This is a genomic window from Rhodococcus sp. WS1 (genome assembly GCF_003797745.1).
Classification (GTDB): domain Bacteria; phylum Actinomycetota; class Actinomycetes; order Mycobacteriales; family Mycobacteriaceae; genus Rhodococcus_F; species Rhodococcus_F erythropolis.
The window spans coordinates 115343-229815 of record NZ_RKLZ01000003.1; the positions used below are offsets into that span (position 1 = coordinate 115343).

General features: G+C 63.3%; 108 protein-coding genes, 2 tRNA genes and 1 riboswitch (1 of these 111 cut by a window edge). Of the genes, 69 read left to right on the forward strand and 41 right to left on the reverse strand.

Annotation, left to right across the window (positions count from 1 at the left end):
* Nucleotides 1-394 carry the 5' portion of an FdhF/YdeP family oxidoreductase gene (locus EEB12_RS25630; RefSeq protein WP_024487627.1) on the reverse strand. It extends 1916 nt beyond the left edge of the window, so only the first 394 of its 2310 coding nucleotides appear in the window; the start codon lies at nucleotides 392-394; its stop codon lies beyond the left edge, outside the window.
* 120 nt (nucleotides 395-514) lie between these two features.
* Here EEB12_RS25630 and EEB12_RS25635 point away from each other — a divergent pair, with 120 nt between their 5' ends.
* The 3 genes from EEB12_RS25635 (at nucleotide 515) to EEB12_RS25645 (ending at nucleotide 4246) form a co-directional block, all read left to right on the forward strand.
* Nucleotides 515-1522 carry an iron-siderophore ABC transporter substrate-binding protein gene (locus EEB12_RS25635; RefSeq protein WP_019749076.1) on the forward strand — a complete coding sequence of 336 codons (1008 nt, stop codon included), beginning with the start codon at nucleotides 515-517 and terminating at the stop codon, nucleotides 1520-1522.
* Between the two features lie 63 nt (nucleotides 1523-1585).
* Complete coding sequence (locus tag EEB12_RS25640; RefSeq protein WP_003944518.1) at nucleotides 1586-2200, forward strand: GNAT family N-acetyltransferase; 615 nt, start codon at nucleotides 1586-1588, stop codon at nucleotides 2198-2200.
* Between the two features lie 12 nt (nucleotides 2201-2212).
* On the forward strand, nucleotides 2213-4246 hold the full coding sequence (locus tag EEB12_RS25645; RefSeq protein ID WP_181447580.1) for an alpha/beta hydrolase family protein: 2034 nt from the start codon (nucleotides 2213-2215) through the stop codon (nucleotides 4244-4246).
* 72 nt (nucleotides 4247-4318) lie between these two features.
* Here EEB12_RS25645 and EEB12_RS25650 read toward each other — a convergent pair whose 3' ends face one another.
* Entirely contained in the window at nucleotides 4319-5020 is a 702-nt protein-coding gene (locus EEB12_RS25650; RefSeq protein ID WP_133727564.1) for a hypothetical protein, read from the reverse strand.
* A gap of 172 nt (nucleotides 5021-5192) precedes the next feature.
* Here EEB12_RS25650 and EEB12_RS25655 point away from each other — a divergent pair, with 172 nt between their 5' ends.
* The 9 genes from EEB12_RS25655 to proB all read left to right on the forward strand — a co-directional run bounded on the left by EEB12_RS25655 (nucleotide 5193) and on the right by proB (nucleotide 17675).
* Nucleotides 5193-7874 (forward strand): valine--tRNA ligase, encoded by a 2682-nt coding sequence (locus tag EEB12_RS25655; protein WP_141488755.1) that lies wholly within the window; start codon nucleotides 5193-5195, stop codon nucleotides 7872-7874.
* Nucleotides 7871-9310, forward strand: a complete 1440-nt coding sequence (folC, locus tag EEB12_RS25660) for a bifunctional tetrahydrofolate synthase/dihydrofolate synthase (RefSeq protein WP_019749072.1) — start codon at nucleotides 7871-7873, stop codon at nucleotides 9308-9310. The genes EEB12_RS25655 and folC overlap by 4 nt, the downstream gene beginning before the upstream one ends.
* Nucleotides 9307-9762, forward strand: a complete 456-nt coding sequence (locus EEB12_RS25665; protein ID WP_019749071.1) for a DUF4233 domain-containing protein — start codon at nucleotides 9307-9309, stop codon at nucleotides 9760-9762. The genes folC and EEB12_RS25665 overlap by 4 nt, the downstream gene beginning before the upstream one ends.
* Before the next feature lie 18 nt (nucleotides 9763-9780).
* Nucleotides 9781-10200, forward strand: coding sequence for a nucleoside-diphosphate kinase (gene ndk, locus EEB12_RS25670; RefSeq protein ID WP_019749070.1), 420 nt, complete (start codon nucleotides 9781-9783; stop codon nucleotides 10198-10200).
* Nucleotides 10201-10671: 471 nt separating this feature from the next.
* Nucleotides 10672-13920: a translation initiation factor IF-2 N-terminal domain-containing protein gene (locus EEB12_RS25675; protein ID WP_141488756.1), complete on the forward strand. Its 3249-nt coding sequence runs from the start codon at nucleotides 10672-10674 to the stop codon at nucleotides 13918-13920.
* Between the two features lie 319 nt (nucleotides 13921-14239).
* Nucleotides 14240-14551: a 50S ribosomal protein L21 gene (rplU, locus tag EEB12_RS25680; protein WP_003944533.1), complete on the forward strand. Its 312-nt coding sequence runs from the start codon at nucleotides 14240-14242 to the stop codon at nucleotides 14549-14551.
* Between the two features lie 42 nt (nucleotides 14552-14593).
* Nucleotides 14594-14863 (forward strand): 50S ribosomal protein L27, encoded by a 270-nt coding sequence (rpmA, locus tag EEB12_RS25685; protein ID WP_003944532.1) that lies wholly within the window; start codon nucleotides 14594-14596, stop codon nucleotides 14861-14863.
* A 212-nt stretch (nucleotides 14864-15075) separates the two neighbouring features.
* Entirely contained in the window at nucleotides 15076-16527 is a 1452-nt protein-coding gene (gene obgE / locus EEB12_RS25690) for a GTPase ObgE (RefSeq protein ID WP_019749068.1), read from the forward strand.
* A gap of 44 nt (nucleotides 16528-16571) precedes the next feature.
* A complete protein-coding gene (gene proB, locus EEB12_RS25695) occupies nucleotides 16572-17675 on the forward strand; it encodes a glutamate 5-kinase (protein ID WP_019749067.1) in 1104 nt (367 codons plus the stop codon).
* Here the strand turns inward: proB and EEB12_RS25700 are convergent.
* Nucleotides 17648-18505 (reverse strand): NAD-dependent protein deacetylase, encoded by an 858-nt coding sequence (locus EEB12_RS25700; protein WP_141488757.1) that lies wholly within the window; start codon nucleotides 18503-18505, stop codon nucleotides 17648-17650. The two genes, proB and EEB12_RS25700, sit on opposite strands and share 28 nt — an antisense overlap.
* A 50-nt stretch (nucleotides 18506-18555) precedes the next feature.
* Between EEB12_RS25700 and EEB12_RS25705 the strand changes: the two genes are divergently transcribed.
* On the forward strand, nucleotides 18556-19077 hold the full coding sequence (locus EEB12_RS25705; protein WP_019749065.1) for a VOC family protein: 522 nt from the start codon (nucleotides 18556-18558) through the stop codon (nucleotides 19075-19077).
* Nucleotides 19078-19121: 44 nt separating this feature from the next.
* On the opposite strand, the gene EEB12_RS25710 is transcribed toward EEB12_RS25705, so the two are convergent.
* The 9 genes from EEB12_RS25710 to EEB12_RS25750 form a co-directional block, all read right to left on the reverse strand.
* Entirely contained in the window at nucleotides 19122-20054 is a 933-nt protein-coding gene (locus EEB12_RS25710) for a D-isomer specific 2-hydroxyacid dehydrogenase family protein (RefSeq protein ID WP_054187685.1), read from the reverse strand.
* A gap of 9 nt (nucleotides 20055-20063) precedes the next feature.
* Nucleotides 20064-20462, reverse strand: coding sequence for an ectoine synthase (locus EEB12_RS25715; protein WP_141488758.1), 399 nt, complete (start codon nucleotides 20460-20462; stop codon nucleotides 20064-20066).
* A gap of 15 nt (nucleotides 20463-20477) precedes the next feature.
* On the reverse strand, nucleotides 20478-21740 hold the full coding sequence (gene ectB / locus EEB12_RS25720) for a diaminobutyrate--2-oxoglutarate transaminase (RefSeq protein ID WP_020969986.1): 1263 nt from the start codon (nucleotides 21738-21740) through the stop codon (nucleotides 20478-20480).
* Nucleotides 21741-21788: 48 nt separating this feature from the next.
* Entirely contained in the window at nucleotides 21789-22304 is a 516-nt protein-coding gene (gene ectA / locus EEB12_RS25725) for a diaminobutyrate acetyltransferase (RefSeq protein WP_019749063.1), read from the reverse strand.
* Nucleotides 22305-22464: 160 nt separating this feature from the next.
* Entirely contained in the window at nucleotides 22465-24564 is a 2100-nt protein-coding gene (locus tag EEB12_RS25730; RefSeq protein WP_141488759.1) for a RecQ family ATP-dependent DNA helicase, read from the reverse strand.
* Nucleotides 24565-24603: 39 nt separating this feature from the next.
* On the reverse strand, nucleotides 24604-25425 hold the full coding sequence (locus EEB12_RS25735; RefSeq protein ID WP_141488760.1) for a MerR family transcriptional regulator: 822 nt from the start codon (nucleotides 25423-25425) through the stop codon (nucleotides 24604-24606).
* Nucleotides 25426-25494: 69 nt separating this feature from the next.
* Nucleotides 25495-26361: a ribokinase gene (locus tag EEB12_RS25740; RefSeq protein ID WP_141488761.1), complete on the reverse strand. Its 867-nt coding sequence runs from the start codon at nucleotides 26359-26361 to the stop codon at nucleotides 25495-25497.
* Nucleotides 26358-27800: an MFS transporter gene (locus EEB12_RS25745; protein ID WP_019749059.1), complete on the reverse strand. Its 1443-nt coding sequence runs from the start codon at nucleotides 27798-27800 to the stop codon at nucleotides 26358-26360. The genes EEB12_RS25740 and EEB12_RS25745 overlap by 4 nt, the downstream gene beginning before the upstream one ends.
* A gap of 243 nt (nucleotides 27801-28043) precedes the next feature.
* The gene (locus tag EEB12_RS25750) at nucleotides 28044-29147 is read right to left on the reverse strand and encodes an NADH:flavin oxidoreductase/NADH oxidase (RefSeq protein ID WP_141488762.1); all 1104 of its coding nucleotides are present in this window, start codon (nucleotides 29145-29147) and stop codon (nucleotides 28044-28046) included.
* A 172-nt stretch (nucleotides 29148-29319) separates the two neighbouring features.
* Between EEB12_RS25750 and EEB12_RS25755 the strand changes: the two genes are divergently transcribed.
* From EEB12_RS25755 to holA, 11 genes are all read left to right on the forward strand, one after another.
* Nucleotides 29320-30606, forward strand: a complete 1287-nt coding sequence (locus tag EEB12_RS25755) for a glutamate-5-semialdehyde dehydrogenase (RefSeq protein ID WP_141488763.1) — start codon at nucleotides 29320-29322, stop codon at nucleotides 30604-30606.
* Nucleotides 30607-30647: 41 nt separating this feature from the next.
* Nucleotides 30648-31559, forward strand: a complete 912-nt coding sequence (locus EEB12_RS25760) for an AAA family ATPase (RefSeq protein ID WP_019749056.1) — start codon at nucleotides 30648-30650, stop codon at nucleotides 31557-31559.
* Between the two features lie 8 nt (nucleotides 31560-31567).
* On the forward strand, nucleotides 31568-33031 hold the full coding sequence (locus tag EEB12_RS25765; protein ID WP_020908216.1) for a vWA domain-containing protein: 1464 nt from the start codon (nucleotides 31568-31570) through the stop codon (nucleotides 33029-33031).
* A gap of 18 nt (nucleotides 33032-33049) precedes the next feature.
* A complete protein-coding gene (gene nadD, locus EEB12_RS25770; protein WP_080657183.1) occupies nucleotides 33050-33766 on the forward strand; it encodes a nicotinate-nucleotide adenylyltransferase in 717 nt (238 codons plus the stop codon).
* 46 nt (nucleotides 33767-33812) lie between these two features.
* Entirely contained in the window at nucleotides 33813-34259 is a 447-nt protein-coding gene (gene rsfS / locus EEB12_RS25775; protein WP_003944502.1) for a ribosome silencing factor, read from the forward strand.
* Nucleotides 34256-34930, forward strand: a complete 675-nt coding sequence (locus tag EEB12_RS25780) for a histidine phosphatase family protein (protein WP_141488764.1) — start codon at nucleotides 34256-34258, stop codon at nucleotides 34928-34930. The genes rsfS and EEB12_RS25780 overlap by 4 nt, the downstream gene beginning before the upstream one ends.
* Nucleotides 34917-35699, forward strand: a complete 783-nt coding sequence (gene octT, locus EEB12_RS25785; RefSeq protein ID WP_019749052.1) for a diglucosylglycerate octanoyltransferase — start codon at nucleotides 34917-34919, stop codon at nucleotides 35697-35699. Before EEB12_RS25780 ends, octT begins: the two co-directional genes overlap by 14 nt.
* Nucleotides 35700-35703: 4 nt before the next feature.
* Nucleotides 35704-36546, forward strand: a complete 843-nt coding sequence (locus EEB12_RS25790) for a DegV family protein (protein ID WP_020908214.1) — start codon at nucleotides 35704-35706, stop codon at nucleotides 36544-36546.
* Nucleotides 36547-36627: 81 nt separating this feature from the next.
* Nucleotides 36628-37548: a ComEA family DNA-binding protein gene (locus EEB12_RS25795; protein WP_141488765.1), complete on the forward strand. Its 921-nt coding sequence runs from the start codon at nucleotides 36628-36630 to the stop codon at nucleotides 37546-37548.
* The gene (locus EEB12_RS25800) at nucleotides 37545-39905 is read left to right on the forward strand and encodes a ComEC/Rec2 family competence protein (protein WP_141488766.1); all 2361 of its coding nucleotides are present in this window, start codon (nucleotides 37545-37547) and stop codon (nucleotides 39903-39905) included. The genes EEB12_RS25795 and EEB12_RS25800 overlap by 4 nt, the downstream gene beginning before the upstream one ends.
* A complete protein-coding gene (gene holA / locus EEB12_RS25805; RefSeq protein WP_099698214.1) occupies nucleotides 39902-40879 on the forward strand; it encodes a DNA polymerase III subunit delta in 978 nt (325 codons plus the stop codon). Before EEB12_RS25800 ends, holA begins: the two co-directional genes overlap by 4 nt.
* Before the next feature lie 661 nt (nucleotides 40880-41540).
* Here the strand turns inward: holA and rpsT are convergent.
* Nucleotides 41541-41801, reverse strand: coding sequence for a 30S ribosomal protein S20 (gene rpsT, locus EEB12_RS25810; RefSeq protein WP_003944567.1), 261 nt, complete (start codon nucleotides 41799-41801; stop codon nucleotides 41541-41543).
* A gap of 197 nt (nucleotides 41802-41998) precedes the next feature.
* On the opposite strand from rpsT, the gene EEB12_RS25815 reads away from it, so the two are divergent.
* The 4 genes from EEB12_RS25815 to EEB12_RS25830 are packed head-to-tail and all read left to right on the forward strand — an operon-like array spanning nucleotide 41999 to nucleotide 46321.
* Complete coding sequence (locus EEB12_RS25815; protein ID WP_019749047.1) at nucleotides 41999-43621, forward strand: circularly permuted type 2 ATP-grasp protein; 1623 nt, start codon at nucleotides 41999-42001, stop codon at nucleotides 43619-43621.
* A 56-nt stretch (nucleotides 43622-43677) separates the two neighbouring features.
* Nucleotides 43678-44649 (forward strand): alpha-E domain-containing protein, encoded by a 972-nt coding sequence (locus tag EEB12_RS25820; RefSeq protein ID WP_019749046.1) that lies wholly within the window; start codon nucleotides 43678-43680, stop codon nucleotides 44647-44649.
* An 8-nt stretch (nucleotides 44650-44657) separates the two neighbouring features.
* Nucleotides 44658-45488: a transglutaminase domain-containing protein gene (locus EEB12_RS25825; protein WP_007731033.1), complete on the forward strand. Its 831-nt coding sequence runs from the start codon at nucleotides 44658-44660 to the stop codon at nucleotides 45486-45488.
* 59 nt (nucleotides 45489-45547) lie between these two features.
* Nucleotides 45548-46321 (forward strand): aquaporin, encoded by a 774-nt coding sequence (locus EEB12_RS25830; RefSeq protein ID WP_019749045.1) that lies wholly within the window; start codon nucleotides 45548-45550, stop codon nucleotides 46319-46321.
* 30 nt (nucleotides 46322-46351) lie between these two features.
* On the opposite strand, the gene EEB12_RS25835 is transcribed toward EEB12_RS25830, so the two are convergent.
* The gene (locus tag EEB12_RS25835; RefSeq protein WP_020969977.1) at nucleotides 46352-46885 is read right to left on the reverse strand and encodes a type II toxin-antitoxin system PemK/MazF family toxin; all 534 of its coding nucleotides are present in this window, start codon (nucleotides 46883-46885) and stop codon (nucleotides 46352-46354) included.
* Nucleotides 46886-46957: 72 nt separating this feature from the next.
* Between EEB12_RS25835 and lepA the strand changes: the two genes are divergently transcribed.
* The 3 genes from lepA (at nucleotide 46958) to EEB12_RS25850 (ending at nucleotide 50847) form a co-directional block, all read left to right on the forward strand.
* Nucleotides 46958-48850 (forward strand): translation elongation factor 4, encoded by a 1893-nt coding sequence (gene lepA / locus EEB12_RS25840; protein ID WP_141488767.1) that lies wholly within the window; start codon nucleotides 46958-46960, stop codon nucleotides 48848-48850.
* Between the two features lie 6 nt (nucleotides 48851-48856).
* Nucleotides 48857-49786 carry an NAD(P)H-dependent flavin oxidoreductase gene (locus tag EEB12_RS25845; RefSeq protein WP_080910054.1) on the forward strand — a complete coding sequence of 310 codons (930 nt, stop codon included), beginning with the start codon at nucleotides 48857-48859 and terminating at the stop codon, nucleotides 49784-49786.
* 80 nt (nucleotides 49787-49866) lie between these two features.
* Nucleotides 49867-50847, forward strand: coding sequence for an ABC transporter substrate-binding protein (locus tag EEB12_RS25850; protein WP_258537402.1), 981 nt, complete (start codon nucleotides 49867-49869; stop codon nucleotides 50845-50847).
* Nucleotides 50848-50904: 57 nt separating this feature from the next.
* On the opposite strand, the gene EEB12_RS25855 is transcribed toward EEB12_RS25850, so the two are convergent.
* Complete coding sequence (locus EEB12_RS25855; RefSeq protein ID WP_003944557.1) at nucleotides 50905-52863, reverse strand: glycoside hydrolase family 15 protein; 1959 nt, start codon at nucleotides 52861-52863, stop codon at nucleotides 50905-50907.
* Nucleotides 52864-52945: 82 nt separating this feature from the next.
* Here EEB12_RS25855 and EEB12_RS25860 point away from each other — a divergent pair, with 82 nt between their 5' ends.
* From EEB12_RS25860 to EEB12_RS25880, 6 genes are all read left to right on the forward strand, one after another.
* The gene (locus EEB12_RS25860) at nucleotides 52946-53152 is read left to right on the forward strand and encodes a hypothetical protein (protein WP_003944489.1); all 207 of its coding nucleotides are present in this window, start codon (nucleotides 52946-52948) and stop codon (nucleotides 53150-53152) included.
* 123 nt (nucleotides 53153-53275) lie between these two features.
* The gene (locus EEB12_RS31080) at nucleotides 53276-53365 is read left to right on the forward strand and encodes an Ms4533A family Cys-rich leader peptide (protein ID WP_309599318.1); all 90 of its coding nucleotides are present in this window, start codon (nucleotides 53276-53278) and stop codon (nucleotides 53363-53365) included.
* Nucleotides 53366-53561: 196 nt separating this feature from the next.
* Nucleotides 53562-54593 (forward strand): sulfate ABC transporter substrate-binding protein, encoded by a 1032-nt coding sequence (locus EEB12_RS25865; protein WP_003944569.1) that lies wholly within the window; start codon nucleotides 53562-53564, stop codon nucleotides 54591-54593.
* A 7-nt stretch (nucleotides 54594-54600) separates the two neighbouring features.
* On the forward strand, nucleotides 54601-55449 hold the full coding sequence (cysT, locus tag EEB12_RS25870; RefSeq protein ID WP_003944556.1) for a sulfate ABC transporter permease subunit CysT: 849 nt from the start codon (nucleotides 54601-54603) through the stop codon (nucleotides 55447-55449).
* Entirely contained in the window at nucleotides 55446-56252 is an 807-nt protein-coding gene (gene cysW / locus EEB12_RS25875) for a sulfate ABC transporter permease subunit CysW (protein WP_003944503.1), read from the forward strand. The genes cysT and cysW overlap by 4 nt, the downstream gene beginning before the upstream one ends.
* Nucleotides 56249-57298, forward strand: coding sequence for a sulfate/molybdate ABC transporter ATP-binding protein (locus EEB12_RS25880; protein ID WP_020908203.1), 1050 nt, complete (start codon nucleotides 56249-56251; stop codon nucleotides 57296-57298). Before cysW ends, EEB12_RS25880 begins: the two co-directional genes overlap by 4 nt.
* A gap of 127 nt (nucleotides 57299-57425) precedes the next feature.
* On the opposite strand, the gene EEB12_RS25885 is transcribed toward EEB12_RS25880, so the two are convergent.
* The 7 genes from EEB12_RS25885 to EEB12_RS25915 form a co-directional block, all read right to left on the reverse strand.
* Nucleotides 57426-58322: a universal stress protein gene (locus EEB12_RS25885; RefSeq protein ID WP_019749037.1), complete on the reverse strand. Its 897-nt coding sequence runs from the start codon at nucleotides 58320-58322 to the stop codon at nucleotides 57426-57428.
* Between the two features lie 55 nt (nucleotides 58323-58377).
* Nucleotides 58378-59154 (reverse strand): DUF998 domain-containing protein, encoded by a 777-nt coding sequence (locus EEB12_RS25890; RefSeq protein ID WP_020908202.1) that lies wholly within the window; start codon nucleotides 59152-59154, stop codon nucleotides 58378-58380.
* A gap of 94 nt (nucleotides 59155-59248) precedes the next feature.
* On the reverse strand, nucleotides 59249-60004 hold the full coding sequence (locus EEB12_RS25895; protein ID WP_020969974.1) for a sirohydrochlorin chelatase: 756 nt from the start codon (nucleotides 60002-60004) through the stop codon (nucleotides 59249-59251).
* Between the two features lie 4 nt (nucleotides 60005-60008).
* Complete coding sequence (locus EEB12_RS25900) at nucleotides 60009-61295, reverse strand: sulfate adenylyltransferase subunit 1 (protein ID WP_141488769.1); 1287 nt, start codon at nucleotides 61293-61295, stop codon at nucleotides 60009-60011.
* On the reverse strand, nucleotides 61295-62230 hold the full coding sequence (gene cysD / locus EEB12_RS25905) for a sulfate adenylyltransferase subunit CysD (protein ID WP_020908199.1): 936 nt from the start codon (nucleotides 62228-62230) through the stop codon (nucleotides 61295-61297). The genes EEB12_RS25900 and cysD overlap by 1 nt, the downstream gene beginning before the upstream one ends.
* A complete protein-coding gene (locus tag EEB12_RS25910; protein WP_047888427.1) occupies nucleotides 62227-62940 on the reverse strand; it encodes a phosphoadenylyl-sulfate reductase in 714 nt (237 codons plus the stop codon). The genes cysD and EEB12_RS25910 overlap by 4 nt, the downstream gene beginning before the upstream one ends.
* Complete coding sequence (locus EEB12_RS25915) at nucleotides 62937-64667, reverse strand: nitrite/sulfite reductase (protein ID WP_019749031.1); 1731 nt, start codon at nucleotides 64665-64667, stop codon at nucleotides 62937-62939. Before EEB12_RS25915 ends, EEB12_RS25910 begins: the two co-directional genes overlap by 4 nt.
* A 503-nt stretch (nucleotides 64668-65170) precedes the next feature.
* On the opposite strand from EEB12_RS25915, the gene hemW reads away from it, so the two are divergent.
* Together hemW and EEB12_RS25930 are read left to right on the forward strand one after the other, a co-directional pair.
* Nucleotides 65171-66397, forward strand: coding sequence for a radical SAM family heme chaperone HemW (gene hemW, locus EEB12_RS25925; RefSeq protein WP_141488770.1), 1227 nt, complete (start codon nucleotides 65171-65173; stop codon nucleotides 66395-66397).
* Between the two features lie 35 nt (nucleotides 66398-66432).
* A complete protein-coding gene (locus EEB12_RS25930; protein ID WP_113683760.1) occupies nucleotides 66433-67053 on the forward strand; it encodes a CG0192-related protein in 621 nt (206 codons plus the stop codon).
* Between the two features lie 26 nt (nucleotides 67054-67079).
* On the opposite strand, the gene EEB12_RS25935 is transcribed toward EEB12_RS25930, so the two are convergent.
* Nucleotides 67080-67403 carry a type II toxin-antitoxin system VapB family antitoxin gene (locus EEB12_RS25935; protein WP_003944521.1) on the reverse strand — a complete coding sequence of 108 codons (324 nt, stop codon included), beginning with the start codon at nucleotides 67401-67403 and terminating at the stop codon, nucleotides 67080-67082.
* A 157-nt stretch (nucleotides 67404-67560) separates the two neighbouring features.
* On the opposite strand from EEB12_RS25935, the gene hrcA reads away from it, so the two are divergent.
* The 5 genes from hrcA (at nucleotide 67561) to EEB12_RS25960 (ending at nucleotide 72773) form a co-directional block, all read left to right on the forward strand.
* Nucleotides 67561-68604, forward strand: a complete 1044-nt coding sequence (gene hrcA / locus EEB12_RS25940; protein ID WP_019749027.1) for a heat-inducible transcriptional repressor HrcA — start codon at nucleotides 67561-67563, stop codon at nucleotides 68602-68604.
* A gap of 81 nt (nucleotides 68605-68685) precedes the next feature.
* On the forward strand, nucleotides 68686-69837 hold the full coding sequence (gene dnaJ / locus EEB12_RS25945; RefSeq protein ID WP_019749026.1) for a molecular chaperone DnaJ: 1152 nt from the start codon (nucleotides 68686-68688) through the stop codon (nucleotides 69835-69837).
* A gap of 2 nt (nucleotides 69838-69839) precedes the next feature.
* Nucleotides 69840-70601: a 16S rRNA (uracil(1498)-N(3))-methyltransferase gene (locus EEB12_RS25950; RefSeq protein WP_021333396.1), complete on the forward strand. Its 762-nt coding sequence runs from the start codon at nucleotides 69840-69842 to the stop codon at nucleotides 70599-70601.
* Between the two features lie 142 nt (nucleotides 70602-70743).
* Complete coding sequence (locus tag EEB12_RS25955; protein ID WP_141488771.1) at nucleotides 70744-71982, forward strand: Ig-like domain-containing protein; 1239 nt, start codon at nucleotides 70744-70746, stop codon at nucleotides 71980-71982.
* A gap of 14 nt (nucleotides 71983-71996) precedes the next feature.
* Nucleotides 71997-72773: an alpha/beta hydrolase family protein gene (locus tag EEB12_RS25960; protein ID WP_141488772.1), complete on the forward strand. Its 777-nt coding sequence runs from the start codon at nucleotides 71997-71999 to the stop codon at nucleotides 72771-72773.
* Here the strand turns inward: EEB12_RS25960 and EEB12_RS25965 are convergent.
* Nucleotides 72765-74369, reverse strand: a complete 1605-nt coding sequence (locus tag EEB12_RS25965) for an MFS transporter (protein ID WP_141488773.1) — start codon at nucleotides 74367-74369, stop codon at nucleotides 72765-72767. The two genes, EEB12_RS25960 and EEB12_RS25965, sit on opposite strands and share 9 nt — an antisense overlap.
* A gap of 128 nt (nucleotides 74370-74497) precedes the next feature.
* Here EEB12_RS25965 and EEB12_RS25970 point away from each other — a divergent pair, with 128 nt between their 5' ends.
* From EEB12_RS25970 to era, 5 genes are all read left to right on the forward strand, one after another.
* Nucleotides 74498-75193, forward strand: coding sequence for a TetR/AcrR family transcriptional regulator (locus tag EEB12_RS25970; RefSeq protein WP_078377511.1), 696 nt, complete (start codon nucleotides 74498-74500; stop codon nucleotides 75191-75193).
* Between the two features lie 112 nt (nucleotides 75194-75305).
* The gene (locus EEB12_RS25975; RefSeq protein ID WP_019749020.1) at nucleotides 75306-76394 is read left to right on the forward strand and encodes a PhoH family protein; all 1089 of its coding nucleotides are present in this window, start codon (nucleotides 75306-75308) and stop codon (nucleotides 76392-76394) included.
* Nucleotides 76395-76442: 48 nt separating this feature from the next.
* Nucleotides 76443-76985 (forward strand): rRNA maturation RNase YbeY, encoded by a 543-nt coding sequence (gene ybeY, locus EEB12_RS25980; RefSeq protein WP_003944525.1) that lies wholly within the window; start codon nucleotides 76443-76445, stop codon nucleotides 76983-76985.
* Between the two features lie 21 nt (nucleotides 76986-77006).
* On the forward strand, nucleotides 77007-78311 hold the full coding sequence (locus EEB12_RS25985) for a hemolysin family protein (RefSeq protein ID WP_019749019.1): 1305 nt from the start codon (nucleotides 77007-77009) through the stop codon (nucleotides 78309-78311).
* Nucleotides 78312-78335: 24 nt separating this feature from the next.
* Nucleotides 78336-79253 (forward strand): GTPase Era, encoded by a 918-nt coding sequence (gene era / locus EEB12_RS25990; RefSeq protein WP_019749018.1) that lies wholly within the window; start codon nucleotides 78336-78338, stop codon nucleotides 79251-79253.
* A 49-nt stretch (nucleotides 79254-79302) separates the two neighbouring features.
* On the opposite strand, the gene EEB12_RS25995 is transcribed toward era, so the two are convergent.
* Nucleotides 79303-79857, reverse strand: coding sequence for a TetR/AcrR family transcriptional regulator (locus EEB12_RS25995; protein WP_021344684.1), 555 nt, complete (start codon nucleotides 79855-79857; stop codon nucleotides 79303-79305).
* A gap of 4 nt (nucleotides 79858-79861) precedes the next feature.
* Nucleotides 79862-81280, reverse strand: a complete 1419-nt coding sequence (locus EEB12_RS26000; protein ID WP_141488774.1) for an amidase — start codon at nucleotides 81278-81280, stop codon at nucleotides 79862-79864.
* A 329-nt stretch (nucleotides 81281-81609) separates the two neighbouring features.
* Here EEB12_RS26000 and kdpF point away from each other — a divergent pair, with 329 nt between their 5' ends.
* Genes kdpF through EEB12_RS26030 form a run of 6 tightly spaced genes read left to right on the forward strand, consistent with a single transcriptional unit; the run spans nucleotide 81610 to nucleotide 89377 of the window.
* The gene (gene kdpF, locus EEB12_RS26005; RefSeq protein ID WP_007731078.1) at nucleotides 81610-81708 is read left to right on the forward strand and encodes a K(+)-transporting ATPase subunit F; all 99 of its coding nucleotides are present in this window, start codon (nucleotides 81610-81612) and stop codon (nucleotides 81706-81708) included.
* Nucleotides 81708-83393 (forward strand): potassium-transporting ATPase subunit KdpA, encoded by a 1686-nt coding sequence (gene kdpA / locus EEB12_RS26010; protein WP_020969964.1) that lies wholly within the window; start codon nucleotides 81708-81710, stop codon nucleotides 83391-83393. Before kdpF ends, kdpA begins: the two co-directional genes overlap by 1 nt.
* The gene (kdpB, locus tag EEB12_RS26015) at nucleotides 83390-85495 is read left to right on the forward strand and encodes a potassium-transporting ATPase subunit KdpB (protein WP_020969963.1); all 2106 of its coding nucleotides are present in this window, start codon (nucleotides 83390-83392) and stop codon (nucleotides 85493-85495) included. The genes kdpA and kdpB overlap by 4 nt, the downstream gene beginning before the upstream one ends.
* Nucleotides 85496-85501: 6 nt before the next feature.
* Entirely contained in the window at nucleotides 85502-86152 is a 651-nt protein-coding gene (locus EEB12_RS26020) for a potassium-transporting ATPase subunit C (protein WP_141488775.1), read from the forward strand.
* Nucleotides 86153-86159: 7 nt separating this feature from the next.
* The gene (locus EEB12_RS26025) at nucleotides 86160-88700 is read left to right on the forward strand and encodes a sensor histidine kinase (RefSeq protein WP_141488776.1); all 2541 of its coding nucleotides are present in this window, start codon (nucleotides 86160-86162) and stop codon (nucleotides 88698-88700) included.
* Nucleotides 88697-89377: a response regulator gene (locus EEB12_RS26030; RefSeq protein ID WP_019749011.1), complete on the forward strand. Its 681-nt coding sequence runs from the start codon at nucleotides 88697-88699 to the stop codon at nucleotides 89375-89377. Before EEB12_RS26025 ends, EEB12_RS26030 begins: the two co-directional genes overlap by 4 nt.
* Before the next feature lie 37 nt (nucleotides 89378-89414).
* On the opposite strand, the gene EEB12_RS26035 is transcribed toward EEB12_RS26030, so the two are convergent.
* Both EEB12_RS26035 and EEB12_RS26040 read right to left on the reverse strand, forming a co-directional pair.
* Nucleotides 89415-90395, reverse strand: a complete 981-nt coding sequence (locus tag EEB12_RS26035; RefSeq protein WP_141488777.1) for a zinc-binding alcohol dehydrogenase family protein — start codon at nucleotides 90393-90395, stop codon at nucleotides 89415-89417.
* Nucleotides 90392-90853, reverse strand: coding sequence for a MarR family winged helix-turn-helix transcriptional regulator (locus EEB12_RS26040; RefSeq protein ID WP_141488778.1), 462 nt, complete (start codon nucleotides 90851-90853; stop codon nucleotides 90392-90394). The genes EEB12_RS26035 and EEB12_RS26040 overlap by 4 nt, the downstream gene beginning before the upstream one ends.
* 121 nt (nucleotides 90854-90974) lie before the next feature.
* On the opposite strand from EEB12_RS26040, the gene dinB reads away from it, so the two are divergent.
* Complete coding sequence (dinB, locus tag EEB12_RS26045) at nucleotides 90975-92273, forward strand: DNA polymerase IV (protein ID WP_080910068.1); 1299 nt, start codon at nucleotides 90975-90977, stop codon at nucleotides 92271-92273.
* On the opposite strand, the gene EEB12_RS26050 is transcribed toward dinB, so the two are convergent.
* Both EEB12_RS26050 and EEB12_RS26055 read right to left on the reverse strand, forming a co-directional pair.
* Nucleotides 92270-93550, reverse strand: a complete 1281-nt coding sequence (locus EEB12_RS26050; RefSeq protein ID WP_021333385.1) for an LLM class flavin-dependent oxidoreductase — start codon at nucleotides 93548-93550, stop codon at nucleotides 92270-92272. The genes dinB and EEB12_RS26050 overlap by 4 nt on opposite strands.
* A complete protein-coding gene (locus EEB12_RS26055) occupies nucleotides 93550-94341 on the reverse strand; it encodes a 3-oxoacyl-ACP reductase (protein ID WP_019749006.1) in 792 nt (263 codons plus the stop codon). The genes EEB12_RS26050 and EEB12_RS26055 overlap by 1 nt, the downstream gene beginning before the upstream one ends.
* A riboswitch (TPP riboswitch) is annotated at nucleotides 94332-94425 on the reverse strand. (Overlaps the previous gene by 10 nt.)
* 138 nt (nucleotides 94426-94563) lie before the next feature.
* Between EEB12_RS26055 and EEB12_RS26060 the strand changes: the two genes are divergently transcribed.
* Together EEB12_RS26060 and EEB12_RS26065 are read left to right on the forward strand one after the other, a co-directional pair.
* Nucleotides 94564-95004: a DoxX family protein gene (locus EEB12_RS26060; RefSeq protein ID WP_020908179.1), complete on the forward strand. Its 441-nt coding sequence runs from the start codon at nucleotides 94564-94566 to the stop codon at nucleotides 95002-95004.
* A gap of 104 nt (nucleotides 95005-95108) precedes the next feature.
* Nucleotides 95109-96098 carry an AurF N-oxygenase family protein gene (locus tag EEB12_RS26065; RefSeq protein ID WP_141488779.1) on the forward strand — a complete coding sequence of 330 codons (990 nt, stop codon included), beginning with the start codon at nucleotides 95109-95111 and terminating at the stop codon, nucleotides 96096-96098.
* Here the strand turns inward: EEB12_RS26065 and EEB12_RS26070 are convergent.
* The gene (locus tag EEB12_RS26070) at nucleotides 96095-96844 is read right to left on the reverse strand and encodes a TetR/AcrR family transcriptional regulator (RefSeq protein ID WP_019749003.1); all 750 of its coding nucleotides are present in this window, start codon (nucleotides 96842-96844) and stop codon (nucleotides 96095-96097) included. The two genes, EEB12_RS26065 and EEB12_RS26070, sit on opposite strands and share 4 nt — an antisense overlap.
* 96 nt (nucleotides 96845-96940) lie before the next feature.
* Between EEB12_RS26070 and recO the strand changes: the two genes are divergently transcribed.
* Genes recO through EEB12_RS26085 form a run of 3 tightly spaced genes read left to right on the forward strand, consistent with a single transcriptional unit; the run spans nucleotide 96941 to nucleotide 98950 of the window.
* On the forward strand, nucleotides 96941-97756 hold the full coding sequence (gene recO, locus EEB12_RS26075; protein WP_019749002.1) for a DNA repair protein RecO: 816 nt from the start codon (nucleotides 96941-96943) through the stop codon (nucleotides 97754-97756).
* Nucleotides 97713-98531: an isoprenyl transferase gene (locus tag EEB12_RS26080; protein WP_019749001.1), complete on the forward strand. Its 819-nt coding sequence runs from the start codon at nucleotides 97713-97715 to the stop codon at nucleotides 98529-98531. The genes recO and EEB12_RS26080 overlap by 44 nt, the downstream gene beginning before the upstream one ends.
* The gene (locus EEB12_RS26085) at nucleotides 98528-98950 is read left to right on the forward strand and encodes a YbjN domain-containing protein (RefSeq protein WP_019749000.1); all 423 of its coding nucleotides are present in this window, start codon (nucleotides 98528-98530) and stop codon (nucleotides 98948-98950) included. Before EEB12_RS26080 ends, EEB12_RS26085 begins: the two co-directional genes overlap by 4 nt.
* 19 nt (nucleotides 98951-98969) lie before the next feature.
* Here the strand turns inward: EEB12_RS26085 and EEB12_RS26090 are convergent, their stop codons facing one another.
* Together EEB12_RS26090 and EEB12_RS26095 are read right to left on the reverse strand one after the other, a co-directional pair.
* Nucleotides 98970-99401, reverse strand: coding sequence for a Fur family transcriptional regulator (locus tag EEB12_RS26090; protein ID WP_029255635.1), 432 nt, complete (start codon nucleotides 99399-99401; stop codon nucleotides 98970-98972).
* Between the two features lie 11 nt (nucleotides 99402-99412).
* A complete protein-coding gene (locus EEB12_RS26095) occupies nucleotides 99413-99796 on the reverse strand; it encodes an ArsR/SmtB family transcription factor (RefSeq protein WP_003944457.1) in 384 nt (127 codons plus the stop codon).
* Between the two features lie 198 nt (nucleotides 99797-99994).
* On the opposite strand from EEB12_RS26095, the gene EEB12_RS26100 reads away from it, so the two are divergent.
* Nucleotides 99995-101386, forward strand: coding sequence for a glycine--tRNA ligase (locus EEB12_RS26100; protein WP_003944491.1), 1392 nt, complete (start codon nucleotides 99995-99997; stop codon nucleotides 101384-101386).
* 92 nt (nucleotides 101387-101478) lie between these two features.
* The gene (locus EEB12_RS26105) at nucleotides 101479-102060 is read left to right on the forward strand and encodes a dihydrofolate reductase family protein (RefSeq protein WP_029255634.1); all 582 of its coding nucleotides are present in this window, start codon (nucleotides 101479-101481) and stop codon (nucleotides 102058-102060) included.
* On the opposite strand, the gene EEB12_RS26110 is transcribed toward EEB12_RS26105, so the two are convergent.
* Both EEB12_RS26110 and EEB12_RS26115 read right to left on the reverse strand, forming a co-directional pair.
* The gene (locus EEB12_RS26110; protein ID WP_020969952.1) at nucleotides 102035-102496 is read right to left on the reverse strand and encodes a MepB family protein; all 462 of its coding nucleotides are present in this window, start codon (nucleotides 102494-102496) and stop codon (nucleotides 102035-102037) included. The genes EEB12_RS26105 and EEB12_RS26110 overlap by 26 nt on opposite strands.
* 48 nt (nucleotides 102497-102544) lie before the next feature.
* Nucleotides 102545-102910, reverse strand: coding sequence for a nuclear transport factor 2 family protein (locus tag EEB12_RS26115; protein ID WP_024487641.1), 366 nt, complete (start codon nucleotides 102908-102910; stop codon nucleotides 102545-102547).
* 137 nt (nucleotides 102911-103047) lie between these two features.
* On the opposite strand from EEB12_RS26115, the gene EEB12_RS26120 reads away from it, so the two are divergent.
* Nucleotides 103048-103854, forward strand: coding sequence for a helix-turn-helix domain-containing protein (locus tag EEB12_RS26120; RefSeq protein WP_019748994.1), 807 nt, complete (start codon nucleotides 103048-103050; stop codon nucleotides 103852-103854).
* Here EEB12_RS26120 and EEB12_RS26125 read toward each other — a convergent pair.
* Nucleotides 103829-104566, reverse strand: coding sequence for a polyprenol monophosphomannose synthase (locus tag EEB12_RS26125; RefSeq protein ID WP_003944487.1), 738 nt, complete (start codon nucleotides 104564-104566; stop codon nucleotides 103829-103831). The two genes, EEB12_RS26120 and EEB12_RS26125, sit on opposite strands and share 26 nt — an antisense overlap.
* A 99-nt stretch (nucleotides 104567-104665) precedes the next feature.
* Nucleotides 104666-106732: a TPM domain-containing protein gene (locus tag EEB12_RS26130; RefSeq protein ID WP_141488780.1), complete on the reverse strand. Its 2067-nt coding sequence runs from the start codon at nucleotides 106730-106732 to the stop codon at nucleotides 104666-104668.
* A 180-nt stretch (nucleotides 106733-106912) separates the two neighbouring features.
* On the opposite strand from EEB12_RS26130, the gene EEB12_RS26135 reads away from it, so the two are divergent.
* Together EEB12_RS26135 and EEB12_RS26140 are read left to right on the forward strand one after the other, a co-directional pair.
* Nucleotides 106913-107491, forward strand: a complete 579-nt coding sequence (locus EEB12_RS26135) for a YdcF family protein (RefSeq protein WP_128638009.1) — start codon at nucleotides 106913-106915, stop codon at nucleotides 107489-107491.
* Nucleotides 107492-107496: 5 nt separating this feature from the next.
* On the forward strand, nucleotides 107497-108795 hold the full coding sequence (locus tag EEB12_RS26140) for a deoxyguanosinetriphosphate triphosphohydrolase (protein ID WP_021344665.1): 1299 nt from the start codon (nucleotides 107497-107499) through the stop codon (nucleotides 108793-108795).
* 13 nt (nucleotides 108796-108808) lie between these two features.
* Here the strand turns inward: EEB12_RS26140 and EEB12_RS26145 are convergent, their stop codons facing one another.
* The gene (locus tag EEB12_RS26145) at nucleotides 108809-110347 is read right to left on the reverse strand and encodes a serine/threonine-protein kinase (protein WP_410055716.1); all 1539 of its coding nucleotides are present in this window, start codon (nucleotides 110345-110347) and stop codon (nucleotides 108809-108811) included.
* An 84-nt stretch (nucleotides 110348-110431) separates the two neighbouring features.
* Here EEB12_RS26145 and dnaG point away from each other — a divergent pair, with 84 nt between their 5' ends.
* A complete protein-coding gene (dnaG, locus tag EEB12_RS26150) occupies nucleotides 110432-112351 on the forward strand; it encodes a DNA primase (RefSeq protein WP_003941578.1) in 1920 nt (639 codons plus the stop codon).
* Nucleotide 112352: 1 nt separating this feature from the next.
* Here the strand turns inward: dnaG and EEB12_RS26155 are convergent, their stop codons facing one another.
* A complete protein-coding gene (locus tag EEB12_RS26155; protein WP_003941570.1) occupies nucleotides 112353-112604 on the reverse strand; it encodes a hypothetical protein in 252 nt (83 codons plus the stop codon).
* 136 nt (nucleotides 112605-112740) lie between these two features.
* On the opposite strand from EEB12_RS26155, the gene EEB12_RS26160 reads away from it, so the two are divergent.
* Nucleotides 112741-112813 (forward strand) — tRNA-Asn (locus EEB12_RS26160).
* Nucleotides 112814-112869: 56 nt separating this feature from the next.
* Here EEB12_RS26160 and EEB12_RS26165 read toward each other — a convergent pair.
* Together EEB12_RS26165 and EEB12_RS30930 are read right to left on the reverse strand one after the other, a co-directional pair.
* Entirely contained in the window at nucleotides 112870-113493 is a 624-nt protein-coding gene (locus tag EEB12_RS26165; protein ID WP_258537396.1) for an HAD family hydrolase, read from the reverse strand.
* 131 nt (nucleotides 113494-113624) lie between these two features.
* Complete coding sequence (locus EEB12_RS30930; protein WP_003941659.1) at nucleotides 113625-113822, reverse strand: hypothetical protein; 198 nt, start codon at nucleotides 113820-113822, stop codon at nucleotides 113625-113627.
* A 177-nt stretch (nucleotides 113823-113999) separates the two neighbouring features.
* Between EEB12_RS30930 and EEB12_RS26175 the strand changes: the two genes are divergently transcribed.
* Nucleotides 114000-114073, forward strand: a tRNA-Ile gene (locus EEB12_RS26175).
* Nucleotides 114074-114473 lie beyond the last annotated feature (400 nt).

The window sequence follows — 114473 nt, forward strand, 5'->3', positions numbered from 1 at the left end:
CTCCCGGGGTCAGGACCATCGGGTGCGTCAGTCGGCCCTGTTGGCCGAGCCAGTAATCGGTCTTGCCTTCGAGGTCGGTGATCGAGTGCTCCGCGAAGAATTCGGGTGTGACGGTGCGAAGCGTTGCTTCCTCGGCAACGGCCTTCGCTCCGTTCTCGCAGAACTCGGCGGGCTTGCGATGTCCGGGAGTCTCCGGCCACGCACACCCCGGGCAGTCGAAGCCGTGACGCTGGTTGAGCCTGGTGAGCGTTCGGGCGGTCCGCAAGGCTCCCATCTGCTCGATTCCTCGTTGCAGCGACACCAGAACGGCTGGCACTCCGGCCGCGTAGTCCTTGGGGTGCGTGACTTCGAGATCCGATTCGTCGATGTCTTTCGAGGGGCCCTGGCGCGTCATGTCTCCATACTGGCCCGAACGGCGCGGTACTGCCATCGAATGGGCCGGTCGAACTCACCGGAATGCGACATTCATCGGCTAGCCTTACCTACCGAACGAGCGGACTTAAGGGGTAAGAGCATGGATCGAACGGACGCAGGTCGGCTGACCCGGCGCGGATTTCTGATCGGCACGTCGGGAGCGTTGCTGGCATTCGCCGCAGCCTGCTCCAGTTCGAACGACGAGGACACGCCCCCCAGCGGCGACTCTGCGGGATCGATCACCCACAAATTTGGGGCTACCGAGCTGCCCGAGGATCCGCAGCGGATCGTCAGTGTCGGATACAACGATCAAGATGCGATCCTCGCCCTCGGTGGGACTTTGGTCGGAACCTTCGACTGGTACGGCGATTACCCCTACGGTGTGTGGCCATGGGCGCAGCCGTTGTTGAACGGGGCGACTCCCGAGATCATCGGAACCGCGGGCACCACCATTCAGATGGAGAAGGTCGCTGCCACGACACCCGACCTGATTGTCGGCACCTACTCCGGGCTCACTCAGGCGCAGTACGACAAACTCAGTGCCATAGCGCCGACGGTGGCGCAGCCGAAGGAGTTCGCGGATTACGGAATCCCCTGGCAGAACCAGACGACCATCATCGGCGAAGCGCTGGGGCAGCAAGGAAAGGCCACCGAGCTGATCGCCGGCGTCGACAAGAAGTTCGCCGACGTGAAGACGGCCAATCCGGCGTTTGCCGGCAAGACCGTTCTGGTCGGCGCGTTGAAGGGGCCGGGGCAATTCGGGGTCTACGGACCGGAAGACCCCAAGGTGAGGTTCTTCACTGAACTCGGATTCGTGAATCCGCCTGTCACCGATCAGATCACGGGTAACTTCGCCGAGATCAGCACCGAGCAACTCTCGCTTGCGGACGTCGACGTACTCGTCTGGTACGCCGGTGGTGGCTACGGCGACAAGCTTCGGGCGGAATTGGACAAGACCCCGATCTACCAGGAACTCGACGTCGTGAAGGACGGCCGCGCGATCATTCTGGAAGACGCTGCTGCCGAAGCCATGACGTGGAGCACCGTACTGAGCTTGCCGTATGCGCTCGAACAGATTCCGCCGCGGATTGCGGGCTTGCTCGTCTGATCGGTTCAAGGACAGCGCTGTTCAAAGTCCAGGGATTCGGACAGTCGGCGGTACTCTCGCCTCATGGGTGTACACGTGCGGCCGGCTGTCCGATCCGATATTCCGGCGCTGTCGGCGGTGTTGGCCGAGGCGTTCGAAGATGATCCCTTGATGGCCTGGATGTTGCCGGACGAGGACTCCAGGGCTGAGCGCCTGACGAAACTGTTTGCCGCAGAAGCTCGTTACCACCACTTCGCCGGTGGCGGTGTCGAGGTGGCCACCGATGACAACGGCGTGATCGGCGGGGCAACCCTGTGGGATCCGCCGGGGCGGTGGAAGCAGTCGTGGATTTCCGGGCTCGTGAGCCTGCCCGCAATGGTGCGTGTCTTCGGCAGGGGGCTACGACACGCGGCCGAGGTCAGCTCCGTTCTCGAAGGAGCACATCCGAATTCGCCGCACTGGTACCTCGCGACGGTCGGGACCGGCAGCGCGGCGCGCGGTGGGGGATACGGCAAAGCCCTACTGAACTCCCGGTTGGAGCGTTGCGATCGTGAACACGTCGACGCTTACCTCGAGAGCAGCAAGGAATCGAACATCCCGTACTACAACCGCTTCGGTTTCGAAGTGACCCGTGACATCGTGATGCCAGGCGGCGGGCCGACGATCTACGCAATGATGCGTCAACCGCGGGGCGCGTGATACCAACTAGTGGTGACCCAGATTCCCGAGCTCCACGCAGGCACACCGTTCGACGAACTCGACGACTACATCGCCTTGGCCAGGTTGTCCGGCCTGGTGTTGTCACCTGACGGTTCGCTGCTGATCTGCGCGCGCGCCGTTCTCGACGACGAGCGCGCCGAATACGTGTCCTCGTTGTGGGAGATCGACCCGGAAGGTCGGCGTCCTGCACGTCGGTTGACCTGGGGTTCGACCAGCGAGTCCGGTGCTGCCTTCGCGTTCGACGGCGACGTACTCTTCACTGCCACGCGAGCCGTGCCGGGCGAGAAGGATCCGCAACCAGCACTCTGGCGCCTACCCGCGGCGGGCGGAGAAGCTCAGCTGCTGATCTCGCGTCCCGGTGGTGTCTCGTCGGTATCAGCGGCCAAGGCGGCGCCGACGTTCGTGGCACAGACGTCGGTCATGGCCTCGGCGATCAGCCTCGACCAGGACGATCAGGTGCGATCCGCGCGCAAGGACAAGAAGGTCACGGCGATGCTGCACACTGGTTATCCGGTGCGGCACTGGGACCACGACCTGGGCCCCGATCATCCGCATCTGGTTGTCGCCGAGACGGATTCGAAGGAATCCGTCGAGTTGCGGGACATCACTCCAACTGCAGGCGCGGCGCTGCGAGAGACGTCGACCACGATTTCCGACGACGGTCTCTTCGTCGTGACAACGTGGACTGTCGGCGATGCGAGTGCCGCCCGCCGATCGACGTTGGTTCGGATCGACACGGTGACCGGCGACCGAACCACCCTTGTCGACGAGGCCGACGCGGACGTCTACAACCCGGTGCTCTCGCCGGACGGAACCAAGCTCGCGTTCATCCGGGAGACTCTCACCACGCCGGAGTCCGCACCGCGAATGACTCTGCAGCTCTACGACTTCGGATCCGGTGCCGTGACCGGCGTGGCCGACGGCTGGGATCGCTGGCCTACCTCACTTGCCTGGCTACCCGACGGATCCGGGCTGGTGGTCACCGCTGACGACGGCGGCCGAGGGCCGATCTTCACCATCGACCTGTGGGGTCAGCCGGTGCGCCTGACAGCCGACGACGCGGCGTACACCGATGTTCGAGTGGCGCCGGACGGCGAGTCGATCTACGCGTTGCGAGCCTCGTACGAAGCGCCCCCGCACGTGGTGCGGGTGGATCTGGGATCCGGTGAGATCACCGCACTTCGTGGACCCGACGCATTGCCGGAGCTGCCGGGAACACTGACCGAGATCACCGCTCGCGCCGAGGACGGTTCGACAGTCCGGAGTTGGTTGGCACTGCCGACCGGCGCCGCACCGCACGCGCCGGTGCCGTTGCTCCTCTGGGTCCACGGCGGCCCACTCGGTTCGTGGAACACCTGGTCCTGGCGGTGGAACCCGTGGCTGCTCGTCGCCAAGGGCTATGCCGTACTGCTGCCCGATCCCGCACTCTCGACCGGATACGGGCAGGATTTCGTCCAGCGCGGGTGGGGTCAGTGGGGCAAGGCGCCCTTCACCGATCTGATGGCGATCACCGATGCTGCCGTCGCGCAGCCCGAGATCGACCCTAAGCGAACCGGCGCGATGGGTGGTTCGTTCGGCGGTTACATGGCCAACTGGATCGCCGGCCATACCAACCGTTTCGACGCGATCGTCACCCACGCAAGCCTCTGGGCACTCGATCAATTCGGCCCGACGACGGACGCGGCCTGGTACTGGCAACGCGAGATGTCGCCGGAGATGGCCGTCGAGAACTCGCCACACCTGTACGTCGCGGACATCACGACTCCGATGCTGGTCATCCATGGCGACAAGGACTACCGGGTTCCGATCGGTGAGGGCTTGCGACTCTGGTACGAACTGCTCGCCGAGTCAGGTCTGCCCGCCGACGACGACGGGAAAACGGACCATCGCTTCCTGTACTTCCCCGACGAGAATCACTGGGTGCTCAAGCCGCAGCACACCAAGATCTGGTACGAGGTGGTCACCGCGTTCCTCTCCGAGCACGTTCTCGGCGAAGATGTCGCGCTGCCGGAGATTCTGGGCTGAACGCGCGCATGCCTCGTTCGGCTGAAGCAGCCGAACGAGGCATGATCGTCTTCGCGCGGATCCGGACCGGACTCAGGCGCCGGGGCAACGAACGGTGTACGACCACTCGGTGTGGTCAGGGCCCGTGACGCGAACCAGAACGGACGACGCCCCACCGGCGGGCACGTTGACGACCGCCGAACCGGTTCCCTCGTTGATGTTGTCGCCGATGTATCCGGTGCTGTGGATCAACCGACCTTCGTAGTACACCTCGATCAGGTCCGGGACGTTTTCGGTCTCGTAGCCGAGCACGAACGAGGTCGGGCCACCGCGGCCGAGTTCGTGCTTGGTGCTGGTGATTCCTGCGCCGCCCGAGACGGTCGAGGCGTCGCAGCGCTGCGTGGGTGCAAACGATCCGCCGCCGCCGCTGCCGCTGGCCAGGCCACTGAGAATGTCCCTGACGTTGCCACTGGCCAGGCCGTTGACGATGTCCGTCGCGCTGGTCGAGCCGGCGTTCAGGCCGCTGAGGACGTCGTTGAGGTTCCCAGTGGCGATCCCGCCGACGATGTCGCCCACGCTGCCGCTGGCGATGCCGTTTGCGATGTCGTTCCCGATATCGCCGACGCTTCCGTTGATCGTGGCGCTGCCACTGTCGATGCTTCCTTGCACACTTTCTTCGATGCCGGGGGCAGCGGACGCAGTCGCCGGAAGCACGAGGGCAACCGCCGCTCCGATCGTCGCGGCCGCCGCCAAGGTTCGAACGCCGGGACGGCGAGAACTCCAGTTGTTCAACATATTTGCTCCACAGGTAGTTGGTCGGTCGTCCTTCAGAGCGATCCTGTCAGCGGAGCGGATCGGTGAATATCGTTTGTTCGGCTGACCCCGGACTGCGGGGCAGTCGTTCGTGTGCGCCGCGGCGGCCGACGGGCGAATTCGTTCACGACGGGGGAGTCATTAGGATCAAGTGGTGACCAGTGCAGCTCCAGAGAACCCCCAGACCCCCGCCGACGCCCTACCCAAGAGCTGGGACCCCAGCGCTGTAGAGGCCGATCTGTATCAAGGCTGGGTAGACGCCGGGTACTTCCAGGCCGACGCGACCAGCGACAAGCCCGGCTACTCCATCGTGCTGCCGCCCCCGAACGTCACGGGCAGCTTGCACATGGGCCATGCCCTGGATCACACCCTCATGGACGTGCTCAGCCGTCGCAAGCGGATGCAGGGCTACGAGGTGCTGTGGCTACCTGGCATGGATCACGCCGGTATCGCCACGCAGTCCGTCGTCGAGAAGCAGCTCGCTGCCGACGGCAAGACAAAGGAAGATTTCGGCCGCGAGCTCTTCATCGACAAGGTCTGGGATTGGAAGCGCGAATCCGGTGGAACCATCGGGGGCCAGATGCGGCGCATCGGTGACGGTGTCGACTGGAGTCGCGATCGTTTCACGATGGACGAGGGCCTCTCGCGTGCCGTCCAGACCGTCTTCAAGCGCATGTTCGACGAGGGTCTGATCTACCGCGCCGAGCGTCTCGTGAACTGGTCGCCGGTGCTGCAGACCGCGATCTCCGACATCGAGGTGAAGTTCGAGGACGTCGAGGGTGAGCTGGTTTCCCTGCGCTACGGCTCGCTCGACGACAACGAGCCGCACGTCATCGTCGCGACCACTCGCGTCGAGACGATGCTCGGTGATACCGCAGTGGCGGTCCATCCCGAAGACGAGCGCTACAAGCACCTCATCGGAACCACTCTCGATCATCCGTTCACCGGGCGTCAGATTCCGATCATCGCGGACGACTACGTCGACCCCGAGTTCGGAACCGGCGCAGTGAAGATCACGCCGGCTCACGACCCCAACGACTTCGAGATGGGCCTGCGGCACAACCTGCCGATGCCCACCATCATGGACAAGACCGGCAAGATCGCCGACACGGGAACCGAATTCGACGGTATGGACCGCTTCGAGGCTCGCGTCAAGGTTCGCGAAGCTCTCGCCGAGCAGGGCCGCGTCGTCGCCGAGAAGCGCCCGTACCTGCACAGCGTCGGGCACTCCGAGCGCAGTGGCGAGGCCATCGAGCCTCGTCTCTCGTTGCAGTGGTGGGTCAAGGTCGAGACGCTCGCCAAGGCTGCGGGTGACGCGGTTCGCAACGGGGACACCGTCATTCACCCGGCGAGCCAGGAACCGCGATGGTTCGACTGGGTCGACAATATGCACGACTGGTGCATTTCCCGCCAGCTCTGGTGGGGCCACCGCATTCCGGTCTGGTACGGCCCCGAGGGTGAAGTTGCGTGCTTCGGTCCCGACGAAACGGCACCGGAAGGCTGGGTCCAGGATCCCGACGTCCTCGACACCTGGTTCTCCTCGGGACTGTGGCCCTTCTCGACGATGGGCTGGCCCGACAACACGCCCGAGCTCGAAAAGTTCTATCCCACCAGCGTTCTCGTCACCGGCTACGACATCCTGTTCTTCTGGGTCGCCCGTATGATGATGTTCGGCACCTACGTGTCCGAGGACGAGTCGATCACCGCCGGTCCGGGTAAGTCCGGCGCGCAGATGCCGTTCAAGGACGTGTTCCTGCACGGACTGGTCCGCGATCAGTACGGCAAGAAGATGTCGAAGTCTCGCGGCAACGGTATCGACCCACTCGACTGGGTCGATCGTTTCGGCGCCGACGCCCTGCGATTCACACTCGCGCGCGGCGCCAACCCGGGCAGTGACCTGTCCGTCGGTGAGGATTCGGCGCAGTCCTCGCGCAACTTCGCGACCAAGTTGTTCAACGCGACCAAGTTCGCACTGATGAACGGCGCTGCTCCCGCGCCGCTGCCCGCTCGAAGCGAACTGACCGACGCCGATCGTTGGATCCTCGACCGTCTCGACACGGTCCAGGCCGAGGCGGACGCCGCCTTCGATCGCTACGAGTTCAGCAAGGCGTGCGAAGGCTTGTTCCACTTCGCGTGGGACGAGGTCTGTGACTGGTACCTCGAACTCGCCAAGGTGCAGTTCGCCGCCGACGAGGCTGTCGCCGCGAACACCCGCGCCGTGCTCGGCAACGTTCTCGATGCACTGCTCCGCCTCCTGCACCCGGTCATTCCGTTCGTGACCGAAACCCTGTGGAAGGTGCTCACCGGTGGTGAATCCGTCGTCGTCGCCGACTGGCCGACGTTGTCCGGTGTGGCGGTCGACACCCAGGCAGCCACCAGGATCGAAGACACGCAGAAGCTGATCACCGAGGTGCGACGTTTCCGAAACGATCAGGGGCTCAAGCCTTCCCAGAAGGTTCCGGCTCGTGCGTCCGGACTCTCGGAGGCAGGCATGGACGGCCAGTTCGCCTACGTGGCGGCGCTTGCCAAGCTGACCGAACCCGAAGAGGAGTTCACCGCGTCGATCTCCGTCGAGGTGCGTCTGAGCCAGGGCACCGTCACGGTCGACATCGACACCTCGGGCACCATCGACCTCGGCGCGGAGAAGAAGCGGCTCGAAAAGGACCTCGCGGCAGCGCAGAAGGAGCTCGTCACCGCTGACAACAAGCTGGCGAACGAGGCCTTCCTGGCGAAGGCGCCCGACGCCGTCGTCGACAAGATCAAGACACGTCGCCAGATCGCCGTCGAAGAGATCGAGCGCATCACAGGACGTCTGAAGGAGTTGGCCGACAAGTGAGTTCGTACGAGCCGTCCCAATTCGACGCTCAGAGTTCGGTTCCGACTCCGGTCGACATCGCCGAACTGGCGCTGGTGGAAGCAGAACTCGACAAGCGTTGGCCTGAGACCAAGATCGAGCCGTCACTGACTCGTATCGAGGCGCTCATGGATGTCCTGGGCTCACCGCAGCACAACTATCCGTCGGTGCACGTCACGGGAACCAACGGCAAGACGTCGGTGACGCGCATGATCGACTCCTTGATGAGCGCTCTGCATCGTCGTACCGGCCGAACCACCAGCCCTCATCTGCAGATCGCGACCGAGCGGATCAGCATCGACGGTCATCCGATCTCCCCGCGGCTCTACGTGGACACGTTCCGCGAGATCGAGCCGTACGTGCAGATGATCGACGCACAGTCGCAGGAAGCCGGGGGACCGGCGATGAGCAAGTTCGAAGTGCTCACTGCGATGGCCTATGCGGCATTCGCGGAGGCTCCGGTGGACGTCGCCGTGGTCGAGGTCGGCCTCGGCGGACGCTGGGACGCCACGAACGTGATCGACGGACAGGTCGCGGTGATCACGCCGATCAGCCTCGATCACGCCGAGTACCTGGGCACCGACCTGGCCGGAATCGCGGAGGAGAAGGCCGGGATCATCAAGAAGGGCCGCGAGGACTTGGTTCCGGTGGACACCGTCGCGATCATCGCCGAGCAGACTCCAGAAGTCATGGAGGTATTGCTGCGCCGAGCAGTCGAGGTCGAGGCCGCGGTCGCGCGTGAAGGCTCGGAGTTCAAGGTGCTTGCTCGCCAGATCGCGGTAGGTGGACAGCAGCTCGAACTTCAAGGCCTGAGTGGTGTGTACACCGACATCTTCCTCCCCCTTCACGGTGAGCATCAGGCGCGCAACGCCGCGCTCGCGCTCGCTGCCGTCGAAGCGTTCTTCGGCGCCGGTCCGGATCGACAACTCGATCAGGACGCTATCCGCAACGGGTTCGCCTCGATCGTCAATCCCGGTCGCCTCGAACGTGTTCGGAGTGCGCCGACGGTCTTTCTCGACGCCGCCCACAATCCTGACGGTGCGCGTGCTCTCGCCGCCGCACTGGCCGCGGAGTTCGACTTCCGCAAGCTCGTGGGAGTTGTCAGCGTGATGGCGGACAAGGACGTCGACGCCATCTTGACCGCATTCGAATCCGTCTTCGACGAGATCGTCGTCACCCACAACGGGTCACCCCGGGCGATGGATGTCGAGGAGCTGGCGAACATTGCCGTCGCGAAGTTCGGCGACGAGCGCGTCGTCGTGGCGCCGGTGCTTGCCGACGCGCTGGAAGTCGCGATCGAAATCGCCGAGCAGGTCGCCGAACCCGGCGAAGCCGTATCAGGGGCAGGTGTGGTGGTGACGGGATCCGTCGTGACCGCAGGCGCCGCCCGCACGCTGTTCGGAAAGGACCCCGCGTGAGTACCCCGTCAGATGCCAATCCCGAGTCCGGAGGCCACGAGCCCGGAGACCCCGAGTCCGGAGACACTGCCGGCGAGTTCGGGCCTCCGACCAAGGACCCCTGGAAAAGTTTCCGCGGAGTGATGGCCGGAACCCTGATCCTCGAGGCGATCGTCGTGCTGCTGGCTTTGCCGGTTGTCGCGGTCGTCGGCGGTGGCCTCACCGCGGCCTCCGCGGGATTCATCATCGGGTTGGCGGTACTGATGATTCTGGGAGCCGGCGTCCAGGGCAAGCCGTGGGCGATGGGGTTCAACGTCGCACTGCAGGTGATTCTTCTGTTCGGATTCTTCGTCCACCCGTCGATTGCCGGTGTGGCGATCACCTTCGGGATCGTCTGGGGATACCTCGTCTACCTGCAGAGAGACATCAAGCGCCGGATGGACAAGGGCCTGCTTCCCGGCCAGCGGGACTGACCATTTAGGCTGTCCGCTGTGACTGAGCGCACCCTCGTACTGATCAAGCCCGACGCCGTTGCCCGTGGATACGTAGGAGAAATCCTCAGCCGTATCGAGCGCAAAGGCCTGACAATTGCAGCACTCGAACTCCGTGTAGCTTCCGAAGAGGTGGCTGGTAGCCACTACGCAGAACACGCCGAGCGCCCGTTCTACCCGAGCTTGTTGGAGTTCATCACCTCCGGTCCGCTGGTGGCCGCAGTGCTCGAAGGCCCCCGCGCCATCGCTGCTTTCCGTCAGTTGGCCGGCGGAACCGACCCGGTCGACAAAGCTCTTCCGGGCACCATCCGTGGCGACTTCGGACTCGAAGCGCAGCAGAACCTCGTTCACGGCAGTGACTCCGTGGAGTCGGCAGAGCGCGAAATCGCTCTGTGGTTCCCCGCGCTGTCGTCCATCTGAATCTTCGATCGGGGCCTCTGGCCCACATGTAACGGGCCTCTGGCCCACATGAACGGGCCTTCGGCCCACATCTCCACAGCGAATTCTCGGCACGTATCCCACATCGGTGCGCCCTTTGCAGTTGCAGGCGCGTTGGTGTGGGATACTGCTTTCAGTTGAACCGCAATTTGTTTTACGCACGTTCAACCGGATGACACCTAGGTTCGATGCCCTTTCATCGCTGCTCCAGGTCAACAGGAAATCCCTGGACCTCTGCACGCTGGATGATCAGGCGCTCGCGCACAGGACAACGGCCATCCAGCCAGGCACTTCATGTGCTCGCAGTGAATAACGGGCATTGCGGACCATGCGGAGCGAGACCTTACAATCTCGCACTCACTTCTGAGTGCGAGTACACACAGCACGCTCCCGCGTGGCCGCGTGACAACTCGACTTCTGGGTTGGACGCGCCCGGGGGCTGAGGAGACTTACGTGGCCGATCAATCCCCAACCGAATCAGATTCCAGCACCACCCCGGAATTTCCCGACAAGATGCGCGTACACGCGCTGGCGAAGCTGCTCGGTGTCACCAGCAAGCAGGTCCTTGCCGAAGCCGCAGCGCTCGGTACCGAATTGCGCAGTGCGCAGTCGAGTCTCCAACGGGACGTTGCCCAGCGGATTCACGCCTCGCTGACTTCCGCGGCCGAGGCCATCGAGCCGGTCGTGGCCGAGCTCGATACCCTCATCGACCCGGTTGTCGAGGCCCCGGTTGCCGAGGCCCCTGTTGCGGAAGAGCCTGTTGCAGAGGCTCCGGCCGAGAAGCCTGTCAGGGCTCGTCGCACCCGCAAAAAGGTCGTTGTCGAAGAACCGGCCGCCGAAGAACCTTCAGCAGAAGAAGCAGTGGATCCGGCTGTCGCCGAGATCAGCGCTGGACTCGACGCCGCTGCTGCGCTGCAGAGCAAGGAAGCCGAGCAGTCCGATCTGTTCACTTCCTTCGAGGCGCCGCAGACCCATCAGCCCGAGGTGGCTCCCGCCGCGCCGCAGGTCCCGCTGTTCCTGCAGCCGGATCTCGAAGCCGCCGAGGTAGCTCCGCGTCGCCGTCGCGCACGCCGCGAGCCCGCTGCACCGGCGGTCGTCGAAGAGAAGCAGACAACTACGGAAGCCGAAACCGTCGTTCCCGAGGCAGCACCGGTTGCAGTTCCTGCCGTCGAAGAGCCGGCTGTGACCGCACCGCAAACCGAGGGCGAGAGCGCCGAGTCCGAGGACGAGGACGACGATCAGCCGCGTCGCCGTCGTCGTGGACGCCGTGGACGTGGGCGTGGTCGCGGTGAACAGGGTGGCGAGCAGGGTTCGGACGAAGAGTCGGATACCGCTGCCGAATCGGAGCAGGAATCTGCCCCTGCGGCAGTCGAGAAGCAAACCGACGACGCTGCCGGCGAAGAATCCGGTGATAAGTCCGAGTCCACCGCGGATGCGGATTCCGAGAATGCCGACGATTCCGATCTCGATGCCGACGGATCGAGCCGCCGTCGCCGCCGTCGTCGTCGTCGCAAGACCGGCACCGACGGCGCCACCGACGCGACTGCGACGTCCGAGGACGATCCGCCGAACACCGTCGTTCACGAGCGCGAACCTCGCAACAAGACCCGCGTCAAGGACGAGGTCCAGGGCATCAGTGGTTCGACACGTCTGGAAGCCAAGCGTCAGCGTCGCCGCGACGGTCGTGACGCCGGTCGTCGTCGTCCGCCGATTCTGACCGAGTCGGAGTTCCTCGCGCGTCGTGAGGCCGTCGATCGCGTCATGGTTGTGCGTGATCGAGCAGACAGCGGTCAGCCGCATGCGACTACACAGGTAGCAGTCCTCGAAGACGGAGTGTTGGTCGAGCACTTCGTCACCAACTCGGCGTCCGCGTCGATGGTCGGCAACGTGTACCTCGGACGTGTCCAGAACGTGCTCCCCAGCATGGAAGCGGCGTTCATCGACATCGGACGTGGCCGCAACGGCGTTCTCTACGCCGGTGAGGTCAACTGGGAGGCTGCCGGTCTCGGTGGCAACTCGCGCAAGATCGAGCAGGCCCTCAAGCCGGGCGATCAGGTGCTCGTTCAGGTCAGCAAGGATCCGGTCGGCCACAAAGGTGCTCGACTGACCACACAGATTTCGCTTGCCGGTCGTTTCCTCGTCTACGTGCCCGGTGGTACGTCCACGGGTATCAGCCGCAAGCTTCCGGACACCGAGCGCAAGCGTCTCAAGGAAATCTTGCGCGACATCGTTCCCGCCGACGCCGGCGTGATCATTCGCACGGCGTCCGAGGGCGTCAGCGAAGAAGAGTTGGCGCGCGACGTGACTCGTCTGCAGGCTCAGTGGGCCGGCATCGAGGAGCAGGCCGCGGCTGCGGACACCGGTAAGTCCGGCAACCCGCAGGCGCTGTACGAAGAGCCTGACATGCTGGTCAAGGTCATTCGCGATCTGTTCAACGAGGACTTCTCCAAGCTGGTCATCGAGGGTGAGAAGGCGCATACGACGGTCGAGAACTACATCAACTCCGTTGCGCCCGACCTGCTTCCGCGACTCGAGAAGTACACGCCGAACAACGGTATCGACGTCTTCGCCGCTCGCCGTATCGACGAGCAGTTGGCCAAGGCACTCGATCGCAAGGTGTGGCTGCCGTCCGGCGGCACCTTGGTGATCGATCGCACCGAGGCCATGACCGTCGTCGACGTCAACACCGGAAAGTTCACCGGAGCCGGCGGAAACCTCGAAGAGACTGTTACCCGCAACAACCTCGAAGCAGCCGAGGAGATCGTTCGCCAGATGCGCCTGCGGGACATCGGCGGAATGATCGTCGTCGACTTCATCGACATGGTCCTCGAATCGAACCGGGACCTGGTCCTGCGTCGGCTCACCGAATGCCTGGGTCGCGATCGCACGCGCCATCAGGTGTCGGAGGTCACGTCACTCGGACTCGTGCAGATGACGCGCAAGAAGTTGGGCACCGGATTGGTCGAGGCCTTCTCGACCACCTGTGAGCACTGCCACGGCCGCGGCATCATCGTCCACTCCGAGCCGGTCGAGGTGAAGTCCTCGGACGACGGGGGATCGCGTTCGGGCTCGCAGCGAAGCGAATCCGGCACCTCGCGCAAGAACAAGCGAGGCCGCGGAGACAAGTCGCCTTCGACCGAGTCCAACGGACAGGAAGCTCCGGCGCCGGAGGTTCCGGCTGTCGACGCGACCGTCAAGCGGGCTCATCCGGTGGCATTGGCGATGGCCTCGCACCACCACGACGACGACGAGACCGTCGCGGCCGGCTCGATCGAGTCTGATTCCACCGGTACGTCTTCGGGGGATGATGCATCCAAAAGTGCCGATCGGCAACAGGATCGGCCGATCGATACTCCTGCTGCTACTGAGCGCCATGACGTTCCTGTTGTGGACTCTGCTGCGGAAGAAGTATCCGCAGTGGACAACGAGTCGGCGACAGCTTCGACCGAAGCAGCTCCGCGCGGTCGTCGGCGTAGTCGCCGGGCGTCGCGGGCAGCGTCGGCACCGGTTGCCGAGGCAGCTCCCGAGGTGGGTACGGTCTTCGTGATTCCGACTCCGGAACCCGTGGCAGAAGCGGTCGTGGAAAACGTTCCGGCTCCGGCCACCGAAGTTCCGGCTGAGGAAGAAGTTGTCGTCGTCAAGCGACCCCGTCGCAGGCGTGCAGCAGCACGTCCCGCAGGTCCTCCGGTAGACGGAGAGTAAGAACTACTGGCTTTCGGTCGGTTGGATGACTTCGCGATGAGCGAGGACATCCAACCGTTATCCGAAGTTTCAGCTGGTAGAAGCAGTACAGAGTAGTAAGCACCACCCCTCGGCGGGGCGGTTTGACCCTGACGGTTGCTTTCCCGTAACCTTGGAGGGTCGCCACCCGGCGGTAGAGATTCCGTGTGCCTAGAGTGCGCGTGAATGTCCCGGTACGTCAGTGCCGAGCCGAGGTGACATAAACCAGACCAGTCGCGATGCATTTGAAGCCTCAGGCAGCAGCGCGAGCAAGTTCGAAGAAGCAAGGGGTAGCCCTCCGATGGCAACGTACGCGATCGTCAAGACCGGCGGAAAGCAGTACAAGGTCGCTGTTGGTGACCTCGTCAAGGTCGAGAAGATCGAGGGTGAGCCCGGCACTGCTGTCTCGCTTGCTCCCGTTCTCGTGGTCGACGGATCTGACCTGACCACCGACGCGGCCAAGCTGGCCAAGGTCGCAGTCACCAGTGAGATCGTCGAGCACACCAAGGGCCCGAAGATCCGCATCCACAAGTTCAAGAACAAGACCGGTTACCACAAGCGTCAGGGCCACAGGCAGCCGATCACGGTGCTCAAGGTCACGGGCATCAAGTAACCAGTTCTTTCTAGCTAATTTCACCCGAGGAGGGTCAATAGCATGGCACATAAGAAGGGTGCATCCAGCTCCCGTAACGGTCGCGATTCAAACGCCCAGCGCCTCGGCGTGAAGCGCTTCGGCGGCCAGTCGGTCAGCGCAGGCGAAATCCTGGTTCGCCAGCGCGGCACGCACTTCCACCCCGGCGTCAACGTCGGCCGTGGCGGCGACGACACCCTGTTCGCTCTCGCTGCCGGTGCAGTCGAGTTCGGCCAGAAGCGTGGACGCAAGACCGTGAACATCGTTCCGGCCGTCGTTGCGGCTGAGGTCTAGTCTTTCTCGCTAGTTGTGCGTCACCGGTTCTACTTTCGGTAAGAGAGTGACGCGTTCCAAGCTCCCGATAGGGGCGGACCAGGGTTGAAATAACCCGGTCCGCCCCTATCGTTTGTTTAAGCAGTGCCAGTTTTACCCCGAGCAACCCTGCTCACCAGAAGTTCAGCTCATCGCGTGAGACCCGCAATTGACTGAGGAAGGATCCGGCAGTCATGTCCCGATTCATTGACCGTGTTGTGCTGCACGTCAGCGCTGGAAAAGGCGGCAATGGTTGCGCCTCCGTACACCGCGAGAAGTTCAAACCGCTCGGCGGTCCGGACGGTGCCAACGGAGGTCGCGGTGGCGACGTCATCCTCGTGGTCGACGAGAACATCCACACCCTCCTCGACTTTCACTTCCATCCCAACGCGAAGGCGACCAACGGCAAGCAGGGCGCCGGCAGTAACCGCGAGGGTGCAAACGGTGAAGACCTCATCCTCAAGGTCCCGGATGGAACTGTGGTTCTCGATACCGACGGCAACGTGCTTGCCGACCTCGTCGGTGTCGGCTCGCGCTACGACGCCGCTCAGGGCGGCCGCGGCGGACTCGGCAACGCAGCACTCGCCTCGAAGGCTCGCAAGGCCCCAGGTTTCGCACTCCTCGGTGAAGACGGTGTCGAGCGTGACCTGGTTCTCGAACTCAAGTCGGTAGCCGACGTCGGTCTGCTCGGATTTCCCTCTGCCGGTAAGTCTTCGCTGGTGTCCGTTCTCTCGGCGGCCAAGCCGAAGATCGCCGACTACCCCTTCACCACTCTGGTCCCCAACCTCGGCGTCGTCTCGAGCGGTGACACCACCTTCACCGTCGCCGACGTGCCCGGGCTGATCCCCGGTGCCAGCGAAGGCCGCGGTTTGGGCCTGGACTTCCTGCGCCACATCGAACGCTGCGCCGTATTGGCGCACGTGATCGACTGCGCCACCCTCGATCCGGGGCGTGACCCGATATCCGACATCGACGCCCTGGAAGCAGAGCTGGCCGCGTACACGCCCGCGCTCTCCGGCGACTCGGGACTCGGTGACCTCGACAAGCGCCCGCGCGTCGTCATCCTGAACAAGACCGACGTTCCGGAGGCAGCCGAGCTGGCCGAAATGGTCACACCCGAGATCGAAGCTCGCGGATGGCCGGTCTTCACCATCTCGGCGGTGAGCCGAGAAGGTCTGCGACCGTTGACATTCGCGCTGGCGAAGATGGTCCGCGACTACCGCGAAGCTCATCCGAAGCCCGAGCCGAAGCGCCAGGTCATTCGCCCGGTCAAGGTCAAGGATTCCAGCTTCACCATCGAGAAGGATCCCGATATCCCTGGTGGGTTCGTCGTCCGAGGCACCCGCCCGGAGCGGTGGATTCGTCAGACCGCCTTCGACAACGACGAAGCCGTTGGTTACCTCGCCGACCGTCTTGCACGCTTGGGTGTCGAGGACGCATTGGTCAAGAAGGGCGCTCAGCCAGGGGCCTCCGTCACCATCGGTGACGTCAGCTTCGAGTGGGAGCCGATGACGCCGGCCGGTATCGATCTGACCCGTACGGGCCGTGGAACCGACCCGCGTCTCGATCAGGTGGAGCGTATCGGCGCCGACGAGCGCAAGCATGCTCGTCGCGTCCGCCGCGGGCTGCTCGACGAAGACGCCTGACTCACGCGATTTCAGGACGAAAACCGAAGAGAGGGAACGGGACTGTGCTCGGGTCCACCAGGGAGTCGATAGCGTCGGCTCACAGTATCGTCGTGAAGATCGGGTCGTCTGCGCTCACCAGTCTGGTGGCGGGACTCGACACTCACCGACTTGATCTGTTGGCCGACGCCATCGAGGCCCGCATGCGTGCGGGCTCCGATGTCGTCGTCGTCTCGTCCGGTGCCGTCGGCGCCGGACTGGCGCCGCTGGGACTGACCAAGCGACCGCGGGATCTCGCGACCAAGCAGGCCGCGGCCAGCGTCGGTCAGTTGGCGCTGGCTCACGCCTGGGGTACGTCGTTCGCCCGTTACGGGCGTACCGTCGGGCAGGTTCTACTCACGGCGGACGACATCGCTCGACGGACGCAGCACCGCAACGCCCAACGGACACTCGATCGTCTACGGGCATTGCACGCGGTGGCGATCGTGAACGAGAACGACACCGTTGCCACCACCGAACTTCGATTCGGTGACAACGATCGGTTGGCTGCTCTGGTTGCTCATCTCGTCGGCGCCGACGCGTTGATCCTGTTGTCGGATGTGGACGGCCTGTACGACGGGGATCCCCGAAAGGGCGATGCCACACTGATTCCCGAGGTCAACAGTCCCGAGGATCTCGACGGTGTGGTTGCCGGATCGGGTGGCGCTCTCGGTACCGGAGGCATGGCGTCAAAGCTCTCAGCAGCACGCCTGGCCGCTGATTCCGGAGTGCCGGTGCTGCTCGCGGCAGCATCGGACGCTGCGCAGGCACTCAGTGGTGCCGATGTCGGAACGGCATTTGCGCCCCGGCCGACGCGATTGTCGGCTCGCCGATTCTGGGTACGTCACGCCGCTGACACATCGGGTGACCTTCACCTCGACGAAGGCGCCGTTCGCGCGGTGGTGTCCAAGCGTCGAAGCCTGCTGTCCGCGGGCATCGTCGGTGTGTCCGGCGATTTTCACGCCGGCGATGTCGTGTCGCTGATGGGACCGGGGGAGAAGCCCGTCGCTCGGGGTGTCGTTGCGTTCGACGCTACGGAGATCGAGGAGATCCTGGGGCGCTCCACCGCCGATCTACCGGCCGACATGCAGCGTCCCGTGGTTCACGCGGACGACTTGGTGGCGCTGTAGCTGTCGTACTCGACCAGGGCGGAAAGTGCTTCAGCACAACCGGCTTCGAGCTTGAGGTCGGCGTATTCGTCACCTCGGGTCGTTCCGCGATTGACGATGGCGATCGGCTTCCCGGTCTTGGCGGCATGCCGAACGAAACGCAGACCGGACATCACCGTCAACGACGACCCGGCTACCAACAGTGCATCGGCTTGGTCGACGAGGCTGTACGCCCGGGCCACACGTTCCTTGGGGACGGATTCACCGAAGTAGACGATGTCCGGCTTGAGTAGCCCACCGCACACGGCGCAATCCACGACGCGAAAGTGTGCGGTGGATTCGATCACGGCATCTGCATCGGGCGCGATCTCGACTCCCGTTGCAGCAGCCACAGTTTCGGCAAATCCGGGGTTGGCTTCCTCCAGTCTCTCGGCGAGAGTGGTGCGGGAGATCAGCCGCTGGCAGCTCAGGCATCGAACCTGCGCGTAGGTGCCGTGGAGGTCGATGACGTTTCGCGCGCCGGCCTTGGTGTGCAGGAGGTCGACGTTCTGGGTGATCACACCGACGGCTCGCCCTGTTTGCTCGAGTGCCGCGACGGCCCGGTGGCCCTGGTTGGGCCGCGAGCTGTCCATGTATCGCCAGCCGATGTGGTTACGCGCCCAGTAGTGACGTCGAAACGCCGGATCGCCGATGAACTGCTGGAACGTCATCGGATTGCGCGGGGGTGAATCGGGGCCACGGTAGTCCGGGATTCCGGAGTCGGTGGAGATGCCTGCACCCGTCAGAACTGCCAGGCGACGGCCGGACAGGAGCTCGGGAAGGGCGTCGAGGCGGCTGTTGTCGGTAGGCACCGTTCCAGGATAGGCGCGTGTGCGAGACGGCGGCGCGGAGGAAGTCCGAAATGTTCAATAGAACACGTGTACGACTGTCGATACTCGTAGACATGAACACAGTGAACCCAATTCCCGCTGGTTACCACACGATCACTCCCTACCTTGCGGTGCCGGACGGCCATGCCGCACTCGACTACTACAAACGAGCACTCGGAGCTGAGATCGTCGACGCGATGAATGCACCTGACGGCACTCTCATGCATGCCGAGATTCGGATCGGTGATTCGATGCTGCAGCTTTCGCAGGAGATGCCGGACTTCGGTCTCAGGTCGCCGCAGGACGGCTGGGTGCATTCGTCCATCGTCGTTTACACCGAGGACACGGATGAGTTCGTCGATCGGGCCGTCGCCGAGGGAGCCACGCTGGTCACGGCGGTCGCCGATACGTTCTCGGGTGACCGGCACGGAGTGTTTCTCGACCCATTCGGCCATCGGTGGGCCGTATGCACGAAGGTCGAGGACGTACCTGCGGAGGAGGTGGCTCGCCGGGCGCGGGCGCTCTTCTTCCCGGATACGGATTCGCCACAGTAACTTTCGGCAGCTTTCGCCGGATCATTCAGGCTGCGGCGGCGTGCTCAGTATCCGGCGACCGGGTCGACGAGGGCAGCCAGTGCCTCGCCCTTCGCGAAGCGGGTCACGTTCTTGGAGACGTGATCCGCAAACGCGGCGGGGCGAACTCCCGGCGGATTGGAATCGTGGGGTGTGATGATCGCATTCGTCAGATCCCACAGCGGGTGGCCGTCCGGGAGGGGTTCGGGGTCGGTGACGTCGAGACCGGCGCCGCCGATCTGTTCCGACTCGATTGCCTCGACCAGCGCGTCGGTATCGACCAGCGATCCGCGCGCGACATTGATCACCCAGGAATGGGGTTGCATCGCCGCCAACTGCGTGCGGCCCACGAGGTGACGTGTGGCCGGGGTGGCGGGCGCAGCGATCACGAAGTGATCTGCGCGAGAATAGATTTCATCCATCCTGGAGGCGGGGTACGTCGAGATGGCCCCGGGAACCGGGCTACCGGAACGATTGACTGCGATGCTGTCCGCCCCCTGCGCGGCCAGCATCGGAATCAGCGCGCGGCCGATACCGCCTGCGCCGATGATCGCAACCGTCGAGCCACGAAGGGTGCCGATCTTGGGAAAGAACTCGAACTGACGCCACGTTCGAGCTTCGATGTGTGCGGGCAGGTGACGAACTCCGGCCAACAGCAGCATGAGCGCGTGCTCGGCCACCGAGGCCGAAAACGCGCCGGCCGCCGAGGTCCACGTGATTTCGGTGTCCTTCGGAATCACACCGGAGTCGAACCAATCCTCGATTCCCGCCGACGGCAGCTGCACCCACCTGACCGACGCCGGTAACTCCGACGGAAAAGTTTCGGGTGAGCCCGCCCAGATCAGGGCGTCGGCAGTGTCGATCGGACTGATCAGACCTCCGCCCCGAAGCACCGCGCTGTCGAGCAGTGCATCGGGGACGGGGCCGATCGCTACGCGTGGAGAGGTGTCAGTCGCCATGACTAGACGCTACGCGGGGACCTCCATCAGTGGGTAGACACCGTTCTCGTCGTGTACCTCACGCCCGGTGACCGGCGGATTGAAAACGCAGAGCATGCGCATCTGCGTATCGGGCTCGACGCGGTGACGCTCGTGACCGTTGAGCAGGTACATCGACCCCGGTGCGAGATCGTATTCCTTGTTGTTGTCCAGGTCGATCAGCTTGCCGGTGCCCTCGACGAGCCAGACCGCTTCGACGTGGTTGGCGTAGTGGAACTCGTTGACCGAACCTGCCTTGATGGTGGTTTCGTGGAACGAGAACCCGACGCGGTCGCCGCCGAGGACGATGCGCTTACTGCGCCAGTTGCCGTCCTCGCTCGTGATGTCGCGGTCGGTGTCGGTGATCTCGGTGGTGGTGCGAACGATCATGGGAGAGTCCTTCCTCTAGCTGCAGACCTTGAGTGTCGCCTCGGCCAGGATGGAGAGGCCGTGCTCGAGCTCGTCATCGGTAATCGTCAGTGCCGGAAGCAGTTTCACAACCTGGTCGGAGGGTCCGGAGGTCTCCGCGAGCAATCCCTCGTCGAATGCCAGCTGGCAGACCTTGCCGGCGCGCTCGGGCTGATCGAAAACGAGGCCCTGAACCAGGCCGCGTCCACGGTGCGAGACCTCGCCGGGGAACTGATCGGAGAGATTGGCGAAGCATTCGCTGATGCGTGCGCCCTTCTTCAAGGTTGTCTTCGTCAGTGCGTCGTCGGACCAGTAGTGGTCGAGTGCAACCTTGGAGGTGACGAACGCCGGGTTGTTGCCACGGAAGGTGCCGTTGTGTTCGCCCGGTCCCCAGACGTCGAGTTCACGCTTGAACAGCGTGAGCGCCATCGGCATTCCGTAACCGCTGATCGACTTGGACAGCGTGACGATGTCGGGAACGATTCCGGCCTCTTCGAAGGAGAAGAACGGCCCGGTGCGGCCGCAGCCCATCTGGACGTCGTCGACGATCAGCAGGATGCCACGATCCGAGCACAGTGTTGCCAGCGCCCGAAGCCATTCGGGGCGAGCGACATTGACGCCACCTTCACCCTGAACGGTCTCGACGATCACTGCCGCGGGACGGTTGATGCCGCTACCGGAATCATCGAGAACGCGGGAGAACCACTGGAAATCCTCGGTGACGCCGTCGAAGTAGTTGTCGAAGGGCATCGGTGTCGTGTGCACGAGCGGAACACCGGCGCCCGCGCGCTTCATCGAGTTGCCGGTCACGGAGAGTGCACCAAGTGTCATTCCGTGAAATGCGTTGGTGAAGTTGATGACTGCCGAACGTCCGGTCACCTTGCGAGCCAGCTTCAGTGCGGCCTCGACGGTGTTCGATCCGGTCGGGCCGGGGAACTGGACCTTGTAGTCCAGGCCGCGCGGCTCGAGGATGTTGCGCTGAAAGGTCTCGAGGAACTCGCGCTTGGCGACTGTCGACATGTCGAGGCCGTGCGTGATGCCGTCGCTCATGATGTAGTCGACCAGCGCCGATTTGAGCACCGGGTTGTTGTGGCCGTAGTTGAGGGCGCCGGCACCGGCGAAGAAATCGAGGTATTCGCGTCCGTTTTCGTCACGAATCCAGGATCCGGATGCGCTGGTGAACACTGCAGGCCAGTCACGGCAGTAGCTGCGGACCTCGGACTCGAGGGTTTCGAAAATGCTTGCTTCGTTGATATTCATATCTTCTTTGTTCCTCCGGGGCATGCTGTATGCCGAGCGCGAAGTGCGCTAGGCGCCGATCGTGTAAAGATCTTCGGCTTCGTGTCCATCGGGAAAATCTTTGGGCGAGAACAAGTTCTGCCTGGTTATCGGTACTTCGCGTCGACGTGCGAGCGCAGTGAAGAGTGCGATCGAAGCCTCGTTGTCGGGGCTGATCGTCGTCTCCAGATGTGTAACACCCAGTGGGGCAGTGCGATCCATCAAGTCGGACAGCATGCGAGCAGCAATTGCCTTGCCGCGCTGGTCCTCGTCGACCGCGACTTGCCACACGAACAGGGTTTCCTGCGCGCTGGGACGGGTATAACCGGAAACGAATCCGACTACGCGGCCGTCTACCTCTGCGACGATGGACGTCGCGCTGAAATCCCTGCACCACAACAGGTATGCATAACTCGAATTGAGGTCGAGCACCTTCGAATCACGTGCGATCTCCCAGAGCCGGACTCCGTCATCGATCTGTGGGCTTCTGAACAACACCGCGTCCGGCGCGGTGGTCGGGATAGCTCTCGTATCAACAGGCTTCATCGGTCATCTGAACGTAACAATCATTGCTGTCGAAGTCATGCAGATGTCCGTTTCGGGCCGTGCGGAACCCGTTGCGCCCCAGGTGAGGACATGAATGTGATCGTGCTCACATTATGTAACTTTTGGTGTTGTCCGAGCGACTATTTCGGGCCAAAACTCGCTATTTGGGGCTCGCGAGCGCCAATGGGAGGATCGAATGCGCACCTGCCTGCCGAAGTGCGCGTGCGGCCATCGTGAAAGTCCAACCGGTGTCGGCGATTGCGTCGACGAGAAGTATCGGTCCCTGATGGATACTCATGTCCGGGACTTCCCAAACATCGACCAGTCCGGACACGCGATAGGCGGAGTTCGCTGCCGACACCGGAGGGTGGTCGGGTCGCAAGCGAAGGGTGCCCAGGTCGGTCAATCGCCCGACCTCGGCCAGCTTGGCAGCCAGGCTCGACACCAGCAACGGATGCGTCGTGGATTCGAGGGCCATGACACCGGTGGGGCGCTCGGCCCAATTCCAGGCGGCCAGAACGCTGATACACGCGCTGACCACCGCATCGGGTACCTCGGCGTCGGGACCGTCGAAAAGCGCACGGAGACGTTGGCCCCAGCCCAGGTCCGACATCCGTCCGAGAATGCGCCCGGTTTCCGGTCCCTCGGTGATCTTCCCGGACAGCTTGACGCCCAGCTTGCTCAGGCCGGTCGGCCACATCTTGCGCGGCTCCAGGTCGAATCCGGGGCGCTGCAAGCGCGCCCGAGTCTCGTCGAGGGCGGTGGTGTCGACAGTGGTGTCGTAGCGATTGCCGGTGCAGTTGTCACAGCGTCCACACCGTGAGTTCTCCGATGTCAGACCAGGATCGTCGAGTTGTTCACGCAGGAAGGTCATTCGGCACGTGGTGATGCTCTGGTACTCGACCATTGCAGCCTGCTCGGCCTGGCGAGCGTCGTCGAGTCGACCGTAGCGCTCGGCGTCGTACACCCAAGGTTCTCCGGTGCTGATCCAACCGCCCTTGACTCGTTTGACCGCGCCGTCGACGTCGAGAACTTTGAGGACCATTTCCAGACGGGTGCGATTGAGCTCCACCAGCGGTTCGAGTGCCGGTGTCGACGTGGCCTTTTCGGTGTCGAGGTGCTCGATGACGCTGCGGACCAGATGCTCGCGGGGGAAGGCGACCGAGGCGAAGTAGCTCCAGATCTGTTTGTCCTCGGCGCCCGGCAGCAGGATCACGTCTGCCCTGTCGGTGGAACGCCCGGCGCGGCCTACCTGCTGGTAGTACGAAATAGGTGACGACGGTGCGCCGAGGTGGACGACGAACCCGAGATCAGGCTTGTCGAAGCCCATCCCGAGGGCCGAGGTGGCCACCAGAGCCTTGACGCGATTGCCCAACAGGTCCTGCTCGAGGGATTCACGTTCGGTGGGATCGGTCTGGCCCGTGTAGGCGGCGACGGTATGACCGCGCTCGGAGAGCAGGCTTGCGAGGTCGCGAGCCGCCGAAACCGTCAGCGTGTAGATGATGCCCGATCCCGGCAGCGTCTCGAGCATGTCGGCGAGCCAGGCAGCGCGCGCCGTCGCCTCGGGAATGTGAACCACGGAAAGGTGAAGTGACTCGCGCTCGAGCCCGCCACGAAGTACTAGCGTTTCCTCGCCGCCGACGCCGAGTTGGGCGGACACGTCCTCGACGACGCGGTTGTTGGCCGTAGCCGTGGTCGCGAGGACGGGAATGCCCTCGCCGAGTTCGGCGATCAAAGTCCTGATACGCCGATAGTCGGGACGGAAGTCGTGTCCCCAGTCGGAAACGCAGTGAGCCTCGTCGACCACTACCAAGCCGGCATCAGCTGCCAGGGACGGGAGAACCTGATCGCGGAAGTCGGGGTTGTTCAGGCGCTCGGGGCTGACCAGCAGTACGTCGAGATCGTTGGCTGCAACGCGGGCGTGGATGTCGTCCCACTCCGTCACATTGCCCGAGTTGATGGTCGCGGCTCGCACCCCGGCACGCTCGGCAGAACTGACCTGGTTTCGCATCAGGGCCAACAACGGAGAGACGATGACCGTGGGGCCATGACCTGCTGCCCGGAGCAGCTTCGCCGAGATGAAGTAGACCGCCGACTTGCCCCAGCCGGTCCGCTGGACGACGAGGGCACGCTTGCGTTGCACCACCAGCGCCTCGATGGCCGTCCACTGGTCCTCGCGTAGGCGGGCATCCGGCCCCGCGAGTTCACGGAGCAGTCGCTCGGCTTCGTCGCGCATGGCTGGGGCAGTGGCGGTGGTCATGGACCCCATGGTGCACGACCCTGCCGACACGTGCGGGCTTCAGGCCTTGGCAACAGGTTCCTGCAGCTCGGTGACCCAGCCGTCGACGTCCTCCGGGCACGCCAGCGTGACCTCCCGGCTGGGGCCGGCATTGCGGTATCCCGCTGCGTCGATCCACTGAGCCAAGGCTTGATAGGCGGGCAGGCAGTTGTCCATCGACCCCTTGTGCAGCAGCGAGGCCACCTGAGCTTCGGCCTGCAGTTCGACGACCGCGAACTCGTAGTCGCCCTCGGGATCCGCATCGACCGGTAGCGCGGCATGCACGACGACGTTCTCGTCGTCACCGGCATCCTCGTAGTACGCGAGCGCAGGTCCGATCGCGGCGATACCGGCACGATCCAAACCGGTGCACAAGCGCTCGTACAGCCCGCGAACCACCGGACCGATCGACGACGGATCCATCGTCTTGGCGATACCGGTCAACTCCGCGACCCGCAGCGCCGGAACGGACTTGATCACAACCTCGTATGCGGACATCTGTCCCTCACTTTCGATGATGCGTAGGCGCGCCTGTACATGCGCCAGTCGCGCGGTGTCTTCCTGGATTCGGGTCTCGAGTTCTGCTCGGCGAAGCGTGAGCATCCCGCGGATTTCGTCGACGGTGACCGCCGACTCCACCACCTGCTGGACCTGGGCCAGGGTCAGGCCCAGCTCCTTGAGCGCGACTATGCGGTTGAGCAGCGCCAACTGGCCCGCGGTGTACGAGCGGTACCCGGTGGATGCGTCGACCCTCGCGGGCACGAGCAGGCCGATGGCGTCGTAGTGGCGGAGCATGCGCACCGACACACGACCTGCTCTCGCGAAGTCTCCGATGCTCAACATGGCTACTTGCCCCGTTTCTCCCTCACGAACCCGACACCTACAGGTTTAGAACCTCACACGGTGTCAGAGTCAAGGCTGTCGGTTCAGGACTTTTTCGATCTCAGTGCGAGTGGGCGACGACACCGACGCGCCGCGAACCGTCGTCGCCAGACTTCCCGCCGTGGCAGCGAACTGCAGGGCGCGGTCCTGGTCCTGCACCCACTCCACGGCGAAGGCCCCGGTGAAGGCATCGCCGGCGCCGGTGGTGTCGACGGGTGTCACGGCCGGGGAGTCGGCGTGAACGGTCTCGTCGCCGGTCTTCAGATCCGCGCCGCCCGCTCCGAGCGTCGTGACGAGGTGCGCGACGCGACCGGTGACCGCGGCCAGCTGCTCCGACTCGGTCTGGTTCACGATCAAGATGTCGACTGCATCGATCAGTAGAGCCGGAAGTTCTTGCACGGGAGACGGATTGAGGATGACCGTCGTCCCGTTGGCGTGCGCGTGCTCGGCTGCCGCTGTAACTGTCTCGACCGGGATCTCGAGTTGGCACAGTAGAATGTCGGCGCGGGAGATCGCGTCGAGGTCTGCTTCGGTCAACGAAGAGATCGAGGAATTGGCGCCCGGGACGACGATGATGTTGTTCTCCGCGTCTTCGCTCACGGTGATGGCCGCGACGCCACTCGGGCCGTCGACACTACGCAGCAGTGCGGTGTCGACCCCGGCGTCTTGCAGGGTCTCGCGCAACTGGGTGCCGAAACCGTCGTCGCCGACCGCGCCGATGAAGGACACGTCCCCACCGGCCTTCGCGGCGGCGATGGCCTGGTTACTGCCCTTACCTCCGGCCGCGGTGGCAAAGGCAGTGCCGAGCAGCGTTTCTCCCGGAGCGGGGAATCTGGCCACCGACGTGGTCAGATCCATGTTGATACTGCCGACGACGACGATTCGAGGCGTGCTCATACCTCGAGGTTATCGGCCTTCATTCTCTTGCGGCGAACCTTGCGGATGATCCGGCGTGCTTCCTCGTCGGTGGCCACGGCGGGCGGAGAGCCGTCCAGTGGCTTCCGTGCGGTCTCGGGGATCATCAGGACTGCGATACCGCCGATCACCGCGGCGATCATCATGTACATCGGTGCGACCAGATTGCTGCCCGTTGCACTTTCGAGAGCTGTCAGCACCAGGGGAGTGGTTCCACCGAAGATCGACACCGCGAGGTTGTATCCGATTGCCAAGCCGCCGTACCTGATTCCGGTCGGAAAGAGTGCGGGAAGCACGGACGGGAACACCCCGACGAACAGCAGGAGCAAGCCGCCGAGAATGGCGAGTCCCAGGAAGACCGTCACGTAGTTGCCGATGCCGATCAACAGGTAGGCAGGCAGGGACAGGACGAAGAATCCGATGAAACCGCTGAGCAGCAAGGGTTTACGCCCGACGCGGTCCGAGAACTTTCCGACGTAGCTGATTCCCATCATCATCACGATCATGACGATGATCATCAGAACGAGTCCGTGGGATTCGTCGTAACCCAACGTGTTGGTCAGATACGTCGGCATATAGCTGAGCAGGCCGTAGTGAGCGATGTTGTACGTGGCCACCAGAACGATGCACAGAACAAGCGGACGCCAGTTGTCGACGAGAGTTTCGCGTAGTTTCTTGCCGGTGGATTCGTCTGCGAGGGAACGCTCTTCGGCCTGCTCCATCATCTGGAATGCGGGAGTTTCCTCCAAACGTAGACGGAGGTACAGGCCGATGAGACCCAGCGGTCCGGCAATGAGGAAGGGGATGCGCCAGCCCCACTGGAGGAGGTCCTCGGCGCTGACGACGGTCTGGATGATCGTCACGATGCCCGCTGCCGCCACATATCCTGCCAGAGTCCCGAATTCGAGGAAGCTGGCGAAGAAACCGCGCCGCTTGTCCGGCGCGTATTCGGCAACGAACGTACTGGCCCCGCCGTATTCGCCGCCCGTGGAAAAGCCCTGCAACAGGCGTAGGAGTACCAGCAGGATCGGGGCGGCGATACCGATGGATTCGTAGCTCGGGATGAGGCCGATGGCGAAGGTACTGCCGGCCATCAGAATGATGGTGGTGGCCAGGACCTTCTTGCGTCCGATGCGGTCACCGAGTGGACCGAAGAACAATCCGCCGAGAGGGCGGACGATGAAGGCAGCCGCAAAAATTGCAAACGTCGAGAGGAGTTGAGCGCTGCCGCTCGCGTCCGGGAAGAACACTTTTCCGATAGTGGTAGCTAGATATGCGTAAACGCCGAAATCGAACCACTCCATGGCATTTCCGAGCATCGTTGCCTTGACAGCGCGCTTGACGGACGCATTGTCGGTGACGCAGACATCGGGTGATTCGGCCACTTCGAGAGCGCTGATCGAGTTCTCTGGTGTAGTCATGACATGCGCTCCCCAGCGCAATCATCGAACCGAGCGGGGCACGTACCTGATGCACGCATCTTTTCGTTGCCCACTCGCCGATGAGCCGGTCGGGAAATCGAGCGTCCGCGTGCCCTGTGGCTCGTTGCGACCCCCGTCGCACGGCTCTGGCCCGCGGCAGTGTCCGGAGCCCACAGGGCTCCGGACTACCGGCAAGTAAGACGCTTACGCTATCAAAGTTGGGCGCGGGAGCCGATTTTCGGGCTAGAAGGCGCGGGCGTACTGCGTCGGGATATGTGGTCCGACCTCGGCGTTCAGTTCCCGTGCCGCCCGGCGCGCCCAGTACGGATCACGCAACAGTTCGCGGCCGAGGAGCACCGCCACTGCGCTTCCGTCCTCGACGATCTTCTCGGCCTGTTCGGGTTCGGTGATGAGGCCGACGGCGGCGGCCGGTAACAGGCTCTCGTTCTGCAGGCGACGGGCGAACGGAACCTGGTATCCCGGTTCCACCGGAATCTGTGCCGCCGGTGAATTGCCGCCGGTGGAGACGTCGACGAGATCGACCCCGTAATCGGAGAGGATGTTGGCCAGGGCAACAGTCTGATCCGCGGTCCAGCTGTCGACCTCGAGCCCACGCTCTTCCGTCAGCCAATCGGTCGCCGAGACCCGGACGAAGAGCGGCAACTCGGCCGGCCACACCTCGCGGACTGCTGTCAGGATTTCGAGGAGCAATCGAATGCGGTTCTCGAAGCTGCCTCCGTAGCGGTCCGTTCGCTTGTTGCTCTCGGGGGAGAGGAACTGATGGATCAGGTATCCGTGGGCCGCGTGAATTTCCACGACCTTGAATTCGGCCTTCAATGCGCGGGTAGCCGCCGCTGCGAAGTCCGCGACGACCTTCTCGATGCCCTCCGTGGTGAGCTCTACCGGATCGGCAAGGTGACCGAACGGAACCGCGCTCGGGGCAACCGTCTGCCACGAGAGTCGGTCGTCGGCGGGCAGGCTCTTGCCGCCGCGCCACGGAACCTGCGTCGACGCTTTGCGTCCGGCGTGGGCCAGCTGAATTCCGGGCACTGCGCCGAAGTACGCGAGTTGCGCGTTGATCTCGGCGAAGGCTTGCGCCTGCGTGTCGTTCCAGATCCCCAGATCAGCTGGCGATATGCGGCCTTCGGGACTGACGGCCGTCGCCTCGGTGAGAATCAGGCCGGTGCCGCCGATTGCACGGCTCACCAGATGCGTGCGATGCCACTCGTTGGGCACTCCGACCTGGTCGCCGATGACGTCAGCGGAGTACTGGCACATCGGTGCCATCCAGACGCGGTTCGGGATGGTGACGCCACGCAGGGTCAAAGGCTCGAACAACACACTCACGGATGGCTCCTGACTCGAAGAAGAAGGTCGGTGGGTGCAACAGCGCCGCGCATCGGAATTGTTCCCCGGCGGTCCGCCGAAATGTTCGCAGCCGGTCCGCCGGAATGTCCCCCGGTGGTCACAGCCTCGTTCCGCCGAGCAGGCCGCGGAGGTGGGTGGTTAATGTGTATTCATGACCGCTGTGACTTCCAACGCAGAAACCGTCGACTCGAATGCGTCCGACACCAAGTCCGTCGTGCACGACGCCGCACGCCGAGCCCGTAAGGCTTCGCGCGTCCTGGCTCTGCTGACCACGGCGCAGAAGGACGCTGCGCTCCACGGCGCAGCCGACGCAGTTCTCGCGGCAAGTGATCGGATTCTCGCGGCCAACGCTCTCGATATCGACACCGCGAAGGCGGGTGGCACCGAAGAATCGCTGCTCGACCGTCTTCGTCTGACCGCTGACCGCATCGAGGGCATCGCGTCAGGTCTGCGCCAGGTTGCCGGACTACCCGATCCGATCGGCGAAGTTCTTCGCGGCTCCACTCTGCCGAACGGTTTGGAACTACGGCAGCAGCGCGTTCCGCTCGGTGTCGTCGGCATGGTGTACGAGGCTCGTCCCAACGTGACCGTCGATGCCTTCGGGCTCACCCTCAAGTCGGGAAATGCTGCGCTGCTTCGTGGTTCGTCCTCGGCAGTCAAGTCCAACGAAGCGTTGGTGGCGGCGCTACGCGCGTCGTTGGTTGCTCAGGGGCTCCCCGAGGACTCCGTTCAACTTCTGCCGAGTGCGGATCGGTCGACGGTCACGCACCTCATCCAGGCCCGTGGCCTCGTCGACGTCGTCATCCCGCGCGGTGGCGCCGGCCTGATCAGCGCTGTAGTTCGCGATGCCACTGTCCCCACCATCGAGACCGGTGTCGGTAACTGCCACGTCTACGTTCACTCGGCCGCCGATCTGCTCATGGCCGAGAAGATTCTTCTCAACTCCAAGACCCGTCGGCCCAGCGTGTGCAACACCGCGGAGACGGTGTTGGTCGACGCCGCCATCGCCGAGACGGCCGTGCCGAAGTTGCTTCAAGCGCTTCAGATGCACGACGTCGTCGTGCACGGCGATCTGCCGGGACTCGTCCCGGCCACCGAGGACGACTGGTCGAATGAGTACCTCACGCTCGACGTCGCGCTCAAGGTCGTCGAGAACCTGGACGCTGCGGTCGAGCACATCGACCAGTACGGGACCGGCCACACCGAAGCCATCGTGACTTCCGATCTCTCGGCTGCCCGTGAGTTCACCGCTCGCGTCGACGCCGCGGCAGTGATGGTCAATGCGTCGACTGCCTTCACCGACGGTGAGCAGTTCGGATTCGGCGCCGAGATCGGCATCTCCACCCAGAAACTGCATGCGCGTGGCCCTATGGGGCTACCGGAACTGACGTCCACCAAGTGGATCGTCTGGGGCGACGGGCACACCCGACCCGCCTGAAAAGTTCACCAGACTTGCCCCACCCTTTTTAGGAGTTAACCGTGGACCGAGCTCTTCCCGATACAACACCGTTCTTCTCGAGCGTCGACGACGTGATCGAGCGTTTGGCCGAGACGGGTTACCTGTCCGACAAGGGCACTGCAACGGCAGTGTTCCTTGCCGACCGACTGGGCAAGCCCCTGCTCATCGAGGGACCGGCCGGTGTCGGAAAGACGGAACTCGCCCGCGCAGTCGCCCAGACCACGGGCGCAGAACTGGTGCGTCTGCAGTGCTACGAGGGCGTCGACGAGGCTCGTGCACTCTACGAGTGGAACCACGCGAAGCAGATTCTTCGGATTCAGTCGGGCGGGGCGAGCGGAGCGAGGGGTGATGTCGCGGTCGACCACAGCTGGGACTCGACGAAGGCGGATGTCTTCTCGGAGGAGTTCCTGCTCGCACGTCCACTGCTCAAGGCCATTCGCCGCGAGGACCCGACGGTGCTGTTGATCGACGAGACGGACAAGGCAGACGTCGAGATCGAAGGTCTGCTCCTCGAAGTGCTCAGCGACTTCGCGGTCACGATCCCCGAGCTCGGAACGATCACCGCCACCCGCAAGCCGTTCACGGTGCTGACGTCCAACGCCACGCGCGAACTCTCGGAGGCTCTGAAGCGTCGTTGCCTCTTCCTGCATCTCGATTTCCCGGACGCCGACCTCGAGCGTCGCATCCTCGCAAGCCGGGTGCCGGAGCTTCCTGAAGCGATTGCCGAGCAGCTGGTCAACACCATTCGTGTTCTTCGCGGAATGCAGCTCAAGAAGGTTCCCTCGGTGTCCGAGACCATCGACTGGGGACGCACCCTCCTCGCGCTGGGCATGGACACGCTCGACGACGACGCCGTACGCGCCACGCTCGGCGTGATCCTCAAGCACCAGTCGGACCAGGTGCGTGCCGCCGCTGAACTTCGGCTGAACTGAGGTCTGACATGGCTCCCGCAGGATCGACGTCGCCGCTCTCACCCGGCGGCCTGGCAGCGCCGCACGGGATTCCCGGTCACCTCGTCGATTTTGTCGAGGCTCTGCGACGCCGCGGAATCATGGTCGGCCCGTCCGAGACCGTCGACGCCGGTCAGGTCATGTCGGTTCTCGACCTGCTCGATCGTGAAGCGCTTCGTGAAGGGCTGGCATGCTCGCTCCTGCGTCGACCTACCCACCGGGCGACGTTCGACGCCGTCTTCGACCTGTGGTTCCCCAAGGCGATCGGTGACCGTGCGGTCGGCGACGTCGACGTCACACTGCCGCGCAAGCCAGACGGCTCGATCGACCTACAGGCATTGCGTGAGCTGATCGCCGAACTGCTGACAGACGGCAGCGACGAGGCGATGGAGATGACCGAACTCCTGACCGCCGCGATGGTCGAGGAACTCGGGCAGTACCAGTCGAGTAACGGCCCGTCGTTCTCCGCCTATCAGGCGCTGCGCGACGTCGCCCCGGAGACGTTGCTCAACAAGATCCTGCAAGGTCTACTCGGCAACCAGGAAGGCGCCGGGTCCGAGGGCAAGGACAATTCCGACTATCAGTCCGAGGTCGCCAAGCGCACGGCAGCGCAGCGCATCGCGGACTTCCGCAAGATGGTCGAGAAGGAAACGCGTCGACGCACCGCCGAGAATCTGGGTAAGGAACGCGTCGCCACGTACGGCGTTCCGAAACTCGCCGAGGAAGTCGACTTCCTGCGGGCCTCCGACGCCGAACTCACCACACTGAAGAAGAACGTCGCACCACTCGCCCGTCTGTTGGCCAGCCGTCTCGCGGTGCGTCGTAGCCGCTCCCGCTCGGGTTCGATCGACCTGCGTCGCACGTTGCGCAAGTCCATGTCGACGGGCGGAGTGCCGATCGATCTGGTGCAGCGCAAGCCGAAGCGAGCGCGGCCGGAACTTGTGGTGATGTGTGACGTGTCGGGTTCGGTGGCGGGATTCAGCCATTTCACCCTGCTCCTCGTCAACGCGTTGCGCGAGCAGTTCTCACGAGTGAGGGTGTTCGCGTTCATCGACACGACCGACGAGGTCACGCGGTTCTTCGACTCGAACGCAGACCTCGGGTCCGCGATGTCACGGATGGTGCGTGAAGCCGAACTGATCACCTACGACGGCCACTCCGACTACGGGCACGCCTTCGGGGTCTTCCAGGAGAAGTTCGCGCAGTCGATCACCAGTCGCACATCGCTGCTGGTACTCGGCGACGGTCGCAACAACTACCGCGATCCCAACCTCCAGTCGCTGTCGCAGATGGTTGCGGTTGCCAAGCACGCACACTGGCTCAACCCTGAGCCGAAGGGGCAATGGGGAACGGGTGACTCCGCGGCGAAGGTGTACAACGAGGTCATCAGCATGCACGAGTGCCGCTCGGCCCAGCAGCTTGCCGACGTCGTGTCCCGTCTGCTGCCGGTCTGACCCGTAAGCTCGACACTCGTGCAGAAGGGACTATCGGTGGAACGTGCTCGACGCCTCGGAGTGATGGGTGGCACCTTCGACCCCATTCACCATGGCCACCTCGTTGCGGCCAGTGAGGTCGCCGACCGGTTCGGACTCGACGAAGTGATCTTCGTCCCCACCGGGCGGCCCTGGCAGAAGCAGGGGAGGGGCGTCAGTCCTGCCGAGGACCGGTACCTCATGACGGTCATCGCCACCGCCTCCAACCCGCGGTTTTCCGTCTCTCGGGTCGACGTCGACCGTGAAAAAGTGACGTACACCGTGGACACACTGCGAGACCTCCGGGCCTACCATCCCGACGCCGAACTCTTCTTCATCACCGGTGCCGATGCGCTGGCCAGCATCCTTTCCTGGCAAGATTGGGAAGAGTTGTTCGCATTGGCGAAGTTCGTCGGGGTATCGCGACCGGGTTTCGATCTCAATGCAGAGCATCTGGCCGGTCACCTCGACACCATGCCCGCCGACGCGGTCACGTTGATAGAGATTCCGGCACTTGCCATTTCGTCGACCGAATGTCGGCGTCGGGCAAGTGAAGACCGCCCCGTCTGGTACCTGGTGCCGGACGGAGTGGTGCAGTACATCTCGAAGCGGAACCTGTATCGACCTGTCGACGCGGAGCGCCGCGACGGAGCTACAACGATGTCGGAGCCCGCACCGGGGAAGTCGGAAGCCGTCCCGGGCGCCGAATCGAGCTAGCCGAGAACAACAAGTACTTTCTGAAGACGAAACTGGAGAACATCGAGTGAGTGCAAACACCGAAGCCATCGACATGGCACGCATCGCGGCCTTGGCAGCCGACGAGAAGCTGGCCACCGAAGTGGTGGTGCTCGATGTGTCCGAACAGTTGGTCATCACGGACTGCTTCGTGATCGCATCTGCGACCAACGAGCGTCAGGTCAACTCGATTGTCGAGAACATCGAAGACCGCCTCCGCGAAGCGGGACACAAGCCGGTCCGCCGTGAAGGCACCCGCGAGGGCCGCTGGGCACTGCTCGACTACGCCGACATCGTCGTCCACGTCCAGCATGACGAGGAGCGCAACTTCTACGCTCTCGATCGTCTGTGGAAGGACTGCCCGACGGTCGAGGTCGAAGGCCTCGGACAGAACCGTCCCGGCCCCGCCGATGCCAACACGGTGTTCGAGACCGACACGGTTTCCGAGCCGGACGCGCAGGATCCCTCGCTGTGACTTCGTCGGCGCCCAGTGCGGCGTCGAACCCTGTCCGCCGGCTCATCCTGCTGCGTCACGGACAGACCGAATACAACGCCGACTCTCGGATGCAGGGGCAACTCGACACCGACCTGTCGGAGTTGGGACGCACGCAGGCCAAGAGTGCAGGTCCGGTGATCGCCGATCGCAGACCGTTGACGATCGTGTCCTCGGATCTGCGGCGCGCGTATTTCACGGCAGTCGCTGTCGGTGACGCCGCCGGACTTGCGGTCCTCACCGACACGCGTCTGCGTGAGACACACCTGGGTGAATGGCAAGGCCTGACTCATCATGACGTCGACGAGCGCACTCCCGGTGTGCGATCTGCCTGGCGAGCGGATGCCACGTTGGCGCCGCCCGGCGGCGAAAGCCGAATCGACGTCGCGAATCGCAGCCTCCCCGTAGTTCACGAATTGCTCGACACGCACCCGGACTGGGCCGAGCGGCCCGTAGTTCTGGTGGCGCACGGAGGCTTGATCGCGGCACTGACAGCGGCATTGCTCGACTTACCCGTCGATCGCTGGGCCGTCCTCGGCGGATTGGGAAACACCAGTTGGGTGCAACTCAGCGGACACGGTGACGTCAAGTCGATCGAGTGGCGACTCGACGTATGGAATGCTTCTGCGAGTGTCGCAAATGACGTCCTCTGAAAGTGCCGACGGGCAGCGCCCCGTCCTCCTCGTGCTCGCGGATTCGCTGTCGTATTTCGGCCCCAAAGGCGGCCTCGCGGCAGATCATCCACGCATCTGGCCCAACATCGTGGCCGACGAACTCGGCTGGGACGTCGAGTTGGTCGCCCGTATCGGCTGGACGTGCCGCGACGCGTGGTGGGCACTGACTCAGGATCCTCGTGTGTGGGCGGCGGTGCCGCGGGCCGGCGCCGTCGTGTTCGCGGTCGGCGGTATGGACTCGCTACCGTCCCCATTGCCTACCGCGCTCCGCGAGACCATCCGCTACGTTCGTCCTCCGGCGCTTCGACGCGTGGTGCGCGAGGGTTATCAGTGGCTGCAGCCGCGGCTTGCACCTCTGGGCCGCCCGGTCGCACTTCCGCCCAAGCTGAGCGTCGAGTATTTGGAAAGCTCGCGAAATGCGTTGGAGTACATGCGGCCGGAACTGCCGATGATCGCGACCCTGCCGTCGGTGCACCGCAGCGATGCCTACGCGAGCGTGCACGCCGGACGACCTGCCGCGGTGTCCGCGATCACCGAGTGGGCTACGGAGAAAGACGTTCCCGTAGTCGATCTCGCGGATGCAGTGCGTGACAACGTCTTTTCCGAGAACGGCAACCCCGACGGTATTCACTGGGGTTGGGACGGTCATGTCGGTGTAGCCCGCGCGATGATCGCTGCGATTCGCGGGGTGGAGTCGAAGAAAGTGGTTTCGCCGCAACTGGTATCACCGCCGAGCGAAGTCGGGTAGCAGAATGCCGGTCGTCGTCGTCACGGATTCCTCCGCCTGCATCCCGCAGGAGTCGGCCGACGCATGTGGGATTCAGGTGGTTCCGCTCCATGTGCTCCGTGACGGCTGCGACTTGCGTGAGGGTGTCGACGCAATGCCGAGCGACCTGTCAGGAGTGACAACGGCCGGAGCGTCGCCCGCCGAGTTGTCCGAAGCGTATGCACGCGCCCTGGACATGAGCGACGGTGACGGCGTTCTCGCCGTGCACATTTCACGGCAACTCTCGGGAACGTGGGAAGCCGGACGAGTCGCAGCCCAGGAGTTCGGTGGCGCCGTCCGGATCGTCGATTCGCAGTCGGCCGGAATGGGTTTGGGCTATCCCGCTCTCGAAGCTGCGCGCTTGGCCGAGAAGGGTGCGTCACTCGAAGAGGCGTACGGCCGGGCGGTCGACGTCGCGAGTCGTGGGCGCTGCTACATCGTCGTCGACAAACTTGATCAATTGCGTCGGGGCGGACGAATCGGAACCGCAGCCGCGTTGTTGGGTACTGCATTGGCGATGAAGCCGATCCTGCATCTGGTGGACGGCAAGCTCGTGCTCGGTGAAAAAACACGTACGACCACCAAAGCGCTTGCACGCTTGGTGGATTCGGCAGTCGAGCGCGCCGGTCTCGGCCGCGTGGCGATAGCCGTGCATCACATGCGAGCGCGAGAGCGTGCCGATGCGATAGCGGAACAGTTGGCCGAGCGCATTCCCGATGTGGCGGAATCCGTGGTCACCGACTTCAGCGCGGTTATCGGAGCGCACGTCGGTGTCGGCGCGATCGGTGTTGTGGTGTGCCCGCTGCCGGAGATCGACACGAGCGCCTGATCGTTTCTCCACAATCCGCGAGTTCTCCACAGACTGAAATTGTTCGCCTTCGGCGGCATGGTCTCTCGTTAGCGTCCTGTCATGAGGATCAGCGAGGAGCGCGAGCGGGCGCGTGATCGCCTCGCGGCGATGGACGGGAACTACCGGCAGCGACAGGCCGTCGACGACTTCGAGGATTCAGCGTCTTTCGAGAGGTCCCCGCAGCCATTCGAGAGGCCCCCCGAGTGGCTTCAGGACTTCGACGAAGACGAATACGAGGCTCAACCCGACTCGTCACGGTTCGATCGGCTGCCCGAGCGCTGGCGCGGTACACGTTGGCGCCCGAGCCGATCGGCGACCTGGGTGTTGGCGATTGTTGCAGTTCTGGCCACGGCAATCGGCTTGTTCACGGTGTGGTGGGATTCTCCGAGTTTGCAGGCGGTCCCACCGTTGCCCTCGCCCCAGAATGTCACGGAGCAGAATGTCACGGCGCAGAATGTCACTGCCGACGATGGTGAATCAGCCAGTCCCGTACCGACCGGCGTCGTAGCGGAGCAGCCGCCTGAGGCTTTGGTGGTCAGTGTCGTCGGACTCGTGCACACGCCTGGGCTCGTCAACCTACATTCGGGCTCGCGCATCGCCGACGCGCTCGCTGCGGCAGGTGGAGTGCTCGAGGGCGCCGAGACGGTGGGCCTGAATCTGGCACAGAAGCTTGCCGATGGTGATCAGATCGTGGTGGGGGCCGCCGATCAGTCCGGTGGTGTTTCAGCGAGTTCGAGTACCACTGCGGGAGGGACCGGCCCCGCCGCCGCGGGGGAATCCGGCGGGGCTGGGTTGGTGAACCTCAACACCGCTACCGAGGCCGAACTGGACGACCTTCCCGGGGTAGGGCCGGTAACAGCTGCGGCGATCATCACCTGGCGAACTTCCAACGGAAAATTCACGGACATAGAACAATTGGGGGAAGTCGACGGGATCGGCCCGGCAAGGTTGGCCAAACTGCGAGTGCTGGTGTCGGTGTGAACGAACCGGAAGCCTCGCCGGTCCTCGACGCTCGACTGCTTCCGTCGGCCGTCGCAGTGTGGGGGAGCAGTGCGGTGGGGATCCTGTTCGGCGCGGTCGCCGCGTGGGTACTGGCGGTGGCATGCGCTATTCCAGCGGCAATCCTCACTTACGCGGTTGTGCGCCGGACATCTGCGGGGTGGGCACGAATCATGTTGGTTGCATTGCTGTTCGGTGCCGGATGCAGTGTCGTCATCGGGTGGCGGGCGACCGAGGTCGAGGGGCACCCACTGACCCGAGCTGCCCTCGAAGGATCGTGGGTGAGTGTCGAAGTGGAACCCTCGGAGGATCCGCACGCAGTCTCTGGCGCGGCGGGTCAAGGTCAGATTTTCTTCAGGGCAACCGTCAATTCGGTGACTTCCCAGAATCGCAGGTACTCCGGAGGCGGCCTGGTCACGATCCGGGCGCCCAGTTCGTCGTGGCTCGAAGTTGTTCCAGGGCAGAGCCTGACGGTTCGCGGCCGGGCGAGTCAGCCATGGCGTAGCGATTCCACGCTCGCCGTGATCACGTCCGAGGGGCCTCCCGTCGCGGTGGGAGAAGTGCCCTGGTATCAGCGATGGGCGAGTGTGGTGCGTACTCGTTTCGCCGCTGCGTGCTCGGCTGCGCTCCCGCCGGATCAGGCAGGTCTGCTGCCTGGCCTCGTCGTCGGAGACACATCGGCGTTGTCGCCGGTGGTGAAGGACAACTTCACCGTTGCCGGGCTTTCCCATCTCACCGCGGTGTCCGGCGCCAATATCAGCATTCTGCTCGGGGCGGTTCTGCTGCTGGTCAGAGCCGCGGCGCTCAGTCCGCGCGTCGGCGCTGCTTTGGCGCTGGTAGCCCTCGTTGCGTTTGTTGTCGTCGCGAGGCCGTCGCCGAGTGTTCTGCGCGCCTCGGTGATGGGCCTGATCGGCCTGCTCAGTCTGGTGACCGGTCGACGCAAACAGGCACTGCCTGCTCTTTCCGCAGCCGTCATCGTGCTGGTTGTCGTGATGCCCGAACTTGCCGTCGACTGGGGGTTTGCGCTGTCGACCACGGCCACGGGCGCGCTGGTGATCATTGCTCCGGTGTGGGTGGACGTGCTTCGTCGACGAGGTTGGCCCCGTTGGTTTTCGGAGATGACAGCTGTCTCGAGTGCTGCGTTTGTCGTGTCTGCGCCACTGGTGGGCGCCATGGCGGGAACCTTCAGCGTGGTTACGATTGCCGCGAACATGGCCGTGGGGCCTGTGATCGGAATCATCACGGTGTTCGGTGCGGTGATTGCCTTGTGTGCGCTGATTTGTCCCCCGATCGCGGTGTTCGTCACGCCGCTGGTCCGGCCGCCGATGGGGTGGCTGCTGTACGTGTCCGAGCGGGCGGCGGCGCTTCCCGGAGCGTCGGTGGTGGTGCCGTCAGGGCTCATCGGTGCTCTGGTCGTCGTGGGCGTCTTACTGGCCGCGGCGCTGACGCTGTGGAATCGGATCTCGAGATGGGTGGTCGGCGTCCTCGTTCTGGGAGTTGTTCTAGCCCTCGTCTTTCAGCACGTGTTCGGCGGTGGTCGTATTGCTCCGGGGTGGGTACTGGTGATGTGCGACGTCGGTCAAGGGGACGGTCTTGTGCTCTCGACTGGAGACGGCAGGGTGATCGTCATCGATGTCGGTCCTGATCCCACGTCGATGGATCGTTGCCTGAACATGTTGGACGTCAACGACATCGCGTTGCTGATAATCAGTCATTTTCATGCCGATCACATCGGTGGATTGGAAGCAGTTCTGGGTGGGCGTTCGGTCGCTGCGGTCGGAGTCGGGTCGATGTTGTTGCCGGAGTCAGGTTTTCGGGCGGTAAAGGATGCCGCCGAGTCGCACGGCGTTCCGGTTGTCTCGTTGCGGGCAGGTATGGAGTTGACGTTGGGATCGGTGAACGTGGAGGTTCTCGGACCGTTGCTTCCAGCTCCCCGCGATTCCGTCGATGCCGCAGATGCAGCCAACGATCAGTCGCTGGTGGTGATGGCGCACACGGGCGCGGGTCGAATTCTGTTGACGGGCGACGCCGAAGTTGCGGGGGAGGAGGCCGTCCTCCGATCGGGAACGGACGTGAAGGCCGATGTGTTGAAGCTGCCCCATCACGGTTCTCGGACCACGTCGTCGGCTTTTCTGGAAGCGGTGCGTCCGAGGTTGACGATGATCAGCGTCGGCGACGGCAACAGTTTCGGGCACCCGAATGAGGAGGTTCTCGACGAACTGGTTTCGTTGGGCGGGGCGGTGGTTCGGACCGACGTCGACGGCACCGTCGCTGTGTACGGCGGGGGCGGCGGGTCTGTGTCGATCGTGTCGGTTCCTCGTGGGACCATCTTCGGGTGAGTAATCCGTCTGTAGTCGATCCGCTGCATCTTGTTCTCGGGGACGACGAGTTCCTGATCGACCGCACGGTATCGCAGCTCATCAGAGCCGTCCGCGGTGACCGCGGCCAGGGTATTTCGGATCTCCCGGTGACCAAGATGCGTGCCGGAGACACCAATGCTCCCGAGTTGGCTGAGCTGCTCAGCCCCTCTCTTTTTGCCGAAGACCGTGTGATCGTCCTGGAATCGGCCGCAGAAGCAGGCAAAGATGCCGTAGCTCTTGTTCTCGAGGCGGCGCGTGAGCCGGCAGAAGGCGTCGTTCTGATCGTCGTGCACTCGGGCGGCGGTCGCGCGAAGGCGTTGGCGCCGGCCCTCGAGAAGCTCGGCGCGACGGTTCACAACTGCGGAAAACTGAACAAGAGTCAGCTTGTCGACTTCGTCCGGGGTGAGTTTCGGACCGCCGACGTGAGGGTTGCTCCCGATGCGATCGCCGCGATGATCGAAAGCGTCGGCTCCAACCTTCGCGAACTTGCGTCGGCCTGCTCGCAATTGGCGGCAGATACCGGCGGCAAGATCGACGTGGATGCAGTCCACAAGTACTACTCGGGCAAGGCCGAGGTTTCCGGATTCGATGTGGCCGACAAAGTTATCGTCGGCGATACCCGGGGTGCGCTCGAGGCTCTGCGATGGGCTGACCAGATCGGAACGGCGCACGTTCTGCTCGCTGACGCCCTCGCCGATGCAGTCCACACCATCGCGAAGGTCGGCCCGTTTGCGCGGGGCGGTGACCCGTTCCGGTTGGCGTCGGATCTCGGGATGCCGCCGTGGAAGGTCAAGAAGGCGATCAAGGAAGTCGGCGGTTGGGATCCCACGTCGATCGGCGCTGCGATGCAGATCGTCGCCGCTCTCAATGCCGACGTGAAGGGCGCCGCAGTCGACTCGTCCTTCGCTCTGGAGATGGCAGTGCGGAAAGTGTGCGCGTTGCGGAAGAACTGAGGACAACATGGCCTATCGCGCGGCCGGCCAGAAGTAGTCCGACGACAGTGGCGGCCGTGGCCTCGGCCACCCGGTAGTCGAGGCGTTTCGCGCAGGCTTGCTCCAACTGGGTGTGCGAAATGGCCTGAGGCCGTGTCGTTGGTTCACCAGTCCTGATGTCGGTCACTCGTAGGCAGTCGTTCGGCGCCGGATTCATCACACTGCCGCAGACAATTGTTTCTTGGCCGATGCTGTCTACCGGCACCTTCACGGTGGTGAGTAGCGCTCGTCCAGTGGCGAGAAACGCCAGAATCGCAACGAGTGAACACATCACGCCGAAGAAGATCCAGAATTCGCCCCGTTGCCTGCGGCTCCACCATCCGTAGCTTGCTGCGACTCCGACTACTGCAACCGTCAATGATTCCCACCAACGAGGGATCCCCAGGGCTGCCAATACGCCGAAAGCGACGACCGCCCAGTAGCCAGTCGTGAACAACCAGCTGCGAGGGCGTTTCCCGTTGACCGCCATCATCAGATGGTCGCAGCCCGGTCCACATATTCCGTGCAAGACATGGATGGCGGGTTTTTGCTCTGATTGAGCACGCAAAATAGCCGCCTGGTCTTTCGACCTGGCGGCTATCGAGACGAACCAGTATGACGGCGAACCGTCACAGTGGAAACGTCAGAGCTTGTTGGCAGCCTGCGAGAGTGCAGACTTCTTGTTGGCAGCCTGGTTGGCGTGAATGACGCCCTTGCTGGCTGCCTTGTCGAGCTTGCGGCTGGTGGAGACGAGGAGCTCGTTGGCCTTGTCCTTGTCACCGGCTGCCGCAGCCTCGCGGAATGAGCGGATCGCGGTACGCAGCGAGGACTTCACCGACTGGTTACGGAGTCGGGCCGCCTCGTTGGTACGGATTCGCTTCACCTGGGACTTGATGTTGGCCACGCGTAAAATCCTTGTCGTCTTTAGCTGGTTACGGTCGAGAAAGCTGTGGGCGCACTGATGCACCGACTGGCAAGATTACCAGCCGAGGGCCCAAGAACCCAAACCGTCGCACGTTGCGTCTGTCGAGAAGAGTACACCGAGCGCCCGATTTCTCGCCGCGCTGCCGAATAGCCCCACTTGTAGCAGCATGTTGCCCTATGACGCCGCCGCCTTCGAAAAGTTCGAGTAAAACAGGTTCGACCACCACCCGAGCGCGTCCTGCCGCAGTGTTCGACGGATATTCAGACATCGGTCGCTACGAGTTGGCTTTCGACGAGATGTTCGAGCCCGACGGCTCGGTGCGTGCCCCGTACAAGGGTGTGTACAAAGCCCTGGCGCCGACGAGCAGCGCCGACCTTGCCGCGCGTGCCGACGCACTCGGACGCGCATTCATCGACCAGGGCGTGACGTTCTCGCTGTCCGGGCAGGAGCGACCGTTTCCGTTGGATCTGGTGCCGCGCGTCATCGCCGCGCAGGAGTGGTCGCGGCTGGAAAAGGGCATCAAGCAGCGAGTGAAGGCGCTCGAGTTGTTCCTTGCGGACATTTACGGCGAGCAGCGAATCCTGCGCGATCACGTGTTGCCGCGCCGCCTGGTGACCTCGTGCGAGCACTTCCACCGTGAAGCAGCCGGCATCGTGCCGCCCAACGGTGTGCGAATCCATGTCGCGGGTATCGACCTGGTCCGAGACGAGGCGGGAGAGTTCCGAGTTCTCGAGGACAATCTGCGATCTCCGTCCGGTGTCTCCTATGTGATGGAAAACCGTCGCACCATGACTCGGGTGTTCCCGGATCTGTTCATGTCCCACAAGGTGCGGGCGGTAGGTGATTACGCAACACACCTACTGAGGGCACTGCGTGCGGGTGCTGCACTCAACGAAGCGGACCCGACAGTGGTTGTTCTCACACCGGGTATCGCCAATTCCGCCTATTTCGAGCATTCATTGCTCGCTCGTCAGATGGGTGTGGAACTCGTCGAAGGTCGCGACCTGTTCTGCCGCGACAACATGGTGTACATGCGCACGACGGAAGGCGAGCGTCAGGTCGACGTCATCTATCGCCGCATCGACGACGAGTATCTCGACCCGATGCACTTCCGTCCGGATTCGATTCTCGGCGTCGCAGGCCTACTGAATGCGGCGCGAGCGGGCAACGTGGTGATCTCGAGTGCCGTCGGCAACGGAGTCGGTGACGACAAACTCGTCTATACCTACGTTCCGCAGATCATCGACTACTACCTCGGTGAGAAGCCGCTCTTGCAGAACGTCGACACGTTCCGCTGTTGGTTGGACGAGGAGTGCGAGCAAGTCCTCGACCGCGTCGCCGAACTCGTCATCAAGCCGGTGGAAGGGTCCGGCGGCTACGGAATCGTCTTCGGACCGGACGCGAGTCCCAAGGAACTGGCCGCGATCACCCGCAAGATCAAGGCAGACCCGCGCGGGTGGATCGCGCAGCCTCTCGTGCAGCTGTCCACGGTGCCGACCAAGATCGACGACGTTCTCTCGCCGCGCCACGTGGACTTGCGACCCTTTGCCGTCAACGACGGTGAGGACGTGTGGGTGTTGCCCGGCGGCCTGACCAGGGTGGCACTTCCGGAAGGTTCGCTGGTGGTCAACTCGAGCCAGGGCGGCGGAAGCAAGGACACATGGGTGCTCGCCAGCCGCAGCTCGGACGAGGACCCAGAGCTGTCCGGTGAGGAACTGGTGTCCGAGCCCCCGGAATCCGCGGAGCCGGTGCAGGGACCCGAACTGAGCACCTCTCAACAGCAGCAGCAACAACAGTGAACACCTCAGAAGTGCCCAGCTACCAAGAACTATCAGCGAACGGAGCGTGGTGACCGATGCTTGCTCGCAACGCAGAGTCCCTCTACTGGATCGGCCGCTACGTCGAGCGCGCCGACGACACCGCTCGGATCCTCGACGTCGCCGTCCACCAACTGCTCGACGACGCAACCGTCGACCCGGACCGCACGTCGCGTCTGCTCCTGCGTGTCCTCGGCATCGAAGCGCCGGAGGAGAAGCTCGACGTACGCTCGCTCACCGATCTGGTTGCGTTCAGCCGCAATCAGGTTGGATCGATCGTGGACTCGCTGGCAAGTGCCCGTGAGAATGCTCGCGGAGCACGTGAGGTCACGTCGAGCGAGATGTGGGAGTGCCTGAACACCACGTACAACGGACTGGCGGAGCGTGAACGCGCGTCACGCAGGCTGGGGCCACACGAGTTCTTCCGTTATGTGGAGGAACGCGCAGCGATGTTCGCGGGGCTGGCGGATTCCACGCTCAGCCGCGACGACGGTTACCGGTTCCTTCTGCTGGGCAGGTCGATCGAACGTGTCGACATGATTGTGCGGATGCTCCTGGCGCGCGCTGGTGACCGCCCGTCGTCGCCGGCGTGGGTCAGTGTTCTTCGCTCGGCAGGCGCACATGACACGTATCTGCGTACTTATCGCGGAGCGCTCGACGCCAATCGGGTGGTCGAATTCATCTTGTTGGACAGACTCTTTCCGCGCTCGGTGTTCCATTCGATCAGGCAGGCCGAGAAGTGCCTGCAGGAACTCGACCCGCAGCCGGGCAGCCGCGTCGGAATCCGGGCGGAGGCGCCGCGGCTTCTCGGCCGCGCACGCAGCGAACTGGAGTTTCTGCCGCAGGGCGTGTTGCTCGAAGATCTGCAAGGACGGTTGCTCGGTTGGCAGGAGACCTGTCGCGAACTGGGTGAGGCGATTGCATTGCAGTACTTCCACGCTGCGCCGTGGGTCGCGTGGACGGATGCCGGCGCCGCGTATGCGGAGTCGACGGTGGAGGGAGAGCTGTGAGCTGGCGAATGAGGGTCGTGCACACCACGGGATATGCGTACGACGCCCCGGTGACGTCGTCGTACAACGAAGCGCGATTGACACCCCGCGGCGACACCAGGCAGACGGTGATCCTCACGCGCGTCGAAACCCAGCCGGCAACGCGTTCCTATAGGTACACCGATTACTGGGGCACCGCGGTGACCGCCTTCGACTTGCACGCGCCGCACACGGAGTTGGAAGTGACCGGACTGTCGGTGGTGGAGACGGAACCGTTTGTTCAGCCTGAGGAAACCGTCGACTGGGATGAATTGTCGGGAAACGCGATTAAAGATCGATTCAACGAACAACTGAGTTTCACGAGATATGTTCCGCGTGATCGTAAGCTGGCGACAATTGCCAAGGAATTGCGCAAAGATAAATCACCTGAAGATGCAGTAGTGGCTGCGTCGCAATGGGTTTACGGTGAAATGTCATATGTTCCGGGTACGACCGGAGTGCATACGTCGGCGGTCGAGGCCTGGTCGGCCAGGAAAGGCGTCTGCCAGGATTATGCACATCTGACCTTGGTGTTGCTTCGAACGATGGGCATTCCCTGTCGGTACGTTTCCGGCTATCTCCACCCCAAACGTGATGCGGCAGTCGGGGACACGGTGGTCGGGGAATCGCACGCGTGGATCGAAGCGTGGACCGGCGCGTGGTGGGGATATGACCCGACCAATGCGATAGCTGTGAATGAACAGCATGTCTCGGTCGGAATAGGAAGGGACTATTCGGATGTGCCGCCTTTGAAGGGAATCTTTTCCGGTGGACGCTCCACAGATCTCGAAGTTGTTGTGGAGATCACCAGGCTTGCGTAAAGTCCGGCAAATCTAGGCGCGTGAGCATTACTACCGTTCGATGAGAAGAAGGTGGGAATATGTCTCCAACTGCACAGGAATTGACTGAGATCGAACCGATCTCGGATGTGAAGAAGTATGCGGCCGAAGCGGTGGGGACATTTGTGCTCGTGTTCTCCGCGGTCGGAACTGCCGTCTTCGCAGGTGCGAAAGTCGGCAATCTCGGAGTTGCCTTCGCATTCGGCTTGACCCTGCTGTTCCTCGTATATGCGATCGGACCGATTTCCGGTTGCCACGTCAACCCAGCCGTGACTCTCGGCCAATTCGTGATCGGGCGCATCTCGGCCGTCAATGCGGCGATTTACGTTGTCGCGCAAGTGATCGGCGGCTTGGTCGCCGGCGTCGTGATCTACACGGTGGCCAACAGTCTCCCGGCGTACAACCGGGCCGCAGATGGCCTCGGCGCAAACGGTTGGGGCGCACACAGTCCGTCGGCCGAGAAGAATCTTCTCGGACAGGTGGTTTCCGACGGTTACGGCATCGGTGCCGCCATGATCATCGAGATCCTCCTGACCGCACTGTTGGTATTCGTCGTTCTCGCGTCGACCGACCAGATCTCCGACGTGCCGCTCGCCGGGGTGTCCATCGGCTTCACCCTGGCCGTCATTCACCTGATCTCGATCCCGATCGACAACACCTCCGTCAACCCTGCTCGAAGCCTCGCTGTCGCGCCGTTCCAGGACGGTGCACTCGGTCAGGTGTGGTTGTTCATCGTGTTTCCGCTGATCGGCGGTGCGCTCGGTGCACTCATCTATCGAGCACTCTTCGGACGGTTCAACCGTCTGGACAGCTGATCGATACTGTTTCCATCGTTCGGGTCGGCTTCAGCTCCAGCTGAAGTCGGCCCGAAGTTTTGCCGCGACCGCGTCGAACTTCTTGTGATCCATGACGGCGCCCTCGCGCCGAATCCCGCTCTCGGGAACGTCGAGCACCCGGTCGAGCCGGACCCAGCTGGGCCTTCCCTCGCCGTCCCACGGGCCCGAACCGATTGCGAGCCAATCACGCTCGCCTTCGCGTTTGCTCTGCGAGGACAGCATCAAACCGAGCAGCGTGTTGCCGTCGCGGCCGACAACCAGCACCGGGCGGTCTTTGCCCTGGGTCGGATCCTCCTCGTAGGCAACCCAGGTCCAGACGATTTCGCCCGGATCGGCCTTGCCGTCGAGGTCGGGGGAGTACTCGACCTTGCGGGCGCGATGTGCGGTCGGAGACGTTCGCGCGGCGATCGGGCGGCCGGACGGACCCGGCTTCGAGGCAGACGACTGAGACGTGGACGACTGCAACTGGCGCAGCAACGCAGGGCCCTTCTCCACCGCGAGGGCGCCGAGGGTTCTGCCGATCTGCTTCCACATGCTTGCCATAGCGTTCGAGCATAATCACCCACCCGTGGGAACCCCTGGTACGGCGGCGCCGAGACTTGGATATCCTGAGGGTTGACAGTGGCCCGGATCCGGGCCGGTGCCGGTCCGACTAAGGGGTCTCCCATCAGCAGCTTCGCCGACAAGACGTTCACGGATCCTGCGCAGATCCGGAACTTCTGCATCATCGCGCACATCGACCACGGTAAGTCGACGCTGGCAGATCGCATGCTTCAGCTCACCGGCGTGGTCGAAGAGCGGGCGATGCGTGCGCAGTACCTGGACCGCATGGACATCGAGCGTGAACGCGGCATCACCATCAAGGCCCAGAACGTTCGTCTGCCCTGGACCGTCGACGGCGAAGAATTCGTCCTCCACCTCATCGACACACCCGGCCACGTCGACTTCACGTACGAGGTCTCCCGCGCGCTCGAAGCATGTGAGGGTGCAATTCTGCTGGTCGACGCAGCTCAGGGCATCGAAGCTCAGACGCTGGCCAATCTGTACCTGGCGATGGAGAAGGATCTCAAGATCATTCCCGTCCTCAACAAGATCGACCTCCCGGCCGCGGATCCCGACCGCTATGCCGAAGAGATTGCGCACATCACCGGCTGCGAGCCAGGCGATGTCCTGCGCGTCTCGGGCAAGACCGGCATGGGCGTCAGGGAACTGCTCGACGAGGTGATCAAGCAGGTACCTGCACCCGTCGGCGATGCAGACGGCCCCGCCCGCGCGATGATCTTCGACTCCGTTTACGACGCGTACCGCGGCGTGGTCACCTACGTGCGTGTGGTCGACGGTCGGATCCGTCCCCGCGAGAAGATCACGATGATGTCCACGGGCACCACACACGAACTGCTCGAGGTCGGCATCATCTCGCCCGAGCCGAAGGCCAGTATCGGTCTGGGCGTCGGCGAGGTGGGCTACCTCATCACGGGTGTGAAGGACGTCCGCCAGTCGCGCGTCGGTGACACCGTCACCACAACCCGCAACGGCGCGACCGAACCGCTGGTCGGCTACCGCGATCCGAAGCCGATGGTCTATTCCGGTCTCTACCCGATGGACGGCTCGGACTACCCGGTGCTGCGCGACGCTCTCGACAAGCTCCGTCTCAACGACGCCGCCCTGGCGTACGAGCCGGAGACGTCGGTTGCCCTCGGATTCGGCTTCCGCTGCGGCTTCCTCGGCCTGCTGCACATGGAGATCACCCGCGACCGCCTCGAACGTGAGTTCGGCCTCGAACTGATTTCCACTGCGCCCAACGTCGTCTACCGCGTCGTGATGGAGGACGGGGCCGAGGTCATCGTCACCAACCCGTCGTACTGGCCGGAAGGCAAGGTGCGCGAGGTCTACGAGCCGGTCGCCAAGTGCACCGTCATCGCCCCGAGCGAGTACGTCGGCGCCATCATGGAGCTGTGCCAGTCCCGTCGCGGTGAGCTCGGCGGCATGGACTACCTCTCCGAGACTCGCGTCGAACTGCGCTACGAACTGCCCATGGGCGAGATCATGTTCGACTTCTTCGACGCCCTCAAGTCCCGCACCAAGGGATACGCCAGCCTCGATTACGAGGAGGCCGGTGAGCAGCAGGCCGACCTGGTGAAGGTCGACATCCTTCTGCAGGGCGAGGCCGTCGACGCGTTCTCCTCGATCGTGCACCGCTCCAACGCCGGTGCTTACGGCGGACGCATGACGTCGAAGCTTCGTGAGCTGATTCCTCGCCAGCAGTTCGAGGTTCCGATTCAGGCCGCGATCGGCGCGAAGATCATCTCGCGCGAAAACATTCGCGCAATCCGCAAGGACGTTCTTGCCAAGTGCTACGGCGGCGACATCAGCCGTAAGCGCAAGCTGCTCGAGAAGCAGAAGGAAGGCAAGAAGCGCATGAAGACCATCGGTCGCGTCGAGGTGCCGCAGGAAGCATTCGTGGCGGCCCTGACGTCGGAATCGGTCGGCGAGAAGCCCAAGAAGTAGGAGCGCATGGTCACCACCTGGTTGTCCCGAGAGTTCGGAATCGAAATCCCGGTTCTCGGGGCGCCCATGGGTGGTCGCGCGGGCGGCGCGCTCGCCGGAGCTGTTTCGGCGGCCGGTGGGTTGGGTCTGCTCGGTGCGGCCCGGTACAACACACCGGAGTGGATCGAGGCCGAAGCCGAAGTGGCCCGCTCGATCGGCGGAAAGTTCGGCGTCGGCCTGATGACGTGGTCGCTGCCCGAGAACGAGTTGATGCTCGACGCCGCGATTGCCGTCGAGCCGACCATGATCACCTTGTCGTTCGGTGATCCCGCCGCGTATGTCGGACGAATCCACGATGCGGGCATTCCCGTTGTGTCACAGATCAATACGCTCGAGGACCTTCGTATTGTCGAGGCCGCAGGTGTTGACGCTGTGATCGCGCAAGGCGGTGAGGCAGGCGGTCACACGGGCCGAATCGGAACCTTGCCGCTGCTGCAGGAGATCCTCGAAGCGACATCACTTCCGGTGCTGGCAGCCGGCGGAATCGGAACCGGACGCGGTTTGGCCGCCGTCCTGGCGGCCGGTGGCGAAGGCGTGATGATCGGAACGGCGCTGCTCGCCAGCCCGGAGACGGTCGGGCCGGACTATGCCCGCGACCGCGTCGTCGAAGCCGGAAGTGCGGACACGATTTACACCTCGGTATTCGACCGAGCGCGCAGTCAACCGTGGCCGCAGCGGTGGGGTGGCCGCGCGGTGGCCAACGAGTTCACTGCCGCGTGGCACGGAGTCGACGCCGACGAGGAAACGCTGGCACAGGCGTACGACCCGTCGGATCCGCACAGCGGAGTCGTCTATGCCGGAGAAGCTGTCGGACTCGTGCACGGAACCCATCCGGCCGGCGATGTGGTTCGACGCATCGGCGCGGATGCGGAGCGTCTGCTCTCTCGTTTCGCCTGAAAGCAAGGTCGGACACAGCCGGGTCCCATATGAGAAGGTAAGCCTCTACTAACTAGTGGAGGAGTATTTTCGTGCGTGCGATGAAGTTCTCGGCGGTGACTCTCTTGGGAGCACTGGTCGTAGGTATCAGTGGATGTTCGTCCTCGGACGCCGACGAGATCGCGGACGGTCGGGTCACCACGATCGATCACAAGTTCGGCGCCACCACGATCACCGGGACGCCGACGCGTATCGTCGCGGCCGACACCCAGTGGCTCGACGCTCTGCTCGAACTCGGAATCCAGCCGGTGGGGTACCTGGCTGCCGGCCCGATGGGCGACGAGCGTGGCCTGTTCCCGTGGGAGAGCGGCGTGGACGCGTCGGCGAAGGAACTTGATCGCTCGGCGATCCAGCAGTTCGGTGTCCCGCTCAAAGCTGAAGAAATTGCAGCATTGGATCCCGATCTGATTCTCGGCGGGTTCTCCGTCGCCGATCAAGACGATTTCGACCAGTTGAGCAAGATCGCTCCGACAATTGCCGGTCTGTCCGACGTCCAGGTCGATCCGTGGCAGGACCAGGTCGAGATTCTCGGTCGAGTTCTCGACAAGGAGTCGCGCGCCGACGAGATCGTCGAGGCGACAAGCGGGCAGATCGATGCGCTCGCGCAGCGGCTGCCAGGCCTGAAGGGCAAGACGGCGCTTCTGTCGCAGTACGTCTTCCCGACGTCGCAGTTGGTGATCGTCGCCGATCCCAAGGACGGCGCATCGGGATTGTTCACTAGCCTGGGAATGTCGTTGCCGCCCAAGCTCGTCGAAGAGGCGGGCGTTACCGGTGGCCGGCTGATGCTCAGCCCCGAACGGGTCGACGCTCTGAGCGCCGACGTCGTGGTGTTGCTGCCGAACGGCGGAACGCTGGAAGACATGATGAAGCTGCCGGGGTTCGCTGACCTATCCGCAGTCAAGAGTGGCGGTCTGGCCATCGTCGACTATCCGACAGTTGCCGGGTTGAACACTCCGTCGTCGCTGTCGCTGAAGTACTCGCTCGAATCGATCACGCCGCAGCTCGAAGCGGTGGCCGGCTAGCACTGCTGTGCGCCTTTATTAACCGCGGGCGGTTAATAAAGGCGCACAGCAGGGGGTCTAGGTCGCGTTGTGCGCGGGCTGGAAAGCTCCGGCTTCGGCAGCTTCCTCGGCGCGGATCACGTGGACCACGGCGTTGATCAGCGCCAGGTGTGTGAACGCCTGCGGGAAGTTACCCAGATGGCGACCGGTGTGGGCGTCGATCTCCTCCGCGTACAGCTTGAGCGGGCTCGCGAACCCGAGCAGGCGCTCGCAGAGATGCTTTGCCCGATCCAGTTCGCCGATCTCGACGAGGGCGGAGACGAGCCAGAAGGAACAGATGGTGAACGTGCCCTCCTCGCCGCTCAATCCGTCGTCGGTGGTGTCGACGCGATAGCGCAGGACCAGCCCCTCCTCGGTGAGCTCGTCGGCGATCGCCAGCACCGTTGCCCGGATGCGCGGATCGTCGGCCGGCAGGAAGCGCAGCAGCGGTGCCAACAAGAGCGACGCGTCGAGTGAGTCGTGGCCGTACCGCTGTGTCAGAACTCCGCGCGAGTCGACGCCGTGCGCGAGGATGTCGGCCTTGATCTCGTCCGCGATGGCCGTCCATTGCTGCGCAAAGCTCTTCTCGCCCTGCATCTCCGCCAGCTTGGCGCCGCGATCGAGTGCGACCCAGCACATGATCTTCGACGACGTGAAGTGCTGTGGTTCACCGCGCACTTCCCAGATCCCACGGTCGGGTTGGCGCCAGTGCTTGATCGCTTCCTCGACCTGCTTCTTGAGTAGCGGCCACAGCGCTTCGGGGACACGCTCGCGGGTGCGGATGTGGAGGTACACCGAGTCGAGCATGGTGCCCCAGATGTCGTGCTGCTGTTGATCGAATGCGCCGTTGCCGATGCGCACGGGACGGGCACCGTCGTATCCGGAGAGATGGTTGAGTTCGGATTCCTCGAGTGTGCGCTCGCCGCCGATGCCGTACATCACCTGCAAGGGATGTGGCTGACCGTTGTCCGAACTCGACACGTCGTAGATGAAGTTGAAGAAGTCGTTGGCCTCACGGTCCAACCCGAGCGTGTAGAGACCCCACAGTGCGAAGGTGGAATCGCGAACCCACGCGTAGCGGTAGTCCCAGTTACGTTCTCCGCCTGGTGTTTCCGGAAGCGAGGTCGTCGATGCCGCGAGCAAGGCTCCGGTCGGCGCGTAGGTGAGCCCCTTGAGTGTGAGCGCACTGCGCTGCAGGTATCCGCGCCACGGGTGATCGGGGAACTTGCCGATCGTCACCCACTCGCGCCACGACTTGGACGTCTGCCACATCTTGTCGGCGGCCTCGTCGAACGTCTGCGGCGCGGGAAGATCCGACCACGAGAGCGCGACGTACACGTTGTCGCCTTCGACCAGTCGCGTCCGGGCCCGAGCCTCACGACCTTCCAGGCCCAGTCGTAGGTCGGTGGTCAAGCGCAGAGTTGGGTGGTCTCCGGGCTTGGCGGAGCGACACGTTGCCGTTGCTTCCTCGTAGACCTTTCCGGTGTACTCCCAATTCGCCGTGCCGCGGTGATAGTCGAACGCGGGCTCGCAGCTCATCTCGAGTTCAACGGTGCCGCTGACGCACTTGACCGTACGGAGAAGGGTGTGTTCGGCATCCCAGTCTGTGGGTGTGCGCTTGTGGGTGTTCGATCGCTTGTCGACGTTGTGCCAAGGACCGAGAACCAGGGCGTCGCGTACGACGAGCCAGCCGGTCTCGGTCTGCCAGGTGGTCTCGAGAATGAGTCCACCCGGCAGATAGCGTCGGGCGGCCGGGACGTTCTGGCCGTACGGGCCGATGCGGAAATGGCCTGCGCTGCGGTCGAGGATGGCACCGAACACGCTGGGGGAGTCCGGGCGGGGAACGCACATCCACTCGACAGATCCGTTACGGGCAATCAGGCACGAGGTTTCGCAATCGGAAAGAAACGCGTAGTCGTCGATAGGGGGAAAGTTGCTTCGATGGTGACCCGTGGAGGCGGGAGGAATAGTCTGCACCACTTCGTCGTCAGCACTCATTCGGCCATCATCCGGCCAGAATCGACACACGTCCAATCCACACGCTGTCGGGACCGTATCGTCCGAAGGATAGGGTGTTGGCGTGGATCGGATAGCGGATTGGTGGGACAGCTTCGAGCTGTGGATGGCGGGGCTCCCGTTCATCCCGCAGGTCGCGTTGGTCCTGATCGTCGTCGTTCCGCTGTGCCGCCTGGTGGCCATCGGTCTGGATCGCGCGTTGGCCGCCGTTCTCGCTCTGCCGCTCTTCGGCTGGTTGCGTAGGAATTCTCGAGAAGTAGAGGAAAGCTGATGCCCCGCTCACGGGTCACTCTCGCCCTGATCGCCCTGATTCTCCTCGTGATCGTCGCGTGGCTTCTCACCCGTTAGTTCTCCCGATTAGAGCGGGCGCCGGTGCTCTGCTAAAGTCCACCGCGTGTCCGAAGCAACAGCTCCCGTAATCCGCCACCAGTTGGCGTTGATTGCTGTCGGCATGCTCGACGTCGCTGACGTCGCCTGTTGTTGATTTCCTGAGTTCGACCTCTCCGGTGGTGCTGCGCACCCCACTCGAACTTCTCTGCGCGTAACTCGCGCCCCCGATTCAGGGCTCATTGCCCGTCGGCTCTCCATGTCTGAACATCCCGATGGAATCAGCCCCAGAGGTCTCGGACTTGTCGTTTGACCAACCCTCGTTTGTCAGTCCTTTCAGGAAGGTATCTGCAATGAAACGCCGTTCCCGCACACTTCTCACTGCTATCGCGACCATGGGGGCCGTGGTACTCACAGCGTGCAGTGGTGGCTCGAGCGACACCGTGGGTGGTGACAGCGCCGCCAGCGACGGTAGCGCCGGCACGATCAACCTGTTCGCCTACGCCGTGCCGAAGCCTGGCTTCGACAAGCTCACCGCAGCCTTCCAGGCGACAGACGAGGGCAAGAACGTCAACTTCAATCCTTCGTACGGCGCCTCGGGCGACCAGTCGCGCAAGGTGAAGGACGGCGCCGAGGCAGACTTCGTCAACTTCTCCGTCGAGCCCGACATCACCCGCCTGGTCGATGCCGGTCTGGTCGATCAGAACTGGAACCAGGACGCCTACAACGGAATTCCGTTCGGATCGGTAGTCACCATCGTGACGCGTCCGGGGAACCCGAAGGGCATCAAGGACTGGGACGACCTGCTTCAGCCCGGACTCGAGGTCGTCACGCCGAACCCGTTCAGCTCCGGCTCGGCCAAGTGGAACCTCTTGGCGCCGTACGCCGCCAAGAGCGACGGTGGCAAGAACCCGCAGGCGGGGCTCGACTACGTCACCGCCTTGGTCAACGATCACGTCAAGATCCAGCCCAAGTCGGGACGCGAGGCTTCGGAAGCCTTCCTGCAGGGCAGCGGTGACGTTCTGATCAGCTACGAGAACGAGGCACTGTTCATCGAAGGCAACGGCGACCCGGTCGAGCACGTCACCCCGCCCACGACCTTCAAGATCGAGAACCCGGTTGCCGTGATCTCGAACAGCAAGGTCCTCGACAAGGCGACCGCGTTCAAGGACTACCTGTACACGACCGAGGGTCAGACGCTCTGGGCCGAAGCAGGATTCCGTCCCGTTGATCCCGCCGTCGCTGCCAAGTTCACCGACAAGTTCCCCGAGCCGACCAAGCTGTGGACCATCGCAGACCTCGGCGGCTGGAAGGCCGTGGACAGCGCTCTGTTCACCAAGGACACCGGTTCGATCGCAGTGATCTACGACAACGCGACCAAGTAAGACTGACGTGACTGACACTATTGACCCCACCCCCGTGGCTCGTCGGCGAAAACTCGCGCGGGTCACGGGGAGTGTGGGGCCGCTCGGAATCGGAGTGGCCACCCTGTGGCTCTCCGTGATCGTTCTGCTTCCGCTCGCCGCGTTGACCGCCACCGCGTTCGACGAGGGGATCTCCGGATTCTGGGACGCCATCACCGCACCCGTCGCCTTGGCGTCGTTGCGCGTGACGTTGTTGGTCTCGGTGATCGTGGCATTGATCAACGTCGTGATGGGCACGATCATCGCGTGGGTGCTGGTCCGGGACGACTTCCCGGGCAAGCGCATCGTCAACTCGATGATCGATCTGCCGTTCGCGCTACCCACCATCGTGGCGTCGATCGTGCTGCTGTCTCTCTACGGCCCGCAGTCACCGATCGACATCCACCTCAATGCAACCCAGCCCGGACTGATCGTGGCATTGGCCTTCGTGACCTTGCCGTTCGTGGTTCGCTCGGTGCAGCCGGTGCTGATGGAGGTCGACCGCGAAGTCGAGGAAGCCGCTGCATCGTTGGGGGCTTCCAACTGGACGATCTTTCGTTCCGTCGTTCTTCCGACGCTGGCGCCTGCCGTCATCTCCGGCGCGGGGCTCGCATTCGCCCGAGCGATCGGTGAATACGGCTCGGTCGTTCTGATCGGCGGCAACATCCCACGCGTGACACAGATGACGTCGCAGTACATTCAGCAGCAGATCGAGATCGATCGTCCGACCAACGCCGCTGCCGTCTCGGTAGCGTTGCTGGCTATCGCATTCGTGACGCTGTTCGTCCTGCGAATCTTCGCCTCGCGAGGACAGCGACGTGAGGAGAGTTCCCGATGAACGTGTCCAGAGGATCGAAGATCGGTCTGCGGACCATCGCTCTCGTCTACCTGTTCGTGTTGTTGGTCGTGCCGATCGGTGTGATCCTGACGCGAACGTTCGAGAACGGAATCGGCCCGTTCCTCGAATCGATCACGACACCGGCAGCGATCTCCGCGCTGAATCTTTCGCTGATCATCGTGGCGATCGTGGTTCCGATCAACGTGGTGTTCGGTGTTGTCACGGCTCTGGCACTCGTGCGTGGGCGTTTCCCGGGGCGGGGCGTACTGCAGTCGGTGGTCGACCTGCCCTTCGCAGTCTCGCCCGTCGTCGTCGGTGTGTCGTTGATTCTTCTGTGGGGTGCCAACGGTTGGTTCGGCGGCATCGAATCGTTGGGGTTCAAGGTCATCTTCGGCTTGCCAGGCATGGTGATCGCGACGATTTTCGTGACGCTGCCCTTCGTCGTCCGGGAAGTCGAACCCGTACTTCACGAGATCGGCGACGAGCAGGAACAAGCGGCCGCGACGCTCGGTGCCTCTGGTTGGCAGACGTTCTGGCGGATCACCTTGCCCGCGATCCGTTGGGGCTTGACGTACGGAATCGTGTTGACGGTGGCGCGTTCGCTCGGTGAATTCGGCGCAGTCATCATGGTCTCTTCCGGTTTCCCGGGGGTATCCCAGACACTGACATTGCTGGTGCATTCGCGATACATCGACGACCACAACACTTTTGGTGCGTATTCGGCGGCAACGCTGCTGATGGGCATCGCCATCATTGTCCTGTTGCTGATGACGCTGCTGGACCGTAAGAGGAGCACCACATGATCACAGTGACCGGGGCCCGCAAGAACTACGGTGATTTCGCGGCGCTCGACGACGTGACGGTCAACATTCCCTCGGGTTCGTTGACGGCATTGCTCGGGCCAAGTGGCTCGGGAAAGTCGACGTTGCTGCGTTCGATCGCAGGGCTCGAAGAGCTCGATTCGGGAACCATCACCATCGCAGGCAAGGACGTCACCGGCGTCTCGCCGCAGAAGCGTGACATCGGTTTCGTGTTCCAGCACTACGCGGCGTTCAAGCACATGACGGTGCGAGACAACGTGGCGTTCGGGCTCAAGATCCGCAAGCGCCCGAAGCCGGAGATCGAGAAGAAGGTCAACGAACTTCTCGAGATCGTCGGCCTCGACGGCTTTCAGCATCGGTACCCCGCGCAGCTGTCCGGTGGTCAACGCCAGCGCATGGCGTTGGCGCGCGCTCTGGCGGTGGATCCGCAGGTGCTCCTGCTCGACGAGCCCTTCGGCGCCCTCGACGCGAAGGTCCGTGCCGACCTGCGCACGTGGTTGCGTCGCCTGCATGACGAGGTGCACGTCACCACCGTCCTGGTCACACACGACCAGGAAGAGGCTCTCGACGTCGCCGACCGCATCGCGGTGCTGAACAAGGGGCGGATCGAGCAGATCGGTGAACCTGCCGACCTGTACGACCGCCCGTCCAACGACTTCGTGATGTCCTTCCTCGGATCCGTCGCGAAGCTCAACGGGCAGTTGGTCCGTCCGCACGACATCCGTCTCGGCCGCGATCCGAGCATGGCTCTCGCTCAGGAGTCCGGAACGGCCGAGTCCCTCGGCGTCACACGCGCAACCGTCGAGCGCGTCGTGTATCTCGGCTTCGAGGTTCGAGTCGACCTGCGAAACGAGGCAACCGGTGAGTTGTTCTCGGCTCAGGTCACCCGCGGTGACAGTGCAGCTCTGCACCTCGAGGCGGGGGAGACGGTCTACGCCCGGGCTACCCGGGTGCCGGATCTGCCGGAGACTCCGGTGGTGACGCCGGAGCAGGAGCCGGTGACGGTGAGCGTCGTCGGCCAGGTATGACCCGCTAGCCCTGTTTGACCTGTTTCACCCCCACTCCTGTTTGAGCGAACGGCACTTTCGGTCTCCTGATGGCGCCGAAAGTGCCGTTCGCTCAGAGTTGGGGGTTGGGGGCAACACCGAGACGAGTTCAGCCCTCTCGGCAGACGAGGACCGGGCATTGGGCGTGGTGGATGAGGCTCTGACTGGTCGATCCGACTATCGACGCCATGAACGGGCTGCGGCCGTGGCTACCGACGACTACGAGTTGCGCTTCCGCCGAGTGCTCGAGCAGTGCCTTCATCGGTCCGCTGCGCTGGACACTCCGGGTGACTTCGACATCGGGGTACTTCTCCGTCCAGCCGGCGAGGCACTCGGACAGCAGAGCGTGCTCATGCTGTTCGTACGGTCCCCAGTCGACGAAGCGCCTGGCTTCGGAGTACCCGCCGAGCGAGGCGTGCTCGTTCCAGGTGTGGACCGCAACCAAGGGCGCGCCGAGGAACGCGGCAAACTCGAAAGCATGCGCGACGGCGAGTTCGCTTAGCTTGCTTCCGTCGACGCCGACGACGATGGGCCTGGTGTCGGCTACCGCGTGCTCGCCGGTACCGCGGAACACCGCCACGGGGCAGTGCGCCCGGTTGACCACTCGAATGGTGTCGGAACCGAGAAACACCGATTGCATTTCGCTGGTACCGGCCTGGCCGAGTGCAACGATGCGAGCGGATTTCGAAAGTTCGACGAGTGTGGTTGCGGGAGTGCCGGTCACGAGGCCGCGTTCGACGGTGACGTCGGTGTGATCGTCGCGAATGGCGTCCTCGGCCTCGTCGAGTAACTTTGCACCCTCGACGCGAAGGTGGTGGTCGAACATCTCTTCGTCGGTGACGTTGGTACCGCCACCTGACTCGGGTTGTCCCGGCAGAACGTGGGTCAGTCGCAATGGTTCGTCGAATCTCTTTGCAGCCGATGCTGCCCACCTCGCGGCGTTGACCGCGCTTGCCGAGCCGTCGATGCCGGCCACGATTCCGTGTCGAACAGATGCACTGGTCATGGAAGTCTCCTCGCGTCGCCTCCCTACCAGTGTGTCCCTGGTCACCCCGGGTTCGCTACAAACTCGTCAGCTCCCGCGGTGCGAGAACGTCGGTAGGCACTGCTGCGCGAGTTCGACGCGGGCGCAACGACAACAGAGCGGTGATGAATCCGTTACCGGGCAGTGTCAATTCCACGTTCTTCAACACGGTTCGGCGCATCAACGCGAGCAGGGCTGCGACGCCGGTGACTGCCATCCACATCGGCAGCGGGTACAGCGTCAAGCGTTCACCCAAGCCGAAAGTGAGGGTTCGTCCGAGAAGCAGTACGGCGCCGACGATTCCGGTGGCCGCGCACAGTCCCGACCATACTGCGATCCATTTGCTGTGCTTCCAGAATTGAATTGCCATGAGTACGAGAACGGCATGACGGGCGACGAAGCCGGGAAGTACTGCGGTCCAGTGAACGAAGGTCCCGTCGTTGGCCGGGAAGAGGCCGGTAGCCGCGGTGCTCAGTGCAACGACGACGGCAAGGCCGAGAATCCACTTTTTCGCACGACCGTCCGGAATGTACTTGTGCAGCAAGGCTGCACCGAGGATGGTGAGCGCACCGAGGATCATGAAGGCCGCGTTCATGACGTCGTGCATCGGCGAACACGAATCCACGCTGCATGTCGTCACGCCCAGCGAACTGATGGAGTCACGCGCGAAGCTGTACGGCGTCTTCCAGGCTCCGGCCGTGAAGATCTCGACAAGCAGGTAGAGCACCGACAGGACCCAGGCGGTGCCGGCTGTGCCGAGGCGAAGATTGTGAGTGATGGTGTTCCCTCTCGCGGCGCTCTGAGGGGATTGCACCCAAAGATCTGTTTCGCAGGCGAAGGATGAACCTTCGCAGGCTGGACAGATCCAACACTACGGTAACAATCTGATAACGGCCTGTGAAACCGGATCAGGCGGAGCGGACCAGACGGTCGGGTAGTGCATCAGCGACTTGTCGGTAACGGTCGATCATCGTTTCGATCAGTAGAGAGTGCCCACCGATCGTTTCGGCGAAACGCGCGCGCGGACATACCGTTGCTGCTGCAGCGCTGAGCCGGTCGGTCAGTAGGCCGGGAGCCAAGAACCAGGGTGCGACGACAACGCGTTCGGCGCCGTTCTGCTCGAGAGCGGAGATCGCCTGGGCAACTGTTGGTTCCGCGGATGTCGCGAAACAGATTCGAACGCCCGACCAGTTGGTTCCGCTCAGGAGAGTGGACGCCAGTTCTGCGGTCGCGGCGTTGGCACGCGCGTCGGACGAGCCGACTGCCGCAAGAGCGACACCGACCGACGGATCGTCCGGCCGGGCGCCCGCTTCGAGGATTCGCTCGCGCACTGCCTCGATAAGCCGAGCATCGCGACCTAGTACGTCTGCTTGGAACACGGTCAGTTGGGGGTGGCGTGTCGCGGCAGCGGCCAAGAGCCCGGGCAGATCTACCCGAGCGTGGAAGGCGTTGCCCAGCAGCATCGGAACAACAACGGCGTGAGTGTGGCCGTCGTGTGCAACTCCGTCCAGGACCTGATCGATGGACGGTGCATTGAGATCGAGAAACGCCAGCCGGACATCGAGGTCTGGCCGGGCTTCACGAAGAGCCGCCACGGCAGCCGCGATCACCCGAGCAGAACGGGGATCACGGCTGCCGTGCGCAACAGCAATGAGCGGAACCATCTTCTTAGACGCGCTCGCCCAATTCGACAGCGGAAATGACGTCGCCGACCAAGCCGGCTGCGAGAGTGTTTCCACCAGCGGGATCGATCAACAGGAAGCTGCCGGTGTGGCGGTTCACTGCGTAGTCGTCGGCCACGATCGGCTCGGCCACGCGGATCGAGATCTTGCCGATCTCGTTGAGCTCGAGAGTGTCCGGGCCCTGATCCGTGGTGAGATCCTGCTCGTTGAAGCGCTCCACCAAGCTGCCGACGATGGCCTGCGTCGTGCGCGTGCCGTGCTTGAGCAGCAGACGTGCGCCGGGGCGCAGCGACTTCTCGGCCAACCAGCAGACAGTGGCGTCGAATTCGCCGATCGGCTCGGGTGCGTCAGACGGCGAGGCGATGGTGTCGCCGCGAGAGACGTCGACGTCGTCGGCCAGGATCAGCGTGACGCTGCGTCCGGCGTGGGCGACGTCGAGTTCACCGTCGGCCGTGTCGATACGAGTGACGGTGGTGCGCGTACCCGAGGGCAGGATCACCACTTCGTCGCCGGGTACGACGGAACCGGCGGCAACCTGGCCGGCGTATCCGCGGTAGTCGAGGAACTCGGCGGTACGCGGACGGATCACGTACTGCACCGGGAAACGCAGGCCGACGCGATGCGGCTCGGCGTCGACCGGAATCGACTCGAGGTGCTCGATCAGCGTGGGGCCGGTGTAGTACGGGGTCTTGTCGGAGCGGATGGCGACGTTGTCACCGTGCAGTGCCGATACCGGGATCTCGACGACGTCTTCGCTTGACCAGCCCAGTGAGCTGGTGAGTTCGTTGAACTCGGCGGAGATCGAGGTGAATACCTCTTCGGGGTTCTCGACGAGGTCGATCTTGTTCACGGCGAGAACGAGCTTCGGGACACCGAGCAACGCGAGAACCGCTGCGTGCCTACGAGTCTGCGCGATGACGCCCTTGCGAGCATCGACCAGCAGGATCACGAGCTGAGCCGTCGAGGCACCGGAGACCGTGTTGCGGGTGTACTGCACGTGACCCGGTGTATCGGCAAGCACGAAGGTGCGCTTGGGGGTCGCGAAGTAGCGGTACGCCACGTCGATGGTGATGCCCTGCTCACGCTCGGCGCGCAGTCCGTCCACCAGGAGCGACAGGTCAGGGGTGTCGAGACCCCGGTCCACCGACGCACGGGTAACGGCGTCGATCTGGTCGGCGAGAACGGATTTAGTGTCGTACAACAGGCGGCCCACGAGTGTGGACTTTCCGTCGTCGACGCTGCCGGCAGTTGCCAGTCTGAGCAGATCGCTCATCAGAAGTAGCCCTCTCGCTTGCGGTCTTCCATGGCCGCTTCGGAAACTCGGTCGTCGCCACGGGTCGCGCCGCGCTCGGTCAAACGTGATGCCGCAACCTCGGCGAGAATCGCTTCGTTGTCAGCCGCATCGGAGAGAACAGCACCGGTGGTCGAACCGTCGCCGACGGTGCGGTAACGCACCGAAAGGGTCTGCAGCTCTTCGCCGTCAGCCGGACCACCCCAGACTCCGGGGGTCATCCACATGCCGTCGCGCTGGTACACCGGACGCTGGTGGGCGTAGTAGATGCTGGCGAGTTCGACGTTGTCGCGGGCGATGTAACGCCAGATGTCCAGCTCGGTGAAGTTGCTGAGCGGAAAGACGCGCACCTGCTCGCCGGGGGAGTGGCGACCGTTGTAGAGGTTCCACAGTTCCGGGCGCTGCTTCTTGGGATCCCACTGGCCGAAAGCGTTGCGCAGCGAGAAGATCCGCTCCTTGGCGCGGGCGCGCTCCTCGTCGCGGCGAGCGCCACCGAAGACGGCGTCGAAGCGGTTCTCGGAGATCGCGTCCAGCAACGGAACGGTCTGCAGCGGGTTGCGGATACCGTCGGGGCGCTCGGTGAGGCGACCGTCCGCGATGTACTCCTCGACGCTGGCCACGTGCAGGCGCAGGTTGTACTTGGCCACGACGTGATCGCGGAAGTCGAGAACTTCCTGCAGGTTGTGGCCGGTGTCGACGTGCAGCAGGGTGAACGGCAGCGGCGCAGGCCAGAAGGCCTTGATCGCCAGATGCAGCAGCACGGTGGAGTCCTTACCTCCCGAGAAGAGAATGACCGGGCGTTCGAACTCGCCGGCTACCTCTCGGAAGATGTGGATCGCTTCGGACTCGAGGGCGTCGAGAGTATCGAACTGCGTGCCGTCGAGCTGAGGACGTGAAAGTGTCAAGTCAACTGTCATGATGCGTGCAACCCGCATTCTGTCTTGGAGGCACCGGCCCAACGACCGCTACGCGGATCGCTGCCGGGGGCTGGCTTGCTGGTGCAGGGTGCGCAGCCGATGGACGGATAGCCCTCGTCGACAAGAGGATTGACGAGGATGGAATTGGTGTCGATGTAGTTCTGCATCTCCTCGTCCGACCACGGAGCGATCGGGTTGATCTTCACGAGGCCGAAGGCGTCGTCGAAGGAGATCAAGGGAGCGTTGGCGCGGGTGGGCGCTTCGACGCGGCGGATGCCGGTCACCCACGCGCTGTAGCCGGACAGTGTCTGCTTGAGGGGTGCGACCTTGCGCAATGCGCAGCAGCGGTTGGGATCACGGGCGAACAGATCCTTGCCCTCGGCGACATCCTGCTCGGCGACGCTTGCCAGCGCGCGTGCATTGATGACGTTGACGCCGTAGACCTGCTCGACCGCGTCACGCGTGCCGATGGTCTCGGGGAAGTGGTAGCCGGTGTCGAGGAAGAGTACGTCGACGCCCGGATGCACCTGTGCGGCAAGGTGAACCAGCACTCCATCCTGCATGTTCGACGCAACAATGTAAGAGTCACCGAACGTGTCCTCGGTCCACTGCAACAGTTCCTGTGCGCTGGCTCCGTCGAGTTCTACGGCACCGCGCTCGGCGATGGACCGAAGCTCGTCGGCGGTTGCTCGCGAAATGTCCACTGTCATCGCAAATCTCCTTCGTCTGCGCGCACTGCCCATTCGGCGAACCGTTCACCTTCGTTGCGGTTCTTGACGAACTGACGTACGACGCGGTCGATGTAGTCACCCATCTCGACGCTGGTGACCTTGTGCTGGCGCAGCTTGCGTCCGAAGGCGCTGTCGAATCCGAGGCTGCCTCCCAGGTGAACCTGGAAACCCTCGACTTGATTCCCCTCACCGTCGTCGACGAGCTGGCCCTTGAAGCCGATGTCGGCGATCTGCGAGCGAGCGCAGGAGTTGGGGCAACCGTTGATGTTGATGGTGATCGGCACGTCGAGCTGGCTGTTGATGTCGGCGAGACGCTGTTCGAGTTCGGGCACGAGCACCTGCGAACGCTTGCGTGTCTCGGCGAACGAGAGCTTGCAGAACTCGATGCCGGAGCAGGCCATCAGGTTCTTGCGCCAGTGCGACGGTCGGGCGGGAAGGCCCAGCGCGTCGAGATCGGCGATGAGCGGCTCGAGGGTCTCGTCGGCGACGTCGAGGATGATCAGCTTCTGGTACGGCGTGAAGCGGATCCGGTCGCTGCCGGCTTTCTCCGCGGCGTCGGCGACCTGAGCCAGGATGTCTCCCGAGACGCGGCCGGCGATCGGAGCGAAGCCGACTGCGTTGTGGCCGTTGCGGGTCTTCTGGATGCCGACGTGGTCGATCGGGCGCTTGGGCTTCTCCGGCGCGGGGCCGTCGATGAGCGGGCGCTTGAGGTACTCCGTCTCGAGAACCTCGCGGAACTTTTCGATGCCCCAGTCCTTGATGAGGAACTTGAGCCTTGCCTTCGCGCGCAGACGGCGGTAGCCGTAGTCACGGAAGATCGAGACGACACCCTCCCAGACATCGGGGACCTCGTCGAGCGGAATCCAGGCGCCGACGCGCTGCGCCAGCATCGGGTTGGTGGACAGTCCGCCGCCGACCCAGAGGTCGAGGCCCGGGCCGTGCTCGGGGTGGTTCACGCCGATGAAGGCGATGTCGTTGATCTCGTGAACGACGTCCTGCTGACCGGAGATGGCGGTCTTGAACTTGCGCGGCAGGTTGGAGTACTTGGGGTCGCCGATGTAGCGGCGCACGATCTCGTCGATCGCCGGGGTGGGATCGAGGACCTCGTCGAGCGATTCGCCGGCCAGGGGAGAACCGAGGACGACGCGGGGGCAGTCACCGCACGCTTCGGTGGTCTTGAGTCCGACGGCTTCGAGGCGCTTCCAGATCTCCGGAACGTTCTCGACCTCGATCCAGTGGAACTGGACGTTTTCGCGGTCGGACAGGTCGGCGGTGTTCCGGCCGAATTCCTTCGAGATGCCGGCGATGGTGCGCAGCTGCTCGACGTTGAGAGCGCCGGCGTCGCAACGCACGCGCATCATGAAGTATTTGGCCTCGAGCAGGTCGATGTTCTCGTCGCCGGTGAAGGTGCCGTCGTAGCCTTCTTCGCGCTGGGTGTAGAGACCCCACCAGCGGAAGCGGCCGCGAAGGTCGCCCTTGTCGATGCTGTCGAATCCCTGCTTGGAGTAGATGTTCTCGATGCGGGCCCGAACGTTGAGCGGGTTGTCGTCCTTCTTGGCCTGCTCGTTGGCGTTGAGCGGCTCGCGGTAACCGAGGGCCCACTGACCTTCGGCGCGACGCTTGGCGGGACGCGCAGCGCGTGCGGGCCGGGCTTCGGCAGGTGCTGCCGAATCGGCGGGTGTGGCGGCGTCGGTGGTCGACGTCATCGATGAACTCCTGGATCTGGGCGGTTGATCGGCACGCGGCACGCACTATCGACGAACTGTGGCGGTGTCTGATCGGGACGCACCGGTCCGTGTCGGAAATCGAGGGGGCTGTCCTCGGTCTCGGAAAGCTCGCGGCCGGCAGGTGTGCTCACGAAAACGAACAGCTGGAGAAGCTGTATCTCTGAAACGACGTGTCTCTGCAGAGAGTTGTTTCGGTGAAGCAGATGGAGATGAGCGGGAAAGGCTGGAAGATCAGTGAAAGATCAACAGCTACACAGGTGCAGACACGACGAGCTGCACACACGCTTGAAGTCGACATGGCGACGCGCCACAAGTCGCACTCCGAGTCCGGTCATGCGGACCATTGTGCCACGTCAACTCGATAATTCCGACTCGGGCGCATATTTCCACGAAAAACGGGGGAAATATCGAGTTCAGGCCACGCGCCGACCTGCATCGCAGGCTGAATAGGTGTGCGTTCCGGATGCTGGGACACTGGAGGCGTGAATGCCACCAGCACGACTACCACTCGACAGGGCGAGGCGACGCCCTTCGCCTTGCCCGCGCGATCGCTCGAGGGTGTCGGGAAACGGCCGTTCGGGATCTACATCCACGTCCCGTTCTGTGCCACCAGGTGTGGGTACTGCGATTTCAACACCTACACGGCCGGTGAGCTCGGAACCTCGGCGTCGCCGCAGTCGTGGCTGGAGGGTTTGCGACGCGAACTCGATCTCGCGGCCGAGATGACGGGCGCCCCGGCGGCCGAGACGGTGTTCGTGGGCGGTGGAACGCCGTCGCTGCTCGGTGGCGACGGGCTGTCCGACGTGCTGTCGGCGGTTCGCAGCAGCTTCGGCTTGGCGTCCGGCGCCGAAGTGACCACGGAATCGAACCCCGAATCGACGTCGCCGGAATTCTTCGACGCTCTCCGCAGTGCGGGATTCACCCGCATTTCCCTCGGCATGCAGTCCGCGGCTCAGCACGTCCTGAAGATCCTCGACCGCACCCACACTCCCGGCCGCGCCGTCGCTGCCGCGAAAGAGGCTCGCGCAGCTGGTTTTTCGCACGTGAACTTGGATTTGATCTATGGAACGCCAGGGGAGCGAGACCAAGATCTGGACGCCTCACTCGATGCGGTTCTCTCCGCCGATGTCGACCACGTCTCGGCCTACGCGTTGATCGTCGAGGACGGCACCGCCATGGCTCGCAAGGTCAGGCGCGGCGAGCTGCCCGCGCCGGACGACGACGTGCTGGCCTCACGATACGAACGAATCGATTCACGCCTGTCCGAGGCCGGCTTGCACTGGTACGAGGTCTCCAACTGGGCAAAGGCGGAAACCGCGGACTCCGGTGACACCCGGTGCCGTCACAACCTCGGCTACTGGGACGGTGGTGACTGGTGGGGCGCCGGACCGGGCGCGCACAGTCACGTCGGCGGAGTGCGGTGGTGGAACGTCAAGCACCCGGCACGGTACGCGGAACAGTTGGCCCTCGGTGAACTTCCCGTCGGCGGCAGCGAAGAACTGACCGCCGAGGACGAACACATGGAGCGCGTCATGTTGACCGCGCGGTTGCGTACGGGACTTCCGTTGTCGGAACTGTCTGCATCCGAACGCCTTTCGGCCGACCAGGTGGTAGTCGACCGGTTGGCCGTGATCGAGAACGATCACGTGGTTCTCACCGACCGTGGCCGCCTGCTCGCTGATGCGGTGATTCGCACGATCCTGACCTGACGCGGCACCATCCTTTGCCGCGTAATGTGGCCGTGGTGGCCATCATTCATCGTGCGCAGCTGAATCCGTCCAAGAACGACCTGCTCCGAGCGTGGGTGCCCAAGCAGCCATGGATCGGGTCGGTCGACTGTTCGACGCTCGAACGCGTCGACGCCTATCGTTTCGACGACCCGGACGGTGAGGTCGGAGTCGAGACGCATCTGCTCCGCTCTGCCGACGGTCGAATTCTTCAGGTCCCGCTCACTTATCGTGGTGCTCCGCTGGACGGGGCGGAGACTGCGCTGATCGCAACCATGGATCATTCGGTACTGGGCGAGCGGTGGGTGTACGACGCTTGCTGCGATCCGGTCTACGTGAGCGCGGTGGCGACTGCGATTCTGACCGGTGGGGTCGGAGTCGATCTGGTTTTCGCGGACTCCGCCGATCGCATCCCGGTGACGGCTCACGTAGTAGGCAGCGGTACGGCCGGCGCTTCCGTACCGGAAGTCGAATCGGTGACCTGCTCGACAGTCGGCACCGACACGATCATCAGCGCGGGAGAACTGGAATTGACCGTGGTGAGAGTGATCGACGCAGATCGAGTGTCAGGCTCGGCGACGCTCACCGGAACCTGGCCGGGGCAGCCGAATCCCGCACTGCTCGCGTTCGTCGGTTGAGTCTCGGCGCCTGAGTCGCGTGAGCGTCAGCGGACGCCCTCGATGACACCGGGCATCGCGTCGAAGTCGAAGACGCGCGCGTGCAGCACGACGCGGTTTCGCAGGGCCGAACGAACCGCTCGGTGCAGGCCGTCCTCGAGGTAAAGAGTGCCGCGCCACTGCACTGCGTGAGGGAACAGATCGCCGTAGAAGGTCGAGTCCTCCGACAGCAGGCGATCGAGTTCGAGGACCTTCGTGGTGGTCACGATCTCGTCGAGTCGAACCTGACGTGGAGGGAACTTCGACCAGTCGCGTAGAGACAGTCCGTGATCGGGATACGGTTTGCCGTCCATCACGCCTTTGAAGATCATGTGCCGCCTTGTCCATGGTTGTGCGATCGACCCTTCGCCGATCTCACTCCACAGTAAGGGCAACAGCCGTCTCTGGCGCTCGGGCGATTAGACTGCCAGTGGGAACCGATGTGTAAATGTCGGTGTTCGTTCTGTTCAGGAAACGGAGGTGGCAACGATGTCGAGTACCGACGACAGGCGTTTCGAGGTCTTACGTGCAATCGTGGCCGATTACGTCTCCACCCAGGACCCGGTGGGATCCAAGGCCCTGGTCGAGCGTCACAACCTCGGAGTGTCGAGCGCCACTGTGCGCAACGACATGGCATTCCTCGAGGCCGAGGGCTACATCGCCCAACCGCACACCAGTTCCGGCCGCGTCCCCACCGACAAGGGATACCGCGAATTCGTCGATCGCATCGCCGACGTCAAGCCCATGTCCGGACCCGAGCGACGAGCGATCCTCGAGTTCTTGGAGTCGGGTGTCGACCTCGACGACGTTCTGCGCCGCGGTGTGCGACTGCTCGCGCAACTGACCCGTCAGGTCGCGGTTGTCCAATATCCGTCGCTGTCCGCGTCGTCGGTTCGCCACCTCGAGGTGGTCGCATTGACGCCGGCGCGCCTGCTTCTCGTTCTCATCACCGATTCCGGGCGAGTCGATCAGCGAATCGTCGAGCTCGGGGACGTCCTCGAAGACGAAGACCTTTCCCGGTTGCGCGCGCTTCTCGGCGGGGCCCTGGAAGGTAAGCGCCTGGCCGCCGCGTCGATTGCCGTGGCGGAACTGGCCGACGAGTCTCCGGCCGACCTGCGCGACGCCGTGATCCGGTCGGCAACGGTTCTGGTCGAGACCCTGGTCGAACATCCGGAAGATCGCCTCGTTCTGGGCGGAACCTCCAACCTCACGCGCAACGCCGCCGATTTCTCCGGTCTGGCCGGCTTCCCCGGTTCGCTGCGCGCAGTGCTCGAAGCACTGGAAGAGCAGGTAGTGGTCCTCAAACTGCTCGCTGCGACTCAGAATTCCGGCACGGTCACCGTCCAGATCGGTGAAGAGACGCAGGTCGAACAGATGCGCGGAACCTCCGTGATTTCGACTGGCTACGGCGCGGCCGGTACCGTTTTCGGTGGTGTCGGTGTGCTCGGACCCACTCGGATGGACTATCCGGGAACAATTGCATCGGTTGCCGCCGTTGCCAGATACATCGGCGAAGTTCTCTCCGAGCGATGACGGACGTCGACATTTGGTCGGCACACCTCCTCGCGAGGACTGAGGAAAACCTAGAAGTAAGAGAAGGACGAGAGACTCAACGTGGCACGGGATTACTACGGATTGCTCGGCGTCGGCAAGAACGCGACAGACCAGGAGCTCAAGCGCGCTTACCGCAAGCTGGCACGCGAACTGCACCCGGACGTCAACCCTGACGAGGCGGCGCAGGCCAAGTTCAAGGAGATCTCGACGGCCTACGAGGTCCTGACCGACCCGGAGAAGCGTCGCATCGTCGATCTCGGCGGAGACCCGCTCGAGTCCGGTGGCGGCGGAGGTGGTGGCTTCGGCGGCGGATTCGGTGGCGGTGGCCTCGGCGACGTCTTCGAAGCCTTCTTCGGCGGCGGTGGCGGCGCAGGTCGTGGGCCGCGCGGTCGCGTTCAGCCCGGAGCCGACTCGTTGCTTCGCACCAAGCTGACCCTCGCAGAATGTGCGACGGGCGTCAGCAAGCACGTGACCGTCGAGACGGCCATTCTGTGCGACAGCTGCACCGGAGCCGGAACCAACGGCGACTCCAAGCCTGTCCGCTGTGAGACCTGCAACGGTGCCGGCGAAGTTCAGTCCATCCAGCGCTCGTTCCTCGGTCAGGTCATGACCTCGCGTCCCTGCCCGACGTGCCGCGGTGCCGGTGAGACCATCCCGGATCCCTGCCACAAGTGTGGCGGCGACGGCCGAGTTCGGGCCAAGCGCGACATCACGGTGAAGGTTCCGGCGGGCGTTGCCGGTGGCATGCGCATCCGTTTGACTGCGCAGGGTGAAGTCGGCCCAGGCGGCGGACACCCCGGCGACCTCTACGTCGAGATCGTCGAGCAGCAGCACGACGTCTTCGTTCGGGACGGTGAAGACCTGCACTGCACCATCCGTGTTCCCATGGTCGACGCAGCACTGGGTACCAGCGTCACCGTCGACACCATCATCGACGGCCCCAAGGAAATCACCATCGAGCCAGGCACCCAGCCCGGGCACGTTGCTGTTCTTCGCGGTCACGGTATGCCGAAACTGCGGTCGGGAGTGCGCGGCGACGTCCACGCTCACCTCGAGGTGGTCATCCCGAGCCGCCTCGATCACAAGCAGTCCAAGCTGCTCAAGGAATTCAAGCTGCTCCGCGATCGTGACGAGGCCGAGGTCGTTTCGACGACGTCGCAGAACAGCGGTGGTCTGTTCTCGCGTCTTCGCGAAGCATTCAGCGGCCGCTGACGGTGGCCGCAACGGTCTTCTTTCTCGACCCGGTTCCCGGCGTCGGTGAAATCGCAGTTCTGGACGGGCAGGAGGGTCGCCACGCGGCCACTGTCCGCCGGATCGGTGTCGGCGAGCGTTTGGTGTTGGCCGACGGCCGTGGCCGGGTAGCCGACGCCGAGGTGACGAGCGTCGGCAAGGATCGCCTCGAACTGTTGGTCAGCGACGTTCAGGTTCTCGAGCAGCCCAAGCCGTTGGTGACCCTGATTCAGGCACTGCCCAAGGCCGAGCGCTCCGAGTTGGCCGTCGAACTGGCCACCGAGGCTGGTATCGACGCCGTGATTCCGTGGCAGTCCCTGCGTTGTGTCGCCAAATGGGAAGGCCCGAAGCTCGCCAAGGGCGTCGCACGCTGGCGAAGTGCGGCAGTGTCTGCGGCGAAGCAGTCCAGACGCGCGTTCGTCCCGGAGATTTCGGATCTGCACAAGACGGCGGCGGTGATCGCGTTGGTTCGCGACGCCGTTGCCCGCGGCGCTGTGGTTGCGGTGCTTCACGAATCGGCGACGACGCCGTTGGCCGGCTTGCCGTTGGCGAGCGCGGACGAGGTATTTCTCGTTGTCGGTCCCGAAGGTGGGCTCGACGATTCGGAGATCAGTGCGTTGTCGGAGGCCGGGGCCACTCCGGTGCTTCTCGGGCCGACGGTCCTGCGCACGTCGACTGCCGGAGCCGTCGCTCTGGGCGCCATCGGAGTGCTGACCGATCGCTGGGGACCACGGCCACTGCACTGATCTTGTTGTGACTGCACTGACGTTGTGTGATCCCGAGCTGAATCGGATCCGGCGCTCAGCGAAGTGTCAGATTTGCGCACTATCGTAAGGACGTCGGGGGTCGCCTTCGGCGTGAGTTGGTTCGGGGATTTCAGGAGGCCAGATGTTGTCACGTGCGCATATGCGAATTGCCGGAGCGGTGTGTGCCGCGGCGGCGATGATGCTGGTTGCGGGGTGCACCGTCTCCACCGGAGACAACCCGGGCTCTTCCGGTAATGCCGTCACCACCACACCGACCAGCGAGGCGCTCGTCACCGTCACTCCCGCCGACGGCGGAACCCCCGTGAGCCCCCTCGATCCCATCGAGGTCCAGGTCGCGAAGGGAACACTGACGACCGTCGCGCTGACCAATCCCGAAGGTAAGGAAGTCGCCGGTATCACGACGCCTGACAAGACGTCCTGGAAGCCGAGCGAACCACTCGGATACGGCAAGAGCTACAAGCTTGTCGTCGATGCCGTCGACGCGAATGGTGTTGCCACGACCAAGAACACGACGCTGACCACCGTCGCGCCGAGTAATCAGACTCGCGCGTACATCAACACCACCGGTGGCGCCTCGATTTCGGACGGTGGCACGTACGGCGTCGGCACGGTCGTCGCCGTTCATTTCGACGAGTTGATCGGTGACAAAGCCGCGGCCGAGAAGTCTCTGGTGGTCACCACCAATCCGCCCGTACAAGGATCGTGGTACTGGGTCGACGGTCAGAACGTTCACTGGCGTCCGCAGAATTACTACGCACCAGGCACGACGGTCTCGGTGAACGCGAACATCTACGGCAAGCAACTCGGCAACGGACTGTACGGCCAACAGGACGACACCGTGTCCTTCAAGATCGGCGACTCCCACGTCTCGGTCGCCGACGACAACACCAAGATGGTGACCGTCTACGAAAACGGTCAGGTGATCAAGGAGATGCCGACCTCGATGGGAATGGGCGGCACCGAAACGATCGGCGGCACGACGCTCTCGTTCTGGACCCAGCCCGGCACGTACACCGTGATGGACAAGGCCAATCCCGTCATCATGGATTCGTCGACCTACGGTCTGCCGATCAACTCGCGCCTGGGCTACAAGGAATCCATCAACTGGGCCACCCGCATCAGCACGGACGGTATCTATCTTCACGAGTTGGAGAGCACCGTCTGGGCGCAGGGAAACACCGACACCTCGCACGGTTGCCTCAATCTCAGTGCGGCCAATGCCAAATGGTTCTTCGATTTCTCGCAGCCAGGAGATGTCGTCGAGATCAAGAACACCGGCGGGGCTCCGCTGGAGGTGTGGCAGAACGGCGACTGGACCCTCTCGTGGGCAGACTGGGCCGCAGGCAGCGCCCTCGCCTGAGATAGATTTCCTCGGTGCCTCGATTCAAGATTCCACACGGCCGACACGAGCAACAGTTCGGGCATCTCTACGTTCCCGACGAGGCGGTTGACGGCCCGATCCCGATCGTCATGCAGATCCACGGCGGCTTCTGGAGCGGGCAGTACGGATTGAATCTGGGCACCGCATTTGCCGTCGAACTCGCGCGGCACGGCGTCGCAGTGTGGAACATCGAATACCGCCGCCTCGGGGCGGGCGGTGGTTGGCCGGAAATGTCCGCCGACGTGAAAACGGCATACGACGAAATCCCCGGACTGGTTGCCGCGAAGTCCTCGGCCGAATTCGATCTGAATCAGATTCGCCTGCTCGGGCATTCGGCCGGCGGACATCTTGCAGTGTGGCTGGCGGGGGAGAAGGACACGTTCACCCGGCCTGAACGGGTCATCGCGCAGGCTGCCGCACTCGATCTGGCGTCGGCAGGCGAGCGTGGACGACGGATCAGTTTCATCGAGGATCTGTTCGGCGTTCCGTTCGAAGCGGACCCGGATCTGTATCGCAATGCGTCGCCACAGCATCGACTGCCGATCGGCTTACCCGTTGTGTGCGTCACGGGTGCGGAGGATCTGCAGGTGCCGGCCAAGGTGAGCTCCCGGTATGCGAAGGCTGCCGAAGCGGCTGGTGATCCCGTGGCACTGCGCGTGATCGAGGGCGAAGGACACGACGCATTCCTCTCACCCTCGACCGAGTCCTGGCGGGTCTCCCGCGAGTTGGTTCTCGCCGAAGACCCGCTGGCTCCGAGCACGTCAGACTGACACGGGGCCTTCTTGCACAGGGGCCTTCTTGCCCGGCAGGATGAACGCCACGACAACTGCCCCCACGAACAGTGCAAGGCCGCCCGCCCAGCTGGCCGCCGAAATCGCGTCGGCGTAGGCACTGCCGGCGGCGTCGAGCAACGGCCCTGCCTGAGCTGCAGCCAAGGGGTTGCCTGCCATCTCTTCGGCGACCAACGAAGCGCCGCCGACGGATTCTCCGGACACCTCCATCGCGTACGCGGCCTGTTGCGCCAGCTCACCCGTCAACTGCGGAACCTGCATACCGCTGATGAATCCTGCGATCGAATCCTTGTAGCTCGCAGCGAGGATCGAGCCCAGGATCGCGATTCCCAGCGAGCCGCCGAGTTCGATGGCGGTGTCGTTGAGGCCACCAGCAGCGCCGAGATCGTCCTCGGAGAAGTTGTCCATGATGGCGTCGGTGGCCGGCGGTTCACTCAAGCCGATGCCCAAGCCGAGCAGGATCAGTGGGACAGCGAACATCCAGTAGCCAGAATCGCCGTCTACCTGCGTGAGAATCAGAACACCGACCGCGGCGACGACCATGCCGCCGACGATGGATGCCCGGACGCCGATCAGCGGAGTGATCCGGCCACTGACCACGGCGCCGATCGAAACGGCAATTGCCAAGGGCAGCAGACGAACACCGGTTTCGAGTGCGCCGTAGCCGAGGATGAACTGGAACTGCTGTGAGATGAAGTAGATGGCACCGAAGGCGGCCAGGAAGAGCAGAAGTACGGCGAGTGTCGCGCCGCCGACCATGCGCTGGCCGAGTTTGCGGACGTCGAGCAGTGGCTGCGGGTGACGCAGTTCCCAGACTACGAACGAGACGAGGCCGATCGCAGCGAGCATGGCGGCGCCGATGGGTCCGCCGGTCCACCCGAAGTGGAATCCGTTGATGATCGAGTACACGAGCGAGCCGATGGTGACCACCGAGAGTGCGCCGCCGATCCAGTCGATCCGGCCCAGGTGCTCGGCCTTGCTCGGCGGCACCAGGATTACGGCGGCGACGGCAGCGACTGCGGCGATCGGGACGTTGATCAGGAAAGTGATGCTCCAGGAATGGCTGTCGAGAATCCATCCGGCCAACAGCGGGCCGAGGGCAATCGCCAGACCCGACGTCGCCGCCCACGCCGCGATGGCGCGTGATCGCTCCGCCTTGGGAAAGGTCGCGACCAGAAGCGAAAGCGTCGCGGGCATGATGATCGCGGCGCCGACGCCCATGATCATTCGTGCGGCGATGACGGCGTTGGTGGTGTCCGCGATACTGCCGAAGACGGCGCCGCCGGCGAACACGGCGAGTCCGGCCAGAAGCGCTCCGCGGCGACTGTACTTGTCACCGATCACGCCGAACAGCAACATCAGCGCGGCGTAGGGGACTGTGTAGCCGTCGATGACCCATTGCAGTTGAGTGCTGGTGAGCCCGAGGTCTCTGGTCATGTCCGGCGCCGCGACGATCAGCGCGGTATTCGCCATCACGACGATCAGCAAACTCAGGCATAACACCCCGAGCGCGGCCCACCGCCGTGAGTACGGCTGGTCCATCTCCGAGACAGGTTTGCTCATGAGTGTCGTCATGACGCGACTCCGTTCCTGATGATCGAAGAGACTCCTCGATCTATTTGCACACTGATGTGTAAGTTAATAACTTGCACACCGATGTGCAACTATGATTGACCTAGATCACAGTTGGGCAGTCGAAAGAGGTGGAACGCGCGTTGACGCATTCGGGCACAGTCGTTTCGGGAACTGCCGAATCGGGCGGAAGGCAGCGTCGTAGTCAGGCCGCGGCGAATCGCAATCGCATCATCGAGGCGGCGATCACGGCGTTCGCTGCTGATCCGGATGCGAGCATGGACGACGTCGCAAAGGCTGCCGGTGTGGTCAGACGAACCGTGTACGCGCATTTCGACAGCCGTGAGGCGCTGATCAACGGCATCGTGGACGAGGCGTCGACCGATCTCGTTGCTGCGCTGAGCCAAGCCGGTGAGCCGCCCGAGCGCCCCGATCTGGCGACTGCCGTACTGGCATTGCTGTCATGGCCGGTCGGTGATCGATTCCGGATGCTGCTCAGTTTTGCCCGCAAAGAGTTGGGGGAGCAGCGGATTCTCGATTTGATGGAGCCCGCGCGCGCCGTGAGTGTCAGCGTCGTCGAGCGAGGTCAGCGTGACGGCACCTTCTCGACATACCTGCCGGCCGAGACTCTGGTAGCGATGACCGAGGCGATCACGATCACTTTGTTCGATCAGGCCAACAGTGGGCTCATCACCGACTCTGGCGAATCCTTTGCCGCCGTATGCCTGGTCATCGCGGGTATCAGTCCGGACAGAAGCGCCGAGGTCGTCGCCGAAGCGTCGGAATGGATCCGAGAATCGCTGCCGTCCGGTCGCCGCGAGGATTAGGCCGGGACGATTAACAAGTGGGCCGTGTCCGACTCTGGCGCTAGACTTCGAAGTATCGAGGCTCACGAGTCGAGTGGGCTGATCGGACCAGAAAGCAGGCCATATTCACCACGTGAGTGAACACAGTGAACTCGACGGGAACCGTGTAACCACCATCACCGATCGCGCTCTGCCCGCAGAGCGCACCGTCCGTTCGAGTATGGATCTGGCGCCGGAGACCGTGCGCCAAATCCTGGGGGCGACGGACGAGAATCTCACCGCGATCGAACGTGAGCTTCGTGCCGACATTCACGTACGTGGCGGAACTGTCTCCTTGTCGGGGACGGCTGCAGATGTTGCGCTGGCAGAACGTGTGTTCAGTGAATTGGCGTCGCTGGCCGGTCGGGGGCAACCCATCGCACCGGACGCTGTTCGACGAACCATCGGCATGCTCACCAACGAGGTCGGCGAGTCTCCGGCCGAGGTGCTCTCCCTCGACATTCTTTCGCGTCGGGGCAAGACGATTCGGCCCAAGACCCTCAACCAGAAACGCTACGTCGACGCCATCGACGAGAACACCATCGTGTTCGGAGTCGGCCCGGCCGGTACCGGCAAGACCTACCTCGCCATGGCCAAGGCCGTTCAGGCGTTGCAGGCCAAGCAGGTCTCTCGGATCATCTTGACCAGGCCGGCAGTCGAGGCAGGCGAGCGACTGGGCTTTCTGCCCGGCACGCTGCACGAGAAGATCGATCCGTACCTGCGCCCGCTGCACGACGCATTGCACGACATGATGGATCCCGAGGCGATTCCGAAGTTGATGCAGGCCGGAGTCATCGAGGTCGCTCCGCTCGCCTACATGCGTGGCCGGACGCTCAACGACGCCTTCATCATCTTGGACGAAGCGCAGAACACCACGGCCGAGCAGATGAAGATGTTCCTGACCCGTCTCGGGTTCGGTTCCAAGATCGTGGTCACCGGAGACGTGACCCAGGTCGATCTACCTGGTGGGGCCCGTTCGGGTCTGCGTGCGGCATCCGAAATCCTCACCGGGATCGACGATATTCATTTCGCCACCCTCGACAGCAGTGACGTCGTACGTCATCGGCTGGTCTCCCACATCGTCGACGCTTACGAGCGTCACGAATCGGATCGGTCCGGCGAGTTGGCCGTCGGAAACCGGGCGCAGCGCCGCGCTGCACATGCTCATTCACCGCGACGGTAGGCTGATCGACGCATCAACCCCTACTTTTCCCAGGAAAGAGCGTCGCACATGAGCATCGAGGTCTCGAACGAATCGGGCATGGACATCTCCGAACCGGAGTTGATCAGCGTTGCCCGTTTCGTGATCGCTCGGATGGATGTCCATCCGGCGGCCGAGCTGTCGATGGTTCTCGTCGACTCCGCGACGATGGCGGATCTGCACGTTCGCTGGATGGACCTGCCGGGCCCGACCGACGTCATGTCGTTCCCGATGGACGAACTCGAGCCGGGTGGCCGTCCTGATTCCCCGGAGCCGGGACCGTCGATGCTCGGTGACATCGTGTTGTGTCCGTCTTTTGCCGCGGATCAGGCTGACAAGGCCGGGCATTCACTGGCTCACGAACTTGCCCTCCTGACCGTCCACGGTGTGTTGCACCTCCTCGGCTACGACCATGCGGAGCCGGAAGAGGAGAAGGAGATGTTCGGCTTGCAGAACAGCCTCCTCGAAGAGTGGTACGAAGACCTTCGCCGTATCGACCGCGAAGCAGCACTGGCCGAACGCGATCAGAAGCTGCTCGGCAAGACCGGTTTCGTCGACGGAGTGGACCGATAACAGTTATCCGGGGGTTCTGTAGTGAGTAGCGCCATAGCGCTCTTTGTTCTGGCGATTGCTCTTGTCCCGGTCGGTGGTGTCTTCGCGGCCGTCGACTCGGCGCTCAATACCATTTCGTCGGCGCGCATCGACGAGATGGCAAAGGAAGAGCGAGCCGGCGCCGCGCGCGTGCAGCGCATTCTGACCGATCGTCCGCGATACGTGAATCTGATGGTCCTGCTTCGCATTTTGTGCGAGATCACGGCCACCGTCGTACTAGTTGGCGGTCTGATCGACATCCTCTCGTTGGGCTGGGCGCTGACCGTCACCGCGGTGATCATGGTTCTCGTCTCGTACGTGGTCATCGGCGTCGGACCGAGAACGCTTGGGCGCCAACATGCGTACTCCATCGCGATGGCCGCGTCGTTGCCACTGCTGTGGATCGGTGTTCTGCTCGGGCCGATCAGTCGCGTCCTGATCCTCGTGGGTAATGCCTTGACCCCGGGTAAGGGCTTCCGCAACGGTCCGTTCGCTTCGGAAATCGAGTTGCGTGAACTCGTGGACATGGCGCAGGAACGCGGCGTCGTCGCCGACGAAGAACGCCGAATGATCCAGTCCGTCTTCGAACTCGGAGACACGTCGGCACGCGAGGTGATGGTGCCTCGCACCGACATGGTGTGGATCGAAAATGACAAGAATGCCGGACAGGCGACGTCGTTGGCCGTGCGCAGTGGTCACTCGCGCTTGCCGGTCATCGGGGAGAACGTCGACGACGTGCTCGGTGTCGTCTACCTCAAGGATCTGGTCAAGCAGACCTACCACCTGCCCGACGGCGGCCGGAACGTCAACGTCTGCGACGTCATGCGGCCGGCGGTCTTCGTTCCCGACTCGAAGCCACTCGACAGCTTGCTGGCCGAGATGCAGCGCGACCGCAATCACATGGCGATCCTTGTCGACGAGTACGGCGGAATCGCCGGGCTGGTCACGATCGAGGACGTCATCGAAGAGATCGTCGGTGAGATCGCCGACGAGTACGACGAGGACGAGACGCCGCCCATCGAGGATCTCGGCGACGGAATGTTCCGCGTATCCGCGAGGCTTCCCATCGAAGACCTCGGCGAATTGTTCGATCTCGAACTTGAACTCGACGAGGTGGAGACCGTCGGCGGGCTGATCGGATACGTACTCGGCCGAGTTCCGCTTCCCGGTTCCGAGGTGGAATACGACGGTTTGATCCTGCGCGGTGAGGGAACCAACACGGGCCGAGGCCGGGTACGCATCAGCACGGTGTTCGTGCAGCGCATCCCGCGGTCCGAAGACGAAGAGACAGAAGACACCGATGACTGAGCGAGTGTTCAGCGAGGAGCAGTTATGAGCAAGAACGAATTCCGGTCAGGCTTCGTGTGTTTCGTGGGTCGACCCAATACGGGTAAGTCCACGCTGACCAATGCGTTGGTCGGCAGCAAGATCGCGATCACGTCCTCGCGCCCGCAGACGACGCGCCATACGATTCGTGGCATCGTTCACCGCGAGCATGCGCAGCTGATCCTGGTGGACACCCCTGGACTGCACAAGCCGCGCACCTTGCTCGGGCAGCGCCTCAACGACCTGGTTCGCGACACGTACTCCGAGGTCGACGTCATCTGCCTGTGCATCCCGGCCGACGAGGCCATCGGGCCCGGAGACCGCTGGATCGTGCAGCAGATCCGTCAGATGGCGCCCAAGACCAAGCTGGTCGGCATCGTCACCAAGATCGACAAGGTCAGCCGCGACGCTGTCGGAAAGCAGTTGCTCGCGCTGTCCACCCTGCTCGGCCCCGAATCCGAAGTCGTTCCGGTGTCCGCGAAGTCGGGCGAACAGGTCGAGATCCTGGTCGACGTCCTCGCCGGTCTGATGGACGAGGGCCCGGCCTTCTACCCGGACGGCGAATTGACGGACGAGCCTGAAGAGGTGCTCATGGCCGAACTCATCCGTGAGGCTGCGCTCGAGGGTCTCGGTGAGGAATTGCCGCACTCCCTGGCCGTGGTGATCGAGGAGGTCATCCCGCGCGAAGGACGCACGGAGAAGCAGGGCGAGATGCTGGACGTCCACGCGTTGCTCTACGTCGAGCGGCCCAGCCAGAAGGGCATCGTCATCGGTAAGGGCGGAGCGCGTCTGCGGGAAGTCGGTACCAGTGCGCGCCTGCAGATCGAGAAGCTGCTCGGTGTGCGGATCTTCCTGGAGTTGCACGTCAAGGTTGCCAAGGACTGGCAGCGCGACCCGAAGCAGCTCGGCCGGCTGGGCTTCTAGGGCCTCCGGCCCCGTGAGCGGTTAGGGAGTCCCGGGACTGCCTAACCACTCACAGGGGCCGTAGGACCCTGAGGATCGCCGCGCCGATGTCCTGCTCGTCGACGCCGGTGGCCAGGCGTCGGAGTTGGAGTCCAGTGATGACGGCGACGAGCGTCGATGCAATCGATTCGGGATCCGGTACGCCGAGTGCCGTCAGAATCGTGACGGTCAAATCGTCGTAGGCGGCAAAGCATTCGACCGCCACTTCATGGAGTTCGTGGTCGCGGCCGGCGGCGATGTACATCTCGAACGGCGCGATCCGCTCGGCCGAGAACGAAAGATCTCGCGTCACCTTCTCAGCTATTGCCGCGGCATCCTCGACGCTGAGACCTTTGTGGCGGTACTCCTCGGCCAAGGCGCGCAGGCGCGTCGTCTCGTCTGTCACGAAACGAGACAGAGCAGCGCGGAGCATGTCCGACTGGCTCGCGAAGTGATACGTGATCGATCCGAGTGAGACGCCGGCCTGCGCGGCGATGCGCCGGTTGCTCACACCCGGGATGCCGTCGGTACCGACGACGTGCAGAACGGCGTCGAGTATTCGCTCGCGAACGTCCCGGTTACTCATCGGGTCACCACCACGGCTCGGGGCGGATCTGATCCCAACGCAGGACCGATTCCAATTGTGAAGCGAGGGAGACCAACAGAGGTTCGGTGTTCTCGTTGCCCATCAACTGCGCACCGATGGGCAGGCCGGCCTTGCTGAATCCGGCCGGCACGTTGACCGAGGGCCAGCCGAGGACGTTCCACGGCCACGCGTACGGGCAGGCGCCGGTCATGACCTTGTCGGTGTCCCAACCACCGATGCCGTCGATCGCGGTCGCCATGATCGGTGGAGTTGCCGTCGTGGGTGCCAGGACGACGTCGTAGGTGTCGAAGATCGCCCCGATCCGCTTTCGCATCCGCGGTTCGGCCGCGCGGGCCGCGCGCAGTGGCGCACCACGAAGTAGCTTGCCGTTCTGTGCATTTCCGCGTGTTCTGGCATCGACCAGTGTCGGGTCGGGAACGCGTCCGAGCCAGTCGTGGACCCCGACGAGTGAGCGGGGCAGAAAGTTCAGGCCGAAGATCAGGCCGTATGCGGGATCGTCGACGACGACGTGGTGTCCGAGTTCCCGCAGCGTGTCGGCGATCGAATGAACCGCCAGGCGCACTTCCGGGTCCAGCTTCACAGGAGTGGCGGTGAACGGATTACGAAGGGAAAGAGCGATTTTCAGTTTTCCGGGGTCGCGTCCCACCGCGTCGCTGACGGTGACCGGTGTCGGCTTGTGGAGATCGCCGTCATGGTTGCCGGCAGCGACGTCGAGCAACAGTGCCGCGTCGGCGACGGTGCGAGCGAGCGGGCCGTTGACCGTCAGGCCGTAGAAGGCTTCGGCGTCGGGCCAGGTGGAGATGCGCCCGCGCTGCGGCTTGATTCCGACGAGGTTGGTCCAGGCCGCGGGGATTCGGATGGAACCGGCTCCATCGGAACCGATTCCGGCGCTGACCAATCCGGCAGCGACGGCCGCCGCGGTGCCGCCCGACGATCCGCCTGGAGTGTGGTGACGCGACCACGGATTGCGCGTGTAACCGAAGGCTGAACCGCTCGTGAGCGGCCACTGGCCCAGTTCCGGGCTGTTGGTCTTGCCCACGATCACTGCGCCGGCGTCGCGGAGGCGTCGAACCATCTCCGAGTCCTCGGTCTTGGCCGGGAAATCGCCAGGGCAACCGAAGGCGGTGGGTTCGCCGGTGATGTCGACGTCGTCCTTCACTGCGATCGGCACGCCGAGAAGAGGTAGGCGCTCGCCGAGTGCGAGACGCCTGTCGGCCTCGGCAGCTTCTTCGAGTGCCTTCTCGCGCCGCACGATCTTGAACGCATTGAGGTGAGGCTGAGTGGCCTCGATCCGGCTCAGCGTTGCCTCCGTGGCCTCGACGGACGAGGTAGCACCCGAAGCCAGACTCGCAACCTGGTCGACAAGGCCGGGGGCGAGATCGTGGTCGGTTCGAGAAGTCATCAGGTTCCCTTCGCAAAACTGTTCGTTCGAACGAACAGTAACTTGTTTCAGTATTAGCGAACTTGGGTTCCGCGTCAAGATCGCGTCAAGACGCCAGGTCAGTGCGTAAGTGGATCGTCAGAGACACGGAATCGGCCTCTCTGGAGGTCGAAGCTGAGAGAGCGCATCCGGTCGAGGGCGACCGAGCGTCATGGCTGCGATGCACAGCAGCACGGCAAAAGATTTCGAAGAGGGAAGCTCATGGCCGATCTGGCCTACGTTGCTCTGATTCTCGGTGGTTTTCTCGTGTGCGCGCTGGTGCTGCGCGCCCTACAGGCGAGCGCTCCCAAATGACGGTTGCCGGTGTGGTCAGCGTGGTTCTGATCGCCGTCGCCGCGGCATTGGTCATTTATCTGCTCGTTGCACTCGTAGATCCTGAGAGGTTCTGATGTCGCCCGCTCTTGCAGCCGGCCTGCAGATCGCTTTTGTCCTCGCCGTTCTGGCAATTGCCTACGTTCCGGTGGGCGACTACATGGCACGCGTTTACACGTCGACGCGAGATCTGCGGGTCGAGAGTGTGATCTACCGCGTCGGCCGGATCGACTCGCGGGCCGAGCAGACGTGGTACGGCTACGCCGCAAGCGTTCTCGGATTCTCGTTGGCGAGCGCATTGTTCTTGTACTTTCTCCAACGGATTCAGGGTGTACTACCGCTGAGTGACGGACTGTCCGGCGTCAGCCCTGCCGTTGCCTTCAACACCGCGATTTCTTTTGTGGCGAACACGAACTGGCAGTCGTACACGCCGGAAACGACGATGAGCAACTTCGTTCAGCCCGTCGGCCTGGCGGTGCAGAACTTCGTCTCTGCCGCAGTCGGGATGGCGGTGGCCATCGCATTGGTTCGTGGCTTCATTCGGGTTGCCCGGGGCGGCGAAATCGGCAACTTCTGGGTCGATCTGACGCGTGGTTCTCTGCGCATCCTCCTCCCGTTCTCCTTCGTGATCGCCCTGATCCTGTTGAGCCAGGGAGTGATCCAGTCGTTCCACAGCGGTTTCGCCTCCACCGGCCTCGACGGCAATGCGGTGACCAATGCACTAGCTCCCGTCGCGTCCCAGGAAGCGATCAAGGAACTCGGCACGAACGGCGGCGGGATCTTGGCTGCCAACTCGGCGCACCCGTTCGAGAACCCCACCCCGCTGAGCAATATCGTCGAGATTCTGGCGATCCTGTTGATTCCGGTCTGCCTCACACGAACATTCGGAACTCTCGTCGGTGATCGTAGGCAAGGCCTCACCCTGCTCGCAGTGATGGGAATCCTGTGGAGCGGACTGCTCGCGGTGACGCTCGCTGCCGAATCCGGCGCACGCGGTGTTGCCGCCACAGCAGCTGGTTCGATGATGGAGGGCAAGGAAGTTCGCTTCGGAATCCCCGGATCGGCATTGTTCGCGGTGGCGACCACGGGAACGTCGACGGGTGCGGTGAACTCGGCCCACGACAGCATGTCGCCCCTCGGCGGCGGCGCGGTCCTGCTCAACATGTTGCTCGGCGAAATCGCGCCGGGCGGAGTCGGAACCGGCCTCTACGGGATTCTCGTGCTGGCGCTGATCGCAGTGTTCGTCGGCGGACTGTTGGTCGGTCGCACGCCCGAATACCTCGGCAAGAAGCTGGGTCGACGCGAGATAACCCTTGCGGCGCTGTCGATCCTGGTCATGCCCGCACTGGTCCTGATCGGTACCGCCATCACCGTGATCCTCGGTTCGACCACCGGTTATCAAGGCAACGGGGGAGATCCGGGCACGCCGGGATCGATCCACGGGTTCAGCGAGGTGCTCTACGCTTTCGCTTCCGCCTCGAACAACAACGGCAGCGCGTTCGGCGGTCTGACCGTCACCAGCGACTGGTTCCAGTCGTCCCTCGGAATCTGCATGCTCCTAGGCCGATTCCTGCCGATCATCTTCGTTCTCGCTCTGGCCGGTGCGCTGGCCTCTCAGAAGAAGGTGGCGCCGACGGCCGGCACCCTCCCCACATCCGGTCCGATGTTCACCGGCCTGTTGACCGGAACCGTCGTTCTTGTTGCTGCACTTACATTCTTCCCGGCCCTCGCGCTGGGCCCGCTAGCGGAGGCTCTTCAATGACCGTGCGTATCAGTGAGAAACCCGTGGTGGCGCAAGACGCTGCCGACAAGGTTGATCCAGGGCAGTCCCGTCAAGTACACGCAGGCGTATTCAACCCGCGGCAGATGATCACCGCGTTGCCGGGGGCCGTACGCAAACTCGACCCACGCCACTTGGCGCGTAACCCGGTCATGTTCGTGGTGTTCGTCGGCTCCGTCATCACCACCGTCATGGCGATCGCCGATCCCTCGGTGTTCTCATGGGTGATCACCCTGTGGCTCTGGTTCACGGTGATCTTCGCGAACCTCGCCGAATCCGTGGCCGAAGGGCGAGGCAAGGCTCAGGCGGCCAGCCTGCGCAAGGTCAAGCAGGACACCACAGCGCATCGGATCACGATGAGCGGTGCGATCGAATCGGTTTCCGGCACCGAACTGGTGGTCGGCGACCGGGTGATCGTGGTTGCCGGCGAGGTCATCCCCGGCGACGGCGACGTGGTCGAAGGTATTGCCTCCGTGGACGAATCGGCGATCACCGGTGAATCCGCCCCGGTAGTCCGTGAATCCGGTGGCGACCGCTGCGCCGTCACCGGTGGTACGACGGTTCTCTCCGACCGGATCGTCGTGGAAATCACCGCAGCACCGGGCAGTTCGTTCGTGGACCGGATGATCGCGCTCGTCGAAGGCGCCTCGCGTCAGAAGACACCCAACGAGATTGCGCTCAACATCCTGCTCGCGTCGTTGACGGTCATCTTCCTCCTCGCCGTCGTAGCCATCGGCCCGATGGGCTTGTACGCGGGGCACGAGCAGGATCCGATCAAGCTGATCGCACTCCTCGTCTGCCTGATCCCGACGACCATCGGAGCGCTGCTCTCGGCAATCGGTATCGCGGGCATGGACCGCCTCGTCCAGCGCAACGTTCTCGCGATGTCGGGGCGTGCCGTGGAAGCTGCGGGCGACATCGACACCCTGTTGATGGACAAGACCGGAACCATCACCTTCGGCAACCGCCGGGCGACCGCGCTCCACCCGGCACCCGGCGTATCCGCCGACGATCTTGCTGCGGCAGCGCGCTTGTCGAGCCTGGCTGACGGAACTCCCGAGGGACGGAGCATCGTCGAGTTGTGCGCAGCAGAGTTCTCTCTCGCGGCCGAACCGACGCTCGACGAGGAACGCGCCGAGTTCGTTCCCTTCACGGCACAAACGCGGATGAGCGGACTCGACCACTCCGGACGCCAAATCCGAAAGGGTGCAGCAGATGCGGTGATGAACTGGGTCGTCAGTGGCGGTGGACATGCAGAGACCGCGGTGACCGACACCGTGAACGACATCGCCCAAGCCGGCGGAACACCACTGGTAGTTGCCGTCAAGCACGGTGAGAGCACCTCGATCCTCGGCGTGATCGCGTTGTCCGACGTCGTCAAGCCGGGAATGGCTGACAGGTTCGCCGAACTCCGGGCGATGGGTATTCGCACGATCATGATCACCGGCGACAATCCGTTGACCGCGAAGGCGATTGCCGATGAGGCGGGCGTCGACGACTTCATGGCGGAGGCCACCCCGGAAGACAAACTGGCCCTGATCCGGAAGGAGCAGGAAGGCGGACGTCTCGTCGCGATGACCGGTGACGGGACCAATGATGCGCCCGCCCTTGCCCAGGCGGATGTCGGGGTCGCGATGAACACGGGAACCTCGGCAGCCAAAGAGGCCGGGAACATGGTCGATCTCGATTCCGATCCCACCAAGCTGATCGAGGTAGTGGAAATCGGCAAGCAATTGCTGATCACCCGCGGCGCCTTGACCACATTCTCGTTGGCGAACGACCTGGCGAAGTACTTCGCAATCCTGCCGGCATTGTTCAGCGGCATCTACCCGCAGCTGGACGCGTTGAACATCATGCGGCTCGCCACCCCCGAATCGGCGATCGTCTCGGCCGTGATCTTCAACGCCCTGGTGATCATCGGGTTGATTCCGTTGGCGCTCAAGGGTGTTCGATACCGCCCGTCGACAGCATCGCAGTTGCTCGGACGTAACCTGCTCGTCTACGGTCTCGGCGGTGTGATCACACCGTTCGTCGGTATCTGGTTGATCGATCTCGTCGTGCGTTTGATTCCTGGAATTGGGTGACCTGACATGCGTTTCACTATCGGTTTTGTCAAACAGGTGTGGGCGGGTTTGCTCGTATTACTTGCACTCACGGTCGTTCTCGGTGTGATCTATCCCGCCGCGGTGTGGGGGGTCAGCCGGATCAGCTCCGGATCTGCCGAAGGCTCACCGGTCACTGATGCCGCCGGTTGCGTGGTCGGCAGTGCCTGGGTGGGTGTTGATCCGCAGGTTGCCGAAGGGCAGCAGGACCCGTTCTTCCACAACCGCGTTGTCGGATCCGTTTCGGACGAGGATCCTTTTGCCACCGGTGATCCCGCTGCGGCACTACCGTCCAACCAGGGGCCGAGCAGCGAGATTCTGGCCGGATTCATCATCGAGCGCCGGGCAGCCATCGCGGCGCGTGAGGGCGTCGACCCGGCATCGGTTCCCGTCGACGCAGTCACCGGTTCGGGCTCGGGTATCGATCCCCACATCAGTCCGGCGTACGCCGAGCTGCAGGTCGCGAGGGTGGCGGCGAACAACGGCATCTCGGAAGACCAGGTGCGGGACTTGGTGGCTGAGCACACCGACGGTCGGCAACTCGGATTTCTCGGAGCCGAGCGAGTCAACGTCCTGGAATTGAACCTGGCACTCGGATTGACGGCACCTACGTGTGCTGCGCCGACGACTGGTGGATGATTGTCACGTGAGTTCTTCGGAGAAGGTCGGTCAATCTTTCGGTAGGGCACGCAAACGTGGTGAATTGCGTATCTACCTCGGCGCTGCCCCCGGCGTCGGAAAGACCTTCGCGATGCTCGGTGAGGCTCATCGACGTCGAGATCGTGGCTGTGACGTGGTCGCGGCCGTTGTGGAGACACACGGCCGCGCCCGCACCGCGGCGCAGATCGGTGACCTCGAGATCATTCCGCCGAAGCTGGTGGACTATCGCGGAACACGGATGCCGGAACTGGACGTCGAGGCCGTGTTGGCTCGGCGGCCGGCCCTTGTCCTCGTGGACGAGTTGGCACACACCAACACGCCGGGGAGTGAGAATCACAAGCGCTGGCAGGACGTACAGGAACTGCTCGAAGCCGGGATCGACGTCCTGTCCACGGTCAACGTGCAACACCTCGAAAGCCTCAACGACGTTGTCGCGCACATCACCGGCGTGGTTCAGCAGGAGACGGTTCCGGACGCGATAGTGCGTAGTGCGGCGCAGGTCGAGTTGGTCGACATCACTCCGGAGGCGCTGCGCCGCAGACTTTCTCACGGAAACGTGTATTCGCCGGAGCGTGTCGATGCGGCATTGGGTAACTACTTCAGACGCGGAAACCTCACGGCGCTACGCGAACTGGCTCTGCTGTGGGTGGCCGATCAGGTGGACGCCGCCCTGGCGAAGTACCGGGCCGAGAACAAGATCACCGATACCTGGGAGGCGCGCGAGCGTGTCGTCGTTGCCGTGACCGGGGGACCGGAGTCGGAAACGCTGGTACGACGCGCATCCCGTATCGCGTCGAAATCGAGTGCCGAGCTGATGGTGGTTCACGTCGTGCGCGGTGACGGACTCACCGGCGTCTCGGCTCCGGAGATGGGCAAGGTGCGCGCGTTGGCCGTCGGGGTCGGCGCCACGCTTCACACCGTTGTCGGTGACGACGTACCGTCGACGCTTCTCGAATTCGCCCGCGAGGAGAACGCCACACAGTTGGTTCTGGGAACGTCTCGACGTTCTCGGCTGGCGCGCATCCTCGACGAGGGGATCGGCGCCGCGGTGGTTCAGCAGTCCGGCGGCATCGACGTTCACATGGTCACCCATGAGGAAACGACCGTCCGTCGGCGGATCTCGTTGTTCGGCCGATCCGAGTACCGCTTGCTGTCGTGGATTGCGGCAGTGGTGGTTCCGACGGCTGCAGCCGGACTCATGGGTCTGATCGACCGGATCTCCGGCGTGCAGGGCGAAAACGCGTTGTTCTTCGTGGTGGTGGTTCTGGTCGCGCTGCTCGGTGGTGTCGGGCCGGCAATGCTGTCTGCTCTGTTATCGGGACTGCTGCTCAATTACTTCTTCACCGACCCCAGGTACAGCTTCACGATCGCCGAACCCGACAACTTCATCACGACGGTGGTGCTGCTGATAGTGGCTGTGGCAGTGGCCGTTCTGGTGGACGCCGCCGCCAAAAAGGCTCGGGAAGCGAAGCGTGCTTCGGAGGAAGCGGAACTTCTGACACTGTTTGCGGGGTCGGTTCTCCGCGGTGCTGACCTGTCCACGCTGCTCGAGAAAGCTCGTGAAATCTACCGTCAACGTGGGGTTTCGGTGGTGCATCCTGAGGATGGCGTAGTCGCGGCCGTGGGTGCAGAACCGCCGGCACGTGAAGCTGACGCGGATTCCGTGTGCGAGGTAAACGACGGCGAATACGCACTGATGCTGTCGGGGCCGGAGTTGAGTGCGCGTGATCGTCGGGTGTTGACCGTTGTCGCGCACCAGGCGGTCGGCATGATCCGTCAGGACAAGCTCACGGTCGAAGCGAGCAAGGCGGCTGCATTGACCGAGGCTGATCAACTGCGCCGAGCATTGCTTTCGGCTGTGAGCCATGACCTTCGGACACCGCTCGCCGGCGTGAAGGCTGCTGTGTCGAGCTTGCGCAGCGACGACATCGAGTTCTCACCTGAGGACACGGCAGAACTACTGGCCACCATCGAGGAGTCTGCGGATCAGTTGACCGCGCTGGTCGGCAACCTTCTTGATTCGTCCAGACTGGCTGCGGGAGTGGTCAAGCCGACGTTGCGAGCGGTGTACCTCGACGAAGTTGTTCACCGGGCGTTGCTTGGATTAGGCATCGGCGGCCGGTCGGACTCCCGGTCTCACAGTGTGATCGTCGACGTGGGTACTGTTGCCGTGCAAGCCGATCAGGGTTTGCTCGAGAGAGTGATCGCCAACCTCGTCGACAACGCATTGCGGTACGGCGGCACAACACCGGTGCGAGTGGGAGCAGCACGCGTCGGAGACCGCACCGTCATCACCGTCGCAGATACCGGCCCCGGTGTACCCCGTGGTGAAGCCGAATCGATGTTCGAGCCGTTCCAGCGGATGGGAGATCGCGACAACACCGGCGGAGTGGGCCTCGGGCTGTCCGTGGTTCGTGGATTTGTCGACGCGATGGGCGGAACGGTCAGTGCCACCGACACTCCGGGCGGTGGGTTGACGATGATGGTCGAACTGGCCGGTGCAGGAACGAATGGAAGCGAGTCATGAGCCGGATACTGGTTGTCGACGACGAACCGCAGATCTTGCGGGCACTACGCATCAACCTCACTGTGCGTGGATATGACGTGGTGACGGCGTCCACCGGAGCAGGGGCCCTGCGCGCTGCAGCGGAACGGCCGCCGGACGTGGTGATTCTCGATCTCGGACTGCCGGACATGGACGGCACCGAAGTACTTGCAGGCCTGCGTGGCTGGTGCACGGCGCCGGTCATCGTGCTGTCGGCGCGCACCGACTCCGCGGACAAAGTCGAGGCCCTCGATGCCGGTGCCGACGATTACGTCACCAAGCCCTTCGGGATGGACGAGTTTCTGGCCCGCGTGCGCGCAGCGGCGAGGCGTGGAACCTCGGCGGCCGATACCTCGGAACCGTCGGTCGAGACCGCGTCGTTCACGGTGGACTTGGCTGCCAAAACGGTGAGTCGGCGCGGTGAACAGGTGCACCTGACTCCGACCGAGTGGGGCATGCTCGAGATGCTTGTGCGCAACCGCGGAAAGCTGGTCGGGCAGAAGGAATTGCTTCGGGAGGTGTGGGGACCCGCTTACGACACCGAGACTCACTATCTGCGTGTCTACCTGGCTCAACTTCGTCGCAAGCTCGAGGACGACCCGGCCAACCCCAAGCATCTGATCACCGAGGCGGGGATGGGTTATCGATTCGTGGTGTGAGAAACCAGGTGTGAGAAACCAGGTGTGAGAAACCAGGTCAGATCATCACCACCAATTTGCCACGAGCCGTACCGGCTTCCATCTTGGCATGTGCTTGCGCGATGTCCTCGAACGCGAACACCTCGTCGATCGGTACCACCGCCTCGCCTGACGCGACAGCGGAGAGGAAGTCTTGCAGTACGTCGGCAGGCAGGTCGGACGCGTCCCCGCCGTACGAGGTCAATCGCACTCCGCGTGGAATGTAGTCGATCGGATAGAAGTCCTTGACTGTCCACTCGTTGGACAACATGCCCGTGAAACACACGGTCCCGTGAACGCGAGTGGCGCGCAACGTATCGGGAAGTGTTGGTGTTCCGACTAATTCGAGAGCCAGATCAACACCGTCCGGGAAAATGTCTCGCACCTGGCCTGCCACGGTACCGTCGTCGAGGACAACGTGGTCGACCCCGATCGCGGTCAACGATGACGTCTTGCTCGCATCGCGGGTGGTCGCAAGGACCGTGAGCCCCCACTGCTTCGCCAGGACTGCGGTTGCCATGCCGACCGAGGAGGTTCCGCCTCGAATCAGTAGGGATTGACCGGATTTCGCATCCAGTCCCACCGTCAGAGAGCCGTACGACGTCTGCAGCATCTCGGGAACAGCTCCCACTGTCGACCAGTCCAGTTTGCTGGAGAAGGGAACGACCTGGCTGACGGGAACGCATGTGTACTCGGCATATCCGCCGTCGAAGACCCGACCCATCCCGCCCATCATGGCGGCGACCTGCTGCCCTTCGGTCAACTCCCCGCCGGGGCAGTTCACCACTTCGCCGACGGCCTCGATGCCCAGCACCCTCGGGAACGTCACGCCTTCGGCGAGGCCGAGGCGGGTGTGCAGTTCGGATCGATTGAGACCGAAGGCCTTCACGCGGATGAGGACCCAGCCGGTGGTAGGCGCCGGTATGGGAATCTCCTTGATCGTCAATGCTTCTGGCGGGCCGGGGGCGTCGAGCACGATTGCGCGCATTGTGTCGGTCATGCTTTCTCCTCGGTGATGAGTGTCAGTCGACGGTTGGCTTCGCGCAGCGTGGCCAGTGTGGCGCCGAACCGATCGAGAGCCTCGGGCGTCAGCACGGAACCGAGACGGCGTGCCAGTTCGTCGTCGAACGTGGCCTTCGCCCGCTGCAACAGGCCGATGCCGTCGGGGGTCAACGCGATGAGTGAGGATCGTTTGTCGGCGGGATTGGATTGTCGACGGCAGTGCCCCGAGGACTCGATCCGATCCACCAATTTGCTCGTGCCACCGACGGTGATCGCGAGGGCTTCGGCAATGTCGAAGACCCGACAGGAACCTAGCCTGTCGATGATCTGCATCGGCTCGAATCGACTCAGTGGCAGGTCGTGCTCGATTCGTAGTCGCTGGTCGACGGCCGTCCACAGTTCGGTTTCGAAGCGGACGAGGTTGTCGAAGTGACCGCTCAGGTCCGACCCCGTCATGAGCAGACCCCGAACCGATATGCATTCCGTGGAATCATTCTTTCACCGTACGCCCGATTCGTGATCAATTCCATGGAATCTATTTGCGGCCTTTCGTTGTGTCGGTGGCGCATGGGAACATATGTTCGTGTCGCATGAACCGCTGGATCGAGAAACGCCAGGTAATCACCCTGGCGGTGCTCGTTCTGGCGGTAATCATTCTGGGGGTAGTCGACCTACGGGTGACGCAACGATCCTCCATGCGGACCTCGATTCGTTCTACGCATCGGTCGAGCAACGTGACGACCCGACTCTGGCGGGCAGGCCGGTCATCGTCGGTGGTGGCGTGGTCCTGGCGGCAAGCTACGAGGCCAAGGCGTTCGGGGTTCGAACTGCGATGAGTGGTGGTCAGGCTCGATCACTGTGTCCCCAGGCGATCGTCGTTCCCCCGCGAATGTCGGCGTACTCGCAGGCGAGCAAAGACGTGTTCGACGTCTTTCACGACACGTCGCCGCTGGTCGAAGGAATCTCCATAGACGAGGCCTTTCTCGAGGTCGGCGGGCTCGCCAAAATCGTGGGAAACCCGCTGCAGATCGGGGCCAACCTCAGGCGCGACGTGGCCGAGCAGGTCGGACTCCCGATCACGGTCGGGATCGCACGCACCAAGTTCCTGGCCAAGGTCGCGAGTGCATTCGCGAAACCCGACGGATTGCTGCGAGTGCCGCCGGAGGGCGAGACCGAATTCCTGCATCCGTTGCCGGTCGAGAAGCTGTGGGGCGTCGGCAAGATCACGGCCCAGAAGTTGCGAAACTTCGACATCGTGACGGTGGGTGACATCGCTCGGCACGACGAATCCTCGATCGTCTCGATTCTCGGGGGCGGCGCCGGTCGCCATCTCTACGCGCTCTCGCACAATCGAGATCCGCGCCCCGTCCGCGCCTATCGTGGCCGCAGTTCGATGGGTGCTCAGCATGCGCTTGGTCGCGGATCCCATTCCCGCGCAGAACTCGATGCGTCGTTGATGTCCCTTGTCGACCGTGTCAGTCGACGCATGCGTTCGGCGCAGCGGACGGGGCGCACGGTCACGCTCCGGCTTCGCTTCGCGGATTTCACGCGGGCAACTCGATCTCACACGCTGCGCCGGTCCACCGCCGACACAGCGGAATTGCTGAACGCCTCGATGGTGCTGCTGGACGAAGCGATACCGATGATCGCGGACAAGGGCATCACGTTGATCGGTGTCGCTGTCTCCAACCTGGATCGGGACGGCGCCGAACAACTCGAATTGCCCTTCGACGGTCCAGGATTCGCGGGTCCGGACACTGCCGCCCTCGACTCGGCGATGGACAGCGTCCGGAAGAAGTTCGGCTCGGCGGCTCTCACGAGGGGAGTGCTCCTGGGACGCGATCCGGACCTGTCGGTGCCGCTACTGCCGGACTAGGTGAGGTTTTCTCTCAGAGTCGCTCCCTCGTATTCGTGTCGGAACAACCCACGCGCCTGCAGCACCGGAATCACGTGATCGACAAAATCTTCCAGGCCCTGCGGATAGGTCGGCGGCATCAGATTGAAACCGTCGGCACCGCGGCCGTCCAACCAGGATTCCATCTCGTCGGCAATCGACTCCGGTGTGCCGATCATCGTTGCGTGACCACCACCCGCAGCGAGCGTCCCGAGGAGTTCCCGCACAGTCGGTGCGTCCTTCTCGACGATCCGCAGAATAGTTGCGTAGCGTCCTTGCGGCCCGCTGAATGCTTCGAGTGGAGGCAACGGGGGCACGGGCCCGTCGAGATCCCAGTCCTCGCAATCCTGTCCGGTGAACAACGAGAGTTGGCGTATCGACTGTTCGGTGGGCAGCAGGCGATCAAGTTCGGCCTTCTTGGCCCGTGCCTCGGCGACAGTACTTCCGACGTAGGTGACCAGCCCCGGCATGACGGCGACCGAGTTCGAATCCCGGCCGGCGCGCTCGATTCTCGACTTCACGTCCGCGTAGTAGCTCTGCGCGCTGGGTAGGTCGTAGGCAACCGAATAGATCGCCTCGGCGCGCTGCGCAGCCAGATCGCGACCCTGCTCGGACGCCCCGGCCTGAAACAAAACCGGTCTGCCCTGCGGGGATCGAGGAACCGTCAACGGGCCGTCGACACGAAAATGCTTGCCGTCGTGATCGATGCGAGAAATCTTGCCTGCGTCGGCAAAACGTCCCGCCCGGTCGAGGATCAGCGCGTCTTCCGACCACGAATCCCACAATGCGAGGGCCACTTCGACAAATTCGTCGGCTCGTTCATATCGGGATGCGTGATCGGGCATCGCCTCGAGTCCGTGGTTGCGCGCCTCCTGGTCGAACATCGAGGTCACGACGTTCCATCCGGCCCGTCCGCCGCTGATGTGGTCGAGCGATGCCAAAAGTCGTGCCGCGTGGAATGGCGTGTAAAAGGTCGTGGAGATGGTGGTGACCAGGCCGACGTTCGCCGTCGCTCGTGCCATGGCAGTCAACGCGGTGATCGGTTCGAGAAACCACGACGCACCAGACTCGGGTTCTCGAACACTGTGACCGTCAGCGAAGAAAACGGCGTCCAGCTTGCCGCGTTCGGCGATCTGGGCGAGCGACTCGTAATACGTGATGTCACCGAGACTTTCGACCGGTGAGTCGCGGTGTCGCCACGCCGCACTGTGATGCCCGCAACCGAGCAGGAACGCACCTATCCGTAGCTGTGCGCCCATCAGTTCTTGACGAGTCCGCCGTCGACAACCAGATTCTGGCCGGTCACGGCCCGCGACCATGGGGAGGCGAAAAAGAGTGCAGCGTCGGCAAATTCGTCCGGCGTCGTGACTCGGCGCAGGGGAGTGCTTGCCGCGATCATGTCGAACACTGCTTCCGGTGTCGCGGCACTCGCATCGGTGGTGCGGAGCAAGCCGCCGGAGACCATGTTGACTGTGATCCCGTCCGGACCGAGGTCGGCGGACAGCGTCCGTGTCAGTGCCAACAGTGCGGCCTTGGCAGCGGTGTAGTCGTGGTACGGAACTACCGGATTCTGGACCAGATTGGTTCCGACAGTGATGATTCGGCCGAAGCCGAGTTCGCGCATGCCTGGTAGTCCTGCCTGGGTGGTATTGAGTGTTCCGGCAACAGCTCCGCGTAGTTGAGAGTCGAAGTCGGCCCAGGTGATCGTGTCCGCGTTCGGCCGGGCATCGCCGTTGAACGAGAAGTCGACCAGTGCATTGTCGACCACGGTCGAGATCGGTGCGTCGAATCTCTCGCGTGCAGCGGAGAACAACTGGTCGACGGAACTGCGGTCCGTCACGTCCGCCTGGACTGCGAAGGTGCGATCCTCACCCAGTTCGGCGACCAGGGCCTCGGCGGCATCGCGGCTCTTGTTGTAGTTCACGATTACGCGGGCGCCCGAGCGGAAGAATGCTCGGCTCAGTGCGGCGCCGAGCCCGCGGGCGCCACCGGTGATCAGAACGATCTGCTCGTCGAGGTTCAATGCGCGCTGAAATTGCTGTTCGGTCATGTCGACATCCCTCCGCCAGTGCTAACTGGTCAGGTTCATCGGGTCTGATCTCAGCCGACTTTTTCGGCACCCCGTGTCACCGTCCATCAGACCACGTGAGGTGAATCGTCCTGAACGCCGGGTGCGTAGTAACGGTCGGCGCGATGAGTTTTCGATCGCTCGGGAGTCGTAATTGCAAGCGAAGTGGCAACAGGCCGCTCGCCTTCGCCCCAGGAGAATCCGATGACCACCCAGCCCGTCCACAACGAAACTGTTTCCGGTAACGCCACGACGACGACACCTTCGGCCACGGCTCGCAAGGTCGGATACGTCCTGAGTGGGCTGTTCGTCGTTTTCATGCTCTTCGACGGCATCATTCACATTCTCAACCTTCAGACCGTCAAGGACGCCTCCGCCGAACTTGGGTTGCCGGACTCGCTGGCATTGACGGCCGGGGTGGTGCAACTGATCTGCCTTGCGCTGTACGTGATTCCGCGAACGTCGATACTCGGCGCGATTCTGCTCACCGGTTACCTGGGCGGAGCCGTGTTGACCAACCTTCGAGCGGAACAGCCTCTGCTGAGCACGACACTGTTTGCCGTCTATACCGGAATCGTCATGTGGGCGGGTCTGTATCTCCGAGACGAGAAGGTTCGCGAGATCATCCCGGTGCGGCGGGCCTGAAATCAGGCCCCTGAAGGGGTTGCGTGGGACGCGGTGTCCCATTATGTTTGACCTCATTCAAGTCCGTCGACTCCAATCGACGGACTGGCCGTGAGGAGACACCGATGGCTCGGTCAGCGTCGATCGAAGTCGAAAAGCCGTACCGCCAGGTACTGCAGACTTTGTCCGAGGGCTCAGTTGCCCGCAGTTTCGATCCCTATATCGACATCGACTGGGATTCACCAGAGTTCGCGATCGATCCGCATGATCCGAGGTGGGTACTCTCATCCGTGTCGGATCCGCTCGGAGCGACGCAGTGGTATCAGGATCAGTCGTTGGAGCGTCGAATCGCCATGGGAATGTGGCGTCAGGCGAATGTGACCAAGGTGGGTTCGGCATTCGAGAGCATCTTGATCAGGGGAATGCTGCAATACATCATGGCGCTACCCAACCAGTCGCCTGAGTTCCGGTACTGCCTGCACGAGATGACCGAAGAGTGCAATCACATCCAGATGTTCCAAGAGCTCGTCAATCGTATGGACATCGACGTACCAGGTATGCGACCGATGTTCCGGCGGCTGTCGCCGATCATCGGAGTGCTGGGAGCAAAGTTCCCGGTCATCTTCTTCATCGGCATTCTGGCTGGTGAAGAACCGATCGACCACTTCCAGAAGGATCTCATCCGCGAGGGTAAGGACACGCCGCCGGCGATGCTCCGCACCATGGAGATTCACATCGCCGAAGAAGCGAGACACATCTCGTTTGCTCACGAGTTCCTGCGCAATCACGTCCCCAGACTCAGTCGTACGAGTCGAGCCATCACATCGGTCGCCTTCCCCGGCACGATGCGTTGGCTCGCGGGCGAAATCATGTCACCGCCAAAGGAATTCGCCGAAGAATTCGGAATCCCGGACGAGGTGATGAAGAGCGCTTTCTGGGGGAGCCCACATTCACGCCGCATCCTAGGTAACTACTTCGGTGAAATGCGAGCCCTGGCAGACGAACTCGGATTGATGAATCCGGTGTCGAAGCGTGCGTGGCGAAAGCTGCGCATCGACGGCGACTACGCCCGCTACCGCGGCGAGCCGAAGCGTTCCGACAAGACCCGGATCTAGTCCGGCCGCGAAGTTCCTCCGTCGGAGGACACCAGCTCGGCTATGAGCGTGGACAATTCGACATGGGGATCGATCTGTAGCCCGCTCGAGCGTGCAACGCCGTCGAACATGTACCAGGTGTATTTCGCGAGGTCGGCGACGATCTCTTCGCGGCTCGGTTTCGGATCGGTGCTTCGGACCCAGTGGGTGAGCGTGCCCTCGACCATTGTCACCACTGCGAACGGTAGTGAATCGAAGGGTGAGGAGTCGATCCCCACGGATCGACCGACTTCGGTGATAGTGGTGAGGGCCGAGTCGGCGATTGTGGCCTTCAGACTGCTGATCGCGTCGATGCTCTCGTCGTCGTAGTCGGTGGGGCCGGTACCCATGAACTCGTGAATCCGCGGATGCTCGGTGATCCACTCGGCGACGGCGCTGATGGTTCGGGTCAGGATCTGGTCGAGAGTGCCTACCGAAATGCTCATCGACGCATCCAGGGCCGCCGCAAATTGGCCGAGCACAAACGCTCGGACTCGTCGATCGAGGTCGTCTCGGCCGCTGAATTGTCGGTACACCACCGACTTGGCGAGGCCGGCACGGTCGGCGATCTGCTGGACGGACACCTCGGCACCTGCCGCGCGCTCTTCGATCAGTTCGACAGCCGAGGTGAGTATCCGTTTCTGACGCTCGGAGTTGTGTCGCTCCCACCGCGCTTCGCGACCGGTCAACTCTGCAGTGACAGGTTGCGCAATTGCGTCGCTCGGCATCGGGCCAGTCTATCCGGACGGACCCGCCGTATTTCCGACTTGTCATCGGGCGCGGCATCGGGATCGGTCGTCGGTACAACGTGGGACACTGGTCGAGTGAGGTTGTATCGAGACACGGCGGTGGTGCTGCGCCTGCACAAACTGGGCGAAGCCGACCACATCGTCACGTTGCTCACCCGTCAGTTCGGGTTGGTACGTGCCGTGGCCAAAGGTGTCCGCCGGACCACCTCCAAATTCGGTGCCAGACTCGAACCGTTTGCTCACATCGACGTGCAACTACTTCCGGGCAAGAATCTCGACATCATCACTCAGGTGCAGACGGTCGATGCCTTCGCCACTGACATCGTCGACGACTACAGCCGGTACACCACGGCCTGCGCCGTACTCGAAACTGCCGAGCGGTTGGCCGGCGAGGAACGCGCGCCGGCCCCGCAGCTTCAGCGATTGACGGTGGGAGCACTGCGTGCGATCGCCGAGCAGGCGCGGCCGGTCGAGTTCGTGCTCGACGCGTTCTTGTTGCGAGCCATGGGCTATGCGGGTTGGGCGCCTGCCCTCGAAGAGTGCGCCCGCTGCAGCGCTCCGGGACCGCACCGTGCATTTCATGTCGCCGCAGGCGGAGCCGTCTGTACCTACTGCCGCCCGGCGGGTGCTGCGACGCCGTCGCCCGGAGTGCTCGACTTGATGGAAGCCCTGCTCCGAGGGGAGTGGGAGGGCACCGATTCGGCGCCCGCGACGCTGCGGACGCAAGCCAGCGGACTGGTCGCGGCACACCTGCAGTGGCATCTCGAGCGTCAATTGCGGACGTTGCCGCTGATCGAGCGTTCGAGGCCGCATGCAGCCGTCGAGGTCGACTTGTCCGTGAGGCAGGATGGAACCCGTGATTCGACGACGCGAACCGCGAACTCCGCTTGATCCTGCTGCTGAACGGGTGATCCGGCCACCGGACCCACATCCGTCCGGGGCGACCCCGCCGATCCTGCAAACCGAACTCATCCCGCGCCACGTCGCGTTGGTGATGGACGGCAACGGACGGTGGGCGCAGGAGCGCGGTCTGCCGCGAACCGCCGGGCACGAACGCGGTGAAGCTGTCCTGATGGACACCGTGTGCGGGTGCATCGAGATGGGTGTCGAGTGGCTCTCCGCCTACGCCTTCTCCACCGAGAACTGGAAGCGCAGTCCCGACGAGGTTCGATTCCTGATGGGCTTCAACCGTGACGTCATCCGCCGCCGACGCGACGAGATGAACGAAATGGGTGTGCGTGTCCGCTGGGCCGGTCGTAAGCCGCGCCTGTGGGCCAGTGTGATCAAGGAACTCGAGATCGCCGAAGAACTGACCAAGAACAACACAGTCATGAACTTGACCATGTGTGTGAATTACGGCGGGCGGGCCGAAATTGCCGATGCGGTAAAGGAAATCGCGAAGCGTGTCGCGGCCGGTGAGATCAATCCGGACAAGATCACCGAGGCGACGGTTGCCAAGTACCTCGACGAACCCGACATGCCCGACGTCGATCTCTTCCTGCGTCCGTCGGGGGAACAGCGGACGTCCAATTTCTTGATCTGGCAATCCGCCTACGCCGAAATGGTGTACCAGGAGAAGCTGTTTCCCGATTTCGACCGCCGCGATCTCTGGGCCGCCTGCGTCGAATACGCCTCACGCGACCGTAGATTCGGTGGCGTCAAATGACAGGGGAGAACATGACCGACACCACCGACGAAGCAGCCCGCCTACAAGAACGCGCGGCCGCCTCGCTGGCGCATTTCGTGACGGTCGATGTGGCTGCGGACGGCTCGCTTGGTTTCCAGTACTCCGGCGCGCTGTGCTCGATCCAGGCGATGAATTTGTCCGAGGGTCTGGACGTGCTGTCCATGACGTGTGTCCTCGCGTGGGACCGACCGGTCAGCGCGGCACTGCATCGCAAGGTGGCCGAGCGGAACCGGACCATCCAATTCGGTTCGATCGCGGTATTCGGCCACGGCAGTCTGGCGGACGTGATCCTGCGATACACGTTCCCGGCGGCCGGACTGGACGACGAGGCACTGACCACGATGTTGCTACTCGCGCTGACCGGCGCCGATACCGCGCGTCAGGGTTTGATTCCCTGACGCTGTCAGCTGTCAGCTGTCAGCCGGCGGCGCAGTCGCGGCAGGTGCCGAAGATCTCGACGGTGTGACTCACTTCGGTGAAACCGTTGTCCTCGGCGATGGTCTGTGACCACTGCTCGACCGTCGGGCCCTCGACCTCGACGGTGAATCCGCAGTTGCGGCACACCAGGTGATGGTGGTGTCCGGAGGAGCAGCGTCGGTAGACGGACTCACCTGTGTCGGTGCGCAGGACGTCGATGGTTCCGGCGTCGGACAGTGCCTGCAGCGTGCGGTAGACGGTGGTCAGGCCGATGCCTTCACCGCGCTTGCGCAGTTCGTCGTGCAGTTCCTGTGCCGACTTGAATTCGTCGATGTCGTCGAGCAGGGCGGAGATGGCGCTGCGCTGTTTCGTGGAACGAACGCCGACGGTGGCCGGTCCACGTTTCGAGGTCGTACTGCCCGGGGTGTTCATGCGGTGGAATCTCATCCTTCTTCGGCGTGGGCGACAGCGTCGACGACGATGTGTGCGAGGTGATCGTCGACGAGTCGATAGAGAACTTCTCGTCCGTTGCGTTCGCCGCGGACGACGCCCGCTGCTTTGAGAACGCGCAAATGCTGGCTGATGAGTGGCTGAGTGACGCCGAGAGCGCCGACGAGTTCGTGAACGCAACGCTCCGACTCGTGGAGCTGAAGCACGATCGCGATGCGAACGGGTGCAGCCAGCGCCCGCAGAATTTCGCCGGCGGCCGCCAAAGTTTCCTTGGGCGGCACGGGCGCGGGGGGTGCGGCTTCGAACGGGTCGTGCGTGTGTCCGAGGTCGGAATGATCATGGCTTTTGTGGAGATCGCCGGTATCCGCAATGCTCACAGCGAGGCTCCTTCGAGGGGTAGATCATGATGTCCGGGCATAGCCATCTCACCACATTATTGCAAATCACTTTCATTTTGATATGCACAAGTATGCATGTCAACCTTGGACGGAAGTGCGTGGCAGCCGCCAGATAGGCTGATGGTGCGAAAAGCGCACGAAAATCATGCATCTATTACCCAGATGGAGAGCAATCGAGTGGCACCCAAGTCCAAGATCGAAGCCGTTGTCAATCTCGCCAAGCGGCGAGGCCTGGTCTACCCGTGCGGTGAGATCTACGGCGGTACCAAGTCCGCATGGGACTACGGCCCATTGGGTGTCGAGCTCAAGGAGAACATCAAGCGTCAGTGGTGGCGCAACATGGTCACCAGCCGCGAGGACGTCGTCGGCCTCGACTCCTCGGTGATCCTGCCCCGCGAGGTGTGGGTCGCATCCGGTCACGTCGGTGTCTTCAACGACCCGCTCGTCGAGTGCCTCAACTGTCACAAGCGTCACCGTCAGGATCACCTGCAGGAGGCGTACGCGGAGAAGAAGAAGCTCGACAACCCGGACGACGTCTCGATGGATGTCATCGGTTGCCCCGATTGCGGCACCGTCGGCCAGTGGACCGAGCCGCGCGACTTCAACATGATGCTCAAGACGTACCTCGGCCCTGTCGAGAGCGAAGAGGGCATGCACTACCTTCGCCCCGAGACCGCACAGGGCATCTTCGTCAACTTCGCCAACGTGCTGACCACCTCGCGTAAGAAGCCGCCGTTCGGCATCGGTCAGATCGGCAAGAGCTTCCGTAACGAGATCACCCCGGGCAACTTCATCTTCCGCACCCGCGAGTTCGAGCAGATGGAGATGGAATTCTTCGTCAAGCCGGGCGAGGACGAGCAGTGGCATCAGTACTGGATCGACTACCGCCTGGACTGGTACACCGGCCTCGGCATCAACAAGGACAACCTGCGGCTGTACGAGCATGCGCCGGAAAAGCTTTCGCATTACTCGAAGGGCACGACCGACATCGAGTACCGCTTCCACTTCCAGGGCAGCGAATGGGGCGAGCTCGAAGGTATCGCGAACCGTACCGACTTCGATCTCTCGACGCACTCCAAGCACTCGGGCACCGAGCTGAACTACTACGACCAGACGACGGGTGAGCGGTACACCCCGTACGTCATCGAGCCGGCGGCAGGTCTCACGCGTTCGCTGATGGCCTTCCTGGTCGACGCGTACACCGAGGACGAGGCACCCAACTCCAAGGGCGGCGTCGACAAGCGCACGGTGCTGCGACTGGATCGTCGACTCGCTCCCGTCAAGGCCGCAGTGCTGCCGCTCTCGCGCAATGCGGATCTGACGCCGAAGGCAAAAGATCTTGCGGCGCAGTTGCGTCAGAACTGGAACGTCGAGTTCGACGACGCCGGTGCCATCGGTCGTCGTTACCGTCGCCAGGACGAGATCGGCACACCGTTCTGCATCACGGTCGACTTCGACACTCTCGAAGATCAGGCTGTGACGGTGCGTGAGCGTGACTCCATGGCGCAGGAACGCGTCGCCCTCGATCAGGTGGAAAGCTACCTGGCTGCGCGGCTGATCGGTTCCTGATTCGTTCGAAGCTGACGGGCGGTTCTTCTCATTCGAGAAGGACCGCCCGTTTTCTCTTTCCATGGTGGATCTTCAGGCGCAGGATCGAAGTTATGAGAAAACTCAGCGTGACCAACAGCGTGACTCTCGACGGTGTCATGCAGGCACCTGGTGGGCCGGACGAAGACCGTCGTGGCGGATTCGAGCACGGTGGATGGGCGGCACCCTTCAACGATTCCGTCATGGCACAGAAAATGGGGGAGGGCATGGCGAAGAAATCGGAGTTGCTCTTCGGCCGCCGAACCTACGAGAACTTCGCCTCCTACTGGCCGTTTCAGACCGACAATCCGTTCACCGAGGTGCTCGACAACACGCAGAAGTACGTCGCGTCAAGAACTTTGGGTGAACCGCTGCCGTGGAAGAACTCGACTGTGTTGAAAGGCGATGCCGCCGACGCGGTCGCCGCGCTGAAGGAAAGCGATGGCCCGGATCTGGTGGTTCTGGGCAGTGGCGACCTGATCACGTCATTGGCCGAACGGCGTCTCGTCGACACCTACACTCTGCTGATTCATCCGCTGGTTCTCGGAACCGGGCGCAGATTGTTCCCCGACGGTGCTGCGCTCGCTCAGTTCACCCTCACCGAAAGTGTTCCTACGACAACAGGCGTCATCATCGCGACGTATCAGGTGAGTTGAATACATCAGGGAACTCGCCGAAATGCTGCTTCTGCCAACGCTGGGTTCTGACGGCTTGCACACTGGTCGGCGTGACCCAGGGCGGATAGACCCGGATAGCGCGCTTGCCGCCCGAGAAGTTCGTCGACACGATGTCGTGTTCGACGAGGGTTTCGGTGGGAAAGACGAAGTGACCCAGATGTTCTTCGTCGTAGACCTTCACCACAAACAGCGCGACGCCGTCGCTGGTGTCGAAGGGGCGGATGGGCCCGGCCTCGGAACGGCGCCACAGCGTGACGAACTGACCGAGCTTGGTCGGCGTCGTCTTGGCGGATCGATAGACGGAGGGAAGGCCGTTGACGGTCAGCGTGTGAGCGCCGTACTCAGCACCCTCGGACTCGGGAATCGGTGTGGACCAGGTAAATCCGTCGGCGTTCATCGGCAACGATGATGCCACGGACCACCGACAGCCTTCGTGGCGAACGCTGTCGGTGGTAGTCCCGATTCAGGCCGTAGGTACCTTGTCGAGAAACCCGAGGACAAGCGTCACCCGGCCGTCGTCGTCGCGTTCGAGTACGTCGAACCCGTCGATCAGTGACTCGGCCCCCGCCGGGCCGAGAGCCCAACCGAATCGAGCCTGTCGGTGGTGCGCGTCCACCGGCCCGATGAGGGTGAAGTGCATGCCCGGAAATTGTTGCTGCACAGCGTTGATCATCGCGTCGATCTGATCGTGTCCGGTGACGTCCGCGAGCGGATCGGTGTAGCGGCCGCCGGGTGCGAACAATTGCTCGATCCGTGCTCTACGGGCGGTGGTATCTGTTTCGTTCCACATGTCGATATAGGCGTCGGCGATTGCGTCGAAGTCGCTCATGGTCGCTCCCTTGATCAGTTCCGGTGGTGAACATCCGGCGGTCTCGCCGGCTGAGACCACTGTTCCTCCGAAACTGCTTCGGGTCGATTACCTCCGAGGTCATGGTCTCGGCTACCTCGGGTCGCTAACTTGAAAGAATGACCTTCGAGACGATGGACGTTGGCACCGAACTCAAGCGGTGGCGGGAGCGGCGAAGGCTCACTCAGTTGGGCCTCTCGGCAGCGGCAGGAGTGTCGACCAGGCACCTGAGCTTCATCGAAACCGGCCGCTCCAAACCCAGCCGGGACATGATCCTTCACCTGTCCGAATGCCTGGATGTTCCTCTACGGCAACAGAATACGCTTCTGCTGGCAAGTGGCCACTCGCCGGAGTACTCGCAAAAATCGTTGGCGGAAGCGCCGATGTCAGCGGTGAGCGAGGCCATCGATCGCATCATCGACGCGCATGACCCTTATCCGGCCGTGGTGGTCGATCAGCAATGGGAGATGATCGCCGGGAACCAGGCCGTGAGAATCCTGACCGAGGGGGCCGCTGAATTCCTCCTGGAACCACCGGTGAACGTATTGCGTTTGAGCTTGCATCCCGAGGGCATGGCGCCGCGGATCGTGAACCTCGCGCAGTGGCGGACCCACCTGCTCGCCAGGTTGGCGCGGGAAGTGGAGGTCAGTGCGGATGCGCAGTTGGCGTCGCTGCTCGACGAGTTGCGCACCTATCCGAGCGGCGGAGACTGGCACGACGACCGCGCGAATTCCCTGCTGGTTCCGTTGCGCGTACGCGCGGGCGATACCGAATTGGCGATGTTCAGCACCACCACCGTGTTCGGTACGCCGCGCGACGTCACGCTTGCAGAGATCGCGATTGAGTCGTTCTACCCGTCGGACACGCAGACCGCCGATTATTTTCGATCAGCCGCGCAGGTCAGAGAGACTTCTTGCCGAACTTGAGCTTCCACGGCACCAGAGCGGACTCCAACTGAACCGAGAGGCTCATCTTGGAGACACCTTCGGTGCGTTCCTCGAAGCGGATTGGCGTTTCGGCGATCTTCATGCCGCGCTGAACAACTCGGTAGTTCATCTCGACCTGGAACGCGTAGCCGTTGCTCTGCACCGATTCGACGTCGATGTCGCGCAAGGTCTTTGCATGCCACGCCTTGAAGCCTGCAGTTGCATCCTTGACGTGCAGTCGCAGAATAGCGTTGACGTAGAAGTTCGCCCAGGCGGACAAAGCCTTGCGATGCCACGGCCAGTCGCCGGCAACTGCGCCGCCTTCGACGTAACGGGAGCCGAGAACGACTGCCGCATCGGTCGTGGTGAGGATCTCGATCATGGCGGGGATCGCTTCGGACGGATGGGAGAGATCCGCGTCCATCTGAATGACGATGTCGGCGTTCTCCGCCAGAGCCCGGCTCATGCCCGCGACGTAAGCACGGCCGAGTCCGTCCTTGACCGTGCGGTGAAGCACTCCGACCGGGATGGGTCCATCGATACCCAACTTGTCCGCAACCTCGCCCGTGCCGTCGGGGGAGTTGTCATCCACCACGAGGACGTGCAGGTTCGGGATCTTCAACGCGGCGAGGCGATCGACGAGCTTTGGCAGGTTCTCACGCTCGTTGTATGTAGGTACAACGACGGTTATCTGCGGGGCGACGCTTTCCATAACACCTTCGTATGATCTGTGATCCCGACTTGCCGGATGAAGCGTACGACGAGTGCGGTCGTGAACAAAGTAGGGATTTTACTACCTCGACGGGATCCGTCAGAACCGGCCGCCGCCGCCTCGACTGGTTCGGCCGCCGCCGCCACCGCCGAAACCACCGCCGCCGCCACCGCGACCTGAGCGTCCGCTGCTGCTCGGTCCGCCGTACGAGCGGGGCCCGCCGCCACCTCGCAGAATGCTGTTGATCAGGATGCCGCCGAGGATCGCTCCCGTCGCATCGCCGCCGCCACCGCGGGGTCGTTGGTTTGCTTCCCAGGTGTCGACGTCGTTCTGCGCGGCGCGAAGTGAGTGCGTCGCCAAGGTTGTAGCGGCCTGGGCGTGTTGCAGTGCCTTCGACGGATCCGAAGCCTGCAATTGCTGGGCCGCCTGCAGGTGCCGCTGAGCCTCCGCGTAGCGAGTGCGCGCCTCCGCCCCGATCGCGCCGCGCCTGGTTCCGAGGAAGTCGCCTGCAGCGGTCACCTGAGCCTGTGCGGCCAGAATGTCCTGGGCGAGGCGCTGCTGTGCACGTTCGAGCTGCTGCTTCTGCTCCTGAGCGTCGGCAAGCAGTGCGTCGAGTTGGGCGTCGGCCGCGACGATCTGGTTGAAGGCTGTCAGCGGATCGCTGTCCTTCGACGTCTGAGCATTCGCCAACGCTGCCTGGGCTGCGGCCTTCGCGTCCGCCAACTTCTGCCCGCCCTGCGCCAGGTAAGCGTCCGCAGCAGTGATGCCCTGCTGGACGTCGTCCATCGCGGACGGAAGAGTCGCGATGGCGTTTCGGATGTCGTCGGCGGCGTGATCGACGCCGTCGAGTAGTTTGCGTGCCTGATCGAGAGCCGCTTCGGCAGTGCGAATCGCGGTGACGGCAGCGCCTTGCTTACCGGCCGGCAGCGCGGTGGCATCGCGGCCTTCCTCGATCGACTTCTCGGCGAGCGTCAGGCGTTCGCTGGCCATGGTGACGTTGTTCACGACAGATGCCAGCGTCGGCGCGGGGAACTGATCCTTCAATTTGGTCAGAATCGCCTCGGATTCGGGCAAGCGCACGCTGAGAGAAACAACACTCTGCGTCAACGCATCGAGACGTGCGGGGGCGTTGATGAGAAGGTCGCGAAGCCCGTCGAACTCCTCGACGCGAGCTTCGAGTTCTTGGTCGGCTCGACCGCACGAGGAAATGATGTCGATCAGCATCTGGCGGCGTTGATCGGGAGTTTCCGGGATGGCGTCGTCGAGTCGCTGCCTGATCGCGAAGGCTTCGGCGAGGGTGGCCTTGGCCTTGTCGAATGCTGCCGAGAAGGGTGCGACGGCGGAATCTCCGAACTCGCTGCGGGCCAGATCGAGCTCCTCCTGGCTGCCGGCGATCGCGTTGTCCGTCTCGACGAGGATCTCCTTCGCGCGTTCGTCGAGCGTAGGCAGCGGGAGTGCGTTGAGGCTGGCGATGTCGTCGGGGGAGATGTTCTTCGCGGCTTCGACGCTTGCCTTGTTCTTGTCGTTCTTGCGTTTACGTGAGTACAGGACCACGCCGCCCGTCCCGACCACCACAGCGCCGCCCGCGATGAGGAGTGTTCCGACTCCCATTCCGCCGCTCGTGTTGTTCGCGTCGCCGAGTGCTCCAGCTGCGGCAATTGCCGCGCCGGTCCAATCATCCTCGGCAAGAGCCGGTTCCACCGCATCGGAATTGATCGATTCGATGTCGGAATCGGTGATGTTGCTCAGCTCAGCGGGGACGTCGAGGTAGTAAGCACGCTCCGCCGTGGCAACTGCAAGCAGGACGGACTTGGTACTCAGCGTCGACTTCGTGGCTGTCTGCTGTGCCCACGCCTGGCCACCCAGGTTGTTGAAATCGGGGACGAACGCGACCCACAGATCGATCTGGTGGTCCTCGCTGAGTTGATCGATCGCGGCTTGTATGTCGCTGCGTTGCCCGGCGTCGAGAACCCCGGAGGTGTCGGTGATGTGATTCGGCAACACCATCGGGGCGTCTGCCGAGGCGAGCGCAGGACTGAAGACGAGCGCCAGCAAAGCGAAAATCGCAGCGACGGCGGCGGCGCTTCCCCGACGGCGAACGGGTCGGGTGATTGTCCGACTCTGCTCTACCGAGGACAACTGCGAGAAGTGTGGTGCGAGGGCCATGACGCAAATCTATCCGTTGTGGCGCGTCGGCATCGGAGGTGATCGCCGCGAACTGGCAGAATTGCGGGAGTGAAACCTGCTTTCGGTAGCCGCCCCCACGACCCATCACCCTCACGGGCGGGCGGCTTCGGGGCAGGATTGGCTCGCTGGACGCGCCGACTGATCGCCGGTGCCGTGTTGATGGCCGTGGTTCTGGTCGGGGGTACTGCGTTCCGGGTGTGGCAGGTGGCGCGCATCGACGACACGCGGCCGGCCGACGCGATAGTCGTTCTGGGCGCGGCTCAGTATTCCGGCACTCCGTCGTCCGTCTTCGAGGCCCGACTCGAGCAGGCGTACAAGCTGTACAAGCGCGGAGTGGCGCCGCAGATCATTACTGTCGGCGGTAAACAAGAAGGTGACGAGTACACCGAAGCGGCGTCGGGAAAGATGTATCTGACCGATCGCGGAATTCCGTCGAGTGCGATCACCGCAGTGGAGACCGGTTCGGACACACTTCTCAGTATCGACGCGGTGAGCGCCGAGATGTCCTCGCAGGGAATCAATTCCGCTGTCCTGGTCAGTGACCCGTGGCACTCCTTGCGAACGCGGACGATGGCCCGCGACACAGGACTCCAGGCGTGGACCGCACCTACTCGTCAGGGCCCGGCTGTCTTCACCCGCGAATCCCAGTTGCACGGAATCGCTCGCGAAACCGGCGCGCTGCTCTGGTATCAGCTCACGCACTTCTCGGCAGACTTCCCCTACACGGCAGGGCAATAGAGACCATGACAGCTCACACCACCTACGGAGGCGGCACCTACTCCGAACACGACCTCGAACGTCGTGTCGTCGAGGCGCCGAAGCGTGCGGGGTTGCCGGGTTCGCAGATCGCAGCGGCGCAGCATCGTTCGGACTTCTCGCGAGATCGGGCGCGTGTCCAACACTCCGCGGCTTTGCGGCGCTTGGCCGACAAGACCCAGGTTGTCGGCCCGCGCGACGGTGACACACCTCGCACGCGGTTGACGCACTCGATGGAGGTCGCACAGATCGGGCGAGGGATCGCCGACGGACTCGGTTGCGATCCGGACCTGGTGGACCTCGCCGGTCTCGCGCACGACATCGGGCACCCGCCGTACGGTCACAACGGCGAGAAGGCCCTGGACGAAGTCGCCAAGGACTGCGGAGGTTTCGAGGGCAACGCGCAGAATCTGCGGATATTGACCAGCCTCGAACCCAAGATCCTACGCCCCGACGGTCTGAGTGCCGGCCTCAATCTCACCAGGGCATCACTCGACGCAGCCATCAAGTACCCCTGGACCCGGCCGCAGCCCGGCGCGAAGTTCGGGGCATACGACGACGACGCAGAGGTGCTCGCCTGGGTTCGAGACGGGGCGCCCGAGCGTCGGCAATGCCTGGAAGCTCAGGTCATGGACTGGGCCGACGACATCGCGTATTCCGTGCACGACGTGGAGGACGGGGTGATCGCAGGCCGTATCGACCTTCGCTCGCTTGCCGATCCGTCCGAGCAGCGCGCACTGGCAGAACTGGGGGCCTCCGAGTTTCGGGGATTGGTAGTCGACGATCTGATCGACGCCGCTCAACGGTTGTCCGAACTCCCCGTCGTACGCGGGGTCGGAAGTTTCGACGGCACACTCGGAAGTTCCGTCGCGTTGAAGAATCTCACGAGTGAATTGGTGGGTCGCTTCGCTACCGCGGCGATCGCCAGCACCCGGCTGACACACGGTGACCGACCCCTCTCGCGGTATCAAGCCGACCTCGACATACCCGAGGCCGTCGCATCCGAGGTGGCGTTGCTCAAGACCGTGGCGCTGTACTACGTGATGTCCGACGCCGGACACAAGGCGCGTCAGGATCGGCAGCGTGATCGTGTTCATCGCGTCGCGGAATGGCTGCTGGCGACTGCGCCGGCCGGGCTCGATCCGATCCTGCTGCCCGCGTGGGAACGCGCCGCGGACGACGGTGCTCGGGTCCGGGTAGTGGTGGATCAGATCGCGTCGTACACGGAGAGTCGGCTGGAACGGGTGGACAAAGCGAGCCTGGGCGCGCAGGCCAGCTGGGGCTGAGCCGCTTACGCCTTCAGCAGGTCATCCGCGTCGACGGGTCGGTAGTGGTATCGAGCCACTTGCCGTAAGCGTCGCCGCCTGCTGCGCGAACGTCCTTGCAGATCTTCGACTCGGTGTTCCCGGATTCGCGATACACCGTGTAGATCGCCGTCCCCGAATCGGAGACTTGACGCAGTGACGGGCAGGACTGGTCTGTGCGTAGGTATTTCGAGCCGGGGAACGCGTCGAGGTAGTTCTGGATCTCGCTGGCGTACGTTGCCGGATCGGTGGCATTGGCCAACACCACGATTCCGGTTCCTTTGCATGAGGGGACGGTGATCGGCTTGCTGACCCCGAGGTCGCCATTTCTCGCGCCCGGGTTCGACGCCCGGGTGGTCGTGGTCGCCTGCAGTCCGGCGGTGGGTAGCGGCTCGAGCTTCGGCGTTCTGGCCGGCTCCTGAGTGGGTGCCGGTGCCGACGTGGCGATGGAAGCTGCTGCAGTGGTGGGTGATTCGGGTCCCGAGTTCCCCCGCATCACCCAGGCCGCCGTGCCTCCTGCGGCCAGAACGAATGCAACTCCAGCCGCACCGATCGCGATCGGGGCTCGGTTTCGCTTGGTCTTTGTCGCGATGTGCGTGTAGTTCCCGTGAGCGGGATTCGCCGTGGTGTAGATGGGCGGCGCGACGATCGTGGGGTGCAATTTGCCGGCGGCGCCGGGGGTGTCGGTCGTCGAGAGGGCCTGCTGCGCTTGGAGTGCGAGCGCTCCCGTAGTCGGATAGCGGTGTGCGGGATCCTTTGCCATGCCGCGAGCCACGATGGCGTCAAAACCTTGCGGGAGCGATGGAACCGTCAGCGTGGGGCGTGGCGGCGGAGCGTTCAGGTGCGAATTGACCAGATGCTCGATGCTTGTGGTGTTGAAAGGTGTTGTTCCGGTAAGTGATTGGTAGAGGACACAAGCCAGGGAATAGACATCCGCTGCGGCCGTCGGCGTTTCGATTCTGAACCGCTCCGGCGCCATGTACGCATAGGAACCGACTGCGCTTCCCTCGGTGGTGATCTTCGTGTCCGTCTGTGAGTATGCGATTCCGAAGTCGACGAGGTAGGCGAAGCCGTTGTTCGTGAGAATGATGTTGTCTGGTTTGACGTCGCGATGGATGAGCCCGCGGGCATGTGCGGCGTCCAACGCCGAGGCGATTTGCGAGACGATGTCGACGGCTCGTATAGGCGTGAGTCGGCCGAATTCGGCCAACTCGGCGCGCAACGTATGACCTTCGACCAAACGCATGTCGATGAAGAGGACTCCGTCGATTTCGCCCCAGTCGTGTACCGGGATCACGTGCGGTTCGTTCAAGGCGGCGGTGGTGCGAGATTCTCGGCGGAAACGAGCTTGGAATGACGGGTCGGCCGCAAGTTCGCGATGGAGCAACTTGAGTGCGACCAGGCGATCCTTCGAGGTGTCGTACGCCTCGTACACTTCACCCATTCCGCCTCGGCCGAGGAGGCGACGCAACTCGTACACGCCGAATCGGGTTCCTGATCGCCCTTCGTGCGAGCTCGAGGCGTTTTCAGTCATCGTCGGTCCCATCGCTGCGGTGCAGAGTCGGCCATCAACATATCGTTGTCAGGAGGTGCCGGGGGACCGCCTAGACTGATGTACGTGGCGGGCCGAATTTCTGACAGAGACATCGCGGCCATTCGCGAACGCACTCGCATCGAGGACATCGTCGGTGAATACGTTTCACTCAAGCGTGCCGGTGGCGATTCGATCAAAGGTCTGTGTCCCTTTCACGACGAGAAGTCGCCGTCGTTCCACGTGCGACCCAACCACGGCCTCTACCACTGCTTCGGCTGCGGTGAGGGCGGGGACGTGTACTCGTTCCTGCAGAAGATGGATCACATCAGCTTTGTCGAGGCTGTCGAGCAGTTGGCGGATCGGCTCAGCTACACGATTTCGTATGAGGGCGGTGGGCCTTCCGTTCAGCGCGATCGCGGCACTCGTGCACGCTTGATCGCGGCAAACGCGGCGGCTCAGGAGTTCTACGCCGCTCGTCTGCGCGAACCCGATGCCCAGGCGGCTCGCGACTACCTCACCGAGAGAAACTTCGACGGTGCCGCAGCACTGCAGTTCGGGTGTGGATACGCGCCCGAAGGTTGGGACACTCTCACAAAACACTTGATGTCCAAGGGCTTCGAATTCAAGGAACTCGAAGCAGCCGGGCTGTCCAAAGAGGGGCGACGAGGTCCGATCGACCGGTTCCATCGCCGTCTTCTGTGGCCGATCCGCAGCGTCGCCGGTGACGTCATCGGCTTCGGTGCCCGCAAGCTTTTCGACGACGACACCATGCCGGGTAAGTACGTCAACACGCCGGAAACGATCCTCTACAAGAAGTCTCAGGTCCTGTTCGGCTTGGACCTCGCCAAGCGCGACATCGCCAAGGGGCACCAGGCGGTAGTCGTCGAGGGCTACACCGACGTCATGGCGATGCACTTGGCCGGCGTCAAGACCGCCGTCGCTTCGTGTGGAACCGCCTTCGGTGAGGAGCACCTCGCGATGCTCCGCCGACTCCTGATGGACGACAGCTACTTTCGCGGTGAGATCATCTACACCTTCGACGGTGATGCCGCAGGGCAGGCCGCTGCGATGAAGGCGTTCGAGGGTGATCAGAAGATGGCCGGGCAGACGTTCGTCGCCGTCGCGCCCGACGGAATGGACCCGTGCGATCTGCGTCTGAAGTCTGGTGACGCCGCCGTTCGCGACCTCGTGGCACGGCGCACTCCGATGTTCGAGTTCGTGGTGAAGTCCATCCTCACCGAACACGATCTGGAGACCGCTGAAGGTCGCGTCGAGGCACTGCGTCGCACCGTCCCCGTCGTTGCGCAGATCAAGGAATCAACTCTGCGCGACAGCTACGCGAATCTGTTGTGCGGATGGGTCGGTTGGGACGATCTTCCGTCGGTTCGACGACGAGTGCGTGACGAAGCTCGCAAACGGGCGTCGACGCGCGGATCTTCGCCGGCGCCCAAGCGTCGTCAGGTTGTCGAGGCACCTGCTGCCGATGCGCTCGCGCTGCCGATCGGAATTTCCAGGCCCCGGCCCAACGATCCGGCGCTCTCGACGCAGCGAGCTGTCCTCAAGGCCGCATTGCAGCACCCTGGCATCGCCGGCAGTGTCTTCGACTCGTTGCCTCCCGAGACATTCACCCACCCCGCCTACGTTGTCATCAGACAGGCAATGGCTGACGCCGGTGGAACGAGCAAGGGGCTCGGTGGCGCCGAGTGGATCGAAGTCGTCACCAAGGGCGTCGAGGACATGACGGTGGCCTCGGTTGTATCTGAGCTGGCCGTCGAACCGATGCCGTGCGACGAAGACACGGTTCCGCGCTACATCAACGGAGTGCTCGCACGACTGCAGGAAGCGTGGGTGGGCGAGCAGGTTGCCGACCTCAAATCCAAGCTTCAGCGCGTTTCACCTGCTGCGGCCCCCGAGGAGTACAACTCACTGTTCGGAGACCTCGTGGCGCTGGAGCAGTATCGCCGACAGCTGCGTGAGCAGGCTGTCGGCGACCAAAGCGTCTGACCTAGCGGTTTTTCTTCAACTGGTCGTGGGGGACCAGAATCGTGGTCTCCTCGTTGATCGGCTTCATCGGCTCGAGCTTGGGCTGAGTACTCAGTGAGTCGGCCAGCTTCTGCCGTGACGCGTCCAACACCTTCTTGGTGGCCGGACTAGTGGCCACCGCCTTCGCGGCCCGGCTGATCTGCTCGTATCGTGCGCGGCCCGCTTTGGTTCCCAGGACGTACCCAGCTGCAACACCGATCAACAAACGCATCATTCCTGCTTCCCTCCAGCACCGATCGTCCTGACTCCATCCTGCCTGATGACTCGCTGGGCAGGCGATTTGGTACTTCGGTGGAGGATTCGCTACAGTTTCTCAGGCAACGCCGGAACGGGCGAAGCGAGCAAGACAATCCCCTGTAGCTCAATTGGCAGAGCTTCCGACTGTTAATCGGACGGTTGCTGGTTCGAGTCCAGCCGGGGGAGCAGCAAAGCCCCTCACCTGAGAAATCGGGTGGGGGGCTTTCTTGTATTCGTCGCCGCTAGTGCGTTTGCAGCAGACCCACCGATCGAAGTGCCGATTCGACGTCTGCAGCCTTGTTTGCTTGTTCGCCGCGAATTCCCAGCCGTCGAGCGCTGAGGACGTTGACCGGTTTGTCGTCGACGAAGAAGGTCTGCTGTGGACGCGCATCGAGAAACTCCAGCGCAGCCAGGAAGGCCGCAGGGTCGGGTTTGGTAGCTCCGAGCATGCAGGAGAAAACATGCTCGTCGATTGCCACTGGATTTACAACACTTTCGATGGCGGCCAACAGGACAGGTCCATTGTCGGAGAGTGTGGCGACCGCGACGCCCTCGCTTCGAAGCGCGATTGCGAGATCGATGACTGCGCGGTCCGGGATGAAGGCCTTGGCCCAGGCTCGGCGAAGGTCGTCGCGGTCACCGGGAAACCCGAGCCGTCGAAAGCGTTCCAGGATCGCGGTTTCGGAGTGAAGGCCGAGGTCGCATTCCTGGTCGAACCCGGACGCGAACACGAGGGCATGAATCTCTTCTTCAGTGACGCCGATGGCCGCTGCCAGTTCTGCGGCGCGAAGTTCAGGCTCGAATCGACACAGCACCCCGCCCAGGTCGAACAACACGAGTTCAGGTGGTCCGCTGTCGTTCGCCATGTCGGAGAGGATAGGCGTCATCAGCACCCGTGAACGCGACGCGTAGATATTGGCGACAGATACACCAAAGCCCGACGCAAGTGTCTGCGTCGGGCTTTCGGTGGAACCGTCGAACTGTTTGACGGGTGTGGTTACTTCGCTGCGCGATCCGACGGCTCGAACAGCCGGATGATGTGGCTGGGGTTGATGTAATAGACACCATTCGGAGAATTGAGGACGAGAGTGTCTTCGGTGAAATCGGTGACGGTGCCGTTCAGCTTCGCGCCGTCGGACATGATGATCCGGATCGTGGCCTTCGAGTTCTTGAATTCGGTCAGTGCAAGCTTCATGTGGTGATCCTGTTCCGTGGGGTGTGCACTCCCACGGTATCGGCTCATCGCTCCTGCGCCGACCAACCTTGGAAGACTCGACTCGAAAGAGTGCAACGCGTCACCGCCTGCCCGATTGTGATCCGCGTCGGATGTGCCGGTAACATTCGGATTCGCCGCGATGCATCGCATCCGGATGGGGCGGTAGCTCAGTCGGTTAGAGCCGTGGACTCATAATCCATTGGTCGCGGGTTCGAGCCCCGCCCGCCCCACGTTCAGGTGCCGTGAGCCCGCGGGTCAGCCCCAATGATTTTTGTCTAAGATCATGCTGCAGACGATCGCCAAGGCGACTAGTGCGCAAAGTGCAATCACCAGGACAGTTGCCCACACGTTGTTGGGATTGAATCGCCTGGCAATGCGCCTGCGGTTGCGTCTGAGTCGAGCGTTCGTGGTCACACAAGGAATCGTCGCATCATGATCGTCGATCGCAGATGAGGTGAAAGTCTCGGATCCAGATGACCAATTTCCCGACAGTGTCGGATGTGCAACGCTTCTGGACGTGACCGAGATGGCGACCACTCGGAAGACGAAAGAAAAGTAGGTACCTATCCAGGTATTTCAGCGTATGTGCTCAACCAGCCGAAGTGTCACGCTCTAGATGTACCTACGCAC

Excerpts from the sequence above, each read along its gene's own strand:
- EEB12_RS25880 (WP_020908203.1), top strand. The coding sequence starts at position 56,249 with ATGATCACAGTGACCGGGGCCCGCAAGAACTACGGTGATTTCGCGGCG.
- EEB12_RS25710 (WP_054187685.1), bottom strand. The coding sequence starts at position 20,054 with ATGGCGACTGACACCTCTCCACGCGTAGCGATCGGCCCCGTCCCCGAT.
- EEB12_RS26155 (WP_003941570.1), bottom strand. The coding sequence starts at position 112,604 with ATGATGCGTTTGTTGATCGGTGTTGCAGCTGGGTACGTCCTGGGAACC.
- kdpF (WP_007731078.1), top strand. The coding sequence starts at position 81,610 with ATGACGGTTGCCGGTGTGGTCAGCGTGGTTCTGATCGCCGTCGCCGCG.
- EEB12_RS25735 (WP_141488760.1), bottom strand. The coding sequence starts at position 25,425 with ATGTTGAGCATCGGAGACTTCGCGAGAGCAGGTCGTGTGTCGGTGCGC.
- EEB12_RS26115 (WP_024487641.1), bottom strand. The coding sequence starts at position 102,910 with ATGAGCGACTTCGACGCAATCGCCGACGCCTATATCGACATGTGGAAC.
- octT (WP_019749052.1), top strand. The coding sequence starts at position 34,917 with ATGACGTCCTCTGAAAGTGCCGACGGGCAGCGCCCCGTCCTCCTCGTG.
- EEB12_RS26105 (WP_029255634.1), top strand. The coding sequence starts at position 101,479 with ATGAGAAAACTCAGCGTGACCAACAGCGTGACTCTCGACGGTGTCATG.
- cysD (WP_020908199.1), bottom strand. The coding sequence starts at position 62,230 with ATGACAGTTGACTTGACACTTTCACGTCCTCAGCTCGACGGCACGCAG.
- EEB12_RS26135 (WP_128638009.1), top strand. The coding sequence starts at position 106,913 with ATGGCCGTGGTTCTGGTCGGGGGTACTGCGTTCCGGGTGTGGCAGGTG.
- EEB12_RS25850 (WP_258537402.1), top strand. The coding sequence starts at position 49,867 with ATGAAGTTCTCGGCGGTGACTCTCTTGGGAGCACTGGTCGTAGGTATC.
- EEB12_RS26085 (WP_019749000.1), top strand. The coding sequence starts at position 98,528 with ATGACAGGGGAGAACATGACCGACACCACCGACGAAGCAGCCCGCCTA.
- EEB12_RS25635 (WP_019749076.1), top strand. The coding sequence starts at position 515 with ATGGATCGAACGGACGCAGGTCGGCTGACCCGGCGCGGATTTCTGATC.
- EEB12_RS26140 (WP_021344665.1), top strand. The coding sequence starts at position 107,497 with ATGACAGCTCACACCACCTACGGAGGCGGCACCTACTCCGAACACGAC.
- dinB (WP_080910068.1), top strand. The coding sequence starts at position 90,975 with ATGTTCGTGTCGCATGAACCGCTGGATCGAGAAACGCCAGGTAATCAC.
- EEB12_RS26165 (WP_258537396.1), bottom strand. The coding sequence starts at position 113,493 with ATGGCGAACGACAGCGGACCACCTGAACTCGTGTTGTTCGACCTGGGC.
- rpmA (WP_003944532.1), top strand. The coding sequence starts at position 14,594 with ATGGCACATAAGAAGGGTGCATCCAGCTCCCGTAACGGTCGCGATTCA.
- EEB12_RS25820 (WP_019749046.1), top strand. The coding sequence starts at position 43,678 with ATGCTTGCTCGCAACGCAGAGTCCCTCTACTGGATCGGCCGCTACGTC.
- EEB12_RS25650 (WP_133727564.1), bottom strand. The coding sequence starts at position 5,020 with ATGTTGAACAACTGGAGTTCTCGCCGTCCCGGCGTTCGAACCTTGGCG.
- EEB12_RS25835 (WP_020969977.1), bottom strand. The coding sequence starts at position 46,885 with ATGGCAAGCATGTGGAAGCAGATCGGCAGAACCCTCGGCGCCCTCGCG.
- ybeY (WP_003944525.1), top strand. The coding sequence starts at position 76,443 with ATGAGCATCGAGGTCTCGAACGAATCGGGCATGGACATCTCCGAACCG.
- EEB12_RS25730 (WP_141488759.1), bottom strand. The coding sequence starts at position 24,564 with ATGACCACCGCCACTGCCCCAGCCATGCGCGACGAAGCCGAGCGACTG.
- EEB12_RS26090 (WP_029255635.1), bottom strand. The coding sequence starts at position 99,401 with ATGAACACCCCGGGCAGTACGACCTCGAAACGTGGACCGGCCACCGTC.
- EEB12_RS25935 (WP_003944521.1), bottom strand. The coding sequence starts at position 67,403 with ATGATCTTCAAAGGCGTGATGGACGGCAAACCGTATCCCGATCACGGA.
- EEB12_RS25855 (WP_003944557.1), bottom strand. The coding sequence starts at position 52,863 with ATGAGTGCTGACGACGAAGTGGTGCAGACTATTCCTCCCGCCTCCACG.
- ectB (WP_020969986.1), bottom strand. The coding sequence starts at position 21,740 with ATGAATATCAACGAAGCAAGCATTTTCGAAACCCTCGAGTCCGAGGTC.
- EEB12_RS30930 (WP_003941659.1), bottom strand. The coding sequence starts at position 113,822 with ATGAAGCTTGCACTGACCGAATTCAAGAACTCGAAGGCCACGATCCGG.
- EEB12_RS25790 (WP_020908214.1), top strand. The coding sequence starts at position 35,704 with ATGCCGGTCGTCGTCGTCACGGATTCCTCCGCCTGCATCCCGCAGGAG.
- EEB12_RS25895 (WP_020969974.1), bottom strand. The coding sequence starts at position 60,004 with ATGGTTCCGCTCATTGCTGTTGCGCACGGCAGCCGTGATCCCCGTTCT.
- obgE (WP_019749068.1), top strand. The coding sequence starts at position 15,076 with ATGTCCCGATTCATTGACCGTGTTGTGCTGCACGTCAGCGCTGGAAAA.
- EEB12_RS25765 (WP_020908216.1), top strand. The coding sequence starts at position 31,568 with ATGGCTCCCGCAGGATCGACGTCGCCGCTCTCACCCGGCGGCCTGGCA.
- EEB12_RS26000 (WP_141488774.1), bottom strand. The coding sequence starts at position 81,280 with ATGACTTCTCGAACCGACCACGATCTCGCCCCCGGCCTTGTCGACCAG.
- EEB12_RS26020 (WP_141488775.1), top strand. The coding sequence starts at position 85,502 with ATGCGTTTCACTATCGGTTTTGTCAAACAGGTGTGGGCGGGTTTGCTC.
- ectA (WP_019749063.1), bottom strand. The coding sequence starts at position 22,304 with ATGAAGCCTGTTGATACGAGAGCTATCCCGACCACCGCGCCGGACGCG.
- EEB12_RS26040 (WP_141488778.1), bottom strand. The coding sequence starts at position 90,853 with ATGACGGGGTCGGACCTGAGCGGTCACTTCGACAACCTCGTCCGCTTC.
- EEB12_RS26130 (WP_141488780.1), bottom strand. The coding sequence starts at position 106,732 with ATGGCCCTCGCACCACACTTCTCGCAGTTGTCCTCGGTAGAGCAGAGT.
- EEB12_RS25915 (WP_019749031.1), bottom strand. The coding sequence starts at position 64,667 with ATGACGTCGACCACCGACGCCGCCACACCCGCCGATTCGGCAGCACCT.
- era (WP_019749018.1), top strand. The coding sequence starts at position 78,336 with ATGAGCAAGAACGAATTCCGGTCAGGCTTCGTGTGTTTCGTGGGTCGA.
- cysW (WP_003944503.1), top strand. The coding sequence starts at position 55,446 with ATGAACGTGTCCAGAGGATCGAAGATCGGTCTGCGGACCATCGCTCTC.
- EEB12_RS25885 (WP_019749037.1), bottom strand. The coding sequence starts at position 58,322 with ATGACCAGTGCATCTGTTCGACACGGAATCGTGGCCGGCATCGACGGC.
- EEB12_RS25825 (WP_007731033.1), top strand. The coding sequence starts at position 44,658 with ATGAGGGTCGTGCACACCACGGGATATGCGTACGACGCCCCGGTGACG.
- EEB12_RS25955 (WP_141488771.1), top strand. The coding sequence starts at position 70,744 with ATGTTGTCACGTGCGCATATGCGAATTGCCGGAGCGGTGTGTGCCGCG.
- hrcA (WP_019749027.1), top strand. The coding sequence starts at position 67,561 with ATGTCGAGTACCGACGACAGGCGTTTCGAGGTCTTACGTGCAATCGTG.
- EEB12_RS25640 (WP_003944518.1), top strand. The coding sequence starts at position 1,586 with ATGGGTGTACACGTGCGGCCGGCTGTCCGATCCGATATTCCGGCGCTG.
- EEB12_RS26080 (WP_019749001.1), top strand. The coding sequence starts at position 97,713 with ATGGAACCCGTGATTCGACGACGCGAACCGCGAACTCCGCTTGATCCT.
- EEB12_RS26035 (WP_141488777.1), bottom strand. The coding sequence starts at position 90,395 with ATGACCGACACAATGCGCGCAATCGTGCTCGACGCCCCCGGCCCGCCA.
- EEB12_RS25795 (WP_141488765.1), top strand. The coding sequence starts at position 36,628 with ATGAGGATCAGCGAGGAGCGCGAGCGGGCGCGTGATCGCCTCGCGGCG.
- EEB12_RS26120 (WP_019748994.1), top strand. The coding sequence starts at position 103,048 with ATGACCTTCGAGACGATGGACGTTGGCACCGAACTCAAGCGGTGGCGG.
- rplU (WP_003944533.1), top strand. The coding sequence starts at position 14,240 with ATGGCAACGTACGCGATCGTCAAGACCGGCGGAAAGCAGTACAAGGTC.
- kdpB (WP_020969963.1), top strand. The coding sequence starts at position 83,390 with ATGACCGTGCGTATCAGTGAGAAACCCGTGGTGGCGCAAGACGCTGCC.
- EEB12_RS26055 (WP_019749006.1), bottom strand. The coding sequence starts at position 94,341 with ATGACCGAACAGCAATTTCAGCGCGCATTGAACCTCGACGAGCAGATC.
- EEB12_RS26050 (WP_021333385.1), bottom strand. The coding sequence starts at position 93,550 with ATGGGCGCACAGCTACGGATAGGTGCGTTCCTGCTCGGTTGCGGGCAT.
- EEB12_RS25715 (WP_141488758.1), bottom strand. The coding sequence starts at position 20,462 with ATGATCGTTCGCACCACCACCGAGATCACCGACACCGACCGCGACATC.
- EEB12_RS26060 (WP_020908179.1), top strand. The coding sequence starts at position 94,564 with ATGACCACCCAGCCCGTCCACAACGAAACTGTTTCCGGTAACGCCACG.
- EEB12_RS25995 (WP_021344684.1), bottom strand. The coding sequence starts at position 79,857 with ATGAGTAACCGGGACGTTCGCGAGCGAATACTCGACGCCGTTCTGCAC.
- EEB12_RS25865 (WP_003944569.1), top strand. The coding sequence starts at position 53,562 with ATGAAACGCCGTTCCCGCACACTTCTCACTGCTATCGCGACCATGGGG.
- EEB12_RS26145 (WP_410055716.1), bottom strand. The coding sequence starts at position 110,347 with ATGACTGAAAACGCCTCGAGCTCGCACGAAGGGCGATCAGGAACCCGA.
- EEB12_RS26030 (WP_019749011.1), top strand. The coding sequence starts at position 88,697 with ATGAGCCGGATACTGGTTGTCGACGACGAACCGCAGATCTTGCGGGCA.
- EEB12_RS25900 (WP_141488769.1), bottom strand. The coding sequence starts at position 61,295 with ATGAGCGATCTGCTCAGACTGGCAACTGCCGGCAGCGTCGACGACGGA.
- EEB12_RS25755 (WP_141488763.1), top strand. The coding sequence starts at position 29,320 with ATGACCGCTGTGACTTCCAACGCAGAAACCGTCGACTCGAATGCGTCC.
- kdpA (WP_020969964.1), top strand. The coding sequence starts at position 81,708 with ATGTCGCCCGCTCTTGCAGCCGGCCTGCAGATCGCTTTTGTCCTCGCC.
- EEB12_RS25740 (WP_141488761.1), bottom strand. The coding sequence starts at position 26,361 with ATGAGCACGCCTCGAATCGTCGTCGTCGGCAGTATCAACATGGATCTG.
- EEB12_RS25845 (WP_080910054.1), top strand. The coding sequence starts at position 48,857 with ATGGTCACCACCTGGTTGTCCCGAGAGTTCGGAATCGAAATCCCGGTT.
- EEB12_RS25815 (WP_019749047.1), top strand. The coding sequence starts at position 41,999 with ATGACGCCGCCGCCTTCGAAAAGTTCGAGTAAAACAGGTTCGACCACC.
- EEB12_RS25705 (WP_019749065.1), top strand. The coding sequence starts at position 18,556 with ATGTTCAATAGAACACGTGTACGACTGTCGATACTCGTAGACATGAAC.
- EEB12_RS26125 (WP_003944487.1), bottom strand. The coding sequence starts at position 104,566 with ATGGAAAGCGTCGCCCCGCAGATAACCGTCGTTGTACCTACATACAAC.
- EEB12_RS26070 (WP_019749003.1), bottom strand. The coding sequence starts at position 96,844 with ATGCCGAGCGACGCAATTGCGCAACCTGTCACTGCAGAGTTGACCGGT.
- EEB12_RS25745 (WP_019749059.1), bottom strand. The coding sequence starts at position 27,800 with ATGACTACACCAGAGAACTCGATCAGCGCTCTCGAAGTGGCCGAATCA.
- EEB12_RS25830 (WP_019749045.1), top strand. The coding sequence starts at position 45,548 with ATGTCTCCAACTGCACAGGAATTGACTGAGATCGAACCGATCTCGGAT.
- EEB12_RS26065 (WP_141488779.1), top strand. The coding sequence starts at position 95,109 with ATGGCTCGGTCAGCGTCGATCGAAGTCGAAAAGCCGTACCGCCAGGTA.
- EEB12_RS25910 (WP_047888427.1), bottom strand. The coding sequence starts at position 62,940 with ATGACAGTGGACATTTCGCGAGCAACCGCCGACGAGCTTCGGTCCATC.
- EEB12_RS25965 (WP_141488773.1), bottom strand. The coding sequence starts at position 74,369 with ATGACGACACTCATGAGCAAACCTGTCTCGGAGATGGACCAGCCGTAC.